At 59.2% G+C, this 110,339-nt stretch carries 114 protein-coding genes, 2 tRNA genes and 1 pseudogene; 43 read left to right on the top strand and 74 right to left on the bottom strand.

Translation table 11 applies throughout. The features are described 5' to 3' along the window. Positions 1–16: 16 nt before the first annotated feature. Positions 17–1,786: an acyl-CoA dehydrogenase C-terminal domain-containing protein gene (locus AB1462_RS16485; RefSeq protein WP_090401785.1), complete on the top strand. Its 1,770-nt coding sequence runs from the start codon at positions 17–19 to the stop codon at positions 1,784–1,786. A 122-nt stretch (positions 1,787–1,908) separates the two neighbouring features. Next, positions 1,909–3,687, top strand: a complete 1,779-nt coding sequence (locus AB1462_RS16480) for an acyl-CoA dehydrogenase C-terminal domain-containing protein (protein WP_315335235.1) — start codon at positions 1,909–1,911, stop codon at positions 3,685–3,687. 240 nt (positions 3,688–3,927) lie between these two features. On the opposite strand, the gene AB1462_RS16475 is transcribed toward AB1462_RS16480, so the two are convergent. After that, complete coding sequence (locus tag AB1462_RS16475; protein ID WP_090401787.1) at positions 3,928–4,827, bottom strand: LysR family transcriptional regulator; 900 nt, start codon at positions 4,825–4,827, stop codon at positions 3,928–3,930. Positions 4,828–5,036: 209 nt separating this feature from the next. On the opposite strand from AB1462_RS16475, the gene AB1462_RS16470 reads away from it, so the two are divergent. Next, on the top strand, positions 5,037–6,305 hold the full coding sequence (locus tag AB1462_RS16470) for an aminotransferase class III-fold pyridoxal phosphate-dependent enzyme (RefSeq protein WP_090401788.1): 1,269 nt from the start codon (positions 5,037–5,039) through the stop codon (positions 6,303–6,305). 181 nt (positions 6,306–6,486) lie between these two features. After that, positions 6,487–6,645: a YqaE/Pmp3 family membrane protein gene (locus AB1462_RS16465; protein WP_010207008.1), complete on the top strand. Its 159-nt coding sequence runs from the start codon at positions 6,487–6,489 to the stop codon at positions 6,643–6,645. A gap of 5 nt (positions 6,646–6,650) precedes the next feature. On the opposite strand, the gene pqqE is transcribed toward AB1462_RS16465, so the two are convergent. The 10 genes from pqqE to AB1462_RS16415 all read right to left on the bottom strand — a co-directional run bounded on the left by pqqE (position 6,651) and on the right by AB1462_RS16415 (position 16,453). After that, entirely contained in the window at positions 6,651–7,802 is a 1,152-nt protein-coding gene (gene pqqE / locus AB1462_RS16460) for a pyrroloquinoline quinone biosynthesis protein PqqE (protein ID WP_167361101.1), read from the bottom strand. Beyond that, positions 7,774–8,049 carry a pyrroloquinoline quinone biosynthesis peptide chaperone PqqD gene (pqqD, locus tag AB1462_RS16455; protein ID WP_090401790.1) on the bottom strand — a complete coding sequence of 92 codons (276 nt, stop codon included), beginning with the start codon at positions 8,047–8,049 and terminating at the stop codon, positions 7,774–7,776. The genes pqqE and pqqD overlap by 29 nt, the downstream gene beginning before the upstream one ends. Continuing rightward, entirely contained in the window at positions 8,046–8,798 is a 753-nt protein-coding gene (pqqC, locus tag AB1462_RS16450; protein WP_367247366.1) for a pyrroloquinoline-quinone synthase PqqC, read from the bottom strand. The genes pqqD and pqqC overlap by 4 nt, the downstream gene beginning before the upstream one ends. A gap of 11 nt (positions 8,799–8,809) precedes the next feature. Continuing rightward, positions 8,810–9,721 (bottom strand): pyrroloquinoline quinone biosynthesis protein PqqB, encoded by a 912-nt coding sequence (gene pqqB, locus AB1462_RS16445; protein WP_259193973.1) that lies wholly within the window; start codon positions 9,719–9,721, stop codon positions 8,810–8,812. A gap of 71 nt (positions 9,722–9,792) precedes the next feature. Then, a complete protein-coding gene (pqqA, locus tag AB1462_RS16440; protein WP_003194766.1) occupies positions 9,793–9,867 on the bottom strand; it encodes a pyrroloquinoline quinone precursor peptide PqqA in 75 nt (24 codons plus the stop codon). 159 nt (positions 9,868–10,026) lie between these two features. After that, positions 10,027–12,396 (bottom strand): pyrroloquinoline quinone biosynthesis protein PqqF, encoded by a 2,370-nt coding sequence (pqqF, locus tag AB1462_RS16435; protein ID WP_367247364.1) that lies wholly within the window; start codon positions 12,394–12,396, stop codon positions 10,027–10,029. A gap of 48 nt (positions 12,397–12,444) precedes the next feature. Then, positions 12,445–13,239 carry a carbon-nitrogen hydrolase family protein gene (locus AB1462_RS16430; protein ID WP_090401794.1) on the bottom strand — a complete coding sequence of 265 codons (795 nt, stop codon included), beginning with the start codon at positions 13,237–13,239 and terminating at the stop codon, positions 12,445–12,447. Between the two features lie 10 nt (positions 13,240–13,249). Then, the gene (locus AB1462_RS16425) at positions 13,250–14,932 is read right to left on the bottom strand and encodes a flavin monoamine oxidase family protein (protein WP_367247395.1); all 1,683 of its coding nucleotides are present in this window, start codon (positions 14,930–14,932) and stop codon (positions 13,250–13,252) included. Between the two features lie 168 nt (positions 14,933–15,100). Continuing rightward, positions 15,101–15,547, bottom strand: a complete 447-nt coding sequence (locus AB1462_RS16420; protein ID WP_090401795.1) for an Lrp/AsnC family transcriptional regulator — start codon at positions 15,545–15,547, stop codon at positions 15,101–15,103. A 36-nt stretch (positions 15,548–15,583) separates the two neighbouring features. Beyond that, a complete protein-coding gene (locus tag AB1462_RS16415) occupies positions 15,584–16,453 on the bottom strand; it encodes a LysR family transcriptional regulator (RefSeq protein ID WP_367247363.1) in 870 nt (289 codons plus the stop codon). Positions 16,454–16,565: 112 nt separating this feature from the next. On the opposite strand from AB1462_RS16415, the gene AB1462_RS16410 reads away from it, so the two are divergent. Continuing rightward, entirely contained in the window at positions 16,566–16,991 is a 426-nt protein-coding gene (locus AB1462_RS16410) for a VOC family protein (protein WP_367247362.1), read from the top strand. Positions 16,992–17,065: 74 nt separating this feature from the next. Here the strand turns inward: AB1462_RS16410 and AB1462_RS16405 are convergent. After that, a tRNA-OTHER gene (locus AB1462_RS16405) sits at positions 17,066–17,157 on the bottom strand. Between the two features lie 343 nt (positions 17,158–17,500). On the opposite strand from AB1462_RS16405, the gene AB1462_RS16400 reads away from it, so the two are divergent. Beyond that, positions 17,501–18,451 (top strand): DUF2971 domain-containing protein, encoded by a 951-nt coding sequence (locus tag AB1462_RS16400; RefSeq protein WP_367247361.1) that lies wholly within the window; start codon positions 17,501–17,503, stop codon positions 18,449–18,451. A 132-nt stretch (positions 18,452–18,583) separates the two neighbouring features. Here the strand turns inward: AB1462_RS16400 and AB1462_RS16395 are convergent, their stop codons facing one another. Next, entirely contained in the window at positions 18,584–19,105 is a 522-nt protein-coding gene (locus AB1462_RS16395) for a hypothetical protein (protein WP_367247360.1), read from the bottom strand. Then, positions 19,063–19,356, bottom strand: coding sequence for a DUF1778 domain-containing protein (locus AB1462_RS16390; protein ID WP_367247359.1), 294 nt, complete (start codon positions 19,354–19,356; stop codon positions 19,063–19,065). The genes AB1462_RS16395 and AB1462_RS16390 overlap by 43 nt, the downstream gene beginning before the upstream one ends. Before the next feature lie 434 nt (positions 19,357–19,790). On the opposite strand from AB1462_RS16390, the gene AB1462_RS16385 reads away from it, so the two are divergent. Both AB1462_RS16385 and AB1462_RS16380 read left to right on the top strand, forming a co-directional pair. Next, on the top strand, positions 19,791–20,444 hold the full coding sequence (locus AB1462_RS16385; RefSeq protein ID WP_367247394.1) for a hypothetical protein: 654 nt from the start codon (positions 19,791–19,793) through the stop codon (positions 20,442–20,444). 159 nt (positions 20,445–20,603) lie between these two features. Beyond that, positions 20,604–20,912, top strand: a complete 309-nt coding sequence (locus AB1462_RS16380) for a hypothetical protein (protein ID WP_367247358.1) — start codon at positions 20,604–20,606, stop codon at positions 20,910–20,912. Here the strand turns inward: AB1462_RS16380 and AB1462_RS16375 are convergent. The 11 genes from AB1462_RS16375 to AB1462_RS16325 are packed head-to-tail and all read right to left on the bottom strand — an operon-like array spanning position 20,900 to position 31,254. Continuing rightward, positions 20,900–21,835, bottom strand: coding sequence for a DNA cytosine methyltransferase (locus AB1462_RS16375; RefSeq protein WP_367247356.1), 936 nt, complete (start codon positions 21,833–21,835; stop codon positions 20,900–20,902). The genes AB1462_RS16380 and AB1462_RS16375 overlap by 13 nt on opposite strands. Positions 21,836–21,839: 4 nt before the next feature. Continuing rightward, a complete protein-coding gene (locus tag AB1462_RS16370; protein ID WP_367247354.1) occupies positions 21,840–22,811 on the bottom strand; it encodes a hypothetical protein in 972 nt (323 codons plus the stop codon). Next, positions 22,796–23,488: a hypothetical protein gene (locus AB1462_RS16365; protein ID WP_367247352.1), complete on the bottom strand. Its 693-nt coding sequence runs from the start codon at positions 23,486–23,488 to the stop codon at positions 22,796–22,798. The genes AB1462_RS16370 and AB1462_RS16365 overlap by 16 nt, the downstream gene beginning before the upstream one ends. Then, positions 23,485–24,018, bottom strand: coding sequence for a DNA-binding protein (locus tag AB1462_RS16360; protein ID WP_367247350.1), 534 nt, complete (start codon positions 24,016–24,018; stop codon positions 23,485–23,487). The genes AB1462_RS16365 and AB1462_RS16360 overlap by 4 nt, the downstream gene beginning before the upstream one ends. Beyond that, positions 24,015–24,917: a hypothetical protein gene (locus AB1462_RS16355; protein ID WP_367247349.1), complete on the bottom strand. Its 903-nt coding sequence runs from the start codon at positions 24,915–24,917 to the stop codon at positions 24,015–24,017. The genes AB1462_RS16360 and AB1462_RS16355 overlap by 4 nt, the downstream gene beginning before the upstream one ends. Then, a complete protein-coding gene (locus AB1462_RS16350; protein ID WP_367247347.1) occupies positions 24,914–25,621 on the bottom strand; it encodes a hypothetical protein in 708 nt (235 codons plus the stop codon). The genes AB1462_RS16355 and AB1462_RS16350 overlap by 4 nt, the downstream gene beginning before the upstream one ends. A gap of 7 nt (positions 25,622–25,628) precedes the next feature. Then, complete coding sequence (locus tag AB1462_RS16345) at positions 25,629–27,287, bottom strand: phage tail protein (protein ID WP_367247345.1); 1,659 nt, start codon at positions 27,285–27,287, stop codon at positions 25,629–25,631. A gap of 8 nt (positions 27,288–27,295) precedes the next feature. Next, positions 27,296–27,820, bottom strand: coding sequence for a phage tail protein (locus AB1462_RS16340; protein ID WP_367247344.1), 525 nt, complete (start codon positions 27,818–27,820; stop codon positions 27,296–27,298). Next, the gene (locus AB1462_RS16335) at positions 27,813–28,985 is read right to left on the bottom strand and encodes a baseplate J/gp47 family protein (RefSeq protein ID WP_367247342.1); all 1,173 of its coding nucleotides are present in this window, start codon (positions 28,983–28,985) and stop codon (positions 27,813–27,815) included. The genes AB1462_RS16340 and AB1462_RS16335 overlap by 8 nt, the downstream gene beginning before the upstream one ends. Then, positions 28,982–29,299, bottom strand: coding sequence for a DUF2590 family protein (locus AB1462_RS16330; protein ID WP_367247340.1), 318 nt, complete (start codon positions 29,297–29,299; stop codon positions 28,982–28,984). Before AB1462_RS16330 ends, AB1462_RS16335 begins: the two co-directional genes overlap by 4 nt. Next, a complete protein-coding gene (locus AB1462_RS16325; protein WP_367247338.1) occupies positions 29,296–31,254 on the bottom strand; it encodes a phage tail tape measure protein in 1,959 nt (652 codons plus the stop codon). Before AB1462_RS16325 ends, AB1462_RS16330 begins: the two co-directional genes overlap by 4 nt. Before the next feature lie 51 nt (positions 31,255–31,305). Here AB1462_RS16325 and AB1462_RS16320 point away from each other — a divergent pair, with 51 nt between their 5' ends. Together AB1462_RS16320 and AB1462_RS16315 are read left to right on the top strand one after the other, a co-directional pair. Beyond that, positions 31,306–31,536 (top strand): DUF4160 domain-containing protein, encoded by a 231-nt coding sequence (locus tag AB1462_RS16320; RefSeq protein WP_367247336.1) that lies wholly within the window; start codon positions 31,306–31,308, stop codon positions 31,534–31,536. Beyond that, positions 31,524–31,988: a DUF2442 domain-containing protein gene (locus AB1462_RS16315; RefSeq protein WP_367247335.1), complete on the top strand. Its 465-nt coding sequence runs from the start codon at positions 31,524–31,526 to the stop codon at positions 31,986–31,988. The genes AB1462_RS16320 and AB1462_RS16315 overlap by 13 nt, the downstream gene beginning before the upstream one ends. A gap of 223 nt (positions 31,989–32,211) precedes the next feature. On the opposite strand, the gene AB1462_RS16310 is transcribed toward AB1462_RS16315, so the two are convergent. The 12 genes from AB1462_RS16310 to AB1462_RS16255 form a co-directional block, all read right to left on the bottom strand. Continuing rightward, positions 32,212–32,499 carry a putative phage tail assembly chaperone gene (locus tag AB1462_RS16310; RefSeq protein ID WP_367247333.1) on the bottom strand — a complete coding sequence of 96 codons (288 nt, stop codon included), beginning with the start codon at positions 32,497–32,499 and terminating at the stop codon, positions 32,212–32,214. Further along, positions 32,496–32,765 (bottom strand): hypothetical protein, encoded by a 270-nt coding sequence (locus AB1462_RS16305; RefSeq protein WP_367247331.1) that lies wholly within the window; start codon positions 32,763–32,765, stop codon positions 32,496–32,498. The genes AB1462_RS16310 and AB1462_RS16305 overlap by 4 nt, the downstream gene beginning before the upstream one ends. Beyond that, on the bottom strand, positions 32,765–33,130 hold the full coding sequence (locus AB1462_RS16300) for a DUF1353 domain-containing protein (protein ID WP_367247329.1): 366 nt from the start codon (positions 33,128–33,130) through the stop codon (positions 32,765–32,767). The genes AB1462_RS16305 and AB1462_RS16300 overlap by 1 nt, the downstream gene beginning before the upstream one ends. Positions 33,131–33,132: 2 nt before the next feature. Then, complete coding sequence (locus AB1462_RS16295) at positions 33,133–33,525, bottom strand: D-Ala-D-Ala carboxypeptidase family metallohydrolase (RefSeq protein ID WP_367247327.1); 393 nt, start codon at positions 33,523–33,525, stop codon at positions 33,133–33,135. Beyond that, the gene (locus tag AB1462_RS16290; protein ID WP_321863267.1) at positions 33,525–33,974 is read right to left on the bottom strand and encodes a phage protein; all 450 of its coding nucleotides are present in this window, start codon (positions 33,972–33,974) and stop codon (positions 33,525–33,527) included. Before AB1462_RS16290 ends, AB1462_RS16295 begins: the two co-directional genes overlap by 1 nt. 3 nt (positions 33,975–33,977) lie before the next feature. Then, positions 33,978–35,093 (bottom strand): DUF2586 domain-containing protein, encoded by a 1,116-nt coding sequence (locus AB1462_RS16285; RefSeq protein ID WP_367247326.1) that lies wholly within the window; start codon positions 35,091–35,093, stop codon positions 33,978–33,980. Positions 35,094–35,105: 12 nt separating this feature from the next. After that, entirely contained in the window at positions 35,106–35,579 is a 474-nt protein-coding gene (locus tag AB1462_RS16280) for a phage virion morphogenesis protein (protein ID WP_367247325.1), read from the bottom strand. Next, positions 35,560–36,015, bottom strand: a complete 456-nt coding sequence (locus tag AB1462_RS16275) for a phage tail protein (RefSeq protein WP_367247323.1) — start codon at positions 36,013–36,015, stop codon at positions 35,560–35,562. The genes AB1462_RS16280 and AB1462_RS16275 overlap by 20 nt, the downstream gene beginning before the upstream one ends. Beyond that, a complete protein-coding gene (locus tag AB1462_RS16270) occupies positions 36,015–36,476 on the bottom strand; it encodes a head completion/stabilization protein (protein ID WP_367247321.1) in 462 nt (153 codons plus the stop codon). Before AB1462_RS16270 ends, AB1462_RS16275 begins: the two co-directional genes overlap by 1 nt. A gap of 99 nt (positions 36,477–36,575) precedes the next feature. Beyond that, positions 36,576–37,259: a phage terminase small subunit gene (gpM, locus tag AB1462_RS16265; RefSeq protein WP_367247320.1), complete on the bottom strand. Its 684-nt coding sequence runs from the start codon at positions 37,257–37,259 to the stop codon at positions 36,576–36,578. Further along, positions 37,256–38,305, bottom strand: coding sequence for a phage major capsid protein, P2 family (locus tag AB1462_RS16260; RefSeq protein WP_367247318.1), 1,050 nt, complete (start codon positions 38,303–38,305; stop codon positions 37,256–37,258). The genes gpM and AB1462_RS16260 overlap by 4 nt, the downstream gene beginning before the upstream one ends. Further along, complete coding sequence (locus AB1462_RS16255) at positions 38,305–39,117, bottom strand: GPO family capsid scaffolding protein (protein WP_367247316.1); 813 nt, start codon at positions 39,115–39,117, stop codon at positions 38,305–38,307. The genes AB1462_RS16260 and AB1462_RS16255 overlap by 1 nt, the downstream gene beginning before the upstream one ends. 161 nt (positions 39,118–39,278) lie before the next feature. Between AB1462_RS16255 and AB1462_RS16250 the strand changes: the two genes are divergently transcribed. Beyond that, entirely contained in the window at positions 39,279–41,267 is a 1,989-nt protein-coding gene (locus AB1462_RS16250; RefSeq protein ID WP_367247315.1) for a terminase family protein, read from the top strand. Then, a complete protein-coding gene (locus AB1462_RS16245; RefSeq protein WP_367247391.1) occupies positions 41,179–42,024 on the top strand; it encodes a phage portal protein in 846 nt (281 codons plus the stop codon). The genes AB1462_RS16250 and AB1462_RS16245 overlap by 89 nt, the downstream gene beginning before the upstream one ends. A gap of 119 nt (positions 42,025–42,143) precedes the next feature. On the opposite strand, the gene AB1462_RS16240 is transcribed toward AB1462_RS16245, so the two are convergent. Both AB1462_RS16240 and AB1462_RS16235 read right to left on the bottom strand, forming a co-directional pair. Beyond that, positions 42,144–42,893, bottom strand: a complete 750-nt coding sequence (locus AB1462_RS16240; protein WP_367247313.1) for a hypothetical protein — start codon at positions 42,891–42,893, stop codon at positions 42,144–42,146. Positions 42,894–43,026: 133 nt separating this feature from the next. Beyond that, positions 43,027–43,317, bottom strand: coding sequence for a DUF3077 domain-containing protein (locus AB1462_RS16235; protein WP_367247311.1), 291 nt, complete (start codon positions 43,315–43,317; stop codon positions 43,027–43,029). Positions 43,318–43,764: 447 nt separating this feature from the next. Between AB1462_RS16235 and AB1462_RS16230 the strand changes: the two genes are divergently transcribed. The 4 genes from AB1462_RS16230 (at position 43,765) to AB1462_RS16215 (ending at position 46,293) form a co-directional block, all read left to right on the top strand. Next, positions 43,765–44,679: an endonuclease/exonuclease/phosphatase family protein gene (locus tag AB1462_RS16230; RefSeq protein ID WP_367247310.1), complete on the top strand. Its 915-nt coding sequence runs from the start codon at positions 43,765–43,767 to the stop codon at positions 44,677–44,679. A gap of 2 nt (positions 44,680–44,681) precedes the next feature. Continuing rightward, positions 44,682–45,146: a hypothetical protein gene (locus AB1462_RS16225; RefSeq protein ID WP_367247308.1), complete on the top strand. Its 465-nt coding sequence runs from the start codon at positions 44,682–44,684 to the stop codon at positions 45,144–45,146. Between the two features lie 137 nt (positions 45,147–45,283). Beyond that, entirely contained in the window at positions 45,284–45,544 is a 261-nt protein-coding gene (locus tag AB1462_RS16220) for an ogr/Delta-like zinc finger family protein (protein ID WP_367247389.1), read from the top strand. Positions 45,545–45,621: 77 nt separating this feature from the next. Beyond that, a complete protein-coding gene (locus AB1462_RS16215; RefSeq protein ID WP_367247307.1) occupies positions 45,622–46,293 on the top strand; it encodes a hypothetical protein in 672 nt (223 codons plus the stop codon). 98 nt (positions 46,294–46,391) lie between these two features. Here AB1462_RS16215 and AB1462_RS16210 read toward each other — a convergent pair whose 3' ends face one another. From AB1462_RS16210 to AB1462_RS16180, 7 genes are all read right to left on the bottom strand, one after another. Beyond that, entirely contained in the window at positions 46,392–46,607 is a 216-nt protein-coding gene (locus tag AB1462_RS16210; RefSeq protein ID WP_150762555.1) for a hypothetical protein, read from the bottom strand. Between the two features lie 353 nt (positions 46,608–46,960). After that, entirely contained in the window at positions 46,961–47,269 is a 309-nt protein-coding gene (locus AB1462_RS16205; protein WP_367247305.1) for a hypothetical protein, read from the bottom strand. Positions 47,270–47,402: 133 nt separating this feature from the next. Further along, entirely contained in the window at positions 47,403–47,654 is a 252-nt protein-coding gene (locus AB1462_RS16200; protein WP_367247303.1) for a hypothetical protein, read from the bottom strand. Then, the gene (locus AB1462_RS16195; protein WP_367247302.1) at positions 47,651–48,283 is read right to left on the bottom strand and encodes a hypothetical protein; all 633 of its coding nucleotides are present in this window, start codon (positions 48,281–48,283) and stop codon (positions 47,651–47,653) included. Before AB1462_RS16195 ends, AB1462_RS16200 begins: the two co-directional genes overlap by 4 nt. A 21-nt stretch (positions 48,284–48,304) precedes the next feature. Then, entirely contained in the window at positions 48,305–48,577 is a 273-nt protein-coding gene (locus AB1462_RS16190) for a hypothetical protein (protein WP_367247300.1), read from the bottom strand. A 450-nt stretch (positions 48,578–49,027) separates the two neighbouring features. Further along, the gene (locus AB1462_RS16185; protein WP_367247298.1) at positions 49,028–51,715 is read right to left on the bottom strand and encodes a toprim domain-containing protein; all 2,688 of its coding nucleotides are present in this window, start codon (positions 51,713–51,715) and stop codon (positions 49,028–49,030) included. Further along, entirely contained in the window at positions 51,715–51,942 is a 228-nt protein-coding gene (locus tag AB1462_RS16180; RefSeq protein ID WP_367247296.1) for a hypothetical protein, read from the bottom strand. Before AB1462_RS16180 ends, AB1462_RS16185 begins: the two co-directional genes overlap by 1 nt. Before the next feature lie 90 nt (positions 51,943–52,032). On the opposite strand from AB1462_RS16180, the gene AB1462_RS16175 reads away from it, so the two are divergent. Genes AB1462_RS16175 through AB1462_RS16165 form a run of 3 tightly spaced genes read left to right on the top strand, consistent with a single transcriptional unit; the run spans position 52,033 to position 54,283 of the window. Beyond that, complete coding sequence (locus AB1462_RS16175; RefSeq protein WP_367247295.1) at positions 52,033–52,272, top strand: helix-turn-helix domain-containing protein; 240 nt, start codon at positions 52,033–52,035, stop codon at positions 52,270–52,272. Positions 52,273–52,287: 15 nt separating this feature from the next. Beyond that, the gene (locus tag AB1462_RS16170; protein ID WP_367247293.1) at positions 52,288–53,334 is read left to right on the top strand and encodes a tyrosine-type recombinase/integrase; all 1,047 of its coding nucleotides are present in this window, start codon (positions 52,288–52,290) and stop codon (positions 53,332–53,334) included. Positions 53,335–53,338: 4 nt separating this feature from the next. Beyond that, entirely contained in the window at positions 53,339–54,283 is a 945-nt protein-coding gene (locus AB1462_RS16165) for an SH3 domain-containing protein (RefSeq protein ID WP_367247292.1), read from the top strand. Between the two features lie 115 nt (positions 54,284–54,398). Here AB1462_RS16165 and AB1462_RS16160 read toward each other — a convergent pair. The 5 genes from AB1462_RS16160 to rpsU form a co-directional block, all read right to left on the bottom strand. Next, positions 54,399–54,475 (bottom strand) — tRNA-Ile (locus AB1462_RS16160). 15 nt (positions 54,476–54,490) lie between these two features. Next, positions 54,491–58,234, bottom strand: a complete 3,744-nt coding sequence (locus tag AB1462_RS16155; RefSeq protein ID WP_315335229.1) for an EAL domain-containing protein — start codon at positions 58,232–58,234, stop codon at positions 54,491–54,493. Between the two features lie 121 nt (positions 58,235–58,355). Then, positions 58,356–60,206, bottom strand: a complete 1,851-nt coding sequence (gene rpoD / locus AB1462_RS16150; protein WP_027605925.1) for an RNA polymerase sigma factor RpoD — start codon at positions 60,204–60,206, stop codon at positions 58,356–58,358. Positions 60,207–60,273: 67 nt separating this feature from the next. After that, positions 60,274–62,244 (bottom strand): DNA primase, encoded by a 1,971-nt coding sequence (gene dnaG, locus AB1462_RS16145; RefSeq protein WP_367247291.1) that lies wholly within the window; start codon positions 62,242–62,244, stop codon positions 60,274–60,276. A gap of 445 nt (positions 62,245–62,689) precedes the next feature. Continuing rightward, positions 62,690–62,905: a 30S ribosomal protein S21 gene (gene rpsU / locus AB1462_RS16140; RefSeq protein WP_002551877.1), complete on the bottom strand. Its 216-nt coding sequence runs from the start codon at positions 62,903–62,905 to the stop codon at positions 62,690–62,692. Positions 62,906–63,108: 203 nt separating this feature from the next. Here rpsU and tsaD point away from each other — a divergent pair, with 203 nt between their 5' ends. Continuing rightward, complete coding sequence (tsaD, locus tag AB1462_RS16135) at positions 63,109–64,134, top strand: tRNA (adenosine(37)-N6)-threonylcarbamoyltransferase complex transferase subunit TsaD (RefSeq protein ID WP_090401800.1); 1,026 nt, start codon at positions 63,109–63,111, stop codon at positions 64,132–64,134. A gap of 33 nt (positions 64,135–64,167) precedes the next feature. Here the strand turns inward: tsaD and plsY are convergent, their stop codons facing one another. Beyond that, positions 64,168–64,737, bottom strand: coding sequence for a glycerol-3-phosphate 1-O-acyltransferase PlsY (gene plsY, locus AB1462_RS16130; protein WP_090401801.1), 570 nt, complete (start codon positions 64,735–64,737; stop codon positions 64,168–64,170). Positions 64,738–64,809: 72 nt separating this feature from the next. On the opposite strand from plsY, the gene folB reads away from it, so the two are divergent. Together folB and folK are read left to right on the top strand one after the other, a co-directional pair. Beyond that, positions 64,810–65,163 carry a dihydroneopterin aldolase gene (gene folB, locus AB1462_RS16125; protein ID WP_015886183.1) on the top strand — a complete coding sequence of 118 codons (354 nt, stop codon included), beginning with the start codon at positions 64,810–64,812 and terminating at the stop codon, positions 65,161–65,163. Then, a complete protein-coding gene (folK, locus tag AB1462_RS16120; protein ID WP_367247289.1) occupies positions 65,154–65,672 on the top strand; it encodes a 2-amino-4-hydroxy-6-hydroxymethyldihydropteridine diphosphokinase in 519 nt (172 codons plus the stop codon). Before folB ends, folK begins: the two co-directional genes overlap by 10 nt. Before the next feature lie 72 nt (positions 65,673–65,744). Here the strand turns inward: folK and AB1462_RS16115 are convergent, their stop codons facing one another. The 11 genes from AB1462_RS16115 to AB1462_RS16065 all read right to left on the bottom strand — a co-directional run bounded on the left by AB1462_RS16115 (position 65,745) and on the right by AB1462_RS16065 (position 79,781). After that, the gene (locus AB1462_RS16115; RefSeq protein WP_367247288.1) at positions 65,745–66,977 is read right to left on the bottom strand and encodes a multifunctional CCA addition/repair protein; all 1,233 of its coding nucleotides are present in this window, start codon (positions 66,975–66,977) and stop codon (positions 65,745–65,747) included. A gap of 63 nt (positions 66,978–67,040) precedes the next feature. Beyond that, a complete protein-coding gene (locus tag AB1462_RS16110; protein WP_090401805.1) occupies positions 67,041–68,606 on the bottom strand; it encodes a SpoVR family protein in 1,566 nt (521 codons plus the stop codon). Next, complete coding sequence (locus AB1462_RS16105) at positions 68,603–69,874, bottom strand: YeaH/YhbH family protein (RefSeq protein ID WP_065925392.1); 1,272 nt, start codon at positions 69,872–69,874, stop codon at positions 68,603–68,605. Before AB1462_RS16105 ends, AB1462_RS16110 begins: the two co-directional genes overlap by 4 nt. Positions 69,875–69,975: 101 nt before the next feature. After that, a complete protein-coding gene (locus AB1462_RS16100) occupies positions 69,976–71,898 on the bottom strand; it encodes a PrkA family serine protein kinase (RefSeq protein ID WP_003194732.1) in 1,923 nt (640 codons plus the stop codon). Between the two features lie 285 nt (positions 71,899–72,183). Then, positions 72,184–72,513 carry a thiosulfate sulfurtransferase GlpE gene (gene glpE, locus AB1462_RS16095; protein WP_065925391.1) on the bottom strand — a complete coding sequence of 110 codons (330 nt, stop codon included), beginning with the start codon at positions 72,511–72,513 and terminating at the stop codon, positions 72,184–72,186. 9 nt (positions 72,514–72,522) lie between these two features. Continuing rightward, the gene (locus AB1462_RS16090; protein WP_259193983.1) at positions 72,523–73,374 is read right to left on the bottom strand and encodes a symmetrical bis(5'-nucleosyl)-tetraphosphatase; all 852 of its coding nucleotides are present in this window, start codon (positions 73,372–73,374) and stop codon (positions 72,523–72,525) included. Then, on the bottom strand, positions 73,374–73,754 hold the full coding sequence (gene apaG / locus AB1462_RS16085) for a Co2+/Mg2+ efflux protein ApaG (protein WP_090401808.1): 381 nt from the start codon (positions 73,752–73,754) through the stop codon (positions 73,374–73,376). The genes AB1462_RS16090 and apaG overlap by 1 nt, the downstream gene beginning before the upstream one ends. A gap of 103 nt (positions 73,755–73,857) precedes the next feature. Further along, entirely contained in the window at positions 73,858–74,670 is an 813-nt protein-coding gene (gene rsmA / locus AB1462_RS16080; RefSeq protein ID WP_090401809.1) for a 16S rRNA (adenine(1518)-N(6)/adenine(1519)-N(6))-dimethyltransferase RsmA, read from the bottom strand. Further along, entirely contained in the window at positions 74,667–75,656 is a 990-nt protein-coding gene (gene pdxA / locus AB1462_RS16075; protein WP_090401810.1) for a 4-hydroxythreonine-4-phosphate dehydrogenase PdxA, read from the bottom strand. The genes rsmA and pdxA overlap by 4 nt, the downstream gene beginning before the upstream one ends. Continuing rightward, entirely contained in the window at positions 75,653–76,993 is a 1,341-nt protein-coding gene (locus AB1462_RS16070; protein WP_090401811.1) for a peptidylprolyl isomerase, read from the bottom strand. The genes pdxA and AB1462_RS16070 overlap by 4 nt, the downstream gene beginning before the upstream one ends. Continuing rightward, positions 76,968–79,781 (bottom strand): LPS-assembly protein LptD, encoded by a 2,814-nt coding sequence (locus AB1462_RS16065; protein WP_367247285.1) that lies wholly within the window; start codon positions 79,779–79,781, stop codon positions 76,968–76,970. The genes AB1462_RS16070 and AB1462_RS16065 overlap by 26 nt, the downstream gene beginning before the upstream one ends. A gap of 130 nt (positions 79,782–79,911) precedes the next feature. Here AB1462_RS16065 and AB1462_RS16060 point away from each other — a divergent pair, with 130 nt between their 5' ends. From AB1462_RS16060 to AB1462_RS16050, 3 genes are read left to right on the top strand one after another with little or no spacing between them, the layout of a single operon-like run. Beyond that, a complete protein-coding gene (locus tag AB1462_RS16060) occupies positions 79,912–80,937 on the top strand; it encodes an aminoglycoside phosphotransferase family protein (protein WP_367247284.1) in 1,026 nt (341 codons plus the stop codon). Continuing rightward, positions 80,934–81,608: an N-acetylmuramate alpha-1-phosphate uridylyltransferase MurU gene (gene murU, locus AB1462_RS16055; RefSeq protein WP_367247282.1), complete on the top strand. Its 675-nt coding sequence runs from the start codon at positions 80,934–80,936 to the stop codon at positions 81,606–81,608. Before AB1462_RS16060 ends, murU begins: the two co-directional genes overlap by 4 nt. 1 nt (position 81,609) lies before the next feature. Then, complete coding sequence (locus AB1462_RS16050) at positions 81,610–82,377, top strand: TerB family tellurite resistance protein (RefSeq protein WP_259193998.1); 768 nt, start codon at positions 81,610–81,612, stop codon at positions 82,375–82,377. Positions 82,378–82,435: 58 nt separating this feature from the next. Here the strand turns inward: AB1462_RS16050 and AB1462_RS16045 are convergent, their stop codons facing one another. Further along, a complete protein-coding gene (locus tag AB1462_RS16045) occupies positions 82,436–83,410 on the bottom strand; it encodes an alpha/beta hydrolase family protein (RefSeq protein WP_367247280.1) in 975 nt (324 codons plus the stop codon). 77 nt (positions 83,411–83,487) lie between these two features. Between AB1462_RS16045 and AB1462_RS16040 the strand changes: the two genes are divergently transcribed. From AB1462_RS16040 to AB1462_RS15975, 14 genes are all read left to right on the top strand, one after another. Further along, positions 83,488–85,482 (top strand): transporter substrate-binding domain-containing protein, encoded by a 1,995-nt coding sequence (locus AB1462_RS16040; protein WP_259194000.1) that lies wholly within the window; start codon positions 83,488–83,490, stop codon positions 85,480–85,482. An 18-nt stretch (positions 85,483–85,500) separates the two neighbouring features. Next, a complete protein-coding gene (locus AB1462_RS16035; RefSeq protein ID WP_027605903.1) occupies positions 85,501–86,130 on the top strand; it encodes a response regulator transcription factor in 630 nt (209 codons plus the stop codon). Positions 86,131–86,355: 225 nt separating this feature from the next. Continuing rightward, entirely contained in the window at positions 86,356–87,468 is a 1,113-nt protein-coding gene (locus AB1462_RS16030) for an ABC transporter ATP-binding protein (protein WP_065871779.1), read from the top strand. Positions 87,469–87,511: 43 nt separating this feature from the next. Beyond that, positions 87,512–88,552 (top strand): ABC transporter substrate-binding protein, encoded by a 1,041-nt coding sequence (locus AB1462_RS16025; RefSeq protein WP_090401819.1) that lies wholly within the window; start codon positions 87,512–87,514, stop codon positions 88,550–88,552. Between the two features lie 139 nt (positions 88,553–88,691). Beyond that, a complete protein-coding gene (locus AB1462_RS16020; RefSeq protein WP_259194003.1) occupies positions 88,692–89,915 on the top strand; it encodes an ABC transporter permease in 1,224 nt (407 codons plus the stop codon). Between the two features lie 12 nt (positions 89,916–89,927). Beyond that, positions 89,928–90,752 carry an ABC transporter permease gene (locus AB1462_RS16015; protein ID WP_034115270.1) on the top strand — a complete coding sequence of 275 codons (825 nt, stop codon included), beginning with the start codon at positions 89,928–89,930 and terminating at the stop codon, positions 90,750–90,752. 116 nt (positions 90,753–90,868) lie between these two features. Continuing rightward, complete coding sequence (locus AB1462_RS16010; RefSeq protein WP_090401821.1) at positions 90,869–92,017, top strand: iron-containing alcohol dehydrogenase; 1,149 nt, start codon at positions 90,869–90,871, stop codon at positions 92,015–92,017. An 84-nt stretch (positions 92,018–92,101) separates the two neighbouring features. Then, positions 92,102–92,776, top strand: a complete 675-nt coding sequence (gene rpe / locus AB1462_RS16005; RefSeq protein ID WP_024077703.1) for a ribulose-phosphate 3-epimerase — start codon at positions 92,102–92,104, stop codon at positions 92,774–92,776. Beyond that, on the top strand, positions 92,773–93,591 hold the full coding sequence (locus AB1462_RS16000) for a phosphoglycolate phosphatase (protein WP_090401823.1): 819 nt from the start codon (positions 92,773–92,775) through the stop codon (positions 93,589–93,591). Before rpe ends, AB1462_RS16000 begins: the two co-directional genes overlap by 4 nt. Before the next feature lie 70 nt (positions 93,592–93,661). After that, complete coding sequence (gene trpE / locus AB1462_RS15995) at positions 93,662–95,143, top strand: anthranilate synthase component I (protein ID WP_090401824.1); 1,482 nt, start codon at positions 93,662–93,664, stop codon at positions 95,141–95,143. 10 nt (positions 95,144–95,153) lie between these two features. Further along, complete coding sequence (locus AB1462_RS15990) at positions 95,154–95,747, top strand: aminodeoxychorismate/anthranilate synthase component II (RefSeq protein WP_024077700.1); 594 nt, start codon at positions 95,154–95,156, stop codon at positions 95,745–95,747. A gap of 9 nt (positions 95,748–95,756) precedes the next feature. Continuing rightward, positions 95,757–96,806, top strand: coding sequence for an anthranilate phosphoribosyltransferase (gene trpD / locus AB1462_RS15985; RefSeq protein ID WP_065938244.1), 1,050 nt, complete (start codon positions 95,757–95,759; stop codon positions 96,804–96,806). Beyond that, positions 96,803–97,639: an indole-3-glycerol phosphate synthase TrpC gene (trpC, locus tag AB1462_RS15980; RefSeq protein WP_259194011.1), complete on the top strand. Its 837-nt coding sequence runs from the start codon at positions 96,803–96,805 to the stop codon at positions 97,637–97,639. Before trpD ends, trpC begins: the two co-directional genes overlap by 4 nt. A gap of 143 nt (positions 97,640–97,782) precedes the next feature. After that, positions 97,783–98,478, top strand: coding sequence for a lipoate--protein ligase family protein (locus AB1462_RS15975; RefSeq protein ID WP_315335220.1), 696 nt, complete (start codon positions 97,783–97,785; stop codon positions 98,476–98,478). On the opposite strand, the gene crp is transcribed toward AB1462_RS15975, so the two are convergent. Continuing rightward, on the bottom strand, positions 98,475–99,119 hold the full coding sequence (gene crp / locus AB1462_RS15970) for a cAMP-activated global transcriptional regulator CRP (RefSeq protein ID WP_027605892.1): 645 nt from the start codon (positions 99,117–99,119) through the stop codon (positions 98,475–98,477). The genes AB1462_RS15975 and crp overlap by 4 nt on opposite strands. Positions 99,120–99,364: 245 nt before the next feature. Here crp and AB1462_RS15965 point away from each other — a divergent pair, with 245 nt between their 5' ends. Continuing rightward, the gene (locus tag AB1462_RS15965) at positions 99,365–99,787 is read left to right on the top strand and encodes an OsmC family protein (RefSeq protein WP_005792019.1); all 423 of its coding nucleotides are present in this window, start codon (positions 99,365–99,367) and stop codon (positions 99,785–99,787) included. A gap of 62 nt (positions 99,788–99,849) precedes the next feature. Here the strand turns inward: AB1462_RS15965 and coq7 are convergent, their stop codons facing one another. From coq7 to hemJ, 6 genes are all read right to left on the bottom strand, one after another. Next, positions 99,850–100,497, bottom strand: coding sequence for a 2-polyprenyl-3-methyl-6-methoxy-1,4-benzoquinone monooxygenase (gene coq7 / locus AB1462_RS15960; RefSeq protein ID WP_090401827.1), 648 nt, complete (start codon positions 100,495–100,497; stop codon positions 99,850–99,852). Positions 100,498–100,613: 116 nt separating this feature from the next. Then, positions 100,614–100,952, bottom strand: coding sequence for a histidine triad nucleotide-binding protein (locus tag AB1462_RS15955; RefSeq protein WP_090401828.1), 339 nt, complete (start codon positions 100,950–100,952; stop codon positions 100,614–100,616). A gap of 46 nt (positions 100,953–100,998) precedes the next feature. Next, the gene (locus tag AB1462_RS15950; RefSeq protein WP_090401829.1) at positions 100,999–101,787 is read right to left on the bottom strand and encodes an SDR family oxidoreductase; all 789 of its coding nucleotides are present in this window, start codon (positions 101,785–101,787) and stop codon (positions 100,999–101,001) included. A gap of 62 nt (positions 101,788–101,849) precedes the next feature. Further along, positions 101,850–102,812 carry a DUF805 domain-containing protein gene (locus AB1462_RS15945; RefSeq protein WP_259194018.1) on the bottom strand — a complete coding sequence of 321 codons (963 nt, stop codon included), beginning with the start codon at positions 102,810–102,812 and terminating at the stop codon, positions 101,850–101,852. 69 nt (positions 102,813–102,881) lie between these two features. Then, positions 102,882–103,844 (bottom strand): nitronate monooxygenase family protein, encoded by a 963-nt coding sequence (locus AB1462_RS15940; protein WP_259194019.1) that lies wholly within the window; start codon positions 103,842–103,844, stop codon positions 102,882–102,884. A 24-nt stretch (positions 103,845–103,868) separates the two neighbouring features. Then, positions 103,869–104,297, bottom strand: a complete 429-nt coding sequence (hemJ, locus tag AB1462_RS15935) for a protoporphyrinogen oxidase HemJ (RefSeq protein WP_090401832.1) — start codon at positions 104,295–104,297, stop codon at positions 103,869–103,871. Between the two features lie 135 nt (positions 104,298–104,432). On the opposite strand from hemJ, the gene argC reads away from it, so the two are divergent. Both argC and erpA read left to right on the top strand, forming a co-directional pair. After that, a complete protein-coding gene (argC, locus tag AB1462_RS15930) occupies positions 104,433–105,467 on the top strand; it encodes an N-acetyl-gamma-glutamyl-phosphate reductase (RefSeq protein ID WP_027605886.1) in 1,035 nt (344 codons plus the stop codon). A 153-nt stretch (positions 105,468–105,620) separates the two neighbouring features. Further along, positions 105,621–105,971, top strand: coding sequence for an iron-sulfur cluster insertion protein ErpA (erpA, locus tag AB1462_RS15925; RefSeq protein WP_003176443.1), 351 nt, complete (start codon positions 105,621–105,623; stop codon positions 105,969–105,971). 92 nt (positions 105,972–106,063) lie between these two features. Here the strand turns inward: erpA and AB1462_RS15920 are convergent, their stop codons facing one another. Both AB1462_RS15920 and AB1462_RS15915 read right to left on the bottom strand, forming a co-directional pair. After that, a complete protein-coding gene (locus AB1462_RS15920; protein ID WP_367247275.1) occupies positions 106,064–107,155 on the bottom strand; it encodes an anhydro-N-acetylmuramic acid kinase in 1,092 nt (363 codons plus the stop codon). A 3-nt stretch (positions 107,156–107,158) separates the two neighbouring features. Then, positions 107,159–108,577: a peptidoglycan DD-metalloendopeptidase family protein gene (locus tag AB1462_RS15915; protein ID WP_315335217.1), complete on the bottom strand. Its 1,419-nt coding sequence runs from the start codon at positions 108,575–108,577 to the stop codon at positions 107,159–107,161. A 209-nt stretch (positions 108,578–108,786) separates the two neighbouring features. Here AB1462_RS15915 and tyrS point away from each other — a divergent pair, with 209 nt between their 5' ends. Continuing rightward, a complete protein-coding gene (gene tyrS / locus AB1462_RS15910; RefSeq protein ID WP_090401836.1) occupies positions 108,787–109,986 on the top strand; it encodes a tyrosine--tRNA ligase in 1,200 nt (399 codons plus the stop codon). 121 nt (positions 109,987–110,107) lie between these two features. Here tyrS and AB1462_RS15905 read toward each other — a convergent pair. Further along, positions 110,108–110,339, bottom strand: a pseudogene (locus AB1462_RS15905) (hypothetical protein); the annotation flags it as partial.

The raw sequence follows: 110,339 nt of genomic DNA, 5'->3' as shown, positions 1-110,339 counted from the left end.
TGCCGGAGACATCGCCATGCCTGAGTACAAAGCTCCCCTGCGCGACATGCGCTTTCTGATCGACAACGTGTTTGATTTCCACGGCCACTACGCTGCTCTGGGCGCCACGGACGCCAGCCCGGACATGGTCAATGCAATCCTCGAAGAAGGCGCGAAATTCTGCGAGAACGTGCTTTCGCCACTCAACCGCAGTGGTGATGAAGAGGGCTGCCATTTCGACAATGGCGTGGTGACCACACCCAAGGGTTTCAAGGAAGCCTTCGCCCAGTACGTCGAAGGTGGTTGGCACGGCGTGGCGGCGGACCCGGCCTACGGTGGCCAGGGCCTGCCGCAATCGTTGGGCCTGGTGCTCAGCGAGATGATCGGCTCCAGCAACACCTCGTGGGGCATGTATCCGGGCCTGACCCACGGGGCGATGTCGGCGATTCACGCCCACGGCACCGAAGAGCAGAAGGCCACGTTCCTGAGCAAACTCACCGCAGGCGAATGGACCGGCACCATGTGCCTGACCGAAGCCCATTGCGGCACTGACCTGGGCCTGATCAAGACCCGCGCCGTGCCCCAGGCGGATGGCAGCTATGCGATCACCGGGAGCAAGATCTTCATCTCGGCCGGTGAGCACGACATGAGCGCCAATATCATCCACCTGGTGCTGGCCAAGCTGCCGGATGCGCCGGCGGGCACCAAGGGTATCTCGTTGTTTATCGTGCCCAAGTTCCATGCGGATTCGGCTGAGCGCAACGCAGTGCACTGCGGCTCTATCGAGCACAAGATGGGCATCAAGGCCTCGGCCACCTGCGTACTCAACTTCGACGGCGCCAAGGGCTTTTTGATTGGCGAAGCGAACAAAGGCCTCAACTGCATGTTCACCATGATGAACCACGCCCGTCTGGGCACCGGCATGCAGGGCCTGTGCAATGGCGAGGCGAGTTTCCAGGGCGCGATCAAATACGCCAACGATCGCCTGCAAATGCGCGCGCTGACCGGCGCCAAAGCGCCGGAGAAAGCCGCTGACCCGATCATCGTGCATCCCGATGTGCGCCGTATGCTGCTGACCATGAAAGCCTTCAACGAAGGCAACCGCGCACTGACCTATTTCACTGCGCAGTTGCTCGACACCGCGCACCTGAGCAGCGACGCCGGCCAGCGCCAGGAGGCCGAAGACCTGTTGGCGTTCCTCACTCCCATCTGCAAAGCCTTTATGACCGACACCGGGCTGGAGGTGACCAACCACGGCATGCAGATATTCGGCGGGCATGGCTACATTCGTGAGTGGGGCATGGAGCAACTGGCACGCGATGCGCGGATTGCGCCGATCTATGAAGGCACCAATGGCATCCAGGCCCTCGACCTGCTGGGCCGCAAGGTGCTGGGCAGCCAGGGCAAGCTGTTGCGCGGCTTTACCAAAATTGTGCATAAGTTTTGCGCGGCAAATGCCGAACATGCACAGCTCAAGGGCTATGTGGCGCAGCTCAATCAACTGAATCAGGAATGGGGCGAGCTGACCACCCGGGTCGGTATGGCCGCGATGAAAAACCCTGATGAGGTGGGCGCAGCGGCTGTGGATTACTTGATGTACAGCGGTTACATCATCCTCGCCTATCTGTGGCTGCGGATGGCTATTGCAGCGCTGGCGCACGATGACACTGAGTTTGCCAAGGCCAAGCTGGCGACCTGCGACTTCTACTTCAAGCGCCTGCTGCCACGTACCGCAACCCATCGCGCCGCCGTGGAAGCGGGCAGCGAATGCCTGATGAGTCTGCCCGCGGAGTCGTTTGCGCTGTGATGACTTAAAAATACCAGTCGGTCACAAGTGGACCCTATGTGTCTGAAAAGTTGTTCGGGTACACTCGGAGCCTGTAAAACCGATCCCATCGAATCACTTTTCACGTTCTTACGAGGTTTGCCATGGCTGATTACAAAGCGCCGCTGCGTGATATGCGCTTCGTCCTCAACGAAGTCTTTGAGGTCGCCACCACTTGGGCCCAATTGCCGGCATTGGCAGACACCGTTGACGCCGAAACCGTAGAGGCCATCCTCGAAGAAGCCGGCAAGGTCACCGCCAAATCCATCGCCCCGCTCAGTCGCGGTGGCGATGAGCAGGGCTGCCGCTGGGATAACACGGCGGTGTTTACTCCAGATGGTTATCCACAGGCCTACAAAACCTACGCTGAAGGTGGCTGGGTCGGCGTAGGCGGTGATCCCGTGTTTGGCGGCATGGGCATGCCCAAGTCGGTATCGGCCCAGGTTGAAGAGATGATCAACTCGTCGAGCCTGGCGTTCGGCCTGTACCCGATGCTGACCTCCGGTGCCTGCGTGTCGATCAACACTCACGCCAGCGAAGAGCTCAAGGCCACCTATCTGCCGAAGATGTACTCCGGTGAGTGGGCCGGCTCCATGTGCCTGACGGAAGCGCACGCTGGTACCGACCTGGGGATTATCCGCACCAAGGCCGAGCCGCAGGCAGACGGTTCCTACACGATCAGCGGGACCAAGATCTTTATCACTGGCGGTGAACACGACCTCACCGAGAACATCATTCACCTGGTGCTGGCCAAGTTGCCGGACGCACCGGCCGGTCCCAAGGGCATTTCGCTGTTCCTGGTGCCGAAGTTCATGGTTAACGCCGACGGCAGCCTGGGCGCGCGCAACCCGGTGAGCTGTGGCTCCATCGAACACAAGATGGGTATCCAGGCGTCCGCCACCTGCGTGATGAACTTCGACGAAGCCGTGGGCTACCTGGTGGGCGAGCCCAACCGTGGGTTGGCGGCGATGTTCACCATGATGAACTACGAGCGTCTTGGCGTCGGTATCCAGGGCCTGGCGTCCGGCGAGCGTTCCTACCAGAACGCGATTGAATATGCCCGCGATCGCCTGCAAAGCCGTTCGCCGACCGGTGCCCAGGCCAAAGACAAAGTGGCCGACCCGATCATCGTCCACCCCGACGTGCGCCGTATGCTGCTGACCATGAAAGCCGCGAACGAAGGCGGTCGCGCGTTCTCCACCTATGTGGCGACGCAGCTGGACATCGCCAAGTTCAGTGAAGATGCCGCTGCCCGCGAGCGTGCCGATAACCTGGTGGCATTGTTGACGCCGGTCGCCAAGGCGTTCCTCACCGACCTGGGCCTGGAAACCACCGTGCTCGGCCAGCAAGTGTTTGGCGGCCACGGTTACATTCGTGAGTGGGGCCAGGAGCAACTGGTGCGTGATGTACGCATCACCCAGATCTATGAAGGCACCAACGGCATTCAGGCACTGGACTTGATGGGGCGCAAGATCGTCGGCAGCGGCGGTGCGTTCTACACCTTGTTCGCCGACGAGATCCGCCAGTTCATCGCCTCGGCGGGTCCCGAACTGGCTGAGTTCACCCAACCGCTGAGCACGGCGGTGGATAACCTGGACGAGTTGACCGCCTGGGTCCTGGATCGCGCCAAGACCAACCCGAACGAGATCGGCGCAGCCTCGGTGGAGTATTTGCATGCATTTGGATACATGGCCTACGCCTACATGTGGGCGCGTATGGCCAAGGCCGCGTTGGGCAAAGAGACTGAGGAAGACTTCTACGCCAGCAAGCTAGGCACCGCGCGCTTCTACTTTGCGCGGCTGTTGCCACGTATTCACTCGCTGAGTGCGTCGGTAAAAGCCGGTAGCGAGTCACTGTTTTTGCTGGATGAGGCACTGTTCTAAGGGCTTGGAGGGCGTGTAAGCATTCTCTTACATGACGTACTGCTAATCGTCCTCTATCGCCAAATTGGATCCACAGATAATCTACTTCACATGGACGTCGCGCAGGAAGCGCAAAGCAACAACACGGACACGTAGGATTCTGCCAGGATGGCGGAGTGAAATGGATGTCAGGGAAACAGTCTGCAAAGCCCCGCTTCGGCGGGGTTTTCTTTTGCCTGCGAAAAATTCAGTCCCTGAGTTTCATGCCAGGGCCGGCGGCGCATTCATCACGTCTTCCAGCAACGTGCGCAACAGGGCCACCGTCGCCTGTTGGCGCTGCACATCGCGACAGACCAGCCCGACTTTCAGCGGCACCCTCGGTTCGCTCAAGGGTTTCCACAGCAGCATTTGACTGTTGTGCTCATCCTGAGAGCGCCCCGGCAGCACCGTTGCCAATTGGGTGTTAGGCAAGCTGTCGAGAATCCCCACCATGGTATTGAGCTCCGCCTGAACCTGAGGCCGTCGCCCAAGGTTTGCGAGCTGGCCTTGCCAGATCTGCCTGACTTGAAACTCCTCCCCCAACAGCAACATCGGCAACTCGGCGGCCTGTTTCAGCGAGACTTTCTTGAATTCGCGCAGCGGATGATCTTCGGGGATAACCACCTTCAGCTCATCCTCATACAGCAACACACCGTGCAGCCCCGGCTGGCGTGGCGGCAGGTAGCTGATGCCGATGTCCAGCGAGCCGTTAAGCAACCGCCGTTCAATCTCAAGCCCGGTCAATTCGTAGATCTGCACCACGAGGTGCGGCTGTGCCTTGCGCACGCGCTCCAACATTTGCGGGACCAGGCTGGTGTGCACGGTTTGCAGTACGCCGATGGCCAGGGTGCGCATGGCCTGGCCCTTGAAGTTACGCAAGGCTTCGACGGCTTGCTGCATGCCATCGATCAGCGGCAAGGCGTGGTTGTACAACGTATGGGCGGCCAGGGTGGGCAGCAGGCGTTTGCTGCTGCGTTCAAACAGGCTCACATCGAGGTTCTGCTCCAACTGGCGGATCTGTTGTGACAGCGCCGGCTGGGAGATCGACAGGCGTTCAGCGGCACGGCCCACATGGCCTTCTTCGTACACCGCGACGAAATAACGCAGTTGCTTAAAATCCATAAGGTTTACTTATCGAAAAAGCTGGAAAATCGAAATGGCCGGTGGCCCCCGAGGCGCCTAGTCTAGCGCCTATTCGCAGGGCTTACAGGGCCGGATCGGGCAATGAACAGCGTTTATGTTGATGGCGTTTACATAGGCAAGGCAACACACGAGCAGACAGCAATTGCAGGAAAAACCCACCAAGGCCCGGTTGCCATCGGGGGCAAGCTGTGAATCTATTCAATATGCGTCGCCCCGTGCCCAGCCTGGATGACCTGGTTCTGGAGGCTTCACCCGATACGCTGTCCAGTGAGGCGCTGATGCCCACGGTAGCGAGACCAGCTCAGGTCTTCGTACGCGGCCAGGGTTCCTGGCTGTGGGACAGCGACGACCGTGCCTACCTGGATTTCAGCCAGGGCAACGCTGCCAACAGCCTCGGCCACAGCCCGCAGGTCTTGATCAAAGCCCTCGCCGACCAGACGCAGGCCCTGATCAATCCGGGCATGGGCCTGCATAACCGCGCTCAACTCAACCTTGTCGACCGCCTGTGCCATCGTACCGGCAGCGACCAGGCCTACCTGCTCAACAGTGGCGCCGAGGCCTGCGAAGCGGCGATCAAGCTGGCGCGCAAGTGGGGCCAACTGCATCGCGGCGGGGCCTACCGCATCATCAGCGCGAGCAATGGTTGCCATGGGCGCAGTTTCGCGGCACTGGCGGCGTCGGCGGGCGCACTGGAAAACCGCTTTGAACCGCAATTGCCCGGCTTCAGCCATGTGCCCTTCAACGACCTGCCGGCCCTGCATGCAGCGGTCGATGCACAGACGGTCGCCATCATGCTGGAGCCGGTTCAGAGCGAGGCCGGTGTGATCCCCGCAACGGAGCATTACCTCAAGGGGGTTGAACGGCTGTGCCGCGAACTGGGGATCCTGCTGATCCTCGACGAAGTACAAACCGGCCTCGGCCGTTGCGGCACCTTGCTTGCCGAACAGCAGTACGGCGTACGGGCCGACATCGTCACCCTCGGCAAAGGCCTGGGCGGCGGCGTGCCGTTGGCAGCCCTGCTGGCGCGCGGCAGCGCCTGTTGCTTCGAAGTGGGTGAGCTGGAAGGCACCCATCATGGCAACGCGCTGATGGCATCGGCCGGGCTGGCGGTGCTCGATACGGTGCTGGAGCACGGCTTCCTGGAACACGTACGTGAATCCGGTCTTTACCTGAGCGAAGGCCTTGCCCGGCTGGCCTACCGCTACGACCTGGGCCCATTGCGCGGCCACGGTCTGATGTGGGGCCTGACGTTGTCGGATGATTCTGCAGATGCAGTGGTAAAAGCCGCCCTGCACGAAGGCCTGATCCTCAACGCCCCGCAACCTGACTGCCTGCGCTTCACTCCGGCGCTTACGGTGAGCAAAAGCAACATCGACGAAATGCTCCTGCGCCTGGCCCGCGCCTTCTCCCGCGTGCGCACTGCACAGTTGCAATGCCGCAAGGGCATCGCCGTTTAACCCACATTCCTGAACCGTCTCGCGGTATACGCGGCGCCTCCAGCCTGATTTTTTCGGCTGGGGGCGTTTTTTTGTCTGATCATTAAAGGATGGCCCGGTGCCAGATCCCAATGAACCCTCACGAACGCCCAAGGTCGATTAGCTACACGGCTCACACGAGCCGATTTTCTGGAGCTGACCCATGGACATCATTCGTATCATCATCGCCATTCTGCTGCCGCCACTGGGTGTGTTCCTGCAAGTGGGTTTCGCTGGCGCGTTCTGGCTGAATATTCTGCTGACCTTGTGCGGTTACTTCCCGGGCATCATTCACGCCGTGTACATCATCGCCAAACGCTGATGGCCTCAGCCTTTTGCGATGAGCCGTGAATTGCGCTCATTGCGAAAGGCCAGTTGCTCGATGGTCTGGGTGGCATGTTCGGCTTCTTCCCGCGCCTTGAGGATGATGCCGTGCTGCTCGGACTTGCTGCACACCGGGTCGGCATTGCTTGCATCCCCGGTGAGCATGAAGGCCTGGCAACGGCAGCCGCCGAAGTCCTTTTCTTTTTCATCGCATGAACGACACGGCTCGGGCATCCAGTCGTAGCCGCGAAAGCGGTTGAAGCCAAACGAGTCGTACCAGATGTGCTGCATGCTGTGGTCGCGCACATTGGGAAACTGCACCGGCATCTGTCGGGCGCCGTGACAGGGCAGGGCGGTGCCGTCTGGCGTCACGGTCAGAAAAATGCTGCCCCACCCGTTCATGCAGGCCTTCGGGCGCTCCTCGTAGTAATCCGGTGTCACGAAAATCAGCTTGCACGGGTGGCCTTCGGCTTCGAGCTTGGCGCGGTACTCGTTGGTGATGCGTTCAGCGCGCACCAGTTGTTCCTGGGTCGGCAACAACCCCACGCGATTGAGTTGCGCCCAGCCATAGAACTGGCACGTGGCGAGCTCGACAAAGTCGGCCTCCAGCGCGATGCACAGTTCGATGATGCGGTCGATCTTGTCGATATTGTGCCGATGGGTGACGAAGTTCAGCACCATTGGGTAGCCGTGCGCCTTCACGGCACGGGCCATTTCCAGCTTTTGCGCGAAGGCTTTTTTCGAACCGGCCAGCAGGTTGTTCACCTGTTCGTCGCTGGCCTGGAAGCTGATCTGGATATGGTCCAGGCCAGCTTTCTTGAAGTCGCTGATCTTCTGTTCGGTCAGGCCGATGCCCGAGGTGATCAGGTTGGTGTAGAACCCCAGCTTGCGCGCCTCGGCGATCAACTCGGCAAGGTCCTGGCGCACCAGCGGCTCACCGCCGGAAAACCCCAATTGCGCGGCGCCCATCTCACGGGCCTCGCGAAACACCTTGATCCACTGCTCGGTGCTCAGCTCCTTGCCCTGCTCGGCAAAGTCCAGCGGGTTGGAGCAATACGGGCACTGCAACGGGCAGCGGTAGGTCAGCTCGGCGAGCAACCACAGCGGCAGGCCGATGGCTGGTTTTTCAGGCAAGGGTGATCCAGTGCTCAGCACGGGCGACCTCCATGAATTGCTCGATGTCGTCACCCAACTCAGGCACGCCGGGGAACTGTGCTTCGAGCGCGGCAATGATCGCCGCCACGTCGCGCTCACCGTCAATCAAGCCACCAATCAGCGCGGCGCTGTCGTTGAGCTTGATCATGCCTTCGGGGTAGAGCAACACATGGCCTTTTTGCGCGGGTTCGTACTGGTAGCGGTAGCCCTGGCGCCAGGTCGGTTTTCTGCTGCGATCGAAGCTCATAAGGTGATCCCTTTGTGCCAGGCCCGCTGCTCGGTCACGCTGTGGTACGGCGGGCGTTTCAGTTCGTAGGCCATGCTCATGGCATCCAGCATGCTCCACAGGATGTCGAGTTTGAACTGGAGAATTTCCAGCATGCGCTCCTGGCCTTCACGGGTGGTGTAGTGCTGCAAGGTGATTGCCAAGCCGTGCTCCACATCGCGCCGGGCCTGGCCCAGGCGGGTGCGGAAGTACTCGTAGCCAGTGGGGTCGATCCATGGGTAATGCTGCGGCCAGCTGTCGAGACGCGACTGGTGGATCTGCGGCGCGAACAGCTCGGTGAGCGAGCTGCTGGCGGCTTCCTGCCAACTGGCGCGGCGCGCAAAGTTGACGTAGGCGTCTACCGCAAAGCGCACGCCGGGCAGCACCAGTTCCTGTGAACGCAACTGGTCCGGGTCGAGGCCGACCGCTTGGCCCAAACGCAGCCAGGCTTCGATACCGCCGTCTTCACCCGGTGCGCCATCGTGGTCGAGCAGGCGCTGGATCCACTCGCGACGGATCTCACGGTCCGGGCAGTTGGCCAGGATCGCGGCGTCTTTCAGCGGAATGTTCACCTGATAGTAGAACCGGTTGGCGACCCAACCCTGGATCTGCTCGCGGGTTGCGCGGCCTTCATACATCGCCACATGGTATGGGTGATGGATATGGTAGAAGGCGCCCTTGGCCCGCAAGGCTGCTTCGAATTCGGTTGTGGTCAACGGTGCGTCAGTCATGTCGTCTGCTCCTACAATTCAATGCTCATGCCGTCGTAAGCGACTTCGACATTGCGCCGCACCAGTTCCGCGCGCTCGGGGGAGTCTTCATCGAGGATCGGGTTGGTGTTATTGATGTGGATAAGCACCTTGCGCTGCTTGGGCAACTGCTCCAGCACTTCGAGCATGCCGCCGGGGCCATTCTGCGCCAGGTGGCCCATCTCGCGGCCGGTACGGGTGCCGACGCCACGGCGCTGCATTTCGTCGTCGTCCCACATCGTGCCATCCACCAGCAGGCAGTCGCTGCCGGCCATGATCTGCAGCAATGGCGCGTCGACCTTGCCCAGGCCCGGGGCGTAGAACAGTTTGCCGCCAGTGCGCAGGTCTTCGACGATCAGGCCGATGTTATCGCCTGGGTGCGGGTCGAAGCGGTGCGGCGAGTAGGGCGGGGCGGCACTGCGCAGTGGCAGTGGGGTGAAGCGCAGGTTGGGGCAGGCCGGGATGGTGAAGCTGGCATCCAGCTCGATGCGGTTCCAGGCCAGGCCGCCGTTCCAGTGGGTGAGCATGGTGAACAGTGGGAAGCCGGTGCTCAGGTCTTCGTGGACCATGTCGGTGCACCACACCTGGTGTGGGCAACCTTCGCGCAGGCTCAATAAACCGGTGGTGTGGTCGATCTGGCTGTCCATCAGGATGATGGCACTGATGCCGGTATCGCGCAGTGCGCGGCCGGGCTGCATCGGCGCAAAACCCTGGAGTTGCGCGCGGATATCCGGCGAGGCATTGCACAGTACCCAGTTCACACCATCGTCGGAAATCGCGATGGATGACTGGGTCCGCGCCTGCGCCCGCAGGCTGCCGTCACGAAAACCTGCGCAATTCACGCAGTTGCAGTTCCACTGCGGGAAGCCGCCGCCAGCGGCGGAACCTAGAATCTGGACAAACATGGCCGCTCCATCAAGCAAAGCTCAAAACAAAAACGCCCCGGGCGAACCGAGGCGTTGTATTACCCAGCGGCTTAGCGGCTGGCGAAGTACATGGTGACTTCGAAGCCGATGCGCAGATCAGTGTAAGCAGGTTTGGACCAGGTCATATTCTTACTCCTACGAAGGGATGGGACGTTTACTACCAAGTAATACATATAGTCCACCTCCAGTCGGAGATGTTCAGATGTGTGCGTGGGAATGTTACGCAATTCTTTTCAAGTTAGCGCTGTCTTGGTGGAAAAAGCCTGTTGCAGGGTTGGCAATGATCAGCTCGCCGGTTGCCAGCTCTCGTCGATGCGTGGGCCGGTGGCGATGCAGCGCCAGCCGCCAGTCGCGTCCTGCAGCTGTTGGGCAGCGCGTTGCAGATCCTCCGGGGTTCGGGTCTGGATCAGTGTTTGAAGCTGGCACAGATAATCCGACGGATGGCCCGCCAAGCGTGCGTGCCACAGCAGTTCGGCGCTTTGGGTGATCGGTAGCGTCGCGGCGCAGAACTGCTGTGCCAAGGCGTGATTGCCCAAGTCATCGCTGCCATCAATCAGCAACGGTAGATGTTTAAGAAAGGTGTGCAGGTGATCGACGATGCCTTCCAATGAAACGCTGGGTGATTGCACACCAAACAGCAGGCCGGTTTGCCCGTTGATCTGTCGGACGCCGCTGAATACGGCGTAGCCCAATTGCAGCTCGACCCTCAGGCGTTGGTAGAACGGCCCTTGGAGCAGGTGCCCAAGCAGTCGCCAGGACGCTTCATCGTCCAGGGATTGGCTGGGTGTCGGGCAAAACAGCAGCGCGGCGGCTTCGGTTGAGTCGGTTTTAACCGTATGCCACACACGTTGACCGCTGAGGTGTTGAAGAGGCCGTTCGAATTGTGCAGGTTGCCCAGGCAGACGGGCTGCGGCGGTCTTTATCAACGCCTCACACGCGGCGGGCATGCCCAGCCCCAGGCCGTGCCAGCGCGCCGTGGCCCAGGATGCAGGCTGCTCGCTGGCGTCGACATTGCCGATGGCGCAGCACGTCGGCAGGGCCTTGAGCAGTTCCCGGATAGCAATCATTGGTGCGGGGGCTGGGGGCGCTTCTTGCGGCATCTGCAGGCGCTGCGCCAACACCTCCAGGACGGCCGGCATGGGCTCGTGCAGCCCGCTCATCTTCATCAGCCAATCATTGCCGGCGGTTTCGAAAGATAATTCGACGCCCGCCTGGCGCGCATTCTCACGCAGTGGCTGCAAGGTGCTTTCCAGCCCAGCAGGCACTGGCGCGTCGAAGCGCCACTGCAAGTACAGCGCGCCCTCATCGCTGTCATCCGCCAAGGCCGGGCTGAAGGTCAGCGCCGATACGTCCCTTCGGCCCCGTGAACGGTCCTGGGCAAACGTGCGCAAGCCTCGGTGAGCGCTGGTTTGGCCGCGAATCAGGCCAGCGCGTTCTTCTTTGACTGGTGGACGCAGGAACGGGTTGTTCGGGGGCAACTGCCAACGGTGTTCGGCGAGCGGCAAGTGCAGCGAATCAAGCAGGGCCTTGAGCGCAGCGACGCTCTGTTCACTGAGGTCTTCGCTGTCGTTCCGAGCCAGTGCCAGGGCGCCCTGGGTCTGTTGTTGGCGAGCGTTCAGCAGGGCGAACTCTTCGCGCAGTGGCGTCCAATCGCTGTGTGCGAAAAAGCTCAGCCAGTCGTGCAACAGCGCCTCGATTTGTGTCGTCGGTTCGTTTTCGGTATCGAGCGTAAAGTCGATGTCCAGTACGGCCTGCCCGGCGAAGTGGTACAGCACTGACGCTTGCAGTGCGCTGGCCACGTGCCGGGTTTTCAGCTCGGCGAGCAGCCCGCCCGGCGCAGGGGCATTGAGCCAGGTGCAGAGGAACTCCAGGGCTTCACGGGGCGCGTCACAGGTGATGACGTGGTGCAGATGGCCGCTGCCGATGTGTTGATAACGCCGAGCCTGGCCTCGCATCAAGGCCGCTGGTGAGGCCTGCGGATGCAGGGGGCCAGTGATCAGTTGCGTGCTGAAGCGCTGCGCCAGGGCTTCCAGTTCTTGCAGCGGTTGCGGGCCGGCAAGGCTCAGTGTCATCTGCCCGCTTTGATAGAAATGCGCGTGGAATTCCCGCAGTGCTTGCTGAAACGCCTCACGCTCCACGGGCAGGCTGTCGCGGTTGCCCGCGTGAAAGCCGCGCAGCGGGTGATCCGCCGCCAAACCTTCGAGCAGCGCCACCTGCTGCTGCGCCTTGGCATCCTGGGACCAGGCGACGTACTCGGCGTGCAGCACTTCGCGCTCGCGCAGTTGATCTTCCAGGGCCAGGTGCGGGTGGGACAGCATGTCCGCCAGGCGCTCCAGCCCGGGCGCAAAGGCTGAAACCGGTAGTTCAAAAAAGAAGTCCGTGGTGCGTTCGCGGGTGCTTGCATTCACCTGGCCGCCGTGGCGCTGCACGTAGGTCATAAGCCCTTCGCCCGCGGGAAAACGCTCGGTCCCCAGAAACAACAAATGCTCAAGAAAATGTGCGAGCCCCGGCCAGGCCAATGGCACGTCGTGGCTACCGGCAGCCACCCGCAGCACCGCTGCGCAACGCTTTAAGCGCGGTGTATGGCGCAGGGAAACCCGCAGGCCATTGGCCAGGGTCAGGTGAACGGGATAAAGGTGGGCCGGGGCGGGCATGGGCACTTCCAGAGCGGGGCAAGTGCCTATGCTAACAAACCCGTTCAATCAGGGCTTGTGCAGCGGGCCGTAAAGCTCGGGACGCCGGTCTTGCAGGTAGTGGTTGGCGGCGCGGGCGTCGAGGATCGATTGCCGGTTCAGTGTCCCGACAATCAAGGCTTCATCCAGGCCCGCCTGGGCGATTCGCTGGCCATCCGGCGCGGCAATGCTGCTTTGCCCACAGTACTGAATCTCGCCTTCGTGCCCGCAGTAATTGGCGTAGGCCACGTAGCACTGGTTTTCGAAGGCCCGCGCCCGCACGGTGACGTCGGCGACGAAGTCGAACGGCACCATATTGGCGGTGGGCACCAGGATCAGCTCGGCACCGGCCAGGGCCAGGCGTCGGGTGTTTTCCGGGAACTCGAGGTCATAGCAGATCAAGAACCCCAGCTTCCATCCGTTGAGCTCCACCAGGGGGAAATCATCGTCGCCGGCACTGAACATCGAGTGATCCAGATCGCCGAACAGATGGGTCTTGCGGTAGTTGCACAGGCGCTGGCCGTGGGCGTCGATCAATTGCACGGCGTTGTAGATCTGCCCGTCTTCGGCCCGCTCCGGATAGCCGTACAGAATCGCCAGGCCGGCGCTTTGCGCCAGTTCGGCAATCGCCTGCGCCGACGCCCCATCCTGGGCCTCGGCCAGTGCCCCAACCGCCTCGGTGCCAATGTTGTAGCCGCTGAGAAACATCTCCGGCAGCACCAGCACATCCGCACCGCAGGCTTCATGCGCCAGCTGGTGCAGACGCTTGAGGTTGCCCGCGACATCCAGCGGCAACGGCGGGCATTGGTACAGGGCGACGCGCATGTTCAACTCCTTAGTCAGCCAGGGCAATCGGCCCGATCTCATCAAACACATCACCCGGCCCCGGGTTCTCGGGGTGAGTGCTGCCGCCAAAGTGGGTCATGATGCCCCATACCGCGTTCAGTGAGGTTTGCACCGCACCCTCCACCCACGCAGGGGTCCAGGATACGTCGTCACCGGCGATAAAAATCCCACGCTGTTCAGCGGGCATGTCCTTCTGCATGAAATGCGCATACATGCGCTGGTTATAGCGATAGTGGCCGGGCAACGCGCCTTTGAAGGCCCCAAGGAAATGCGGGTCGGCTTCCCAGGACACGGTGATCGGGTCGCCGATGATGCGCGCCTTGATGTCGACTTTCGGGTAGATCTTGTTCAAGGCGTTCAGCGCCAGTTTCACCCGCTTATCGATGGGCTGCGGGAGCATTTTCAGTGCGTCGCTCATCCACGAGTACGACAGGCAGATCACCCCTGGTTTATCGTCGCCGTTGTCGAAAAGGTAAGTGCCGCGAGTGAGGCGATCGGTGAGGGTCATGCTCATCAGGTCGCGGCCGGTCTCCGGGTCTTTGTCTTTCCAGAACGGGCGGTCGACCATCACGAAGGTCTTCGACGATTGCATGTAGCGCGTACGGTCCAGGGCCATCCACATCTTTTGCGAGAACAGTGTTTCATCGCACTCGATCTGGGTGGTCAGCAGCCAGCTTTGGCAGGTGGTGAGCACGGCGGCGTATTCGCGGGTATCGCCGTAGTTGTCGGTCACCGCGAAACGGCCATCGGCAGCATGGGCGATGCGTTTAACCCCGGCCCGTGGTGCACCGCGGTGCAGCGAACTCAGGCTGGTACCGGCGGGCCAGTGGGCGCATCGTTCCGGCACGTGGCGCCAGATGCCCATCGGCACCTGGGCAACGCCGCCGACGACCAAATGTTGGTGGTCGTCGCAGTTGGTCATCACCACACGGAAGATCTCCAGCATCGAGTTGGGGAAATCCGAGTCCCAGCCACCGGTGCCAAAACCCACTTGGCCAAACACTTCGCGGTGGTGAAACGATAATTTTGCGAAGGCCTTGGAGGTCGCCACGAAGTCGTAGAAGGTGCGGTCGTCCCACAATGGCACCAGCTTGTTCCACAACGCCTTGAGGCGCGGTACATCACGGTCGCGGATGGCTTGCTGGATGTCGCCGAATTGCGAGCCGGCTTCCAGGGCATCGGCCCAGGCGTCAGCCACTTCCTGGAACAGCGCAGGCAAATCGGACAGCTTTTGTGCGTAGTGCGTCTGGCCTTCCAGATCGATCACCGTACTGCCGGAAGCTGGCGTCAGCGGGTTGGGGAAGGGTTTGGTTTCCAGGCCCAGCTTGTCGACGTAGTGATAGAACGCGGTGGACGACACCGGGAAGCGCATGCCGCCCAGCTCGGCAATGATGCCTTCGGCGCCTTCAAAGGCTTGGGAGCGCAAGCGCCCGCCCATCTTCGAAGCTTCATACACCACGGGTTTGAGGCCCAGCTTCATCAATTCGTAGGCGGCGACCAGCCCGGCGATACCGGCGCCGACGATGGCCACTTCAGCGCCATGGTTGGCGGCGGGGATACTGCCGAGTCCAGCCGGGTGTTCGATCCAGTCATCAAAGGCAAACGGGAAATCCGGGCCAAAGATGGTGATGGGTTTTTTACCGTCTGCAGGGTGGCGATTGGTCTTGCTGATGGTGCTGGACGGAATGCTCATGGCGGGCCCTTGCTGACGACTCGGCGGGAAGTGACCCGCTGAGTATAGGAAAAGATGGCAGCCAGTTTAGGGAGCGTTGCGTTCGTTAATAAGACGCAAAGTGTCGTCGGATTGGATTGTTTTTAGTCATAGTGACGAGGTTGGTGATCAGGTTGGCTGCCCGCGATCCAATTTGTTACTGAGGATGATCGAGGTGGTGGTTTTCTCCACGCCATCGACACTGCCGATCTGGTCCAGCAATTGATCGAGTTGCTCCGGCGAGTCGGTGCGCAGCCAGGCGACGTAATCGAACTCACCGCTCACCGCGCACAGTTGTTGAACCTGGGCCATGGCGCTCAGCCTGCGCAGCACTTCTTTGCCCGAGCGCGGTTGCACGGTGATCCCTACATAGGCCTGCAAGCCGCCATCCGCCACACGTTGGCCCAGGCGCACACCGTAACCGGTGATTACCTGGGTTTTCTCCAGGCGCGCAAGGCGCGACGTCACCGTCGTGCGCGCGATGCCCAACTGCCGGGCAAGCATGGCCACGCTTTCGCGGGCATTGATCTGCAATGCGGCGATCAACTGGCGATCAATTTCATCTAGAACAGGCACGTGAGGCTCCATGACGGGCGGCAATGGGAACGGATGTTACAGGCTTGGATCGGCCAGCAGGCAGCGGGCAAACAGTTGTGGCACCGGCAGATGACGTTGGCTGTAGCGGCTCAGCAGGATGATCTCGCGGTAAAATGTCAGCTTGCCTAGCGGGATTATTCTTACTTGAGGCGAGCGTTCCAGCCACAGGCCTGCCTTTGGAATCAACGACACACCCAGGCCACATTCCACCATCCTGACGATGGCTTCCAGTTCATCCAACTCCAGCGCCACTTGCACATCAAGCTTCTGCTCGCGCAGAAACCGGCTCACGAGCCGGCCGCCAAACGAAGCACGGTCATAGCGCACATGGGGCTGGGTGTTGAGCAGTTGCAAAGGGTCATCGCCTGCCAATGTGTTCGGCACAACCAACACGAACGGCTCCTTGCGCAGCACCTGCACGTACAACTCCTTGGGCAGGTCGAAGGGCGGGCGAATGATAATCGCCGAATCCAGCTCTGCGGCGTCGACCTGGCTCAACAGCTCCAGGGATACGCCAGGCACCACCTTACACTCAACCGTTGGCGCTGCTTGGCGCAAACGCACTAGCGCGTGGGGCAACAAACCGGTTTGAGCGGTGGTGATGGCGCCGACTTTCAACTCGCCCCGGTATTCATTGGCATTCACCGGCACCGCCATGCGGTTGAAGGTCTCCAGAATCTCCTTGGCCAAGGGCAATGCGCGCAAACCGGCGGCATTCAGTGTGGCCTGGCGGCCAGTGCGGTCGAATAACTGCACGCCCAGTGCTTGCTCCAACTGACGTATCTGCGCACTCACCGCTGACTGCGTCAGCCCGATATGCATCCCCGCTGCCGCGAACGTGCCGTGGCGCATTACCGCAATAAAGGTCTTCAATTCACGCAGCATGGGCGTCTCGATTCATCGAATTTTTTTGAGCTCGACGCAAAAACTATCGTCTTTTCATCGTTGGCAGCAAGGCTAAACTCAGGGCGACTAACGCCCATAGAGGTTTGAACTGATGACACTCGCGCCCTTTCACCTGGCAATTCCGGTATTCGATCTCGCCGCTGCACGGCACTTCTACGGCGACGTCTTTGGGTTGGAGGAGGGCCGCTCCAGCGAACACTGGGTTGACTTCAACTTCTTCGGCCATCAACTGGTGATCCACGAACACCCGAAAACCGCCTCCCAGGAAGCCGTCCACACCAACGCTGTCGACGGCCACGACGTACCTGTACCGCACTTTGGCGTGGTGCTGGGCTGGGAAGATTGGCACGCCCTGGCAGAGCGTCTACAGGCGCGGCAGACGACGTTCGTGTTGGAGCCGCATATTCGGTTCAAGGGGCAGGTGGGGGAACAGGCGACATTGTTCCTGTTCGACCCGTGCGGCAATGCGCTGGAGTTCAAGGCGTTCAGGGATATTGGGCAGTTGTTTGCGAAGTAAGGTTGCAGGCAGCCCTGCCTCGCAAAACGTTTGTGCCAGACACACAAAAGCCGCGCAATGCGCGGCTTTGGAGTTGGTGGGCCCACACGGACTTGAACCGTGGACCAAAGGATTATGAGTCCAAATAAAAATTAATAGCGACAGTTAAACCACTGGGGTATTACGGTTTTACGGGATATATGCGGGCAGTTTCTGAAAATATTACCTTCTGGTGTGGACGGTATGTGGACGGAAAAATCGTCCAGTACTTCCCCCTCCTTCATCACGTTTCACGACGCGAAATCCACTATCTGCACGTCATCCTTCAGCAGCGCTGAATCAAGCTGCTAGCTTCGCTCCTTTTCGAATTTCACAAAACGAACATGAGATGTCCGTCGGCGGGAGGGGGAAAAGTGCGTTTCTTGGCTCTGATTAACAGGTACTGGGCTACGCTGGCTCAGGAAGGTCGTTTTGGGGTTCACTGTAGAATGAAGGCGTAAGCTATATTTTCAGTTGTCGAGGGGGCATATATGTCGAGAGAGTGGGTTGAAGATTTAATTAAATTGATAGGTTCGCGATCTTTGCCACTTGAAAATATTTCGGCGGCGCAAGATCTAAAATATAAAAACTTCCCTAAGTCGCTATACAAAATTAGAGAGGTAAATAAGTATTCTTTAAATAATCTTAGAGAATCTACGCTACATCTGACGTTTGCCAGTAGGTTTAATGATCCATACGATTCGGCTGTAGATTTCGATCCCGACTTTGGTCATTCATATGTTGAGTCATTGCTCGAGTACTTCAAAGACTTATCCGTCAGCGATCGGCAGATTATTTTGTCAGCCAAAGATCCCATTCGTGAATTGATCAAACATATTCCGACTCAAACTGATAAAGCTGAGCTTGGCGATGGTGAGTTGAATGCTCTTTGCGAAGTTTTGACGTCGGGTCATGCGAAGTTTGCTGCGGAAACAGTGAATAAGATGAACTACCTTCTCCAAAACTCTTACAAGATTTGCTCATTAACGGAAAGGCTCGATTCTCTACCACTCTGGGCGCACTACGCTAAAAACCATACTGGGTTTGCTATGGAGTATGATTTTCAACGGTTGCCCCCAAAGGACCTTCTAGGATTGTCTCTGTGGCCTGTTAGATATAGTGGAGTGTTTAATGCGTCTGAGCTCTTGCGGGGAGTGATGCCAGGACAAAGTTTTAATAATTTATTCGGTTTGGTTGCTGCGCTTCATAAATCCCCTGATTGGGCTTATGAGGAGGAGTGGCGCTTAGTACTAATAGATGGTCCTAATGATCCAGCGAGAAATCTTATAGCTCCGTTAAAAGCTGTCTATCTTGGTTCGAAAATTAGTGACGAGGATGAGGCACTGGTTGTTAGAGAGGCTCATACAGCCGGGGTGCCAGTGTTTCGTATGCGATTGGTGCCACATAAATTTTCCATGGAGGCAGTGCTTGCCCCCTTATGACATTTAGTCCACAAGCGCACTTTTTTGAGTAGTAGACATAGTTGTCATTAAGACGATGAAACTAATTTTATGAAAATAAAATAACCCGCTATCGCGAGAGCTATAGCGGGTTTGGCATTACCTCATGAGCGACTACCGGAGCGGCAGCATCAGCGTAATGGGAGAAAGTCCCGGGCACGGTATAAATCCTGCGTATTTGGTATAGAAGCTCGACAGGCGTTCATTCAGCGGGTGAACAATCAATGCGCTGGAACCGATGGTATTGGAAGCGCTGATTGCACGCTCAATAGCATCTTGCAGCAGGTCGATCGCAAAACCCTGACCTTGAGCCGCGTGAGTGATTCCCATACGGCCTAGCAGGGTCACTGGATGGATGCTTGGTGAATTGCGTTGATGGCTTTTCGGAACGACATTCTCGCGTGCGATGGAACCACTCGACAGGGTGTAGTAACCCATGACGATTGAGGTGTCCTTACGGCAGACGACGTAAACAACCGCCTGTTTGGCGGCTTGAGCTCTACGCGCCTGCCTTTGCAGATAATCGTTAATTGACGGTTCACCAGAATCGAATTGATCCAGGATGTGTTCGTCGGCCAGCTTTTCTGGAGCGCTTAGCTCCACCGTTTGGGTCTTTCGAGAAGTTGACGTAGGCATTCGTTACCTCGTATTGGGTTGGCTTCCATGGCCTGTTCAAATGCGTCAAATGCAACGTCATCGAGAAGGAACAGCCGTTTATCTAGGATGACTTCTTCCGCTTTTTGGCAAGCGGCCTCCAAGATAAAGCTGGTTCGATCGCGACCGGACATAGCAGCTGCCAAATCGATCAGGTTCCGTTTTCTTTCGTCCGCTCTCATGTTGATCGGGACGGGCTTGGATCTTTCAATGCTTTCAATATTTGCAGTCATGTTTTTACCGCCTATAGGCTGGTTAGGTTTTTAGATCTTTCGCCTCCTTATGACGTGAGTGTGCGACGCTCGCATGTAGTTGTTTTCATTGTGAAGTCCCTTCATTTAGTGAGATCTAGCGTTTGAGGTTCAGGGCTATGAGGTTTGCCCTTCGACGGATCTTACATTGATTGTGTAGCTAATGTCTATACGCGTGTAGCTTTTAGATATACGCGTCAACCTCTTTGACCTTGATTTTCAATCCGCACCCGTGTTCAGGCAAAGGATCGGTGAGGGGCATCATTTTCAGGCCACACAGGTTTGGGAAATTTCTGGCATACCCAAAAGTAGGGTCGCACCGATCATGGTGGCTCCCTCGGCATTGGGCTGTAGCGGGCTAGCAGGACATTTTTGTGGGATTTTTAGGGAGTGAATCTACTGGTCAAAACTCCAGTATTCATCGCATTTTCTTCGACGTTAATCATGCATTCTGCATTTCGTTAGCCGCGCGCTCCGATAGGCGAGAACTGTTCCAGCAAACGGTGACCCCGCTCATCTGTAACCACGTCGAGTTCCTTATCGTGGAGCCCTGCGCGGACCCCGTCCGTGGCAGTTATGAGTCACACCAGGCTGTTGCGATCAAAGCACTGTCTGCTGGTTGGGAGCGCGTTTTGATATTCGAAGACGACGCAAAGCCTTACAAGCTCGGTACTCGACAAGTCGGATGGATCAACCGATTCATACGTCATCGCCCTTTTGAAGTCCTTCACCTGGGCTACACCATGGGCCGTACCTGGTTGACCTGGTTCCCATTCATTGCGCGGGGGAGGGTGGCGGCGCTTCACGCGTACATCCTTTCGCGCGAAGGCTGCAGGATATTAGCTGAGACACCGTACAGCGGCGTGCCCGTAGATGTCATGTTCAAGCGCAAGATCAAGCAGCACTGCGTGTTCCCAATGCTGTTTCGTCAGCAACCCGCTGCCCTGACAGGCAGCAATATAGAAGTGTGCGCGACAAACGACGATGAATGGTGGGAGCGCAATTGGCGAAAGCATAAATTGGCGCCGCTGAAAAATGTTTGGCGAACGTTGTTACGCATCAGGTTTTGAGTAGTCCATGTCTAACGACATCGTCATTTGGGAGACGCCTTTTTCTCAGTAAAGCGGTCATTCAGGATATTTCTGATTGCCTTGGATTAGATCCGCCAGCCATGATTATTAATAACTGACGCTACATCCGGCGCAGAATCCCAAAAAGGAATTTACTGAATGATCCGAGTAATGGTCTCTCTGGACCTTGTGAACGCTGAATCTCAACGTGATGAGTTTTACAAGCTGCTGGCTGCCAAGGGTTGGACCAAGTTGGCTCGCGTAGACACGGTATGGGTATTCAATAAAATGGGACATACCGAGCAAGATGAGCGCGATGCAGTGGCAGATATCGCTCGCGTGCTGACTGAGGCCGCAATTGAGTTCAAGCCCACGCGCATTGACTATGTCGCCCAGATCGGAAACAACATAGCGATTGAGCGAGTGGTTGAAAAAAGGTTCAGCGAGTACGCAACCTATAACGCGTAATTTTCAAATGGCGTCCGTCTATACGGGCGCCATTGCCTTGACACGTAGAGTTCGAAAGGCAGCTTTGCGTTTCGCTCACCCTCCGTCAACCCCCGCCTAACCCACTCCGCCACCTGCGTAACAACGGAATTTCCGATATCAAAAGCCTCCGCAAGGTTGGCCGCATCCAGTCCGAAGCAAAGCCAACCATTTTCAGCCGCTCGCTGCCGCTCAGCAATCTGATTCCATCCGTGCGGGTGAGCGACGAGAGTGGTACAGCCCATAGCGATCTGCGATCCGGCTTTGTTTGCCAATAGAGTATTGGCAGCCCAGGCATCCGCGGGCCGTGGCCAGTGCTGCGATTGAGACGCTGGAGATATTGCGTCCACTGGCGCGGCGTCAGCCAGGAGCTGGATGGGGGGCATGCGTCGATAACCTGCGACCAGGAATACGCGACGACGCTGCTGGGGGACTCCGAAATATTGAGCATTAAGCACTCGCCAAAATCCCACATACCCGCAGTCCGCAAGGGCCCGGATGACTGTTTCAAAGTCGCGGCTATCGTTGACAGCGAGCAGGTTAACGACGTTCTCAAGGACCACCCAGCGAGGTTGTGTTTCCTTGAGGATTCGTATGACTTCCCAAAACAGTCCGCTGCGTTCGCCTTGCAGGCCTCGGGTCGCGCGATTGCTTTCCCTGCATCCGGCGATGCTGATGTCCTGGCAGGGGAATCCGGCAGTGATGACATCGACGGCAGACAGGTTGTGAGCCCCGCATTTGCGCACGTCTTCAAATTGGCGTGCATGGGGAAATCGATCGGCAAGCACAGCCCGGTTGATGGGGTTGAGTTCGACTTGCCAGGCGGTGCGGTATCCGGCGTTTTCAAATCCGACATCAAAGCCTCCGATGCCTGCGAACAGGCTGCCAATGGTGGGTTGTTGCATTCATTCACTCGGTGATGGGTTTAAGTTTTGCGGCTTGCGCCGTGGCAGACGCTGCATGTGTCGTGAATTCAGCCGCGTTATCCGGCGGCGGTGTCGGGCCGTGTTTGTGCGCGGTGATGGCGACGTTCATCTGCTGCACCAGGTCGATCAGGTCACACAGCACCTGCAGCACGTTGACGTCTTCGGAGCCCAGCCATGTTTTGCTCGCCATCAGGCGCTGCCCCATGGCGGCCACGCTTTTACGCATGCCCTGGATCTGCTCGTGCATGTCGCCGCCCACGGCCGAGTTGTGTTTTTGCCCCACGACCATGTTCAAGTCCCGACCGGTGGCCAGGTGCAGGTCATCGACGGCCGCCAGGCTGGCCGATCCGCCGGACAGTAGCTTCAATGCCCCCAGCGCCTCGATGGTCTTGATCCCGCCAACCGACTCCGTGCTGTGGTCATCCACCTCCACGGTGCTGAGTTGGTACCGCTCTGCGTTTTCCAGCGCCAGCACCTGGCGCTCACTGGCCTGATCGGTGATCCGCGCGTCCGTCCGCCGCAACCAATTACCTTCCGCATCGGCACGCTGCTGCACGGCCTCGCTGTGCTGCCATAACTGATCGCCTTTCGGTACTTGGGGCAGGCTCAAGCCGTGGGGCAGTATCTGCAAGATGAAGGGCTTGTTTGGCAGCCCGTAGGCAAAGCTGACCACCACGACGGTGCCCTCCTCGGGAAACGCATAAAAACCCATCTCGGTACCGCCGCCGGGGACCGGCAGGGCAACACCCAGTAATGGCGGCAGATCTGCATCCGCTTCACCGTCCGGGCCCAACACCTCAAGATCAACGGCATAGCGCGGCCGGAAGTCATCACACAGCCCGGCAGCGGCCGGTGGATCGGCCACGGCCAGGACGCGCGCAAAGCGCGGCAGGTGATAGGCGCCGGCCAATTCCGGGAAGCGCCGTTCGACGATACGAGTTACGGCGTCTTCCACTTGAGTACCATGTGCGGGCCGGTCAGCGTCATGGCGGTGACGCGCTGGCCTTGGTTGATCATCGCGCCAGGACGCAGGCCGGGGAGGGCGGCAATCTCGGCGCTTTGGTTGTTCTGGTAACCGTCGAACAGTTCCACGGGCAGTTGCAGTGGAGGGCGCTCGCCCCAGTAGCTGTCGGCCCAACTGCCGACGTACACCTCGCCATCGCCCTGTTGATGCCAGACGAAATCCGGGATTTTGAATACCTGGGCCAGACTGTCCATCGCCTGGACGCCGCCGGCCAGCGAGTAAAAATAGGGTGTCCGGACTCGGGCGTAGGGCGCGTCCGGCACCCGAAAGCGCAGGCCGGTGAGACGGCTGGCCTCGGTCAGTACGTCGCGCAAGTCGACATGACGCAACGCCATGGGCAGCGGGTAGTCGAGAACAGCGGCAACCTCACGGCAGAACAGCACCTGCTCCTGGCTGTTGGCGGTGGTGCACTGGCCTACGAAGCCGACAAATAGCCGATGCAGCGGCCCTTCGTTATAGCCAAGGTCGAGCGTCACCAACCCGCGCAGGGGCGTGGGGGATTTGACCGTGAAGCTGGCCCGGCCAGGTGTGTGCAAAGCCAGACGCACGTCATCGTGCACCAGGTCGAAGGGGTGACCATTGATCCGCACGACTTTGTGCAACTTCATTGGGCAGGTCCCACGTAGTCGTCCACGCGTTTCAAGATCCGCTCAAAGCCGTTCAATTCCGGCTCATCAGCTTCCCCTGAGGGCGTCGTCACGCTGTCGCCGGTACCGCCTTGCTGATGCACGTTGCTGTCCGGGCGACGCGTCTCCACGCGCTCGGGGTTCGACCGCTTTTCCGTCAGGGTGAATTGCACCCGCCAGGCCGCGAGGCTGTCGTCTTCCCGTGCGGTGATGGTGTCGCTGAATATCACCTGGCGCACACCAAAAGCCTCGGCGGTATCGTTGACGATGCGGTAGGTCTTGAGCTGTCCGCCGGCGGCCGTGGTTTCAGCCAGGCGCATGAGGTCCACCAGGTGCTGCTGATCGCGGTAGGGAATCAGTAACGAAACCGTCAGCGCCTTGGGCTTGAACCCCTTGTGGGCACTGTCGGTGTTGCTGGTCTGGCCCGACAGATCTCCGCTTTCGATTCGTAGGTTTGCCGTCACCTTAAGCGACTTGCCATTGACCTTCTGACCATCGAGCAGCAGCGTCACAGGCCCACCAGCTCCTGCACAAAGCGCAGGCCCTCATTCGGCCCGACCAGAAGCAAGCCAGCGCACAGTACCCATTCATGGCCGGGTGCGGACCCAGCCAACAACTGTCGGCGCAGTTCATTGCCGTTCCCAGGGCCGATCAGTCGCGCGACGGTCGTCGTCTCCGGTGTCGGGTTGGCAAACTGATCCTGCAGATCTTTCAATTGCTGATCCCGCACGGCGGCCTGCTTTGCCTTGCGCGCGGCGAGGGCGGATAAATCCGCCAGCGGCGAGCTGTCTGCGGTGTAGCTTTCCAGTGCAGCCAATTGCCCTGACAGCGAGCGCTTAGCTGCCTGGGTGACGGTGCAGCGCTCCAAGGGCAAGGTGCCCCATGTGGGCAGGGCAGGGGCACTCGGCAGCTCCCATTTTTCGGATTCAAGGCGTGACAAATACCGCGCGCGCTTTTCGGTGCGTTGCAGCTCGGGCACTGGCATCAAGGCGCTGAAGCGTGAAAGTGCATCCGCCAACTGGTCGTGGCGCGTGGACAAGAACATCAGCGCCAACGCATGCCCACCGGGGGTATCCAGCAGCTTGTCGGCGAGCATCCGTAATAGATTGGGCCCAGATAGAAAAAGCTGATACCCCTGCCCCTGGCCAATGCCACTTTGGAACGGCGTAATCACCATGCACGCAGGCACCTGCCCCAGCTGCCCGGCCATGGCCGCCCGTCCGGCTTTGATGGCGGCTTTTGCAGCAGGCCCCACAGGCCCCGGTGTGGTGGTGGCCAGTCCATCCAGTTCAGCCAGTCGTTTGGCAGTGTCCAGTAACTCGGTCCCGGCGAGGTCTTTGGCCGGCCCCAGGTCATCAATCCACTGTGTCGCTTGAGCAGGCCATCGCATGGCCACGGGAGTCCAAGTCATTCAGGCGCATCCCATTCGATGGCTCGCATAGCGGCGAGATCCCTTAACGTGAGGGTTTTTAATAACTCGCGTTTGAGGTGGTCGGCCTTCTGCAGGGCCGACTGTTTGTGCTTCAACAAATGCAGGCCCACGGTGTGGAGCTGTTCGGCCGTATGTTCGCGGTAGGTCTTTTGCGCATCGTCCCCGTAGCACGGGTACGGTGCGTCAAACTCGCTTAAGATCAGCCCTGTCAGGTTCATTTGATCTTCCAGTGCACTGTCGTAGCGGAAAGACCCTCCCAAGGCATCCGACGTAAAGCCAGAATCAATCATGCGTGCGCATGTACTGTTGATCATGTCTAACTTTTGCGGGTACAGCCGGGCCAGCACCGTGTCCAGGTCATCCACCCAACGGCCGTTTTTCCATACCTGACCAGGTTGAGGGCGTGACAGCGTGTACCCGTTGGGAATCGGCCCGGCGCCGGTTAACGTCAGCGGCTCGCCCGTATTGGTGTTGTAAACGATCAAACCGTTGAAGTAGTCCAGCAACTGCCAACGCCTGCCATTCCAGCTTTGGATCTTACCTTCGGGCGCATCGGGTGGCGCCACTTCAACACACCCACCAGGGATCAGAAACACCCCAGGTTCCAAGGGCGATTCTTGCGCGTTAGCGGGGCCAACATAGAGGCCCATGTGATCGGTCTGATAGACGGTTTTGGACGACATGCGGACCTCAATACTTGATGCAGACCAGCAAGGCCTGGTTGATGGGGCGAGCCTCATTGCCGCCGGCCGCGTTCACGGTGATGGCGTGGGAGTGAGCGCCGTTGCGTTCGATGCTGATGGTGTGACCATGGCCGCCCGCCGCGCCGAGGCTGACGTTGTGGGTATGTACCCCTGCGTCTTGAGTACGCACGTTTCCTTCGATGCCGCCGAGTGCAGGTCGCGTATATGAACCGTCGCGATGCGCGGTAGCTGCGCCCGTAACGCCATGGCTATGTGAGCCCTGTGCGTCAGTCGAGGCCGTGTGCACGTGTTCCCCTTGAACATTGGTCGAGGCATCGTGCATGTGGTCGCCCACTGCACCTGCCGATGCCACGTGGTCATGGGCCAGGTTCTGGCTGTGTTGGGTGCTGCCCAGATCGCGCCCGGGATCAATTCCGCGTCCGTCGTCCCAGGCGCGGGGGAAGAGCCCGCGACTGTCGCCAATGTTGAAGGTGGTACTGCCATCACCGGCGCCGTAGCGTGTACCGATCTGGGCGAACAGCTTCGCATAGACGGTGCGCGAGACGTTTGCGCCGTTACGTTTGAGCCAACCCGGTGGGGCGGTGGTCAGGTCAAACGCCGCGACCATGCCCACCAGCGAATCGCTGATCTGTTGATTGAGGTTGTTTAGCGCGGCTGTGGTGGCAAGAATTTCGCTGCTATTGGTCTGCGGATCATCACTCTTTGCGTTGGGTAGCTCATCCAGTCCTACGTCGGCTTTGGTTGTTCCGCGAGCCCGTAACTGCTCGTAGTCTCCGGTTCTTGCTGCGAAATACCGCATTAGCGGCCCGCCAATGGGTTCGACTGCTCGTCGGTCAGTGACGGTGATTGAGTCCGGTAGGTCGGCGAGGGGGATCAAATAGTGCTGTATATCCGCGGTGTCTGTGTAGTCGGTAAGATTCTCGCCCCAAGCCACAGACCATTGAACCCCCACACTGTTTTCCTGGCGCACCAGGGCCACGTCTAGATAAGCTCGGGTTGGTAGTTCAGGCGGAGTAGTGGGTAGAGCGTTGGCTCGCTCGATACGCATACCTTCGACGTACACTTGTCCGGGCTTGAGCTGATAGGCATCCCCGACTTTTACCAGCTTCAGGCTATCGCCAAAGAAACACGCCCTTCCAAACATATCCCGATTCGCCAGCCGCTCCCGTTCATCGATGTCCCGCAGCCGCACGGTGAAATCATGCTGCCAGGTACTGGCGTCGATGGTGACATCGGTCAGCGCCTGGGCGCCGTCAAACACCAACAGCATGTTACGCGTGACGTTGTTGCCGATCTGATGCGGCGGGAGGTTCTTGCGTTTCTGTTGCACTGGCACATACCCGACTGCCAGTAAAACCCCTTCGCCACTTTCCAGGCCGATCCAATTCCAGTCGAAGTCGCCGATATCGCTACCCATCATCAAGCTGTAGACAACCTGATTAGGGTTCACGAAACCTTTCTGGGTGTAGGTCTGTGTGTGCACGACTTGCTCGGGTGGCGGTTTCGGCGCTTCCCGGTCCACAGGTCTCGTGGGGTCAAGATCCGGTACCAAGGCCAGCACAAACTGACTGACCAGCAGCACTTCATGAGCAGCTTGCTTCTCGGCGATCAGCTGTTCGCCGGCTCGGGTAATGCTTGCAGCCATGTCGGCTCCTACAGTGTGGCAACCAGCGTCTGCTGGTCGTCGTTGAAATCGGCGATGCCCACCAGCAGAGCGAGTGGGGTGAGGGTCACAAAGTCATAGCGTCGGCAGGTACGGCCGTATTGCTGCACGAGTACTCGAAGCAGCTCGGGGTTGTCCGACAGCTGGGAGTCACTGAGCTGAAGTACCACCACGTCCCAATCCCGTTCGGGCAAACGTTCTTCGATCTCCACATAACCAACGCCCAGCCGATTGAGGATGCGCTTGAGTCCGGCCGTTGAGCCTGCGTCCACTGAGTTGATGAAGGCGTACTTCACACGTAGGCGGTAAAGGCTCTCCGGCTCGCCGCGAAAGCGGGTGATATCGCGCTGCCAGGCCAGCAGGTCGAGGATGGTCAGGTGGCAGTGTTCGGGGTCCATTTGTAGCAGCGGCCATTGCACCCAGCCTTCGACGGTTTCCCACCAAGCCTGGGCCGTGGCCCTGAGCTTGGTCAGTTCGCCGGCATTGAGCCAAAAAGGCAGGTTGAGCTTAAGCATCGAGCAGCACCGCCAAGGCTTCGATCCGGGGGATGTTCAGCTCGGACACAATGTCGGTGTTGGTAAACCGCAAGGACTCGATACGTGGGAACTGCGCGTGCAGCTCTTCGCCCAACCGGCTGAAGGAAAATCGCGCCTGGGGATACGTCAGGGTCGGCTGATAGTCATTTGCCGTGCTTTCACGGAAGGCGGCGCGGATGAATTGCTCAATCTGCATTGCCAAGTGCTTGCGTTGTTCCTGGGTCAGGTTGGCGCGCGGCCACACCGCTACTTCAAGCGTGTGCCGCGTTTCGGGCATGACGTAGACCAGCATGTCGTCGCCGTGGCCGTGATTGCCTTCATCGCGGATATGGGTGTTGATCTTCTGCAGGTACTCGTCGGCCGGCACTCCTGCGTCGAACAGCACATAGGCATTGGCGCTGCCGGGGCCACGTGGGGCGCCGTGTTCGAAGTACACGCCGTCTGGGTTTACACCGGGAAAGGCGGTGATCATGGCGCGGTACACGGCGTCGGTATGGTACTGGTTCACCGCTGAAAACTGGTTGCGCACCCGCAAGCGCAATTGCTCGTTGGGCTCGGCGTCTGCGCCGGGCTGGGTCAACCATTCGTCCGTGTTCACTACCTGCACAATGCCCGGTATCGGCACCGGCAAAATCGCGTAGTACCCCGGCGCCAGGTTGTAGCCGCTGCCGGCTTCGGTTGCCTCTACCGGAATCGTTAACTGGTGGGCCCCGTCGGCAAAGATGCCGGGCCGGGTGGTGATCAGCTCGTAGAGATGGCCGTTGATGGTGGCCGACTGCACCCGAGTACCCGCCGGTACCTCAAGCGCTCCGGCGGCTGTGGCACGGGTGAACAGCAACGTGCCCAGGGCTTTGGTCGAGGGCTTGCGCTCGACGTTCACCGCCCAGGCGAGCATGTCCAACCAGGCATCCACTGCGGTCTGCACAAAAAAGTTGGGTAGCACGGTGTTGATAATGAACTGGATCAGCCACAGCACCGGCTTGGTCACCAGGGCCGAGACGATGCGCCAGAACGGCGAATAGGTGCTGGTGTTGCTGATCTTGCTGCCCTGCTCGGCGGCCTCTTTTTCCCAGGCCTTTTTCAACTCGGCCTCAGTGGTGGGGATGCCGGCGTCCCGCAGCGCTTGTTTGAAATCCGCGCTCACACCATCACCTCCACGTCGCCAAACTTTACCGTGGTCGCGGTCACCAGATAGACGCCCGACGTATGCGACAGGATCTGCACGGTACCGGGTACCAGGCGCACGTCGTCCTCCACCCGTAGCTCCAGCTGTTGCAGACAATCGCGTCGACGCAGCGGGTCGCGCTCGGCTACCAGCGTCACCAACAAACCGCTCTCGCGAATCATGTGGGCGATGTCCTGGGCAATGCTGGCGCGGTCGTCAATCAGCAGCGGCTGGTTGGACGGGTCCAGCACAAGGTCATTGCCGGCAATCAGCAGGTCGACGTATTCACTCATCCGGCCATCCCTATTAACCCTTCCAGCTCATGGGCGGTCATCGGTTTGCTGGTGTGGATCTCGATTTTCTCCACATGAGTGCCTCGGTTTTGGGTGGCGGTGTTCTGAATGCTGGTGAGTAACCCGCCCGGCGGCACGGCGGTGGCACGGGTGGGAGAGAGGGAAGGGATTGCCGCGTTAATCGTTCGCTGGGCGCGTTGTGCTGCGTCGAGGTTGTCTAGATCGGGACCAGTCGGCAACTCGCCAAACTGCGCATGGATGTCCACACCGGGAATCGTGTTCAGCATCGCGATCAGGCCGTTGATGGCGCTGTGAAAAATCGCCACGATGCTGTCCCACGCGGCTTTGGCCATGCCTGACCAGCCGCCCATGGAGTCGAACCACTCCGACAGCACCACCAATTGTTCGTTGACCCACTTGAAGGCGGCGGTGTCCATCAAGGCGCTGGTCCACTCATCCCAGAAGTAGACGGCGGCAATGATGACCGCCACCAGGGCGACGATGCCCAGCACAATCCAGGTCACCGGATTAGCCCACAGCGCTGCATTGGTCAGCCAGATTGCCGCCTGCCAGAGTGCCATGGCGCCCTTGACCAGGCCGAACCACAGCACCAGGGAGGCCAGGCCCGCGACGTACAACGTCACCAGCAGGATCTGCATCAGGTACGCGCCGACGTTTTTCCAGGCCACCAGATTCAGTAATTTCCACAAAGCGATCACGGGGACGATAGCCGTACGCCAAACGCCGAAAGTGAAGGTCAGCAGCGCCACGGTAGCCGTCAGGCCCAGGATGGTAAGGGCTGTCAGGCCGATGATTCGGGTGAGGTTGGGAAACAGTGTGGTCCAACGCACTACTGACGCGCCGCCCTCGGCCAGCCGTTCGATGATTGGATTGAGGGTAGGCAGCAGCTTTTGGCCGAACGCAATGCGCACCGCCAAGATCGCGTGCTCGAAGCGCTCCCATGGATCGGCGATGGTCCTGGCCATCTTCACGGCCTGTTCCATGCCTTTGACCTTGCCCAGTTGGTCGATACTGTTGGCCAGGTCGCCGGTTTTGGGCAGCAGTTGGGTAATCAGCCCCATGGCCTGTTTGCCGCCGAAGGCCTTACTGATCAGGTCGGTTTCGGCGGCGTCCAACTCGCCATATTTGGCGCTGATCTTGGCCAGAATGTCGATCATCGGCAGCAACCGGCCCTGGCTGTCGGTGAATGACAGGCCAAGCTTGGCCTGGGCGCCGTAGGCCCCGGCGAGAAACGCCCGGTACTTGGTCCCGGCCTCGCCGCCGCTCATGGTCGCCTGCAGCGTGCCGAGGATGGCGATCTGTTCAGCTGCCTGGATGCCGGCCGAGGCGGCACTGGCGCCCAAGGCGGTAAACGCATTGCTCATGCCCTGGCCGGTGGTCTTGAACATCTGCACGGCGGTTGCGGTTTGCCCGGTCAGTTGCTCTACCCAGCCGGCTTTTCCCATGGCGTCGGCCTGTTTCTGGAAAATCCCGTACATCGTGCCGACGTAACTTGTTACGGTCGCCGCGTCAGCTTTGGTGGCCTTGGCCAGCACGTTGGAGGCGTTGGTGAACACTGCCAACTGGTTGCCGGTGAGTCCCGCGATAGCGCTCTGAATGTCGTAGGCAGAGCGCACAAAACCGGTGGCGCTCTCGCCGTAGGCGATGCTGAATTGCAGTGATTTGCGGTTGAGCAGCTCCAGCGCATCTGCCGCCACGCCCAAGCTTTCGACTTCGCCCAGCGCTGCATTCTGGCCCAGCGCTGGAGCCATTGCCGCTTTGAGTGCATAGGCAGAGCCGATCATGCCGGCCATGCCGACGCCCATTTGCGTAAGCCCCTTCTGGCCTTGAGTGGCCATGTCGCTGAAACCGGTTTTGACCTTGCCCAGGGGCTGGCTTACGCGGTCTACCAGGCGCAGGATGAAGTCCAATTTGCTGGTGGCGGCGGCGCTCATGAGCACCTTCCGATACTTGATGTATCGCCAAATTGGCGATATGATTTCGGCATGTCTACCAAACACCGATTTCGCGAAAAGTACCGCATAGAGCTGCGGGAAAAGGACCACCTGCCGCCCCACGTGCACTTGACGGGCGGCGGCGTCGATGTCTTGATAAGCCTTGAAACATGTGAGGCGATGCTGGGTCGAGCGCCAGCGGTGGTGCTGAAAGAGGCTTTGGTTTGGGTGCGAGCGCACCAAGATGAATTACTGGAGGAATGGCATAAATGGCATCCATGAAACGCCCCCGCCTGCGGGCTGTGCAGGCGCGTCCCGGCCATGTGCTGGAGCTGACATTTATCGACGGCCAACAGTTTTTGCTGGATATGAGCAACGACGTGGCCACCTATCCGGGGCTCAAACCGTTGCAAGCGGCCAAAGCGTTCAAGGGCGCGACCGTGGGGGACGATGGCTGGACCGTGGAATGGCCGGAACTGGACATTCAAATCGGTGCGGATACGCTGTACCTGGACGCCTTGGCGCAAGCGGCGCCCGACGAAAATACGCGCATCTTCATCGGCTGGCGTGCCCGTACCGGGCTCAACTTGTCGCAAGCCGCAGAAGCGTTGGGCGTGGGCACGCGAAGCATCACCCGCTACAGCAATGGCCGTGAAATCGTGCCGCGCACGCTGGCCCTGGCCTGCCTGGGCTGGGATCGTTTGCAAGAGCAGCCCCAGCTCAAACGCGCTTGAGGCCTTAGCGACGGTACTGATCACGTGTTCCCCGAACCCCGCCTTGTGCGGGGTTTTTGTTAGCCTTTGAGCGCGTGGGCAATCCCGTTCGCCACGGCGATTTCCATGCGCTTCCAATACTCGTTTTCCAACCATATGGCGGTGCCCAGGTTGTCTGCCGTGGGCTCGGCGCCGGGTAGCCAGCGGTCGTTCAGGGCCAGCAGTTGGCCCAGGCTGTCGTCGTTTAAGCGGTCAGCACGGCCGAGGGCTTTTTTACGACCACTTCGACGTCTGGCGCGTACTCATCCAGCAGCGTGCCGGCCAGTTGCATGGTGAACACCGGGTTGCGCAGCAGCGGGCGCAGCGCGTCTAAGTGGGCGGGCAGGACGGTGGTGGTCAGCAGGTTGTTGGACGGTGCTACCTTGTTGTTGGGGGTGACGGCGTTGAAGTACTTGGTCACGTCCTGGGGGGCGAGGGTGAAGGTGAATTCCTGCTCGCCGATTTCAAGGGTGATGTCGCGGCGGTCGCTCATGGCGCGGTCCTTTGGTTTAGGTTGGAAAAGTAGGTGTCCAGGCACTGTTCAAGGCGTTTTTCGAAGCGGTGCTCCAGCTTGTCCAATGCTTTGTCGAAGGCTTCCAGGCGGCCGTTATGGGTGGCCATCTCAATGCGCAGTTCCAGGTTCTCGCGGCGCGCGGCGTTGACTTGGCGGAACAGGTAGATTTGGAAAGCCGCGACCCAGGTGAGTACCAGCTCAGTCAGCAGCAACATGGCGCTGATGTGCAGCGGGGACATTTCCATCACGACTGGCCCCAAGCGCCACGCCCGCCAAAGCGCACGGCCTGCCACATGACCCAGGCCAGTGATTGCCGGGTGCCTTCCTCCAGCAATGCTTCGTAGAAGATCTGGTCGGCCTCCTGTTTGGTAAAGCGGTGGGTCAGGTGCGTGTAGATGTAATCGTGAATGGCCGCCGGTCGACGGGTAGTCGGACACTGAGCGTCCAACATGCCGCGCACGACGGGCGGAAAGCTGGCAAGGTCGGACAGCGCGCCGATTGGCACAATGATCTGGCGACCGTCGCGGGTGCTGTAGGCCAATGGCAGAATGACTTCCCAGCGGCGGTGGCCCGGCCGGTGGCGCAACTCCAAGTGACTTTCAAACGGCATGTTCAGTAGCTCCAGATCGCGGGGCTGGGCAGTCGCCCGCCGACAGATGCCAAGCCCAGGTGCAGAAAGCGCGCATCACCTTTCTGGTGAATCCCGACACGGTTGAAACCCAGCGGCAATGCCAGGCGCAGCAACGTCAGGGCTTCGGCCCCACGGCAACGCACGTCTACGGCGCGCCCGTCGAAGTGGTCGCCCGGTGCGACTTTGCCGGCCTCGCTCGGGTGGCGCGCGCAGCGGTACGCGCTGGTCAGTTGCATGGGCTGGCCGTAGGCCTCACGTAGCCGCTGCAGGCGCGCCATAAAAGCAGGCTCCATCTCGTGCCCGGTGCTGTCACAGTGGCCGCATGTGCAGCGCAATTCCGAGTAGGCGAAGTTCGCCCAGGGGCTGTCGCTCATCAGCGCAGGCCCTCGATCTCGCTGGCGTCCAGGTAGGGCACGCCGTTGATGCGGATGAAGTCCGGGCTGGTCACGTCGAACGGCACCTTATGCATCGACTTCTGCCCGCCCTTGGGATCAATGTCCAACAGGCTGGAGATTTTCAGGCGACAACCAAAGGCTTCCACGCGCAGTTCATCGGTGGCGGTCTTGGCAAAGAACAGCGCGTCGAAGGGCTCCAACTTGCGGAACGAGCCCGCGCGGTTTGCCGCCTGAATCAACAGCCCCAGGTTGGCGCTGTCCAGTTCGAATTCGCCGCTGGCGGCCACGTCGCCATCCACGTACCCATCGGGCACGCCCTTGGTTTGCGCCACGGCGCTGTTGTCGGTGATGTCGAGGGTGGCCTTTTCGATGTGCACCTGCAGGTCGCCCAGGCTCACGTCAAAGTTCATGCCGCTGATTCGGGCCATGGGTTATTCCTCGTCATCCAGGGACAGGTCCAGCGCGATATTCGCCGTCAGGTCCTTGGGGCAGTTGTAGGGGCGGATGCGCAGGTAGGCTTCGAGGGTGGTGCGGTTCTTCCACACCAAGGCGATGTCGCCGTCCTTGGGCGGCTGAATATCGCCGGGGAACTGCTGGCCGGCAACGTTCACGGAACGTGACATCTCGCGCAGCGGACGCATCAGGCGCAAGCGGGTGTAGGCCATGCTGTTGGGCGTGTTGTTGACCCTGCGGTCGGCGACCATCTGGATCAACAGGATCCGCACGCGGCGCGCGGCCTTGTCGACGATGCGCAGGTTTTCCACTTCGGCAAAGTCGCTGCCGGGGGCGTCGAGCAGGTTGGCGTCGGCCCAGAACATGCCGGGGTAGTCGGGGTAGTTCTGCGGTACCGAGAAGCGCATTTTGTCGAGTTCGGTCAACGTCGCGAACTGTAGGGGGGTTCCTGTTTTATCCACGGGCGTGGGCCCCAAGCCGATCAGAGCGCCGGTCGCCACGCGCATGGGGCTGTCGGCAACGCTTACCGCCGCGTTGGCCAGTCGGCCGGCGAGCACGCCCAGGTCGTTACCATGCAATTGGGGCACGATGAGGACACGGGGCGCGGCGATGTCGCGAGTGATCTCGCGTTGTTCCAGACGGTAGGCGAACCATTCCAAGGCTGGTGTGATTCCCGTGCTTGCGGCCATCACAAAGATGCGCCGGCCGTAGCGGTTGTTTAGGTTCACGGCGGCGCTGTTCATTAAGATCAGTTCACTGCTTTGCGTCACCGGTTTGGTGATGACCACAGCCTCTACTGAGACATCCGCAGCCTGGGTCATGTCCAACGCAGGTTTCCAATCGCCGTCGGCGGCCAACGGCACAGCGGCGCAGGCCCAGCGGTCGCCACCATTGTTGCGAGCGGCAGTGATCTGGGTTTTCAGGTCGCTGGCAGCCACGCCCAGCTCGGTGTCCAGGTCGCTTTGGGTGTTGAGCGCCAAAAGCTTGCCGACGTTCTTGGTCGCCGGCCCGATAAACAAAAAGTGGCGTTCAATCGCGGTCACCGGGCCCTGGCCCAGGTTGAGATTGTTAACGCTGACTTGACCTTGAGCCATGGAACGGCCTCGTTACTTGGGCGATTGAAGGGTTTGCTGCAACACGGTGCTGACGATTTCGCGGATGTCGTGCGGGTCGGCGCCGAGGGCGTCGCGGGCGGGAAGATCGATCTTCCAACTGCGCCGTTTGGTGCCGCCGGCAGCCGTCACGGTGGTGGGCAACCCCAGTTGGTGTTCACGCGCGATGCGCGCATTGCGGCGCTGGCGCCAACCGAGGGTGGCGGCGTCGGCTGATAGCTTGGTCACCTGCATGCGCGAGCTTAGGCGGCGCAGCATCTTGCGTCGGTGCTTGCGTTTACGCGGCGCGAAGGGCGAGCCGTCGAGATTGCGCTGGGCGCCGATTCGCCGGGTGTTACGTGTGCGCAGGCGCTTGCTGGCGTTGTTCAGCAACCGCCGACGTTTCGCCGCTGGCAGGGCCAGCAATTGCAGCTGCTGTTCGGCTTCGATCAGCCCGCGAATGTCGACACTAAGCGTTGGTGTGGTCATGGCTGACGACTCCTTGCTCGGCGATCCACAGGTCATAGGGCACAAATGCCCAGCGCTTGCCGAAGGCGTCTATCTCGCCGTCGGTCGCTTCGGCCAGGTGCAACGGTTCGATAAAGTCCAGATGCAGCTCGACATCGGCGGCATCTGGCGTGAGCTGATCGATTTCAATCACTGGCGCGGGCAGTTGGTCGTCCTCGCGGCCTGGGTCGTTCGCTTCCAGCCAGGAACCGAGCAGAGCCATCAACCGCGCGGCATTGTCGGCAAAGCGCGCAATGACGATCACCGCGCGGTAGCGCATATCGCCCATGTGCAGACCTTGCTCGGTGGGCTTCCAGTTCAGGGTGAGCGTGACCTGTTCGGCCCAGCTGTCGAACTGCTCGGGTGGGACCATGAAGCGTTCCACCAGGTCGCGGGTGAGGGCGCGCAGTTTGTCCATCAGATCAGCTCCGCTGTGACGCGGCTGCGGCCTTGGATCAAGCGTACGGCTTGTTGGCTGAATGACAGGAAGCGCTCGGCGGTTTCGGGGGCTTCTTTCGCCAGGTTTTCGGCCGACTCGCGTCGAATAAAGGTCGCGAACTGGCTTAACAGGTAGGCTTTGGCGCGGCAGTAAACGGCGCGTTTGTAGCTGGCGGCCATGAACGTGCGTTCCGGCAGAATCATCGGATCGGCTTTCAACACATTGGTGATACCTGCGGCCTGCCACTGCGCCTTGCGCCGTGCCAGGTCGTGGTTCACTTCGCCTATGGCCAGGGCGATGCCGTCCACCAGCAGCTCCACCAGGTACTCCGCCGGCAGCCGGTAACCACGCTGAAATTCGGCCACGTCCAAGTCGGGCCAGAAGCCGTCATTGGTGATCGGCTGGGCGATCAGGGTGGTGGGTCTACCGGAAAAGCTCATGGTGGGCGGCTCGCTTCAATTAGACGCGGGGGTGGCTGCTTGTGGTCATTGACGCAAGGTCATGGCCTCGGCAGGCCCCCGCTGGGGGGGTAAGTCGGTTCAGGTGGTCTGCTGTCGGCGCAGGGCTTTGGTGGCATCTTCATGGCGGGTTTTCACGCCGATGCCGGGGTACAGCGCGGTGGCGCGTTCGAAGTGCACGAGGGCTTGGGCCCATTGCTTTTGGTCCATGGCCAGGATCCCCAGCAACTTGTGGTAGCGCGCGGGGATGCGCTCGAACAGCGGCCATTCACCATCCACACGCGCCAGTAACTGCGACAGGTACGGCTCGGGGCTACGCTTGGCGTCGTACTCGGCTTCGGCCCAGTCGATCATCGCGTCGGCCACAAACGTGGGAACGTCACGCTTGAAGCGTTCAGGCATGGTTTGGCCTTGCTGCAGGGCAAAGTCAGCCAACTCCAGGCCCGCCTCGAATTGCTCGGTGTCGAACAGCCACACCAGCACCTGCATCAGCACCGGGTTGGGGTGGTTCAAGCCGGATTCGCGGTAGCGCTGCACATAGTCCAGGTACTTGGGCAGCAGCTCTTCACGCTTGAGACGCTGGCGCTCGCCCATGTTGTTGAGGTCGGACAGGCGTGCGCAGTCTTCGGCCAGGGCGGTGGTCATGAGTGCCAAATGCTTTTGGGCATTGGCGGGGCCGGCCAGGGCAGTGGTCGGCGTGTACACCTCGGCGACGGCGGGGCCTTGTTCCAGAACGCGTTGTTTGTGCTTGAGGGCCAGGCTCATTCTTCGGGCTCCTCGGGCGGCTGAGGTTCGACGAACTCGACGTTACCCGCCTCGATGCCGGCGAACTTGCCCAACTGCTCGACCACATAGCCTTCATTGCGGCTGTTGTAGTCCTCGGCGCGGGAGCGCTTGGGGTTCTCCAGCATGTAACGGCGCCAGGAGCTGTCCTGAAAGTAGATCGACAGGTTGTCGAACGAGGTCACCACCACGCCTTTGGCCGGAAAGAATGGGCAGGTGTAGGAGGGCAGGCCGCCGTAGGTGTCGATCACCTGGGCCATCTCCACCTTGGTTTTTTCGCTGGGGGTGTGGCCTTGCTTGGCGTACAGCTTGCCTTTGTCGTGCGCCAACAGGTCGCGACCGACGATGGCCACCAGGTCGCCGCCGTCGCGGAATTCTTCGTCGATCATCAACGACACGTCGTGCACCAGGCTGTCCAGGTTCACGTAGTCGCCGCCCAGGCCCAGGCGGATTTTGCCCTTGGTCGCGCCTTCCAGCAGGATCTGCTGAGCCGCCTGTTCACGCACGATTTGCAGCCAGCCTTTGTTCACGTCTTGCAGCAGCGGGAAGGCTTCGCGGTCGGTGTCTGGCGCCACCTTGATGCCGTGCCAGCCGATCATGATGCGGTCGAGGGCGATCTGGCGGCGCACTGCGGCGGTGTAGCGCTGTGCAAAGTCTTTGAACTTGGCCCAGGCGTCGATGGTGGAGAACTTGAGCGTCACGTCGCTGTGGGTGTCGTGGAGCTCGTAGCCTTTGTCGTCCAGGCCCAGCACGTTGCGCGGCTCGCGGTCTTTTTGGTCGGTGTCGGTGCGCCCGGTCACGGTGCCGTTCACACCTATCATGACCTTCTCACCCTTGATTTCGCTGACGGGGATCACGTTGATGAGTTGCAAAAACGCCGAGCTGAGGGTGATCTGGTCGTTGAGGGTTTGCGCCAGGCTGGGCTCAACGTTGAACTCTTCGCGGGCCGATTCCACGCCATAGGTTTGCGCTATTCGGGTCAGCAGCGCGTGGTAGTGCTGGCGTGCGGCGGGGCTGAGCTGGCTCATCAGTAAATGGGCTCCAGTTCTTCAGTGACAGGGCCGGTGCTGGGGGGAATGACTTGGCCGGCGCTGTGGTTGAGCGCGGTATTAAAGGTCTCGTGGAGTTTTTCCAGCGAGGCTTTCAGGCTGTTGAATTGCTCGACGGTGACGCTGGCCGGTTCGGTTTTCTGCGGTTCAACCGGAGTCGGCGCGATCTGCTCCAAACGGGTGGCCACGCTGTCGAGTTTGTCCACGGCAGCGGAGAGGGCTTCGGCGGTTTTCGGGTCCATGGGGGGCATCTCGTGCTTGGGGGTGTGTTTGCCGCTCAACTGATGAAACAAGCGGGTGACAAAGTTGAGGGCTGATTCATCGCCCAGGTCGGGTGGCAGCAGTTCGTCCAAGGGTTCAACGCAGGCGAAGTAGTTGCCGATGTCGGCGCGCCGGGAAAAGTGCAGCGGCTGGGTGCCCAGGCTGGCCGGGTCGTCGGTGATCGCCAGGCCGCGCAGGTAGGGTTTACCGGTGTCGGCGAACTCGGGCTGGATCTCGATGCTGGTGAACAGTTTTTGCGCTTCTTTGTTGAGCTGCAGCAGCCGGTCGTTGGGCGCCAGTTTGGCGAACAGGGCGACTTTGCCGTCCTCGATGTCTTCGGCTTTTACCTCCGCCACGCTGCCGAAATTGCCCATGTAGCGGATGTGTTCGAACCAGATCACGGCGGTGTAGATCGCCGGATCGTAGGTGTTGGCCATGTCGCGCAGGTCCTGCGGATCAATCGTGCGGCCGTCGGCGGTTTTGCCGCTGGTGGCGACACGTTTCCAGTCAGAAACAAGGGTGCGGGGCATGGGCTGATCGCTCGGTCTGGGTTGCAATGACCGTCACGATAGGTAGCCCGAAGCGCACGAACAAACGGTTTGCCTGCGCGTCATTCCTAGATTGAAAGGGTAGGAATACTGAGGATTTCCTAAGCGGGTTTGCGGGGTTTTGGCTGCATAGACTGCGGTTCATGCCCTATTCGATTGAAGTCAAAGACACTGCCAAACGCCTCTACCTGCGCCGCTGCACACCGCGCGAAATTCAGGCCGAACTCAAGTTGGCCAACGTGCGAATCGTTTACTACTGGATCGCCAAGGGCGGCTGGGACGAACTGCTGACGGATGAGGAACCGCTGACGGCGGTGAGTCGGCGCATCACGTTGATCCTGGAACGACCGGGCACCCTGGCTAAGGCTGACTTGGATGAGCTGGACCGGCTGACGACGCTGCGGGAGCGGCTGCTGAAACAGTGCGCCAAGCCTGCAGCACCCGTGGAGTCAAACAGGGAGAAAGCCGATCGGCCCAAGCGCAAACCCAAGACCGTGAAAAACGACATCTCTGGGCTGAGCGAACTGGACTTCCTGGAGAAATTCACCAGCAAGCTGTTCGGCTATCAGAAAGAGTTGTTCGCGGCCAAACAGAACCCGCTGACTCGCAGGATTCGCAACGTCCTCAAGTGCCGCCAGTCCGGCCTGACCTACTACTTTGCCGGCGAAGCGTTCATGGACGCGGTACTGACCGGCGACAACCAGATGTTCCTGTCGGCCAGCCGCGCGCAGTCGGAGATTTTCCGTAACTACATCATCGGTTTTGCCCGCGAATGGTTTGGCCTGGAGCTGACCGGCAACCCGATCATCTTGAGTAACGGTGCCGAGCTGCGCTTTTTGAGCACCAACAGCAGCACCGCCCAGGGCTACCACGGCCATGTGTATGTGGACGAGTACTTCTGGATACGTGACTTCGCCAAGCTCAATACCTTGGCCGGGGCGATGGCCACCCACAAGAAGTGGCGCAAAACCTACTTCTCGACGCCCAGCGCGACCAGCCACCAGGCCTACCCGTTCTGGACCGGCGACGACTTCCGCCGCGGTAGGCACAAGAATGCGAGCAAACCGTTCCCCGGTGAACCCGAATTACGCCAGGGCGTGCTGTGCCCGGACGGCCAGTGGCGCAAGATCATCAACATCCACGATGCCATTGCGGGCGGCTGCGACCTGTTCGACCTCGAGCAGTTGCGGCTGGAAAACTCGGATGAGGTGTTCGAACAGATCTACCTGTGCCAATTCATCGACAGCACCCAGAGCGCGTTCAACCTCGCCGACCTGGAGCGCTGTTACTCGGACCAGTCGCTATGGACCGACTTCGACCCCGACCCGAAAGCCGAACGCCCCTTCGGCAACGCCCCGGTATGGATCGGCTACGACCCGAGCCGCACCCGAGACGACGCAACCTGCGTGGTGGTGGCGCCGCCGCTGGAGCAGGGCGGCAAGTTCAGGATCCTGGAAAAGCATTCTTGGCGCGGCCACTCGTTCACCTACCAGGCCAGCCAGGTCAACAAACTGTGCGACCGTTTCAACGTGCAGCACATCGGCATCGACATTACCGGTGTCGGCTACGGCGTATTTGACCTTGTGCGCGACTTCTTCCCGCGTGCAACACCGATTCACTACAGCCTGGAAACCAAAAACACGCTGGTACTCAAAGCCCAGGACACCATCCAGGGCCGCCGTATTGAATGGGACGCCAGCTGGAACGACATCGCTGCGGCTTTCCTGACCATCAAACGCGGTGCTACCACCAGCGGCCAAATCACCTACAGCGCGTCGCGCACCGATGCCACCGGCCACGCCGACATCGCTTGGGCGGTGATGCACGCGCTGGCCCACGAACCCCTCAACGTCAACAAGAAGCGGCGCAGCCGCTGGTCCACCCTCGAAGGTAGCCATGAACGATCCCAAGCCACCGGCCACTCCCACGCACCGCAAGGTCCACACGTTCAGCTTCGGCGCGCCCGAGTCGGTGCTGACCGGCAACCTGGGCGAATACATGGGCGTGTTCGCCAGCGACGACGGGCAAATCTACACCCCGCCCGTGTCCCGCACCGGCCTGGCCAAGCTGCTACGCGCCAATGCCCACCACGGCACCATCCCGCGCTTCAAACGCAACCTGCTGCTGCGTGACTTCATCCCCTCGGCCGGGTGCAGCGCGCAAACCATGGGCCGCGCAGCGCTGGATTTTATGGTGTTCGGCGAGGGCTACTTTCAGCGCAAAACCAACGTGCTGGGCCAGGTGCTGGAGCTGGAACACCTGCCGGCGCTGAACATGCGCAGAAAGGTCGGTGGCGGATTTGTGCTGCTGTTGCCAGGGGGCAAGCAACTGCACTTTGCAGAGGACCAGGTGGAGCATGTGATGGACTACGACGTGGAACAGAACATCTACGGCGTGCCCGACTACTTGGGCGGCATGCACGCGCTGCTGCTCAACGAGTCGGCCACGCTGTTTCGGCGCCGGTATTACAATAACGGTGCGCATGCGGGGTTTATCTTCTACACCAATGACCCGAACTTATCGGAGGCGGATGAAGAGCGGATGCAGGCACAGATCGGCGCGAGCAAGGGGGTGGGGAATTTTCGGTCGCTGTTCGTGAACATTCCGGGGGGAGGGGATAAGGCGATTCAGATCATTCCGGTGGGGGATATTGCGACCAAGGATGAGTTTGAGCGGATTAAGAACATCACCCGCAATGACGTGATCGCGGCCTGGAGGATGAACCCGGCGCTGGCGGGGTGCATGCCGGAGAATGCGGCGGGGTTTGGGGATGTGGAGAAGATTGATCGGGTGTATATGAATAATGAGATACGGCCGATTAGGCAGTTGTTTTTGCAGGTGAATGGGCGGTTGCGTAGGGATCGGCGGGTGAGGTGGGTTGAATGTTGATGGCCTGAAGATTCTAGCCCCCGATATGGTTTACCGGGCGCGAGATGTTTATTACGGTTGCGAAATCGATAAGCGTAGCCTTGATCAGTTTGGGTAATGGTTAAGGCAAAGAGAAACTATCAAAAACACATCAGTGCACTGTAAGAAAGCCTAGTGGTGAAGAAATTCACTTCACACCATTTCCACAATGCAAATGATGTGCTGATTCCGCCTAGGACCAAGGGTGCAATGTGGTCAGTAAACCATGGTGTGATGAACGCTCCTCGCGCAATGGCAAAGGCTTTCACAGGCCAAGTAAGGAAGGCTTCAGGTTCGTGATTAAGTGCCCAGCTTCCGGTAATTGAGGTCGGCTGGCCGTTTTCCTGGATTGCATATGCTACAGAGAATTTCATTTTTACCCGCGCTTTGCGGGAAATTTGGTGCAGGCTTGGAGCCTCGTCGCCGTTTCGCTGTTGATCTTCATTAAGATCACGCTGAACCGTAGTTTCTACCCCATAAGAGATGATATGCATCGACCTTGATGGAATGTTGTTTTTGGCAAACCGTTCTTCCGCATCCTTGCGGAGATATCGACGCTTCAATTTCAACTTTATCGCGATCCAAACTAATGCTGTGTCATAAAAGTCATTCATCGGTTTATCGAAGTACAGACCAAGGTGTGGCACCCGTTGGTAGCACCGAACCCAAAAGTAGATGTTCACTACTGCCAGCACCAGCCAAGCGCTGTTGGTGCGTTGGTGGAGCTGTACCTCATTACCCATCAGCTTGAACTGCGTCAGGTCTGCGCCGAAATACCACAACGCTAAGACCAAAGCGGAATACGTCAGCAGAAAGCCACGTGCTTTTTTAAAATCGCCTTCATCATCCATTGCCGATACCACATCCTCATTGAGTGGCAGGATGCTAGCAGCTCTCGTGACCGGATGGCATCTGGCGATTCACGTCGGAGAGTCTACCTGACGAACTTTAGGCGCCCGATGCGATGCACCGGGCGTGAACTGCTTACTGCAGGTGCGGGCCACCAGGATCGATGGAAAAGAGCAGATCATCAATGATGGCCTTGCCCATTTCCCCCAGGTAATGCGAGGCGAATGCAAATCTCTCCGCGCGGGGGTCCATGGCGGCTTCAAGCGAGAGCATGGTTGCGTAGTAGTGCAGGTGTGACGCGTGTTCCAGGGCCTCCCGGATAGGGACACCAGCATTAACCCGGAACAGCTTCAGATGGCTTTTGTCCTCTCCACAGTCTGCGAAGGTCACGGCACCGATGGTTCTGTCTGACGGTGGGTTACTCATCGTGTGCCTCCGAGTTTCCAGAGGTTCTGAGTGGGGGCTACGGGGTGAATCGAGGTGTTTTCGTACGGCATAAGCTTGCTCCTTGGTACTACCCAAAAGAGCTGCCACTGACGTTTCCAGGCGTAAAGGTGGCAGCTGTACGCAGGCTGGAAAACCGAGAGAAGCGACTCGGCAGACACGAGTGTCTCCCACGCACAGCCGCCAAAAAGCACAAAAAGCAGACACAAAAAAGCGTCCACTGATTGTTTGGCGACGCTGTAGCGTCACTTCTAACTGCCAGGTTTCCAGGCCTGATCGCTGATGAGCAGCGACAGAGAGAGGTTATCCTGACGGTCTCTATGCTGCAACTCTCAGAGTAGGTAGGATGTTTCCGATAAAGCGAGAAAACCGGTAGGACCAACTTGGTCCATCTAGCTGGAAAATGCATCACTTGGACGCAGGAATCAAATGGAGCAAGCGAATAACAGCGCAGCCACGGCGCCTAGAATCACTGTGGCGTGGTGGAATAGTAGCCTGGCGCCCCGGGGGATAAGCCGTGAAAGTTCTCCACTTCGTGAGGCTGCTGCTGTGGTGGTTGTACACTTGGTGGTAGAGAAAAAAGTAGACTTTATAGCTTTAGGCGAGATGTCGGAGAGTGATTTGGCATACATGCGCGAAAGCCTATCGATGCCTGGTTGGGTTTGGGAGTCAGGAATTTGCTCAGTTGGTAAAGCGGTCTACGATATTTGTTACGCTTATAATTCAGCCGTGTTTGTATTTGCTGGTTTAGAAGAGATTACTGATACATCAGCCGGTCGAACACTAAGAGTTGCGCAACAGGTTAACCTGGTCGAACTCTATAGCGGCACTGCAATCGTCGTACTAGCTTCTCATTGGCCTAGTAGGAGGAATCTATCAGAACATCATCCTTGTCGTGATTTATTAGGTGTTCGACTAAGGGATGCAGCGAGAGCGGTAAAGTTATCGGATAACAGCAAGCCGCATTTGATACTTCTGGGTGATTATAATGATGAGCCATTTAGCGCCTCGCTTAGCGAGCAGCTTATGGCCAGTCGGGATAAAAATCACGTTAGGAAAGTAGGGCATTTATTTTACAACCCTTTTTGGTCTTACTTAGGTGAAAGGGCAGACAATGAAAGCGCACCGCTCGGAAGCTATTATTGGAAGCAGGGCGCCATTACTCGGTGGCTGACTCTGGATCAAATCATATTTTCATCTAATTTTATATCAGGTGAAAACTGGTTGCTTTGCGAAAAAGGTAGTCGCTTGGTCGATATTCCGGAATTAACGAATTTAGTTAAAGGCTCAGGGAGTGAGTTTGATCATGTGCCTGTCTATGCAACTATTGAAAAGGTGGAGTAGTCATGGAATTTGATTTTGGGAAAGCGTTGAATCAGGGTATAGGTGCTGCAAATGTTACAGCAGTATTGAATGCTGAAATTGAGCAGATAATCACTGAGGTTAGTCGGCAAGTTTATCAGGCGACGGATCAACAAATTACAATAAAAATTGAGAGTCGCTCCAATGGTATGGCGGCGGTTGCACAAATGTTTTCTGTTAAGGGAAGCTCAATTCTTAAGCAAGTACATTTTGTTGTGGCTAGCAATATGACCTTGCAGCGCTCGGAAGATCTTGCTGTATGGGAACGTTCCCCTACGGCTTATCCATGTAAGTTGATCTATAGTGATCAGACTGCATATTGTAATGACAAAGCATCTTTGGAAAAGCAATTTGTTCATTTGTTATCTCATCCTGAGACAGGTAAAAAAATGCTCAAGCTGTTGGCACCGCCAATGCAGATATCCGGGGAGACTGATGGCGCTGAATAGGCAGAAATGTGATTAATCTGTCTTGTGCTGTTTGGTCTGCGTAGAGGTGATTGCTGGTGGGGTATTTTTGCAATGCGGACTAATTTATACTTCTAAAAATGGCTATGCCTGCTGGTATTTATTTCTTGGGAGGTATTATGCGGGTTACTTGCAAGATTTGTGGCGAAAAAGGTCGAATCGCTTCCCGCGACGAACTGTCTCTAGAGTTTGCCCGTCTTTACTGCCAATGCAGTTCCCCCCACTGCGGACACACTTGGGTAGCTAACCTCACCTTCTCTCATACCTTGAGTCCCTCTGCCCAGACAGCCGATCGTTTATTGTTCGATCGGCTCCGCAGTCTTCCAAAGCGGCAGCAGCGAGAGCTATTTGATCGACTGGGCATGGTCTATTCCGAATAAATACATCGAACTCTCTTCGTACAGAGCGAATCATCGCTTCCCTCCGCTAACCGATTTATTCAAGAGCAACTACAGCTATGAAAGGTGACAAAATTGTAAAAGCGGCCAAAGAATTACCGCTTGAAGCTACGGCCGAAGCCTTCATAGATGCGCTGGTTAGCAATGACTCTTTTAGAGATATTCCTGTTGTAGGGGGGGTGCTTGGTGTTTTTAAGGCGTATAAAACATATAAAAATGAGAGCTTTAAAGCTAGGTTAAAAGAATTTCTCGATGAGGCTGGTGGACTCAGTAAAGATGAAATAGAATACTTTCTGGTCGAAGGTGCAAGTAGTGAAAATCCGGTCTTGGTTGAACATCTGATAGAGTTGGTAGAACGCGCGGATTCAGAGCAAAAAGCCAAAATTATAGGTGTGTTATTTCGCAGGCTTGTAAAGGGGAAGATCAGTAGGAGTGAATTTTTTGATCAGGTGCGGTTTACTAATCAAATATATTTAATGGATATCTTCTTTTTTATGCATGGGTATCACAATCAAGCAGTCTTGCAAGATGGTTTGGGGGATTTGCTTGCCAATCATAGAATTTGTAAGCGTACAGTGGAGTTGGCTTATAGAGACCAAAATTTGTTGAAGATGGAAAAGGAACAGTACATCAACGTTAAATTTGAGATCACAGGAGTCGGAAGAGGTTTTCTTTTGTCGCTCCATGAAGCATATAGGGACAAAATAAAAGAGCACTTATTAACTGATTGACTGGCGTGATGTTAATTTTTTCATGTCCAAGCGGTCGACCGTTTGCTGTTCGACCGCCTGCGCAGTTTGTCCAAGGTCCAGCAACGGGACCTGTTCGATCAACTGGGCGTGGTGTCCTCCACGTAATCGCGCAACGTCGATTCAACCTTTTCGAATCGATCCAGCTGAGCGTGGCCATATTCAATCAAGGCCAATTTGGCACGATTCGTCAGTTGCAGCTCGGCGGTGAGCAGCTCGATCACCAGCGCGAAGCTGTTGCCACATTCTTCGAATTCTTCCCGTATTTTCAAAGCGCAGAGTGTTGTGTTCTTCACAGCGATTTTTCCTTTTTCGTTGTTTTCGCTCCGTAGTTTATGGAAGGTTTTTTCCCCTGCCAGTGGCCCGCCGACGCGCAAATGTAAGTAGGTAATATCCCCTGCAAGCCAACGAAAACACCCGCCGGACTCTGCGCATTCGCCTCTGTCAGCTGTGATTCAAATTGTGTTTTGCTGAAAAATTTCGTTTTAGGTTCAAGCAGTCAGATGGCTCTAAATCAATGGCTGTGGCGGAGGAATGCGGGCCCAAATGCGCAAAAGAAAGCGTTATCGAAGATCGCCGATTGTTTTATCTGTTTACAAAAACAAGGGCGCTCAGCGCCCTTGTGTTTTTCGGTGCTACAGGTTTTGCATCACATCGGGTGTAGGTGGTAGCTCAAAGCATCCAGTGTGACCACGCCATAGAAGCGTTCACCGCTTGGTCCTTCGAACGCGGTCACTACTTGCTTGCCGGGTAACGGGATACGCACCACACCGTAGCCGCTGTCGAACTCCAGCAACCGGGTGGCGCCCACCAGGTGAGCATCAGAGCGTAGGCCCAATTGCTGGCGTGCCTGCTTGAGTTGGTGTTCTGGCACCATCACCCGTTCACCGTCGATCCATAAGCAAAAGTTGCCGCTGCGATGACGGGTTGGGAAGTAGACAATTCGTTGCTTATCCATGGTGATGTCCTCGGGCCTGGATGGCCGTGGTAGCCTTGTGCCCGCTGCTGCGGAGGTGCTGTGCTTGCATGGTGTTGCTCCTTGTGTGGTGGCAGGTGTCGGGGAGGTACGAACTCCTCGGCACCGTCTCTTTTCAGGCTTGCTGCAAGGCGATGGCCGTGTACACGGACCGCCATTGACAGCGCACTTCAAACAGTCCCAGGTCGTGGCCTTCTACGTTGTGCAGGTGCACGACGGTGACGAATGTCGGGCGGCTGTCGGGGTGGGCGCGCCAATGGTCAGTAGCGGCCAGTTCGGCCATTTCTTCGGCGGTGCCTTTTTCGACGTACCACGCGGGCAGGTATAAGCGGCCGATCAGACCGTTGGCGGTGTAGTGCAGGATCATGGTTTGCCGGCTTCTGTTTCGGTGTAGTAATCCATGCGCAGTACGCTGATGCAGTCTTCGAAAAGCTTGATATCCAGCCCGCGCAGGTCGGTGAGGTTGAACCGGTAGCGGCCGTTGTGAACCAGGCTCATCAGAAAGATCGCGACGATTTGGCTCTGGCCGGTGCAGCCTTCCGCCACTTGCAGCAGACGGTCGAACGCTTCTACTCCATGGGATTTATCGGCGCCGCAATGCTTTGCGCGCAACGCTGCGCTGCGCTGGGGGGCTGGCTGACGGCCGAACTCCAGGGGCTGGGTGCGCCACAGGTCCATCAATTCGCGCCAGACGTGTTCGCCTTCGTCGATACGCTGATGTACTTCGACCTCGGGCGTGTAGTCCATCTCCAGCACTTGCAGGCAGTCTTCAAACTCCCGCACGCCCAGCCCTTGCAGTTGCTTCAGGTCGAACCGGAACGTCGCCCCGTCATACAAGCCCAGCAGAAAGCGGCCAACGGTTTTGGCTGTTTCGGTGCGGCTGAGGGCAATCGGGATCAGCCGGTTTAATGCTTGGGTACCGGTGTGGATGATGGCGGGACGGCGGCGCTGGTAGGTCCAGATCTGGGTCAGGGCATTGATCAAAGAATCACTCATGGTGTTGCTCCTTGCTTGGGGTTAGGCCTGGCGAGCCAGGTAGACGGTGAATTGCTCGGGCAGCTCGATGTTCTGCACGGCCTTGATCTGGTCGCGGGTGCAGTCGTCGGCCAGGAAGTAGCGCGCGTCGGCCTTGGCTTGTTGTTGAATGCGGTCCACCAGGTAGCTGGTGGTGCAGGCGTTGCCGGTGATGATCACGGCGTCGATGCCTTGGGCTTGCAGCTCGGCTTGGCGGGCGCGCAGGCGGCGGGTTTTGCCGGAGGCTTGGGGGCCGGTGAAGACGTGTAGCGGCATGGTGTTGCTCCTTTTTCAGTGGGCAGGGCATGGCTCGCACGGGGATTTCCGCGCGTGGGTTGGGTGGGGGTGGAATGTCTGAACTGTCGGCGGATTTACAGGGCTGGAGGCCTTGTATTGGTTGGGCGCGGGTGGCCGAAAAAGTAGTTCGGTGCAAATGGAATGCGCTGAACTATGGGGGCGGGTGTGATTGGCTGTAGGCCTTGTGGTTAAAGGCGTGAAGCGGGTTTGGATGGTTTGGCCGTGAATGGAATGTGGGTGGAATGAAAAGTAGTGCAGTGCCTTCCAGCGGCATTCCATTGATGATTTTTTATAAGTAATTGAATTCATTTATAAATACCTCAATAGTTCAAAAGTTACAGACGCAGACAGATCCGCTCGCGGGGGCACTGCTAAAACGCAGGCAACACTTCCCCATGGGTGACAAACACCCGTTATTCAGGGGGGGAGCTAAGGGGTCTTGAAGATCCAGCAGTTGATGGTGCGACGTTCGATCCGGGAGTAGGCCTTGCGGGTTTCTACGAACGTGTACGTGGTGCTTTGCGGCAAGGCACGCTGCAGTTGGGCGCGGGTGAGGACTTCCTGGCCGGCTTTGCGGCAGGCTTCTTGGAAGTGCTCGATGTTGATGGCCACCACGCCGCGTTCGTTGCTGTGGTTGAGGGTTTGGTGTTTTTCTTCGCGGGTGCCGTCGCTGTCGGTGATGGTGACCACACGTTCGTTGAGGTAGTGGTAGATCTGCCAGAAGGCGGCGGCGTCGGGGTGTTCGGAACGGCAGCGCTGCTGGCGGGCGATGGCGCGTTGTTCCAAGTGTTTGGCCAGGGTGTCGGTGTGTGCGTCGGTCCAGGCAGGGAACAGAGCCTGGGTGGCGTAGGCGGCGGCCAGAACCTGAGCATGGCACTGCACGATGCGCGCCTCGGTGATGGCGGGTGCACGCTGCAGGCGCTGTTCGCAGCGCGGGAACGCGTCGAAGTAGCGGGCCAGCCACTGGTGTTCGCAGGCCAGGCACTTGCGCAGGTAGCCGCCCAGGTCCTGGGCGCTCATGCTTTTGAGTCGATCGGCGCGGGGCTTGAGGGCCAGGGTGTGGTGGTCTTTGGTGGCGTGAAACTCCACGATGCGCGACAGCGTGGCCTCTGAGCCGTCGACGCTGTTGTTTTGCGAGATGCCCAGGGCGCCGCGCCAGTAGGTGATGCGGGTTTCGTTGCCGCCGGTTTTGACGCCGGTCACGCGCAGGGTGGCGTGGTAGTCGTAGAGCCGTTTGAACTCGTCGAAGTGGAACTGCACCACCACTTTGCGGCCTTGGCTGTCGGTATGTTCTTTGTCCGATTCGATCAGGATCACCGGCAGATTGCTGACTTCGGCAAAGATGCGGGACAGGCCAATCATGCTCGCCCCCGCGCCGCTGGGCTGGATGCCTTCGAAGTTCTCGCGGCCGGTGAGCCGCCATAAAAAACGCAGCAGTGTGGATTTGCCGGCGCCCGGTTGGCCGGTGAATTCCATAAAGGGAAAGGACGCTTGTTGGGCGCCGATCTGCTGCACGAAGTAGGCGGCGGTCCACCACGACAGGATAGCCAGGCCGTTGAGCCCGTTCACGGCCAGGAAGTCGTCGAACCATTCGGGGTCGAAGTCCTGGGCTCGGTCGATTTTGAAGTTGGCCAGGGTGGTCTTGATGCCGTTGCCGGCGATGTCGATGAAGCCGTGGCTGTTCACTGGCAACTCCTTGCCTTGGTGGAAGCCGAAAGTGGGGTAGCAGTAGAGTCCGGTCGCGTCGTCGTAGCCCACGAAGGGTAGGCTGCGCACGGTACGCACGGGGCGGTGTTCGTCGTTGAGCCACTTGTTGCGCAGCACGGCCAGCACCGGCTCGCCGCCTTCGAAGTTGCCGCCAGGGGTGTGTTCCAGGAGCGCACGGGCGAAGCTGCGGGGTTCGGCGATAGCGTTGGGGGCCAGGGGGGCTTTGCAGCTGCGTGAGGTGTCCGGGAATTGGAAGTCGAAGAAGTAGCGCTGTTCGCTGGTGATGATGTCTTTTTCCAGGTATTCCAGGTTGGGGATGCAGTTGGAGACCTGTTTGATTTTGACGTGCTTGCTGAATAGCTCGCGGTTGCCTTCGACTTTTTCTTCGCCCAAGTCGGTGGTGAGGTCGGCTTGGGCGACTTTGGCGGAGTAGAGGCGGTTGCGGAATTCCATCAGGTAGAACGCTACCGGCCTGCGCAGGTAAAGCAGGTAGGCGAGTTTATGGGTGGATTCGGCGGTGAACAGGCGGCCTTGGTATTGGGCCTCGGCCATGAAGGCGGCGTCGAGCTGGCCGTCGCGGTAAACGTCGTCCCAGTCGCGTTCGCCAGCGAGGGCTACCCAGGCGATTTCTTGTTGGTCGCGCAGTTGGCGTAGGTATTTGACCGTCATCGTGTGCCCGGCCGGGTCGTCATCCAGGGCGATGACCCAGGTGATGGACTTGCCCTTGTGGGCCTCGATCAGGTCCCACGGGAAGTTGTTGGCCGATATCGAGGCGATCACTTTGTAGCCCGACAGGTGCAGGGCGATGGCGTGGAAGATGCCTTCGACGATGTACACACGGTCGCTCTTGTTGATTGCCATGCCCGGCGGCACCCAGCCGTTGCCCAGGTAGGTCATGCCCTTTTTTATTCCCGCCTTTACGCCCTCGTTGGCCGTTACGGCTGTGGCGTCGATAAGGCGCTCCCAGTGGCCGTTGCAGAGGGGAAAGCGCACGGTGTCTGCCCACTGGCCGTCCTTGAGCTTGCGCCGGCCTTGTTGGTACCAGCCTTTCAGTTGGCTGATGTCGAACCCGCGGTTGCGCTGCAGGTAGGCGTCGGCGGTGGCGTTGGGGTTCTCGCCTGTTTTGGGGAAACGCTCGCTTAGGTTTTCGAACAGGTGGCGGTAGCGTTCGCGGGTTTTTTCCTCGTATTGGCAGTTGTTGAGGCGGTTGCATTTGAGTTGGTAGGGCTGGGCGATGGCGATGTAGACGGTGCGTTCGCCGCATTTGGGGTTGGGGCAGACGCCTTTTTGCAGGTACTTCTTGTCGATGGTTTCAAAGTCGAGGTCGCGGTCATCTTTGAGGGCTTGGACGACTTCTTTGAGGTAGATGTCGTCGTAGGCCTTTTGGTTGAGTTGTTTGCGAAGGGCCATTAGCGGGATCCGTTTTTCTTGTAGCCGGTCACGCGATCGGACTGTTCTGCTGCTTCCCGCGCCAGATGGACCATGTTGATAAACACGCTGCCTTTTTTACCCTCGGTCTTTTCTTTGATGAGGATCATCCCGCTTTCAATCTTGTGGCGTACCGAGCGCTCGCTCAGCCCCGCTCGGCGGGCGAATTCGAGCGGGGTTACATATGGCGTGTCGATGACGATCTGCATTTTGTATAAGCTCCACGGAACATTTTCTGAAAAGGTGTACAATCGCGACCTAAATCTAAGGTTGCGTACGTACACCTGTCAAGAGGGGCTATGGAGCTTTTTGAGAAGTTGAAGGTGATCCGCCAGGCCGAAGGCCTGACACAGCGGGAGTTGTGCGATGCGACGGGGATTAACCTGTCGACGTGGAAGAGTTACGAATTGCAACGGCGCAAGGAAGTCAGCTCGTTGGAGCTGTTGAAGATCACGGGGCACCCGCAATTTAAGAAGTACACGTTGTGGTTGATGTGTGATGAGGCGGCGCCGGGGTGTGGACAAATCAGCCCGGTTTAAGCAGGGAGCGTGAATGTGCCGATCAAAAAATTAGACGACGGCCGCTATGAAGTTGATTGCCGGCCGGATGGTCGGTATGGGGTCCGGGTGCGGCGGATATTCCGCACGAAGAATGAGGCGCAGGTTTTTCGCAATAAGGTCATGGGGGAGGGGGCCAAGGGCGAGTTTGTAAAGGCTCCTAAGCATGATGGGCGCAAGCTCCAGGACCTGGTGGAGCGTTGGTATAAGGTCCACGGGCAGAGCTTGAAGACCGGTGAGCAGCGGCTCGCTTTGTTGACGAATATGGCCACTCGTATGGGGAACCCACGGGCTGTCGATTTCACTGCGTCGATCTTTGCTCAGTACCGCTCAGAACGTGCCGAGGGTAAGTATTCACGAACTACGCCTGGCAAAGGTTTCGCTAAGGAAGGTGAGCAACCGAAGGGCGTTGGCGCGAATATGCTCAATCATGAGTTGGCGTACTTGAGTGCCGTGTTCAACGAGTTGAAGCGACTGGGGGAATGGGATGCCGAGAACCCTTTGGCCAATATCCGTAAGCTCAAGTTTGATGAGACGGAGATGGTCTATCTGCTGAGGGAGCAGATTGAGGCGTTGTTGGCTGAGCTGGATAGTCGGGAGTCTGGCGCAGTGCTGATTGCTAAGGTGTGCTTGGCGACTGGGGCCAGGTGGGGCGAGGCTGAGAGCTTGCAGGCGCGGCAAGTGCGCGACGGCATGGTGCATTACTTCAAAACGAAGTCGAGCAAGAATCGCAGTGTGCCGATATCCAAGGAGCTGGCGGCGCAGGTGGTTGAGGCTTTGCCGTTCAAATCAGGGTACAACACGTTTCGGCGGGCTGTTGAGACTATTGGGCTGGAGTTGCCCGAGGGGCAGTTGACGCATGTCTTGCGGCATACGTTTGCCAGTCATTATATGAAGAATGGTGGGGATATTCTGACGTTGCAGCGGGTGTTGGGGCATGCGACGTTGGCGATGACGATGAAGTATGCGCACTTTAGTCCGGGGCATATGGCGGAGGTGGTGAAGTTGAATCCGCTATCAAATAATAGAAAAGAGAGGCCGTAACTGTATGGACAACGATAAAAGGAAGTCACTTGCCGAGACGGTAGCCAGCATACAAAATTCGATTCGGCATCCTGCGTTGGAAAACATTCGTACAAGTGGGATTGGCGAAACGGTGAGGAGAATGCAAGAGGCTAGCGCGGCATCAGTGGCGCTTAATCACCTTGGTAATAATAGCTTTTTTAAAGCATATAAAGATTCGTTCGGAGCGGTTGCCGCTTTGACCTCGTCAGCTCAGTTGGATCGAGCAAAAAAGACCTTTGATTCGATCGGTCTGATAGGTGAGCTATCTAGGAAGGATAACATTGCGTTGCTCGAACGCTACCGGGGCTTCTCATTTGGTGCTGATTGGGTAGAGCAGCATAAAAACTCAGCGTTATTTGGTTTTTTGACTTCGTTTTCATCTCAGAAGCACGACTCTATTAGTCTTGAGTATTTTGATGTCGATGCACAAGTCGTAGATATTGAAAGTTCGGAGTTTGTTAAGCCTCCAAAGGTTGAACCTAAATTAGAGGCTGAGATTGTTGAAGTTCTCCAAGCGGGGCGTAGCTTCTCCGAGCTTTCTAATGAAGCGCTAGCTTATCTAGAGGTGGTCTGGGCTTGGCTTTGGGGATTTCTGAATAAGGCGGCAATCATAATTACGTTGGTTACAGGCTTCATAGCTTTGGCCGCTTTAAATACTGCAGCTACACCCAAGGACGTTCGCGATACAGTTAGTTCGATTCCCGCAGAAACGCGCGTGCTTTTAGAGGGGAATAGCGCTGTCATTGGAGATCATGTGATCGTCAGGGCCGGGCCTGATAAGCGCTCGGAGGAGCTTGCGCGTCTTAAAATTGGCACGCTGGTTGAAAATCTTGGTGGAGATACAGATAGTTGGACTCGCGTACAGGTTGAGGTCGGAGAGAAAGAAATTACAGGCTGGATTGCGCGCCGTTACCTACTGGAGTTTTAACTGGATTAGGTGGGTGTGGACGTTTTGTGGACGGAAAGCGATTTTTTCATGAGGTTCAACACCTGTTTTCCACGTGCCAGACACACAAAAGCCGCGCAATGCGCGGCTTTCGAATTGGTGGGCCCACACGGACTTGAACCGTGGACCAAAGGATTATGAGTCCTCTGCTCTGACCAACTGAGCTATAGGCCCTCAGTAGGTCGCGGATTATAACGATGGTTTCTCCACTGTGCTATCCGAAAAATCCTCAACGTTCATACGAAGGAAGGTAGCAGCAAAAAGCTCGGGCGGTAGAGGCAGGCTGACGATGTAGCCCTGCATCTGTTCGCAGCCCTCAGCGGCCAGGAACGCTTGCTGTGCGGAGTTCTCCACGCCTTCTGCGATGATGGTGAATTGCATGCTGTGGCCCAGGGCGATGATGGCGCGCACGATGGCGGCGTCGTGGGGGTCGTCGGGTAGGCCGCGGACGAAGGATTGGTCGATCTTCAGGAAATCCAGCGGCAGGCGCTTGAGATAACTGAGGGACGAATAGCCGGTGCCGAAGTCGTCGATCGCCAACTGCACGCCCAGGTGTTTGAGTTCGTGCAGGACTGCCAACGCTTCTTCGGCTTGGCTCATGATGAAGTTTTCAGTGATCTCCAGTTGCAGGCAGCCCGGTTCAAGACTGTAGTCACGCAATAGCTGTTCGATGCGATCCAGTAAACCAGGGTGGCGCAGTTGTGCGCCGGCAAGGTTGACCGATAGCGGGCCGAAGTCATCGAAAGTGGTTTGCCAGGTGTGCATTTGCAAGCAGGCCTGCTCCAGGACCCAGTCGCCAATCTGCAGGATCATGCCGTTCTCTTCGGCCAGGGCGATAAAGTGTTCGGGCGGGACATCGCCAAAGGTGGGGTGGTGCCAGCGGATCAGGGCTTCGGCGCCGATCAATTCTTGTGTCAACAGGCTCAGTTTTGGCTGGTAATACAGGCTTAGCTCATCACGTTCGATGGCACGCCGCAGTTCGTGCTCCAGTGCCACGCGCTCGTTGGCCTGGGCTGTCAGATCGCGGGTGTAACTTTCGACCCGGTTACGGCCCTTGGCCTTGGAACGGTACATCGCGGCGTCGGCGTTCTTGACCAGGGTGGCAACGTCGGTACCGTCCTGGGGGTACAGGCTGGTGCCGATGCTGGCGCTGATGAAGAACTCGTGTTCGCCGGCCTGGAACGGCGGGGTGAAGCAGGCCAGCAGTTTATTGGCCAGTTGCTCGGCGTCGCTGGCGTGTTGCAGGCCGGGTAGCAGAATGATGAATTCATCGCCGCCCAGGCGTGCGACGGTGTCGATGTCACGCAGTTGCTCTTTGAGGCGTACGGCGATGTCTTTGAGCAGCAGGTCGCCGACCGGGTGGCCGAGGCTGTCGTTGATGTGTTTGAAGCGGTCCAGGTCGAGAAACAGCACCGCGCCTTGTTTACCGGTTTCCTGATGGCCGTTGAGGGCCGCCTGCAACCGACTTTCAAACAGCGTGCGGTTCGGCAGGCCGGTCAGCGGGTCGTGGTGCGCCTGATAGTCGAGCCGCGCCTGGGCCAGCTTGAGGCTGGAGATGTCGGCAAACACCGCGACAAAATGCGTGATCAACTGATCGCCGTTGCGCACGGCGCTGATGGTCAGCCAGCTGGGGTACAACTCGCCGTTCTTGCGGCGGTTGGAGATCTCGCCCTGCCAATGACCTTGGGCCGTCAGTTGGTGCCACATTGCGGCGTAGAAGGCGCTGTCATGCAGGCCGGAGGCGAGCAGGCGCGGTGTCTGGCCAAGGGCTTCGGCTTCACTGTAGCCGGTGATCTCACTGAAGGCGCGGTTCACGGCACTGATGTTCTGGCGGGTGTCGGTGATCAATACGCCCTCGGCGGTACTCTCGAATACCGTGGCGGCCTGTTGCAGTTTTTCCTGCATCAGCTGGCGCTCGGTGATGTCCCGGGCGATGGTGAGCATGCAGTCGTCGTCGCCGATGGGCAGTGGCCGGCTGGATAATTCACACAGACGGATTTGGCCATCCTTACGGCGTATATGGCAGATGAAGTCACGCACAAAACCATCTCGTTGCATCAACTCCAGCATGTGTTTGCGTTCGTTGAGGTCGACCCAGATGCCCAGCTCCAGGGTTGATTGGTCGATGGATGTCGCACTGGTGAAGCCGGTGATGCGACTGAAACCATCATTCACTTCAATCAGCAGGCCATCACTCTGGCGGCTCAGGAGCAAGCCGTCGGGAGAGGCGTGGAAGGCCTTGGCGAATTTTTCTTCGGAGGTTTGCAGTTGTTGCCGGGTTTCCTTGAGCTGGGTGATGTCGCGTACCACCACCACAATGGCTTCAATGGTGTCGAGTTGAAACGGTTCGGCGGAAATCAGCCCGGTAAAGGCCTGGCCATTGCTGCGCAGAAAGGGCATTTCCAGGTTGCGAATGCTGGTGGTCTGCACCCGTTGCAACAGGTCCGGGCCGACGCCTGGGATGCCCCATATATTCAGGGCGGTAGCGGTTTTTCCGATCACGTCTTCGGCCTTCAAGCCCACTTGATCCTCAAACGCTTTGTTGACTTCCAGCAGGCAGCCATCGGACAGCCGTGCGATCACCAGGATGTCCGGGCATTGCTGGAACACGGAGGCAAACTTTTGCTCGGAAAGCTGCAGCGCCTCTTCAGTGCGTTTGGCTTCGCTGATGTCGATCATCAAGCCCCGCAGCACCGGCTCATGGCCGTGCTCGATCAGGCTGACAATGTCACGCACCCACAGGCAGCGGCCGTCGGCGGTGATCACGCGATAATCGACGCTGTGATCGCGGTTGGCGCGGGTTTCGCGGTAGCAGTACGTTTCGGCACGCAGCAGGTCGGCGGGGTGGATGATGTTGCGCCAGAAGCCTGGAATCAGCCAGTGAGCGCGAGGATAGCCGAGTAGATCCTCGGCATGAGGCGAAACATAGCTGTAGGTGAAATCGGTAACGCTGGCTTCCCAGGCGATGGCAGACAGGCTCTCCACCAGGCCGCGATAGTGGTATTCGCTGCTGCGCAGTTCCTGCTCGAGGGCGACGCGGCGGGAAATTTCCGAGCTGAGCCGGCGATTTATCCGAATAACGATGGCCAATATGGTGCTCAATAACAGGACAGTGGGCAGGCCGTACTTCAGCAAGTCCGTCCAGAACGTACGGTGGTCGGTGAGGCTGCCCACCCAGTGTTGCTGGATGGCTTCGGTTTCGTCCGGGCTGAGGTCAGCAAGAACCTTGTCCAGGATGCCCACCAGCATTTTGTTGTCGCGTGGTACACCCATTGCCAATTGATAGCGATAAGGCGTTTCGCCACTTACGTACAGGCCATCGAGCTTGAGCTGACGCAGGCTCCAGACGCTCGAAGCGAGGTCGCCTACCACGGCGTCGACTTCGTCGGTGGCCAGCGCCTGCAGCGTCGAACTGACATTCGGCATGGCCACCAGGTTGAGGTCTGGATGGTGGGTACGTAGCAGTTCATGGGGGGCATAATTTTCCACCACGGCAATCTTCAACCCATACAGGTCATTGAGGTTGCGTGGCTTGGCGCCGCCTTCATGGGCGAGGATGACAATAGGGAAGTCCAGGTAAGGGCGTGTGAATGCCATGAAGCCCTGGCGCTCGGGGGTCGACATGATGCCCGGCAGCAGGTCGAGTTGGTTGTGGCGTGCCTGCTCCAGTACCGCGCTCCAATTGACCGGCTCGATCAGTTTGATCCTGACGCCCAGGCGCTCCTGGATCAGGCGCACGTAGTCCGCCGCCAAGCCTTGGTAGCGGCCTTCTTCATCACGGTATTCGAAGGGTGGCCACGAGGCGTCCACCCCCAGGCGCAACTCCTGATGGTCCGCCAGCCAGGCACGCTCGTCATCGCTAAGAGTCAACGCGCCAGCCGTTGCGGTCCAGGTCAGCAGCGACAGCAGTATCACGGTCGGCAATCTGGGCATAACGGTCTCGTTATGGCACGGGGAATGTTTCGAGTGTAGACGGGCATTGCGGGGGAGGGGCGTAGCGGGGAATTTTATCGATAGAAAGCAAAACCCCCGGCCTGGGCCGGGGGTTCTGGTGTCACTCGTCGAGGAAGGAGCGCAGATGCTCGCTTCGCGTCGGGTGGCGCAACTTGCGCAACGCCTTGGCTTCGATCTGACGGATCCGCTCGCGGGTCACGTCAAACTGCTTACCGACTTCCTCAAGGGTGTGGTCGGTATTCATGTCGATGCCGAAACGCATGCGCAGTACCTTGGCTTCACGGGCAGTGAGGCCGGACAGTACGTCGCGGGTCGCTTCTTTAAGGCTCTCAACAGTGGCGACATCGATTGGCGACTGCATGGTCGAGTCTTCGATGAAGTCACCCAGGTGGGAGTCTTCGTCATCACCGATCGGGGTTTCCATGGAGATCGGCTCTTTAGCGATCTTCAATACCTTGCGGATTTTATCCTCAGGCATTTCCATGCGTTCGCCCAGCTCTTCCGGGGTCGGTTCGCGACCCATTTCCTGCAACATCTGCCGGGAAATACGGTTGAGCTTGTTGATCGTCTCGATCATGTGCACCGGAATACGGATGGTGCGGGCCTGGTCGGCGATCGAGCGAGTGATCGCCTGACGGATCCACCAGGTGGCATAAGTCGAGAATTTGTAGCCGCGACGGTATTCGAACTTGTCCACAGCCTTCATCAAGCCGATGTTGCCTTCCTGGATCAGATCGAGGAACTGCAGGCCACGGTTGGTGTACTTCTTGGCGATGGAGATCACCAGACGCAAGTTCGCTTCAACCATCTCTTTCTTCGCGCGGCGGGCCTTGGCCTCACCGATCGACATGCGACGGTTGATGTCCTTGATCTCGGCAATCGTCAGACCGGTTTCGGTCTCAAGTGCGGTCAGCTTCTGCTGGCAACGGATGATGTCCGGCTGCAGGCGACCAATGGCTTCAGCGTACTTCGCCTTGCCTTTGGCCAGGGCGTCGCTCCAGCTTTCGTCAACTTCGTGGCCAGGGAACTGGCGCAGGAAGTCGGTACGCGGCATGCGCGCATCACGGACACAGAGCTGCATGATCGCACGCTCTTGTGCACGCAGACGCTCAAGGGCGCTACGAACGCGTTCAACCAGGCCTTCGAATTGCTTCGGTACCAGCTTGATCGGCATGAACAGCTCAGCCAGCGCCAGCAGCTCGGCAATTGCCAGCTTGTTGGAGCGACCGTGCTTTTTCAGGGCCTTGCGGGTGATTTCCATTTGATCGGAAACCGCACCGAAACGCTGGGCAGCAATGATCGGGTCTGGGCCGCTTTCGACTTCGTCTTCATCGTCGGTGCTGGCTTCAGCATCGTCGTCTTCGGTGTCATCGTCCGCTTTCGCGGCTTTGGCATCGACAGGCGGCGGTACTTCGGCAGCAGGCGGCGCGATGCCGTCGTCCGGGTCGATATAACCGCTCAGGACGTCGGACAGGCGGCCACCTTCGGTGGTGACGCGAGTGTACTCGGAGAGAATGTGGTCAACCGTGCCAGGGAAGTGCGCGATTGCGCCCATCACTTCACGGATGCCCTCTTCGATACGCTTGGCGATTTCGATTTCGCCTTCCCGTGTCAGCAACTCGACAGTACCCATTTCACGCATATACATGCGCACAGGGTCAGTCGTGCGACCGATGTCGGTCTCCACCGCGGCCAACGCGGCAGCGGCTTCTTCAGCGGCTGCCTCGTCGGTATCGGCGTCGGCCAACATAAGGGCGTCCGCATCCGGAGCACTCTCGTGTACGGGGATCCCCATGTCATTAATCATGCGGATGATGTCTTCCACCTGCTCAGGATCTGAAATATCCTCAGGCAGGTGATCGTTGACCTCTGCGTAAGTCAGATACTTCTGCTCACGACCAAGGGTGATCAACTCTTTGATACGAGACTGCTGTTGCGCTTTTCCGGACATAACACCCTATCCACTGAAGGTCTTGGCGGGCAAAAAACAAGCCGAGGATTATACCCGAGCTATGACCTCACACGCCAGCTGAGGTCGGGTTTGATGCGGAAACATTCTGTTTTAAGAGGTCGCGCATCTGTTTTGCTATCTGAATTTGCTCTTCAGCCGATAATCCCGGCTGTCTTGCTCTCTTGATGAGTTCATCGAGGGTCTGCGTGTGCTGACCCGCAGATAACCTAGTAATGGTGTCTAAAAACTGTTGTTCAAGGTTATCGCCGTCAATTAGCCACTCCTTTTCCGCGAGTGCTTTCAATAAGCGACCTTGTTCTGTGCCATGCCAACGAGCCATCAGCTGAATTGAGTTTAGCTTAGGATTTTTCTGCACCGCCTCGATCAGCGCGATCAGCACTTGAGCGTAAGTGTTGCTCGCGTTGGCAAAGTGGTCAGCGCTTTCAACCTTGCTCGCCAGTTGTGGGTGGTGGATAAGCGTGCGCAGGGCAATCAACGTGGGAGCTTCGACGGCGACCGGCGTGCGAGGGGCGTAGGCCTCATCGCGATCACCGCGCTTGCCGTTTTTGCTCCAGGGTTTTTTGTCCCATTTCTTGCCGCCGGCACCGGGTTTCTTCGGCGTCCATTCCTGTTGGGGCGCGTACGCCTCCTGGGGTTGATGGAAGTCGGCGTAGTCCGGCATGGCGTCATAATCCATGCCTGGGTCGTAGGTCGGCGGCGCGTCCTGCGGCGCGCTGTGCACCAGCTGGCTGACGGCTTCGCCACTCAGCCCGGTAATTTCCAGCAGGCGTTGGCGCATCAGGGTGCGCAGGTTTGCGCCTGGAACCTTGTCGATCAATGGCGCCGCGAGGGTGGCCATATGGGCCTTGCCTTCGAGGGAGCGCGGATCGGCCTCTTCGGTCAGTTGCTGGAAGAAATAATCCGCCAACGGCTGCGCATGTTGATTGATGCGCGCGCGGAATGCGTCGGTGCCTTCGGAGCGCACCAGGGTATCAGGGTCTTCACCTTCAGGCAGGAACAGAAAGCGCGCGCGGCGCCCATCCTGCAGGCTCGACAGCGTGGCTTCGAGTGCGCGCCAAGCAGCGTTGCGGCCGGCCTGGTCGCCGTCGAAACAGAACAGCACACTCGGCACTACGCGAAACAGGCGCTTCAAGTGTTCTTCGCTGGTGGCGGTGCCAAGGGTGGCCACCGCGTTGCGCAACCCCTGCTGGGCCAGGGCGATCACGTCCATATAGCCTTCGACCACGATGATTTCATCGAGGTTTCGATTGTTCTTGCGCGCCTCGAACAGGCCGTAGAGTTCCTGGCCCTTGTGGAATACCGGGGTTTCCGGGGAGTTCAGGTACTTGGGCTTGTCATCCCCCAGCACCCGGCCGCCGAAGGCGATGATGCGACCACGGCTGTCGCGGATCGGGAACATCACGCGGTCGCGGAAGCGGTCGTAGCGCTTGCCGGTCTCGGCGTTCTCAACCAGAAGGCCGGCGTCGATCATGGCCTTTTGCTGCAGGGTGTCGCTGCTCAGGTGTTTGTACAGATTGTCCCAGCCGGGTGGGGCGAAGCCGAGGCCGAAGTCGCGAGCGATTTCGCCGGTCAGGCCGCGACCCTTCAGGTAGTCAACGGCGGCCTTGCGCTGCGGATGGCTTTTAAGTGCCTGACGGTAAAAGTCGGCAGCGGCGGTCAGCAGCGGGTACAGCGGCGAGTCGGTGGGTTGCCGTGGTTTATGCGGACGGCCACTTTCTTCGCGGGGGACTTCCATGCCGGCGGCTTTCGCCAGGTCCTCGATAGCCTGGGGGAAGTCCAGGTTGTCGTGGTCCATCAGGAAGCCGAGGGCGTTGCCGCCTGCGCCGCAGCCGAAGCAGTAGTAGAACTGCTTGTCCGGGCTGACGCTGAATGACGGGGTCTTTTCCTTGTGGAACGGGCAGCAGGCTGTGTAGTTTTTGCCGGCTTTCTTCAATTGCAGGCGCGAGCTGACAACATCGACGATGTCGGTGCGGTTCAGAAGGTCGTCAATAAAGCTCTGGGGAATCAGCCCGGCCATGGCGTTCTCGTCATCACTGCGTGTAAATGAGTGCCCGTGAAATGCTCAAGCGCACGTATCGAATGGCTCGACCATCAATCGTCTGCTTGGGCTGTCAGGAAGTGTATCTGCCGAACATTCACTGACGTTAGTTTCAATCAGTTTTTCGGCGTAGAAATGTTGCCCTGGAGTCCGGCGTTGGCCAGTGGTGGCCTCGGATGCTCGTCGGTGGGCACAGCCGATACAGTTGATCGCCTGCTTATAAAATGAGTGTGCTCGTCAGTAGCCTTGTTAGGCTCGTCAGAAGAGACGTGCACCGCTGGCAAAAGAGCCAGTCCTGACGTTTGAAGCAGGTGTATCAGTCGCGTGTGCGGCGTCAACGATGAAGCATCAAGCGATATCCGCAAATGCCAACAGCCCGGCTGAGGGCCGGGCTTGGCAGAAGCTTGCTACGAACGTCTGTGTATTAGTACAGACGAACGGCGCGGCGCTGTTCGCGCTGAACTTTCTTGGCGTGACGCTTAACAGCGGCTGCTGCTTTACGCTTACGCTCAGAAGTTGGCTTCTCATAAAATTCGCGGCTACGAACTTCAGCCAGAACACCGGCTTTTTCGCAGGAGCGCTTGAAACGACGCAGAGCTACGTCGAAGGGTTCGTTCTCTTTTACTTTGACGGCTGGCATCCAGAGCTACCTTCTTTCATTACCGGGAATCAACGTTCTCGTCGCAAAAAATTCGCGGCTGAGGTCGTCGGTTTTTAAGGGTTGCGGATGTTAACCCCTCATTGGCAGGAATGCAAAGCCTCTGATCGAAAACCGCTAGTCGGGAGGGGGAGTGGCGACTATTATGCGCGCCTTCGAATTCAGCCTCTACAAGGCGCAAACCCATGCTAGTACTGGGACTTGAAACCTCCTGCGACGAAACCGGTGTCGCACTTTACGACAGTGAACGCGGGCTTTTGGCCGATGCACTGTTCAGTCAGATCGACTTGCATCGAGCCTATGGCGGCGTTGTGCCGGAGCTGGCCAGTCGTGATCACGTCAAACGGATGCTGCCGTTGATTCGCCAAGTGTTGGACGAGGCCGGTTGCGTGCCGACCGAGATCGATGCGATTGCCTATACGGCAGGACCCGGATTGGTCGGAGCCCTTCTGGTTGGCGCCTCTTGCGCTCAGGCGCTGGCTTTTGCCTGGGATATTCCGGCCCTCGGCGTGCACCATATGGAAGGCCATTTACTGGCGCCGATGCTGGAAGAAAACCCGCCGCAGTTCCCGTTCGTCGCTTTGTTGGTTTCGGGCGGGCATACGCAGCTGGTTCAGGTCGACGGAATCGGTCAATACACGCTTTTGGGTGAGTCCTTGGACGACGCCGCCGGCGAAGCTTTCGACAAGACCGCGAAGATGATGGGCCTCAATTACCCGGGTGGTCCTGAAATCGCCCGCCTCGCCGAAAAAGGCGTGGTCGGCCGCTACACCTTCCCGCGCCCGATGTGCGATCGCCCTGGCCTGATGTTCAGCTTCAGCGGCTTGAAAACCTCCGCATTGAATACCTGGCAGCACAGCGTCAGCGCCGGGGACGACAGTGAGCAAGCCCGTTGCGACATCGCGCTGGCGTTCCAGCAGGCCGTGGTGGAGACTTTGACCATAAAGTGCAAGCGCGCCCTGAAACAGGCGGGCATGAAGCGCCTGGTGATCGCAGGCGGTGTCAGCGCCAACAAGGCATTGCGCAGCTCATTGGAGAAGATGCTCGGTGATATGAAGGGGGATGTGTTCTATGCCCGTCCTGAGTTCTGCACCGACAACGGCGCGATGATCGCCTATGCCGGTTGTCAGCGCCTGCAGGCGGGGCAGCACGAAAGCCTGGCGATCAGCGTGCAGGCGCGCTGGCCGATGGAGCAACTGCCGCCCTTGTAAATGCGCAACCTGAATCGGGCTCATTGACGGTATTTAAAAATGCCGTTCGCGCCCGGCAAACAGGTCGCGTAAATTGCCCCGGTGTCGCCAGACGATCAGCAGTGTCAGCACGCTCATCGGCAGCAGCGCCGCCGGCTCTTGCCAGGCCAGCAATGGCAGGGTGAGCGGCGTGGCGATCAGCGCAGCCAGCGAGCTGGTGCGGGTCAGGTAGAACGTCAGCAGCCAGGCGAGCACGGCCAGCAACGCTGCCGGCGGGTAGATTCCCAGCAGCATGCCGGCTGCCGTGGCGACACCTTTGCCACCGCGAAAGCGGAAGTACAGGGGGAACAAATGGCCGAGGACGGCGCACACGCCCACCCAGGCCTGCTGCTGCAGGGTCAGGCCGGCGAGGTTGGCGATCAGTACGGGCAACAGGCCCTTGCATAGGTCGCCCAGCAGCGTCAGTACGGCGAGCTTCTTGCCGGCCAGGCGCAACATATTGGTGGCGCCGGCATTGCCGGAGCCACTCATTCGCGGGTCGGGATTTCCCGTCAGGCGGCTGAGCAAAATGGCGAAGGACAGCGAGCCGAGCAGGTAGGCGATAATCGCCAGTGACCAAAACATGCTAACTATTCCGGGCGAGGACGCCCTGATTCTAACGGGGCATCGCGCCCTTGTCGTGCTGCGGAGAAGAGCTTGGACAGAGTGTTTATCGAAGGCCTGGAAGTCGACACCGTGATTGGGGCCTACGACTGGGAGCGCGGGATCCGCCAATGCCTGCGCCTGGACCTGAGCTTCGCGTGGGATAACCGCCCGGCTGCGGCCGGTGACGACCTGACCCTGGCGCTGGATTACGCCAGCGTGTCCGCGCGTATCCAGGCCTTTGCCGAGCAGTCCCAGTACCAACTGGTGGAGACCTTTGCCGAACGCCTGGCCGAAGTGCTGATGAGCGAGTTCCAGATTCCCTGGTTGCACCTCAAGCTGACCAAGCCCGGCGCAGTACCGGCTGCCAAGGGTGTGGGCGTGGAGATTGAGCGCGGATGTCGCTAACTCAGGTTTACCTTGGCCTCGGTAGCAATATCGAGCGCGAGTCCCATCTGTGCGCCGGGCTCGACGCGTTGGCGAGTTTTCTGACGGATATGCGCTGCTCGGCGGTGTTCGAAAGCCAGCCGGTGGGCATAAAAAGCGGGCCGTTCTTCAATCTGGTGGTGTCGGCCTATACCGACTTGCCATTGATGGAGTTGGATCGCCGGCTGAAATTCATCGAAGCCGAAAACGGTCGCTATGCGCCGGACCGCAAAGGCTTGCCGCTGGATATCGACGTGCTGCTGTACGGCGAGTTGGTGGGTAACTTCGATGGTTTGATCTTGCCGCGGGTAGAGATCCTGAAAAATGCCTTTGTGTTGTGGCCGCTGTCGATGATGGCGCCGGATCGCTTGCACCCTGAAGCGGGCAAGACAATGGCTGCGCTGTGGCGTGATGCTCGGATTGATCAGGTGCTGGCGCCTGTCAGGTTTGAATGGCAGGGCCGGCAACTCACCCCGAACTCGCTCCTGTAGGAGTGAGCTTGCTCGCGAAAAAACTGAGAGCGCTGCGTTATCGTCGACGTTCCTCGCGAGCAAGCTCGGCTCCTACAAGGGCTTGTGTTGTTCCTTGTAGGCTTTGAGTGCCTTGAGCCGTTCATGCTTGAGCGCTTCGCCCAGCGCCGGTCCCTTGAATCCTTTCTCAAGCAGTGGCGCAACGGCAACCTCGCGCGCTGCTTTTGCTGCGCCACGCAAGTAATCCGCCTGTGGGTAACTTCTTTGCTCCAGCCCCTTGCGGCCCCGGGCATCCATTTCGCAGGCGACCACAAACTCCTCAAAGCGCTGTGGCCGACGATACACATCAAAACTTTGCAGCAACTCCAGCAGCGTCGAGGCTTTCAGCTCCAGCGCACGATGGCCGTGGGTGTGATACTGACCCACCAACAGCGCCAATTCCTGGCAATCCCTTGGCACTTTGAAGCGTTCATTGACGGCCTTGATCAGCTCCAGGCCTCGGTGCTCATGACCGATGTGCTGCGGTAACTTATCCACAGGCGTCAGACCTTTGCCAAGGTCATGCAGCAGGCAGGCCCAGCGCACCGTCAGTGGCTCTTTGTGCAAGGCGGCTTGTTCCAACACGCTCAATGTGTGCACGCCAGTATCTATTTCGGGGTGATGGGCCGCGGGTTGGGGCACGCCGAAGAGTGCGTCCACTTCCGGCATTAAGGTTTTCAGCGCATTGCAGTCTCGAAGTACTTGGATAAACACCTGGGGCTGATCTTCCATCAGCGCCCGGGAGATCTCTTTCCAGCTACGCTCCGGCGTCAGGGCCTCCAATTCGCCGGACTCGCTGAGTTGACTCATCAGCTCCAGCGTCTCCGGCGCCACCGTGAAACCCAGGTGCGCATAGCGTGCGGCAAAGCGCGCAACACGCAACACTCGTAGGGGATCTTCGGCGAACGCGGGCGAAACATGGCGAAGTATGCGGGATTCCAGGTCGCGCTGGCCGTGATAAGGGTCGGTCAGGTTGCCGTCATCGTCTTGCGCCATGGCGTTGATGGTCAGGTCGCGCCGGATCAGGTCTTCTTCCAGCGTAACCTCGGGGCTGGCGTGAAACACAAAACCACCGTAACCCCGGCCACTCTTGCGCTCGGTGCGGGCCAGGGCGTACTCATCGCCGTTTTTCGGGTCCAGAAACACCGGGAAGTCCGAACCCACTGGCTTGAAGCCCTTGGCGAGCATCTCTTCGGTACTCGCGCCGACGACCACGCGGTCGATATCGGTGACCTTGATGCCCAGCAAGCGGTCACGCACAGCGCCGCCGACTTTGTAGATTTTCATGAAAAAGCCTCCATTAGCGGCACAGGATACCGCCTGTGCCTGGCCAATGGAGGCTTTGCTGTTTCAGAGGTGAACGACGGCCAGGTCCAGGCGGCCGTAGTCATTGTCGTTGTGATCGTTGCGCGGTGGCACATGGTGGGTCTTCATCACTTGGTCGCCTTGCAGGGTTTCCAGGTGGATGTCGAAGCCCCAAAGCCGATGCAGGTGCTTGAGTACTTCCTCGGTGGATTCGCCGAGGGGTTTACGGTCGTGCTGCTGGTGGCGCAGGGTCAGCGAGCGGTCGCCGCGCACATCAATGCTGTAGATCTGTACGTTCGGCTCGCGGTTGCCCAGGTTGTATTGCGCCGCCAGGGTTTCACGGATGGTGCGGTAGCCGGGTTCATCGTGGATGGCCGGCACCACCAAATCGTCCTTGAGGTCATCATCCAGGATGCTGAACAGCTTGAGGTCGCGGATCACCTTGGGTGAGAGGTACTGCAGGATAAAGCTCTCATCCTTGAAGCTGCTCATGGCGAACTTGATGGTCGATAGCCAGTCACTGCCGGCGATTTCCGGGAACCAGTGGCGGTCCTCATCGGTGGGGTGTTCGCACATGCGCCGAATATCGCGGTACATGGCAAAACCCAGCGCATAAGGGTTGATCCCGCTGTAATACGGGCTGTCGAAGCCGGGTTGGAACACCACGCTGGTGTGGGACGTCAGGAACTCCATCATGAAGCCGTCGGTGACCAGGCCTTCGTCGTACAGGTCGTTCATCAGTGTGTAGTGCCAGAACGTTGCCCAGCCTTCGTTCATCACCTGGGTCTGGCGCTGTGGATAAAAGTACTGGGCGATCTTGCGTACGATACGCACGATTTCCCGTTGCCACGGCTCCAGCAGCGGTGCGTGCTTTTCCAGAAAATACAGGATGTTTTCCTGGGGTTCAGCGGGGAAGCGCGCGTTGTCCTTGTCGCTGTTCTTGCCGGCGCGTTTGGGAATGGTGCGCCACAGGTCGTTGATCTGCTTCTGCAGGTGCTCTTCGCGCTCCTTCTGGCGCAGGCGCTCTTCCTCGGCAGAAATAGGGTACGGGCGCTTGTAGCGGTCGACGCCATAGTTCATCAGGGCATGGCAGGAGTCGAGCAAGTCTTCCACGGCGTCGATACCGTGGCGCTCCTCGCACTGCATGATGTACTGCTTGGCGAACACCAGGTAGTCGATGATCGAACTGGCATCGGTCCAGGTGCGGAACAGGTAGTTGCCCTTGAAGAAGCTGTTGTGCCCATAACAGGCATGAGCCACCACCAGCGCCTGCATGCAGATGGTGTTTTCTTCCATGAGGTAGGCGATGCACGGGTCGGAGTTGATCACGATCTCGTAGGCCAGGCCCATCTGGCCGCGAGTGTAGGACTTTTCGGTACTGAGGAAGTGTTTGCCGTACGACCAGTGGTGGTAACCCAGGGGCATGCCGACGGAGGCATAGGCATCCATCATCTGTTCGGCCGTGATCACTTCGATCTGGTTGGGGTAGGTGTCCAGGGCATAACCCGCCGCGATGCGGCTGATTTCCCGGTCATAAGCCTGGATCAGTTCAAAGGTCCACTCGGAACCGGTGGAAATGGGTTGGCGCTTAGTCTCTTTTTTGGCGGTCATGTCACTAACCTGCGCTGGAAGAGTTCACGGAAGACCGGATAGATATCGCCGGCCGAGACCAGTTGCTGTTGGGCGAACGTGTCGGCAAAGGCTTCGCCGATGCGCTCGTATTCGAACCACAGGGCCTGGTGCTCACGGGGGGTGATTTCGACGTAAGTGTAGTACTGCACAAACGGCATGATGTGGTTGATCAGAATGTCGCGGCAGATCGGCGAATCGTCGTTCCAGTTGTCGCCGTCGGAGGCCTGGGCCGCGTAGATATTCCACTCGTTGGCCGGGTAACGCTCGGCCATGATCTCCTGCATCAGCTTCAAGGCGCTGGACACGATGGTGCCGCCGGTTTCCCTCGAGTAGAAGAACTCCTCCTCATCCACTTCCCGTGCGCTGGTGTGGTGGCGGATGAAGACCACGTCGATCTTGTCGTAGTTCCGCTTCAGAAACAGGTACAGCAGGATAAAGAAACGCTTGGCGATGTCCTTGGTCGCCTGGGTCATCGAGCCGGACACGTCCATCAGGCAAAACATCACGGCTTTGGAGCTGGGGTTGGGCTGCTTGACCAGCAGGTTGTACTTGAGGTCAAAGGTATCGAGGAACGGCACACGGTGGATGCGCGCGCTGAGTTTCTCTATTTCTGCCTCGATTTCCTGGATATCGCCGAAGTTATCCGGTTCTTCGCGCTTTAAGCGCGCCAACTCTTCCTTTGCCGTCCTCAATTTGGCGCGGCTGCTGCCCGAGAGGGCAATGCGCCGCGCATGGGCCGAGCGCAACGTGCGGATGATGTTGATTCGAGAGGGGTTGCCTTCGTTGCTGATCCCCGCCCGTACGGTCTTGAAGGTATCGGTGCCGGTCAGGTTACGCTTGACCAGGTTGGGCAGTTCCAGGTCTTCGAACATGAACTCGAGGAATTCTTCCTGGGTGATCTGGAATACGAACTCGTCCATGCCTTCGCCGGAGTTGCCAGCCTTGCCTGGGCCTTTGCCGCCGCCACCGCCCTGCGGGCGCTGGATATGCTCGCCGGTAGTGAACTCTTTGTTGCCTGGGTGCACGACGGTCTGCTTGCCGCCCCGACCATGGTGCAGCACCGGTTCGTCGATGTCGCGTCCGGGAATGCTGATTTGTTCGCCATGCTCCATGTCTGTGATGGAGCGGCGGCTGACGGCCTCTTCAACGGCCTTTTTGATGTGGTCACGGTAACGCCGCAGGAAACGCTGGCGGTTTACCGTGCTCTTGTTCTTGCCATTGAGGCGTCGGTCGATCACATAGCTCATGGGGCCCCTCCGGGGAGCTTCAAGTCGTAAGCTGCAAGCGACAAGTAAAAGCCGATCGGCTTTTACTTGCACTTGTAGCTAGAAGCTTGCAGCTGCTTCTCTCACTGCGATTTTCGGACCCGTAGGTACCATTCCGAAAGAAGCCGTACCTGTTTGTCGGTGTAGCCGCGCTCGACCATTCGTGTGACGAAGTCGTTGTGTTTTTGCTGGTCCTCCTTGCTGGCCTTGGCATTGAAGCTGATGACCGGCAGCAGATCCTCGGTGTTGGAGAACATTTTCTTCTCGATAACCACCCGCAGCTTCTCGTAGCTGAGCCAGGTAGGGTTCTTGCCGTTGTTGTTGGCGCGGGCGCGCAGCACGAAGTTGACGATCTCGTTGCGGAAATCCTTCGGATTGCTGATGCCAGCAGGTTTTTCGATTTTTTCCAGTTCCTCGTTGAGGGCTACGCGGTTGAGAATTTCGCCGGTTTCCGGATCGCGGTATTCCTGGTCCTGGATCCAGAAGTCCGCGTACAGCACGTAGCGGTCGAAGATGTTCTGGCCGTACTCGCTGTAGGACTCCAGGTAAGCGGTCTGGATTTCCTTGCCGATAAACTCGATGTAGCGCGGCGCGAGGTACTCCTTGAGGAAGCGCAGGTAGCGTTCGCGGGTTTCCGCCTGGAATTGTTCCTGCTCGATCTGTTGCTCCAGCACATACAGCAGGTGCACCGGGTTGGCGGCGATCTCATGAGGGTCGAAGTTGAAGACCTTGGACAGGATCTTGAACGCAAAGCGTGTCGACAGGCCGTTCATGCCTTCATCCACGCCTGCTGTGTCGCGATATTCCTGGATCGACTTGGCCTTGGGGTCGGTGTCCTTGAGATTTTCGCCATCGTATACGCGCATCTTCGAATAGATATTCGAGTTTTCCGGCTCCTTGAGGCGCGACAGCACGGTGAACTGGGCGAGCATCTTTAGGGTGTCGGGTGCGCAGTGGGCCTTGGCCAGGGAGCTGTTGAACAGCAACTTGTCGTAGATCTTGATTTCATCGCTGACCCGCAGGCAGTAAGGCACCTTGACGATGTAGATCCTGTCGATGAAGGCTTCGTTGTTCTTGTTGTTGCGGAAGGTGTGCCATTCCGATTCGTTGGAGTGGGCCAGCAGGATCCCGGTGAACGGAATCGCGCCCAGGCCTTCGGTACTGTTGTAGTTGCCTTCCTGGGTTGCAGTGAGCAGTGGGTGCAGCACCTTGATCGGTGCCTTGAACATCTCCACGAACTCCATCAGGCCCTGGTTGGCCCGGCACAATGCGCCGGAGTAGCTGTAGGCGTCGGCGTCGTTCTGCGGGAATTCTTCCAGTTTGCGGATATCGACCTTGCCCACCAGCGCCGAAATGTCCTGGTTGTTCTCATCGCCCGGTTCGGTCTTGGCCACGCCGATCTGGTTGAGGATCGACGGGTAGAGTTTCACTACGCGGAACTGGCTGATGTCGCCGCCAAATTCGGCCAGGCGCTTGGTGGCCCAGGGCGACATGATGGTGTTGAGGTAGCGTCGTGGAATACCGAAGTCTTCTTCGAGGATCGCGCCATCTTCCGTGGCGTTGAACAGGCCCAGCGGCGACTCGAAGACTGGTGAGCCCTTGATGGCGTAGAAGGGCACCTTCTCGATCAGTTGCTTGAGTTTTTCTGCCAGGGACGATTTACCGCCGCCCACCGGGCCGAGCAGGTAGAGGATCTGTTTCTTCTCTTCCAGGCCTTGGGCGGCGTGGCGGAAGTAGGAGACGATCTGGTCGATGCATTCTTCCATCCCATGGAAGTCTTCAAAGGCCGGATAGCGGCGGATCACCTTGTTGGAAAATATTCGCGACAGGCGCGAATTATTGGCGGTTTCCACCAGCTCCGGCTCGCCAATCGCCAATAGCAGGCGTTCGGCGGCCGACGCGTAGGTGCTACGGTCCTGTTTGCACAGCTCAAGATACTCTTGCAGCGTGAGTTCTTCCTGCTGTGTGGATGCGAAGCGTTGTTGGAAGTGGCTAAAAATACTCATGACGTCGTCACCTCGCTCGATACGTGGAGCCGACGCCGGATCTATCAGTCGATGCTGGCAGTCATTGACGAACGCCAATGGCTGTTTTCCCCCCAGAACACCCTGAAACGCTACCGATGACCCGCACGCCGGTGTACCGGCTCTCCCCTGATTCGGATGGCCTGCGCTTAAGGATAGTTCGGAATCTGAGAGGGCAAGGCGCGATGCGCAATTAGTTTGGCTGCGCCGTTCGTCAGAAACGGCGCGAGCCCAAGCGTCACGCGGGGTAGCGGGGTGTGAAAAAAATTATTGCGAATCGCCGGAGGCAATTTCCGCAGGATACGTCGTACGCCACAGCTCAAAGCCGCCGTCCAGGCTGTAGACGTCGGAGAAGCCCTGGCTGACCAGATAGGCGGCTGCGCTCTGGCTGGAATTGCCGTGGTAGCAGGCCACGATCAGCGGTGCATCAAGGTCGGCGGCACGGATGAAATCAGCGATGTTGACGTTGTCCAGATGCTGGGCGCCAGCGATATGGGCGGCGGCGTAAGTAGGCTGGTCGCGGATATCGACCACCACTGCACCTTGCTCGCGCAGGGCCTGGGCTTGTTCGGGAGGGATACGTTTGAATTCGCTCATGGCGGGCTCCTATGGCTTGGCTGCAGCCGGCAGGGTAACGGGAAGAGTGGGTTGGCATTGGCAGCTGTGGCGCTCGCCAGTGTCGATGTTCATCAGTGTCATGGCGCCGCCCCACACGCAGCCGGTGTCGAGGGCAAACACGCCAGGTTCGTCGCACTTGCCTTCGAGGGCTGCCCAGTGACCAAAGATGATCCTGGTGTCGCGGGTCTTGCGTTCCTTGTGGGCAAACCACGGTTTGTAGCCGGGCAGCGCAGTGTCGGCGCCTTCCTTACTCTTGAGGTCCAGCTTGCCCTCGGCGGTGCAGAAGCGCATGCGCGTGAAATAGTTGGTAATCACCCGCAGGCGGGCGACGCCAGTGAGGTCGTTGTCCCATTTCACGGGATCGTTGCCATACATGCCGTCGAGGTAGGCGGTGTACAGGCTGTCATCGGCCAGGGCGTTTTCGACTTCGGCGGCGCACTTGAGGGCTTTTTTCAGCGTCCACTGCGGCGGGATACCGGCATGGACCAAGGCAATATCGCGGCTTTCGTCGTAATGCATGATCTTTTGCCGACGCAGCCAGTCAAGCAGTTGTGCGCGATCTGGCGCTTCGAGGATTTCCCGCAGGGTGTCGCCCTTTTTCAGGCGCTCGATGTTATTGCCGGCCGCCAGCAGGTGCAGGTCATGGTTGCCCAGTACGCACACCAGGGAATCACGCACGCTATACAGGTAACGCAGCGTCTCCAGGGACTCGGGGCCGCGATTGACCAGGTCGCCTACCAGCCACAGGCGATCATTCGCCGGGTCGAAGGCTACCCGTTCAAGCAGGCACTTGAGGGGCTCCAGACAGCCTTGCAGGTCGCCGACCGCGTACGTTGCCATCAGTGCAGGGACCCCGGTACGGCGAGGCGGAAAGGCTTGATGATGGCGTCGAACAGTTTGCCGTCAGTGGCTTTCATCTGATACGAGCCTTGCATGGTGCCGACCTTGGAGGTCATTACCGTACCGCTGCTGTAAGTGTGGCTGGCGCCAATGTCGATCAACGGTTGTTGGCCGACAACGCCTGCGCCGCGAACTTCCTCGACCTGACCGTCACCATCGGTGATCACCCAGTGGCGTGACAGCAGCTTGGCCGGCACCTGCCCGTTGTTTTTCACCGTGATGGTGTAGGCAAAGGCGAAGCGGTTGTGTTCAGGTTGCGATTGGTCCGCCAGGAAGCGGGTGACGACGCTGACGTCGATCTGGTAGCGAGGATCGGACATGCAAGAGGCCTTAAAAGCAAAAGCGGAGGACAGCAGATGCGGATCAGTCTAGGCCAAGAGGCGGGCACTAGGCCAGACATGTGTCTGGCCATGCCTGGGTGCTTCAGTCGGCGGCCGGCGCAGGCTGGATGGCAAGCTGGTCGGCCAGGCGCACGAACGCGGCCAGGTCCAGTTGTTCGGGGCGCAGGCTGCCGTCGACGCCGGCGGCTTCGATCTCGGCGTTGCTCAGCAGCGCCTTGAGCGTGTTGCGCAGGGTCTTGCGGCGTTGGTTGAACGCTTCACGCACCACACGCTCCAGCAGTTTGTGATCCTTGGCCGGGTGTGGCAACACGGCGTGAGGCACCAGGCGCACGATAGCCGAGTCGACCTTCGGCGGTGGGTTGAACGCACCCGGGCCGACATTGAACAGGTGTTCGACGCGGCAGTGGTACTGAACCATGATTGACAGGCGGCCCCAATCACCACCACCAGGGCCGGCGGCCAGGCGTTCGACCACTTCCTTTTGCAGCATGAAGTGCATGTCGCGGATGATCCCGGCGTTGTTCAGCAGGTGGAAAATCAGCGGTGTGGAGATGTTGTACGGCAGGTTACCCACCACGCGCAGGCTGTTGGGCGCGGCGTTGAGCGTATTGAAGTCGAACTTCAGTGCATCGCCCTGGTGCAGATTGAAGTTGGGCTTGTCGGCGAACTGCTGGTTGAGGATCGGAATCAGGTCCTTGTCCAGTTCAACCACGTCCAGTTGGCCACCACTGGCGAGCAAGCCTTGGGTCAGCGCGCCCTGGCCCGGGCCGATTTCCAGCAGACGGTCTTCTGGCTTGGCATGGATGGAGCGCAGGATACGGTCGATCACGCCAGCGTCGTGCAGGAAGTTTTGCCCGAAGCGCTTACGCGCCCGGTGTTGGTAATGCTCGGTCATATACGGGTCTCGGCCATCTGATAGGCGGTTTCCAGGGCCACGTGCAGGCTGCCGGTATCGATCTTGCCGCTGCCCGCCAGGTCCAGGGCGGTGCCATGGTCGACGGAGGTGCGGATGATCGGCAGGCCCAGTGTCACGTTGACTGCGGCGCCGAAGCCTTTGTATTTAAGCACCGGCAGCCCCTGGTCATGGTACATCGCCAGCACTGCGTCGCAGTGCTCCAGATATTTTGGGGTAAACAGAGTGTCTGCTGGCAGTGGGCCGCGCAGGTCCATGCCTTCTTGGCGCAGGCGCTCCAGGGTTGGTTCAATGATGTCTATTTCTTCATGGCCCAAGTGTCCGCCTTCGCCGGCATGGGGGTTGAGCCCGCAGACCAGGATGCGCGGTTGGGCGATGCCGAATTTTTTTTGCAGGTCGGCATGCAGGATGCGTGTAACGCGTTCCACACGCTCGGCGGTGATGGCGTCGGCAATGTCGCGCAATGGCAGGTGCGTCGTCACCAGGGCGACCCGCAGGCCACGTGTGGCCAGCATCATTACGACTTGAGCGGTATTAGTCAGCTCAGCCAGGAATTCGGTGTGGCCCGAAAACGCGATGCCCGATTCGTTAATCACGCCCTTGTGGACCGGCGCGGTGATCATGCCGGCGAAGTCGCCGTCGATGCAGCCTTGTCCGGCGCGGGTCAGGGTTTCCAGGACGAACGCCGCGTTGGCCTTGTCGAGTTGCCCGGCAACGACCTTGGCTTGCAGCGGGGTGTTCCACACATACAAGCTGCCAGCAGGCGCCGGCACGTCGGGCCAGTTGCCCGGTACCACGTCGAGCAGATTGACGACCACACCCAGCTGCGCGGCCCGCTCAAGGAGCAGGTCGCGGCTGGTAATGGCAATCAGGGGGTGCGGCTGGGGTTGCGAGGCGAGCAGCAGGCACAGGTCTGGACCAATGCCGGCCGGCTCGCCGGGTGTTACCGCGAAACGCTGTGGTTTCACTGTGTTGCCTGGTCGGTGCCTGTTTGCTCGGCGCCTGGCAGCTTGTTTTCCACGTAGGCTTCGTCACGGATCTGACGTAGCCAGGTTTGCAGCTCTTCGTCGTATTTGCGGTTACGCAGTACGTTCAGCGCTTGCTGCTCGCGGGCTTGGCTGGTGTTGTCGGTGGCGCGACGGCCAAGGACTTCCAGCACATGCCAGCCATATTGGGTCTTGAACGGCTTGGACAGTACGCCTTGCGGAGTATCGGCCATCACCTGCTGGAACTCGGGCACCAGGGCTTTCGGGTCGATCCAGTTCAGGTCGCCGCCGTTGAGGGCAGAGCCAGGGTCTTCCGAGAAGCTTTTGGCCAGGGTGGCAAAGTCTTCGCCGCTTTCGATGCGGTCATAGATCTTCTGGGCCAGTTCCTTGGTTTGTGCCTCGGTGCGAATTTCGCTGGGTTTGACCAGGATATGACGAACATGTACTTCGTCTTTCAACGAGGTCTCGCCACCGCGACGCTCCAGCAACTTCAGGATGATGAAGCCACCTGGGGTGCGGGCCGGCTGGGTGATGCCACCCACTTCCATGGCACTCAGTTCACGGTCGAACGGAGGTGGCAGTTGAGCAGCTTTACGCCAGCCCATATCGCCACCTTCAAGGGCGTTGTCGCTGCCGGACTGGGCAATGGCCATCTGAGCAAAGTCGGCGCCGGCTTTCAGGCGATCATAGATAGCCTGGGTTTTCGCCGCTGCCGCATTCAGTTGCTCGGAGTTGGCACTGTCCGGGGTCGGGATCAGGATATTGGCCAGGTGCAGTTCTTCGGACAGCTGCATCTTGCCCAGGTCCGAAGCCAGGAAGTTCTTCACTTCCTGCTCGGACACCTGGACCCGCTCGGCAACGCGACGTTGACGTACACGGCTGATGATCATTTCGCGGCGGATCTGGTCACGGGCGTCTTCATACGAAAGACCGTCGTGGGCCAGGGCTGCGCGGAATTGATCAATGCTCATGTTGTTGCGTTGAGCGATGGTGCCGACCGCCTGGTTCAGTTCTTCGTCCGAAATACGGATGCCGGAACGATCGCCGATCTGCAGTTGCAGGTTTTCGACGATCAGGCGTTCCAGCACCTGTTGGTCCAGCACGCTGGTAGGTGGCACGCCACCGCCACGCTTGGCGATGGTTTGCTGCACTTCCTTGACGCGCTGGTCCAGTTGGCTCTGCATGATCACGTCGTTATCGACGATGGCCACTACTTTATCCAGTTGCTGAACCGCAGCGTGAGCCGATACGGTGCCCAGGAACAGCGCGCCCAGCACTAGCGGGCGCAGACAATCAGAAAGCTTGGTCTTCACGTTCACGATAACCTTCAATGCCTTTGTCGAGGAAGCTCTCTACCTTGGCGCCGGTCAGGCCGCCGAGTCCTTTGAGGACGATCTGCAGGAAGAGCCCGTGGTCACCCTTTTCGTTAAGCGGGGCGATCTGGCTGTATTCGTCGTTGGAAACCCAGTAACGGTTGATGACGCGCAGTTTCCAGCAGCAGTTGTCGTACTCGAAACCACCGAAGGCTTCCAGGGTACGGTTGCGTGCGTAGTCATACTGCCAGCGGGTGATCAGGTTCCACTGGGGAATGATCGGCCACATCATCGAGAAATCGTGTTGTTGGATTTTGTAGTAATCCTTCACATAGTTATCCGCGCCTGGCGTGCCGTAGTCGCCACCGAACTGCCATCTGCCGGTCAGCTGGTTGTAGACGACCTGGTCGTTACGATAGCGATAACCGACGTTGATGATCTTGTTCGGGTTGTCTTCCGGCTGGTAGTGAAGCATCGCGCTACCGGAACGAGGGCTGTGCTCCTCGGTGTCCCAGTTGTAGTCGGCCGTGGCGCGCCAGTCGCGGTTGAAGCGGAACTCGTAGTCCAGGGCGACGGGCGATACATCGGACTGTGCATCGGCACGGTCAGCGGCGAGGATGCCCGGCAGTTGTACTTCACGATCCTTGAAGTACAGCGCCTGGCCCACGGATACGCGTTGACGTTCGAAGCCGTTGTCTTCGATCCAGCGGCTGGTCAAGCCCAGGGACAGCTTGTTTTCGTCGCCGATACGGTCGGAGCCGCTGAAGCGGTTGTCGCGGAACAGGGACGCGTAGCTGAACGAGTATTCGCTGGTGTCGAAGACTGGGATGTCGGCCTGGTCCTTGTTCGGCACGTACAGGTAGAACGCACGCGGCTCAAGGGTCTGGCGATAATCCTTGCCGAACCAGTTGGTATTGCGATCGAAGTACAGGCCGCTGTCGACGCTGGCCACCGGAACCGCACGGTCCTGGGAGCTTTTGAAGGTGCCGCCCGCGTACTGGGTACCGTTCTGCGCCGCAGCAGCTTGTGCGGCGATGATGTCATTTTTGCCAGTGCTGTCCAGGTCAAGGTCGTACTTGGTGTACACGTACTTGAGCTTCGGCGTAATGAAACCGTAGGTCCAGTTCATCGGATAATCGACGGCCGGCGCGACATTCAGGCGAGTACCGTTTGCACGGGTCAGGCCGGTCACGTAGGTGTCCAGGCGACGCTCGGAACCACCGTTTTCATTGATGAAGTTGCCGTTTTCCAGACTGCGCTCAAACCGAACTGCTTCGGTCTCGTAGCTGAAGTTCAGTCCGCCCGGATGGTATGGCAGTTGGCCGTTGAAGGTGATCTGTGGCAGACGGTCATAAGGTGTGACCTGGGAGATAGTCGCCAACTGATAAGCCTGGACATTCAATCGCGCCTGGAACGAGTCGCCACGATAAGTCACAGCACCCTGCTGGTTGACATAGTCCCGACTCTCAACACCTTCCTGGTACGACTTGAGATCCTGGAAGTAGTAAGGGTCACTGATCTTGGTGTAGTCGACCTGGGTCATTACACGCGAATCCAGCCCGCCCTTGTGCTGCCAATTGAGCATGTAGCGGGTTTTTTCGTAATCGGTCTGCAGCTTGCGTTCGTCGTTGTCGTCGTTCAGGTACGCGCCGCCGAACTGGCCTTCGCTGGACTTGGTGAGGTAGCGGAATTCGCCTTCCATCATCATGCCGCGCTTGGTCATGTATTGCGGGTACAACGTGGCATCGTAGTTTGGCGCCAGGTTGAAGTAGTACGGCGTGACCAGGGTGAAGCCGGTCTCGCTGGCGGTGCTGAAGCTTGGCGGCAGGAAGCCGGACTGACGACGGTCGTCGATCGGGAAGTAGATGTAAGGGGTGTACAGGATCGGAATGTTCTTGATCCGCAACGTCGCGTTGGTGGCCGTACCGAAGCCGGTGGCCGGGTTCAACGTGATGTTGTTGCCCCTGAGCTGCCAGGCGTTGCTGTCCGGCTCGCAGGTGGTGTACGTACCGTCCTTGAGACGGATGATCGCGTTTTCGGCGCGCTTGGCGTACAGCGCGTTACCGCGGATACGCGACTTGTGCAGTACGTATTCGGCGTTGTCGATCTGCGCCGCGCCGGTGTCCAGTTGAACCTGGGCGTGGTCGCCGACGATCAATGCACCGTTGTCGCGCAGTCGCACGTTACCGTTCAGCTCGCCACGGTTCTCGGCCTGGTACAGGCTGGCTTCTTCCGACTCCAGCTGCATGCTGCCCTGGCGCATGACAACGTCACCGGCCAGGGTTGCGACCTGTTGTTCCTGCTCGTAACGAGAGGCCTTGGCACCGATGAAGGTCGGCGCATCGCTCTTGTTCGTCTTGTCGTTCATGCCAGGACGAGTTGGCTCGATGTACGCACCGCCGCAGTAAGGACCGGTTTCCGCCAGCTGGGCTGCGGTCAACTTTTCGCGAGGCACCCAGTCCAAGTGGCTGTAGTCGGCGCTGCGCGAACGCAGGCCACGGCCCTTGGACTCGGTGACCAGTGCGGTCTTCGGCTCGGCTTCGGCACTGCCGCCAGCGTCGGCCTGCGCCGTGCTGTTGGCCGAGCTGACGGCTGCGCCGTCATGCACCGGGCGCGGTGGCAATGGGGCGGCGGCCGTTTTCGGCGCGCAATCCCAGGCACCCGAAGCAGAGACTGAGCAGTCATACTGTTCCGCGGCGACCACGAATGAGGTGGCGAAGGGTTGCATGGCCAGCAGACTGCCGGTTACCAGCAACGGAAATTTTCTACGAAACGCGGGGGATTTCAATGCCATCTTATTAGTCCGGGCTTCCTGCGTGCCATCTGCCCGCGGTGTGGGCCGCACGCCTCTCGATGGTCTGAAAAAGATGCGTGATAATAAAGCATGACCCGCTTGACGGCTAGCGCCGTCGGAGACCCTTGTAATGCCCGAGCAAGATCTACGTTTACAACAGCTGGAAGTCTGGCTGGATGAGCAGTTGCCGATCCTTTTCAACGCTCAAGGCTGGGGTGCCGTACCCCCGGCCACATTGACCGCGGCCAGCAGCGACGCGAGTTTCAGGCGCTATTTTCGTTGGGACGGCGGCGGTCGGACTTTCGTGGTAATGGACGCTCCACCCCCCCAGGAAAACTGCAAACCTTTCGTCGATATCGCGCATTTGTTGTCGACGTCGGGAATAAATGTTCCGAAAATTTATGCGCAAGACTTGCCGCGAGGCTTTCTTTTGCTCAATGACCTGGGCAGAAAAACCTATCTGGACGTGATTAACGACGAAAATGCCGATCAGTTGTTTGCCGATGCCATCGACGCCTTGCTGGCTTATCAGCAGTTGCCGATGGACTCACCACTGCCCAGCTATGACGTCGCCTTGTTGCGCCGCGAACTCGAATTGTTTCCCGAGTGGTACGTGCGCCGGCACCTGGGTATCGAGTTGGATACTCAGCAACAGGCCCTGTGGCAGCGTGTCAGTGATCATTTGATCGACAGCGCCCTGGCACAACCGAAGGTGCTGGTGCACCGCGACTATATGCCACGCAACCTGATGATCAGCGAGCCGAACCCCGGTGTGCTGGATTTCCAGGACGCGGTCTACGGCCCCGTCACCTACGACATTACCTGCCTGTTCAAGGACGCCTTTCTCAGCTGGCCCCAGGCCCGCGTGCGGGAATGGCAGCGCGGCTACTGGGAGCGTGCGCGCCAGGCCGGCATTCCGGTACAGCCGGATTTCGAGGACTTCCTGCGCGCCAGCGACCTGATGGGTGTGCAGCGCCACCTTAAAGTCATCGGTATCTTTGCGCGCATCTGCCATCGTGACGGTAAGCCACGCTACCTGGCTGATGTGCCACGTTTCTTTGCTTATATAGAGGCGGTGCTCGCGGATCGTCAGGAGTTGAGCGAATTGGGCGAATTACTGACCAGCCTGCGCCAACCCGCTGAGGCCAGCGTATGAAGGCCATGATCCTGGCCGCCGGCAAAGGCGAGCGGATGCGTCCGCTCACGTTGCATACACCCAAGCCGTTGGTGCAGGCCGGCGGCAAGCGGCTGATCGAGTACCACCTGGAGGCGCTGGCCAAGGCCGGTTTCTCCGATGTCGTGATCAACCACGCCTGGCTCGGCCAGCAGATCGAGAGCTACCTGGGGGATGGCGCGCAGTTCGGCTTGCGCATCCGCTACTCCCCCGAGGGCGAACCGTTGGAAACCGGCGGCGGGATTTTCCAGGCGTTACCGTTGCTGGGGGATGAGCCATTCGTGGTGGTCAACGGCGATATCTGGACCGACTACGACTTTACCCAGCTCAAGCAACCGCTTAAGGGCCTGGCTCATCTGGTGATGGTCGACAACCCGGTACATCACCCCTCGGGCGGTGATTTCTACCTCGACCAGGGTCTGCTTCATGATGCGGCGCCCGGTGCCGATAACCTGACCTTCAGTGGCATTTCAGTGCTCGACCCCCAGTTGTTCGCGGGTTGCGGTGCCGGTGCCTTCAAGCTGGCGCCGCTGCTGCGTGCGGCGATGGCGAAAGGTTTGGTAACGGGGGAACACATGGCGGGACGCTGGATTGATGTCGGCACGCTGGAGCGCCTGGCGCAAGTCGAAACCCTGCTGACAGCGGGGCAGTAGCATGTTGTGGCCAGGGACGCTGATCGGCGCCGGGGCTGGCTTTGCCATTGCCAGTATTCCGGGGGCCTTGTTGGGTGCGCTGTTGGGGCAGGCGTTGGATCGCCGCATGCAACTGCACAGTTGGGCACAGTTGCGCGAGCGCTTGGGCGGGCGTCCGGCGTTACGCAATGACGAGTTATTGTTTGTGTTGCTTGGGCGCCTGGCTAAAAGCAACGGGCGTGTGTTGGACGGGCATATCCAGCAGGCGCGGCAAGAAATGCGCTCGCTGGACATGACCGAATCGGCCCAGCGCCGCGCGATTGCGGCGTTCAACCGCGGCAAATCCGGTTCTGACCGGGTGCGCCGCTACCTGCGTGTGCTCAAGGCCCAACCCCATGCGGCGGAAGGGGTGTTGCGGGCGTGCTGGCGGATGGTCTGGGCGGACGGCAAGGCGGACGCTGCCGAGCGCGATTTGATCGACCTGTGGGGGAAGTGGTTGGGCTGGACACCGCAACAGCTCCAGGCGTTGGCGGCCGACTACACACCTGAGCGCAAGCCGTTGGTCAATCGTGGCACGACCTATCAGGAGGCGTTGCGCTTGCTTGGCGTCACCGCTACCACCGAGCCGACGGCCATCAAGCGTGCCTATCGCCGCTTGCTGAGCCGTCACCACCCGGACAAGGTGGCCGGCAGTGGTGCCAGCCCTGCGCAAGTGCGTGAGGCGACCGAGCGCACCCGTGAATTGCACAACGCCTATTCGTTGATCCGCGAGCGCCGGGATTTTCGTTGACGATCTTGAAGTGACAACCCCGTCCCACAGTGGATCTGCCGCGATTCTGGATAGGCGATCAGTCTGAAGTCGCCTGCGGGCTCAACCAGCCGCGAATCCTGCGATACAACTGTTCCTGCTCGGCGGCGCTGTTGCCGGGCAGGGTCTTCAATGACACCTGCTTATAACCCTCATTCTTCAAACGCTTCGCGGCCTGGGCGCGGGCCAGGGCGTTTTTGCGTGCTTGAGCGTTGTCTTGATAGAAGACATCGGCGGTCGGCAATTTCAGGCCGGGGGCCAGTTGCTGCACGTCCGGATGACGCCCGGTGGGCGTCTGAGCCGCGACCATCACGAGCTTCTGCACCTGGGAGGGTTGTTTTTCACTCAGGTAGCGCGCAGCCCACCAAGCGCCGGTTCCATGGCCCACCAGCACCACGCTGCGTGCGCTCTGGGTCTGGGCAAAGGCCACGGCGGCATCAATGCGCGCAAAGATGCGCGAGGCGTCGGTCTTGTCCTGTTCGTCGGCACCCGGGACCACCGCCGGGTCGGTGCCTTCCGCCTCGGCGCTGGCGGCTTGCTCGATCGGCTTGTCGGCGGTGCTCGCATCTTTACTGCTGGTATCGACGGTGGCGTTGGGCGCTTCCATCACGCGGGGCGGCAGAGTGTCCACGCTCACGTCCGGCAGCGACAGGCTGAGGCTGCTCCAATTGGCGTCCGGCAATTTGCGCCGTAAAGGGCCGATTGCTTGAGGCCAGTCAGCACTTTCTCCGCTGCCCGGTACGATAATCACCACGCCTTCGGGTTCGGCAGTGTTGGCCGGTTTCCACAGGGCGAGGAACGAGTCACTCCCGGCCTGCAACTGTTGCTGTTCCTGCTGCGGAAGAATGCGTTCCAGGGCGTTGGCCTCTTCCTGGCTACGCTCGGGCAGGGGCTGGCGTTCGACGGGTTTTTCGGCCGAGGGCTCAGGCGTGTCTGCGGCCTGTACAGAAAAGGCACTGGTAAACAGCAGTGACAGGCACAATGCTGGCAGTGCCGGACGGTTTCGATAGGGCATCGTTGATTTCCGGCCAGAAGTGATTCCAGCAGCCTAATGGGTTGGTCAGTATTTGTCAGTGATGTGAGACGTGGATCATGGGTTTTCGCTGTCTGCTGGTTATCGGCTGTTTGTGCGTTGCCTTGATGGCAAACGCTTCCCCCGCGCCCGCCGCACCGCAGGCGCAGCTTAATGCGCAGCAGCGCGAATGGCTGGCCCAGCACTCGGAACTGCGAGTAGGCGTGGTGTTGCAGGCGCCTTACGCGCAATACGACCGACGTCTGCAGCGCTTGTCCGGGGCGAATGTGGAGTTGATGCAGTGGTTGGCCAAGGCGCTGAACATCGAGCTGACCTGGCGCAACTTCCCTGATCAGGAGCAACTGGAAGCGGCCGTACGCGACGACGAGGTAGACATTGCCCCTGGCTTGCAGCAAACCCCGGCCGGGTTGCGCCTGTGGCTGTTCACCGACCCCTATATGCGTGTGCCGCAACATATTGTCGGCATCCGCGAGGGCGGTGGTGCCGTGGAACTGGAAAAACTCGACGATCAATCCCGCGTCGCCGTGCGCATGCCCAGCGCTGTGGCCGATTACCTGCGCAGTACCTACCCCGGCCTCAACCTACAAGGCGTGCCCGTGGAGCGCCAGGCCTTGCAATTGTTGGTCAGCCAGCAGGCGCGTTACGCCGTGGTGGATGAAGCGCAATTGAGCCGCTTGTCCGCAGAGCCTGAGTTCAGTGGGCTGGCGGTGGTGGGGGATATCGGCCTGCCGCAATTGTTGCGGGTGGCTACTCGCCGGGATTGGCCTGAACTGGCCGGCATCATGGAAAGTGCCCTGAGCGCTATCCCGGCCCGCGACCTGGATCAACTGCACAGTCGCTGGCTGCAACCTAAATACCCACGGTTGTCCGAATCCAAAGGCCTGTGGCAAAACCTCAGCCTGCTGCTCGGCCTGTTGCTGCTCGCCAGCCTGGCCGTGGTGTTCTGGCAGCGCCGCCAGCAACGCGGGCTGGAGCATGACCTGCTGGCCGCCCGCGAAGAAAGCGCGGCCCGCGCCGCCGGTGCCGAAGCGTTGCGCCTGACGCAGTTTTCCATCGACCAAAGCACCGTCGGCATCCTGTGGGTCAACTGGGACAGCCATGTGCGCTACGCCAATCGTGCGGCCGAAAGCATGCTCGGTTACGCCCCCGGTGCACTGATCGAACGGCCGCTGGTCGCCCTCGACCCGACCCTGGATATGGACCGCTGGCTCAACCTGTGGAAGCGTGCACGGGCCAGCGAAGAGGGGCCGCAGAACTTCGCCACCGATTGTTTGCGCGCCGATGGCAGCATCCTGCCGGCCAATGTGTCCTTGAGCTTTCTGCGCTTTGCCGAGGCTGAGTACCTGGTGGTCTACCTGAACGATGTCACCGAACTGCGCCGCACCCTGGCCGCCTTGATGCAAAGTGAAGCGCAACTGCGCGAGTTGTCCGCCCACCTGGAAACCGTGCGCGAAGAAGAAAAGGCCCGCATCGCCCGGGAAGTGCACGACGAACTCGGGCAAATGCTCACGGTGCTCAAGCTGGAAACCTCCATGTGCGAGCTGTCCTATGCGCAACTGGATCCTGGCCTGCACGAGCGCTTGAACAGCATGAAGCGCCTGATCGCCCAGTTGTTCCAGTTGGTGCGGGACGTGGCGACGGCGCTGCGCCCGCCGATCCTCGACGCCGGTATTGCCTCGGCGATTGAATGGCAGGCACGGCGTTTCGAAGCGCGCACGCAAATCCCCTGCCTGGTGCAGGTACCGGATAACCTGCCGACCTTGAGCGATGCCAAGGCCATCGGCCTGTTCCGTATCCTGCAAGAGGCGCTGACCAATGTGATGCGCCATGCCCAGGCGCATACTGTCGAGCTGACCCTGGCGGTGGAAGGCACCGACCTGCGGCTGACCATCAGTGACGATGGCGTCGGGTTCGTCCAGGCCTTGGGGCGCCCGGTGTCGTTTGGTCTGGTGGGAATGCGCGAGCGGGTGCTGATCATGGGCGGGCAGTTGAGCCTGGACAGTCAATTGGGCGAGGGCACCACCCTGAGTGTCACGGTGCCGTTGGATGCATAACGATAAGAGGAAGCCCTTGTGATCCGTGTACTGGTAGCCGAAGACCACACCATTGTTCGTGAAGGCATCAAGCAATTGATCGGCCTGGCCAAAGACCTGCTGGTGGTGGGCGAGGCAAGTAATGGCGAACAGTTGTTGGAGACCTTGCGCCATGTGCCTTGCGAGGTGGTGTTGCTGGACATCTCGATGCCAGGCGTCAATGGCCTGGAAGCGATTGCGCGCATTCGTGCGCTGAGCAATCCGCCGGCAATCCTGGTGCTGTCGATGCACGATGAGGCGCAAATGGCCGCCCGCGCCCTGAAGGTGGGTGCGGCGGGTTACGCCACCAAGGACAGCGACCCGGCGCTGCTGTTGATGGCGATTCGCAAGGTCGCGGCCGGTGGGCGTTACATCGACCCGGACCTGGCGGACCGCATGGTCTTCGAGGTCGGCCTGACTGACTCGAGGCCCTTGCATTCGCTGCTGTCCGAGCGTGAGTTCTCAGTGTTCGAGCGCCTGGCCCAGGGCGCCAACGTCAATGACATCGCCCAGCAACTGGCGTTGAGCAGCAAGACCATCAGCACCCATAAGGCGCGGTTGATGCAGAAGCTCAATATCACCTCCCTGGCCGAGCTGGTGAAGTACGCCATGGAGCACAAGCTCCTCTAACCACATACCCAATAACGACAACCCCAAAACACCGCCGAACCCATTCTTGCCGCTTGCAGCTCGCCTCTTGCCGCTGCCCTGTCCCATCCCCGCCATTCGTGTAGGGCGATCCCTACCCCAAACCTTCCATCCGGCTGATGCAATTCTCTCCTGGCCCCCGATTTCCGGGGTCTCGCGCCTGGACTACGCTTGTGCCACAGCAGTCCAAAACACAAAGGTGCGGGTATGAGCGAGGTGGATTCAAATGATGTGCTGGTCAGCTTTCGTGGCGTGCAGAAGAGCTACGACGGCGAGAACCTGATCGTCAAAGACCTCAACCTGGAAATTCGCAAGGGCGAGTTCCTCACCTTGCTCGGGCCTTCCGGTTCGGGCAAGACCACCAGCCTGATGATGCTGGCCGGTTTCGAAACGCCGACTGCCGGGGAAATCCAGCTGGCCGGGCGCTCGATCAACAACGTGCCGCCGCACAAGCGCGACATCGGCATGGTGTTCCAGAACTACGCGCTGTTCCCGCACATGACCGTCGCCGAGAACCTTGCGTTCCCGCTGTCGGTGCGGGGCTTGAGCAAGACCGATATCAGCGAGCGGGTCAAGCGCGTGCTGAGCATGGTCCAGCTCGATGCCTTCGCCCAGCGCTATCCGGCGCAATTGTCCGGCGGCCAGCAACAGCGCGTGGCCTTGGCCCGGGCGTTGGTGTTCGAACCGCAACTGGTACTGATGGACGAACCCCTCGGCGCCCTCGACAAGCAATTGCGCGAACACATGCAGATGGAGATCAAGCACCTGCACCAACGCCTCGGCGTGACCGTGGTGTACGTGACCCACGACCAGGGTGAAGCCTTGACCATGTCCGACCGCGTGGCGGTGTTCCATCAGGGGGAGATCCAGCAGATCGCCGCACCGCGCACCTTGTACGAAGAGCCGAAAAACACCTTCGTCGCCAACTTCATCGGTGAAAACAACCGCCTCAATGGCCGCCTGCACAGCCACACCGGCGAGCGCTGCGTGGTCGAGCTGGCGCGCGGCGAGAAGGTCGAGGCGCTGGCGGTGAACGTCGGCCAGATCGGCGGCCCGGTGACCCTGTCGGTACGCCCTGAGCGTGTCAGCCTCAATGGCTCCAGCGAAAGCTGCGTTAACCGATTCTCCGGGCGGGTGGCGGAATTTATCTACCTGGGCGACCACGTGCGTGTGCGCCTGGAAGTCTGCGGCAAGGCCGATTTTTTTGTGAAACAACCGATCGCCGAGCTGGATCCGGCACTGGCGGTCGGCGACGTGGTACCGATTGGCTGGCAAGTCGAGCACGTTCGCGCACTCGACCCACTTCTAGAGGCGAATTGATCGCCCCATGGCTTCACCAACCCTGCACGTGGAGAGAACAACAATGTTGAGATCCCTGAAATATTCCGTCCTGGCCCTGAGCTTGATGGGCGCGACACAGGCCATGGCCGGCCAGGACCTGACCGTCGTGTCCTTTGGCGGCGCGAACAAGGCTGCACAGGTCAAGGCCTTCTATGCGCCGTGGGAAAGCGCGGGCAACGGCAAGATTGTCGCCGGTGAGTACAACGGTGAGATGGCCAAGGTGAAAGCCATGGTCGACACCAAGAGCGTGTCCTGGGACCTGGTGGAAGTGGAATCGCCGGAATTATCCCGTGGCTGTGACGAAGACATGTTCGAGCCGCTGGACCCGAAACTGTTCGGTAACAGCGCCGACTACGTGAAGGGCGCGATCCAACCGTGCGGCGTGGGCTTCTTCGTATGGTCGACCGTTCTGGCCTATAACGCGGACAAACTGGCTTCCGCGCCAACCAGCTGGGCAGATTTCTGGGACACCAAGAAATTCCCGGGCAAGCGCGGCCTGCGCAAGGGCGCCAAGTACACCCTGGAATTCGCCTTGATGGCCGACGGCGTGGCGCCGAAGGACGTCTACAAAGTGCTGGCTGGCAAAGATGGTCAGGACCGTGCGTTCAAGAAGCTCGACGAACTCAAGCCGTCGATCCAATGGTGGGAAGCCGGCGCACAACCGCCGCAATACCTCGCCTCGGGTGACGTAGTGATGAGCTCGGCTTACAACGGCCGCATCGCCGCCGTGCAAAAAGAAAGCAACCTGAAAGTGGTGTGGAACGGCGGCATCTACGACTTCGATGCCTGGGCCATCCCTAAAGGCCTGGCCAAGGACCGCGCCGAAGCGGCGAAGAAATTCATCGCCTTCTCGGTACAGCCGCAGCAGCAGAAGACCTACTCGGAAAACATCGCCTACGGCCCGGCCAACATCCAGGCCGTACCGTTGCTGGCCAAGGACATCCTCAAGGATATGCCGACTACGCCAGAGAACATCGCCAACCAGGTGCAGATCGATGTGAGCTTCTGGGCGGATAACGGCGAGCAGCTGGAGCAGCGCTTCAACTCCTGGGCTGCCAAGTAACACCGCATAACCCTGTGGGAGGGGGCTTGCTCCCGATGGCGGTGTTTCAGTTGATAAATGATTTGACTGACACTCCGCTATCGGGGGCAAGCCCCCTCCCACAGGGGGTCTGTATTTAATTCAATATCCGGAGTTAGCCATGGCCGTTCCCTCAACCCTCAAGCAGCGCCTGGCGCGTGCCGAGCGGCTCAACCGCTGGAAGGCCCAAGCCTTGATTGCGCCGCTGGTGCTGTTTTTGCTGCTGGTGTTCCTGGTGCCGATTGTTGCGCTGCTGTTTAAAAGCGTGGGCAACCCGGAAGTGGTGGGCGGTTTGCCGCGCACCGTGGTGGCGGTGATGGCCTGGGATGGTCGTGGTCTGCCGGGTGAACCGGTGTATCAGGCTCTGAGTGAGGACCTGGGCGAGGCGCGTAAAAACCAGACCCTGGGCGATCTGTCCAAACGCTTGAACATGGAACTGGCCGGCTATCGCAGCCTGCTGACCAAAACCGCGCGGGCGCTGCCGTTTACCGAAGCGCCTGCCTCTTATAAAGCAGCGCTGGAAAACCTCGACGAACGCTGGGGCGACCCGGCGTACTGGCAGGCGATCCGGCGCAACACCAGCAGCCTGACGCCGTTCTACTTGCTGGCGGCCGTGGATCACCGCATCGACGACCTTGGCGAAGTGGCCCCGGCCACCCCGGACCAGGCCATCTACCTGGACATCTTCGCCCGCACCTTCTGGATGGGCCTGGTGATCACCGCCATCTGCCTGTTGCTGGCTTACCCGCTGGCGTACTTGCTGGCCAACCTGCCGGCGCGCAAAAGTAACCTGTTGATGATTCTGGTATTGCTGCCGTTCTGGACCTCGATCCTGGTACGGGTGGCGGCGTGGATCGTGCTGTTGCAGTCCGGCGGGCTGATCAACAGTGCGCTGATGAGCATGGGCCTGATCGACAAACCCCTGGAGCTGGTGTTCAACCGCACCGGGGTTTACATCTCAATGGTGCATATCCTGCTGCCATTCATGATTTTGCCGATCTACAGCGTGATGAAAGGTATCTCGCCCACCTACATGCGTGCGGCGATTTCCCTGGGCTGTCACCCGTTTGCCAGCTTCTGGCGCGTGTACTTCCCCCAGACGTATGCCGGTGTCGGCGCCGGATGCCTGTTGGTGTTCATCCTGGCGATTGGTTACTACATCACCCCGGCATTGCTGGGCAGCCCGAACGACCAGATGGTCAGCTACTTCGTGGCCTTCTACACCAACACCAGCATCAACTGGGGCATGGCGACGGCGTTGGGCGGCTTGCTGCTGCTGGCGACCGTGGTGCTGTACCTGATCTACAACCGGCTGGTGGGCGCCAGTCGCCTGCGCCTGAGCTGAGGAGACCTTGCAATGCTGAGCCCTTATATGTCACCGGTGGAACGGGTGTGGTTCTACAGCTTGCGGATCCTCTGCGGCTTGATCCTGTTGTTCCTGATATTGCCTGTGCTGGTCATCATCCCGCTGTCGTTCAACAGTGGCAGTTTCCTGGTGTATCCGCTGCAAGGTTTCTCGCTGCACTGGTACCAGGACTTCTTCGCCTCGGCGGAATGGATGCGTGCGCTGAAGAACAGCATCATCGTCGCCCCGGCAGCCACGGTGCTGGCCATGGTGTTCGGCACCCTGGCGGCGATCGGACTGACCCGTGGGGATTTCCCCGGCAAGGCGCTGGTGATGGCCCTGGTGATTTCGCCGATGGTGGTGCCGGTGGTGATTATCGGTGTGGCCAGCTACCTGTTCTTTGCGCCGCTGGGCCTGGGCAACAGTTTCTTCTCCTTGATCGTGGTGCATGCCGTGCTTGGGGTGCCATTTGTGATCATCACCGTGTCGGCGACCTTGCAGGGTTTCAACCATAACCTGGTACGGGCGGCGGCCAGCCTGGGCGCCTCGCCATTGACGGCGTTTCGCCGAGTGACCCTGCCGCTGATCGCACCGGGGGTGATCTCCGGTGCGCTGTTTGCCTTCGCCACATCGTTCGATGAGGTGGTGGTGACGCTGTTCCTCGCCGGCCCCGAGCAAGCGACCCTGCCGCGCCAGATGTTCAGCGGCATCCGCGAAAACCTCAGCCCGACGATTGCGGCGGCGGCGACTTTGCTGATTGCCTTCTCGGTGTTGCTGTTGCTCACCCTGGAATGGCTGCGCGGGCGTAGCGAGAAACTGCGCACTGCCCAGGTCTAAAGCCCAACACAGCCCCCTCCCACAGGGGGCTTTGACCATTCAGCGCCTGAATGAAAGACAACCCGATCCAGTCAGCTACTCTTGTGCCAGCCCATCACCGATAAGAGGCCGCGCACATGAGTACTTCCTCATTCAAGATCGCCCACAAACTGCTGACCGGCGCTGGCGCCATTGAGCAACTCGCTGCCGAGCTGACGCGCCTGGATGTGGATAACCCGTTGATTGTCACCGACGCGGCGCTGGTCAAGTCCGGCACCGTGGCGCTGGCGCTCGAACACCTGGGGGAACGCCCCTACGAGATTTTCGACCGCGTGCTGCCCGACCCGGAAATCTCCATCGTCGAAGACTGCATGCAGGCATACCGCGACGGTGGGCACGACGGCCTGATCGGCCTGGGCGGCGGCAGTGCCATCGATATCGCCAAAAGCGTTGCCGCCTACGCCGGTTACCACGGCGCATTGGCCGACTTGTTCGGCGTCGACCAGGTACCGCGCAAGGGCCCACCGCTGATCGCCATCCCGACTACGGCCGGCACCGGCTCGGAAGTGACCAATGTGGCGATCCTCTCTGACAAGGTCGCGCAGTTGAAGAAAGGCATCGTCAGCGACTACCTGCTGCCGGACGTTGCGCTGATCAGCCCGCAAATGACCCTGACTTGCCCGCGCAGTGTCACAGCCGCCAGTGGCGTGGATGCGCTGGTGCATGCCATTGAGTCCTACCTTTCCCTGAATGCCTCGCCGATCACGGATGCCCTGGCCATCGGTGCGATCAAGCTGATCGCCAAAGCACTGCCCAAGGCCTATGCCAACCCGGCCAACCTGCAGGCCCGCGACGATATGGCTACCGCCAGCCTGATGGCCGGCATGGCCTTCGGCAATGCGGGGGTGGGCGCAGTGCATGCATTGGCCTACCCGCTCGGCGGGCGGTTCAATATCGCCCATGGCGTCAGCAATGCGCTGTTGCTGCCCTACGTGATGCACTGGAACAAACTGGCCTGTGTCGAACGCATGCAGGACATTGCCCAGGCCATGGGCGTGAATGTCATCGGGCTGAGTGCCAACGATGCCGCCGATCAGGCCGTCGAGGCGATGACGCGACTGTGCGCCGCCGTGGAGATTCCTTCCGGCCTGCGCAGTTTCGGGGTTCCCGAGGACGCCATCCCGGCCATGGCCACGGAGGCGGCGGGCATCGAGCGCTTGATGCGCAACAACCCGCGCAAGCTCAGCGCGGCCGATATCGAGAAAATCTATCGGGCGGCGTACTAGCTGTTGAGTTAGGTCACGGTGCGCAGGGCAAAGCATGAGGTATACAATGCGCGCCATCGTGATTTAGCTCAAAAAAGGTGCGTCATGCAGCCCTTCGTTATTGCTCCATCGATTCTCTCCGCCGATTTCGCCCGCCTGGGTGAGGAAGTGGACAAGGTGTTGGCCGCCGGTGCCGACTTCGTGCACTTCGATGTCATGGACAACCACTACGTGCCCAACCTGACCATTGGCCCGATGGTCTGCGCGGCGCTGCGCAAGTACGGCATCACCGCGCCGATCGATGCGCACCTGATGGTCAGCCCGGTGGACCGCATCATCGGTGACTTCGTTGACGCCGGCGCGACCTACATCACCTTCCACCCGGAAGCCTCGCTGCACGTCGACCGCACCTTGCAACTGATCCGCGAGGGCGGTTGCAAGGCCGGCCTGGTGTTCAACCCGGCCACCCCGTTGGACGTGCTCAAGTACGTGATGGACAAGGTCGACATGGTGCTGCTGATGAGCGTCAACCCAGGCTTCGGCGGGCAGAAGTTCATCCCCGGTACCCTTGACAAGCTGCGCGAAGCCCGTGCGCTGATCGATGCGTCGGGCCGCGACATCCGCCTGGAAATCGACGGGGGGGTCAACGTCAACAATATCCGTGAAATCGCTGCCGCCGGCGCCGACACCTTCGTGGCGGGCTCGGCGATCTTCAACGCCCCGGACTATCAGGAAGTCATCGCCAAGATGCGCGCCGAACTGGCGCTGGCGCGTCCATGAGCGGCTTTGAGCAGCTGTTCCCCGGCAAACTGCCACGGCTGGTGATGTTCGATCTGGACGGTACCTTGATCGACTCGGTGCCAGACCTGGCGGCGGCGGTGGACCAGATGCTGCTCAAGCTGGGGCGCAAGCCGGCGGGGCTTGCGTCAGTACGCGAATGGGTCGGCAATGGTGCGCCGATGCTGGTGCGCCGGGCCCTGGCCAATCATATCGATGCCGAAGGTGTCGATGAGGTTGAGGCCGAGCACGCCCTGGAGCTGTTCAACGCAGCCTATGAGCGCAGCCACGAACTGACCGTGGTCTACCCCGGCGTACGCGACACCCTCAAATGGCTGAGCAAGCAGGGCGTGGAAATGGCCCTGATCACCAACAAGCCGGAGCGCTTCGTCGCGCCGCTGTTGGACCAGATGAAAATCGGCCGTTATTTTCGCTGGATCATCGGTGGCGATACCCTGCCACAGAAGAAGCCCGACCCGGCGGCGCTGTTTTTCGTGATGAAAATGGCCAATATTCCGGCGTCCCAGTCGCTGTTTGTCGGCGATTCGCGCAGTGACGTGCTGGCGGCGAAAGCGGCTGGCGTGCAGTGCGTGGCCCTGAGTTACGGCTACAACCATGGCCGTCCGATCGCCGAAGAGTCGCCATCGCTGGTGATTGATGACCTGCGACTGCTAATCCCCGGTTGCTTGGGAGCTGGCGCTGAGATAACGTTGCCCGACATCGATCCGTCCCCTTCTGGAAATTCCATCGTGGTGGTCACTCGCAAACTCTGGATGAAAGTCATCAAGGCCCTGGCCCGCTGGCGTTGGCGCGCCTGACTGATCCTGGCCGCACCATGCGGCACGTTTGCATACCTGACTGTTAGACCCTCACGCCACGAGGCACCTCATGATCCGCGAAGAATTCCTGCGTTTGGCCGCTGCCGGCTATAACCGTATCCCCCTGGCCTGCGAAACCCTGGCCGACTTCGACACGCCGTTGTCGATCTACCTGAAACTGGCCGACGAGCCCAACTCCTATCTGTTGGAGTCGGTGCAGGGCGGCGAGAAGTGGGGCCGTTACTCGATCATCGGCCTGCCATGCCGCACGGTCATGCGTGTGCATGACCATCATGTGAGCATCACCCATGATGGCGTCGAGGTCGAAAGCCATGACGTCGAAGACCCGCTGGCCTTCGTCGAAGCCTTCAAGGCGCGCTATAACGTGCCGACCATCCCTGGCCTGCCGCGCTTCAACGGCGGCCTAGTGGGGTACTTCGGCTACGACTGCGTGCGCTATGTGGAAAAACGCCTGGGCAAATGCCCGAACCCGGACCCGCTGGGCGTGCCGGACATTCTGCTGATGGTCTCCGATGCGGTGGTGGTGTTCGACAACCTCGCCGGCAAGATGCACGCGATCGTGCTCGCCGACCCGTCCCAGGCCGACGCCTTCGAGCAAGGCCAAGCCAGCCTCGAAGCGCTGTTGGAAAAACTGCGCCAGCCGATCACCCCGCGTCGCGGCCTGGACCTCAGCCGTCCACCGGCGGCCGACCCGGTGTTCCGCTCCAGCTTTACCCAGGATGACTACGAGCGCGCGGTCGATACCATCAAGGAATACATCCTCGCCGGTGACTGCATGCAGGTGGTGCCGTCGCAACGCATGTCCATCGACTTCAAGGCTGCGCCCATTGACCTGTACCGGGCGCTGCGTTGCTTCAACCCGACGCCGTATATGTACTTCTTCAACTTTGGTGACTTCCACGTAGTGGGCAGCTCGCCGGAAGTGCTGGTGCGTGTCGAGGACAACCTGATCACCGTGCGCCCGATTGCCGGTACACGCCCGCGTGGCGCGACCGAAGAAGCGGATTTGGCGCTCGAAGAAGACCTGCTCAGCGACGACAAGGAAATTGCCGAACACCTGATGCTGATCGACCTGGGCCGCAATGACACTGGGCGTGTCTCGGAAATCGGTTCGGTGAAGTTGACCGAGAAGATGGTCATTGAGCGCTATTCCAACGTGATGCACATCGTGTCCAACGTCACCGGCGAGCTGAAGTCCGGGCTGACCGCGATGGACGCATTGCGGGCGATTCTGCCGGCGGGCACCTTGTCGGGCGCGCCGAAGATCCGTGCGATGGAAATCATCGACGAACTGGAACCGGTCAAGCGGGGTGTCTATGGTGGCGCCGTGGGGTATTTCGCCTGGAACGGCAACATGGACACCGCCATTGCGATTCGTACGGCGGTGATCAAGGACGGGGAGCTGCACGTGCAGGCCGGTGGCGGGATTGTCGCCGACTCGGTGCCGGCCCTCGAATGGGAAGAAACCCTGAACAAGCGCCGCGCGATGTTCCGCGCCGTGGCGCTGGCTGAACAGACCCCCAATTCTTGAGGTTTCCCCCATGTTGCTGATGATTGATAACTACGACTCCTTTACCTACAACGTTGTGCAGTACCTGGGGGAGCTGGGTGCCGAGGTCAAGGTGGTTCGCAATGACGAACTGACCGTGGCCGAAATCGCCGCCCTGAACCCGGAGCGTATCGTCGTTTCGCCGGGCCCCTGTACGCCGACCGAGGCGGGTATCTCCCTCGAAGCCATCAAGTACTTCGCCGGCAAGCTGCCGATCCTGGGCGTATGCCTGGGCCACCAGTCCATCGGCCAGGCCTTTGGTGGTGATGTAGTGCGTGCGCGCCAGGTGATGCACGGCAAGACCAGCCCGGTGTTCCATAAAGACCTGGGCGTATTCCAGGCACTCAACAACCCGGTGACCGTGACCCGCTACCACTCGCTGGTGGTCAAGCGCGAAACCTTGCCGGAATGCCTGGAACTGACCGCCTGGACCCAACTGGAAGACGGCTCCGTCGACGAGATCATGGGCCTGCGTCACAAGACACTGAACATCGAAGGGGTGCAATTTCACCCTGAATCGATCCTGACCGAGCAGGGCTACGAGCTGTTCGCCAACTTTCTCAAGCAGAGCGGCGGCACGCGCTAAGGACTTTCCATGGATATCAAGACTGCCCTGAGCCGTATCGTCGGCCATCTGGACCTGAGCACCGCTGAAATGAGCGATGTGATGCGCGAAATCATGACCGGTCAATGCACCGACGCGCAGATCGGCGCGTTCATGATGGCGATGCGCATGAAGAGCGAAAGCATCGACGAGATCGTCGGCGCCGTCTCGGTGATGCGTGAGCTGGCGGACAAGGTCGAGCTCAAGACCCTCGACGGCGTGGTCGACGTGGTCGGCACCGGCGGTGACGGTGCGAACATCTTCAACGTCTCGACGGCCTCTTCCTTTGTGGTCGCGGCGGCGGGTTGCACCGTGGCCAAGCACGGTAACCGCGCGGTGTCCGGCAAGAGCGGCAGTGCCGACCTGTTGGAAGCGGCCGGCATCTACCTGAACCTGACACCGGTACAAGTGGCGCGCTGCATCGACAACGTCGGCATCGGCTTTATGTTTGCCCAGTCCCATCATGGTGCGATGAAGCACGCCGCCGGCCCGCGCAAAGACCTTGGCCTGCGTACCCTGTTCAACATGCTCGGCCCGCTTACGAATCCGGCCGGTGTGAAGCACCAGGTGGTGGGCGTGTTCAGCCAGGCGCTGTGCCGGCCCTTGGCTGAAGTGCTGCAACGCATGGGCAGCAAGCATGTGCTGGTGGTGCATTCCAAAGACGGCCTGGACGAGTTCAGCCTGGCCGCGCCAACGTTTGTGGCGGAGCTGAAGAATGACCAGATCACCGAATACTGGGTCGAGCCGGAAGACCTGGGCATGAAGAGCCAGAGCCTGCACGGCTTGGCGGTGGAAAGCCCGGCGGCGTCCCTGGAGCTGATTCGCGATGCCCTGGGGCGTCGTAAGACCGAGAACGGTCAAAAGGCTGCGGAAATGATTGTTCTGAATGCTGGCGCGGCACTTTACGCAGCCGATCATGCCTATAGTCTTAAGGAAGGTGTCGAATTGGCCCACGATGCGCTGCACACCGGTCTGGCTCGCGAAAAGCTCGAAGAGCTGGGAGCATTCACCGCCGTATTCAAGATGGAGAATGAAGGATGAGTGTGCCGACCGTTCTGGAAAAAATCCTCGCCCGCAAGGCTGAAGAAGTCGCCGAGCGCCGTGCCCGTGTGAGCCTGGCCGAGTTGGAAGCCCAAGCGAAAGCCGCTGACGCACCGCGTGGATTTGCCAAGGCGTTGATCGCCCAGGCCAAGCTCAAGCAGCCGGCCGTGATCGCCGAGATCAAGAAAGCGTCGCCGAGCAAAGGCGTGATTCGCGAAAACTTTGTACCGGCCGAAATCGCCGTCAGCTACGAGAAGGGCGGGGCGACTTGCCTGTCGGTACTCACTGACATCGATTTTTTCCAGGGTTCCGACCTGTTCCTGCAGCAGGCCCGTGCCGCGTGCAAGTTGCCGGTGATCCGCAAGGATTTCATGGTTGATCCGTACCAGATCATTGAAGCCCGCGCCTTAGGCGCCGACTGTGTGTTGTTGATCGTCTCCGCATTGGATGATGTGAAGATGGCCGAGCTGGCGGCCGTGGCCAAAAGCGTCGGGCTGGATGTGCTGGTGGAAGTGCACGACGGCGATGAGCTGGAGCGCGCACTGAAAACCCTCGACACACCGCTGGTGGGGGTCAACAACCGTAACCTGCACACCTTTGAAGTCAGCCTGGAAAACACCCTCGATCTGCTGCCGCGTATTCCGCGCGACCGCCTGGTGATTACCGAAAGTGGCATCGTCAACCGTGCCGATGTGGAACTGATGGAAATCAGTGACGTTTATTCGTTCCTGGTGGGTGAGACCTTCATGCGCGCCGAGAACCCTGGGGCGGAACTGCAGCGTCTGTTCTTCCCGGAGCGTGGCGTGGCGGTCAGCGGTTCTACTCTCGATTGATTTGAAATGCGATCAAAATGTGGGAGGGGGCTTGCCCCCGATGGCTGCGGTTCAGTTGGAGCATTCTTGACTGACACACCGCTATCGGGGCAAGCCCCCCTCCCACGTTTGGGTTTGTGTTTATTCAGATAGGTAGGTGCCCTTTGATCCAGCCAGTGTCGATGCGTGTTGAAGCAGGCCTTGCCGCCGAGCAAGCCTTGTTGGCGGCCGTTTGCGCGGGTGAGCAGGGGTTCGGTTTGTTGTTCTGGCAGCCCAGTGATCAGGCATTGGTGATGCCGCGCCGCTTGAGCCGATTGCCTGCTTTTGATGTCGCCAGCCGCGTGTCTGCGGATGCCGGTTGGCCGGTGCTCTTGCGCGAAACTGGCGGCGAACCGGTGCCGCAGTCCAGCGCTACGGTCAATATCGCCTTGGTCTACGCACCGCCGCGCAGTGAAGGCGATCACAATCGTATCGAAACTGGCTACTTGCGTTTGTGCCAACCAATCTGCGACTTGCTGATCGAGTTGGGCGGCGATGCCTCCGTCGGGGAAATCGAAGGTGCATTCTGCGATGGTCGTTACAACGTCAACCTCAACGGGCGCAAAATGGTCGGCACTGCCCAGCGCTGGCGGCAAAGCGGGGGCCGCCCGGTGGGGTTGGTGCACGGTGCGTTGTTGCTGGATAACGATCGCGAAGAACTGATCGCGGCGGTCAATCGCTTCAACGAAGCCTGCGGCCTGGAGCAGCGGGTTCGCGCCGACAGCCATATTGCCCTGCACGAAGCCTTCGCCGCGCCGGATGCAATCAGCCGGCTGGACACCTTGTACCGTCAGATGCTGGCCAGTTTCCTGCCGGGTTAACGGGTACCGAACACGACCATTGTCTTGCCTTTGACGTGCACCAGGTTGCGCTCTTCCAGATCCTTGAGCACGCGGCCGACCATCTCCCGTGAACAGCCGACAATGCGCCCGATTTCCTGACGGGTGATCTTGATCTGCATGCCGTCGGGGTGAGTCATTGCATCGGGCTGTTTGCACAGCTCCAGCAGGCAGCGGGCGACTCGACCAGTGACGTCGAAGAACGCCAGGTCGCCGACTTTGCGTGTGGTATCCCGCAGGCGCTGGGCGATTTGCCCGCTGAGGGCGTAGAGGATGTCGGGGTCCTGCTGGGCGAGTTCACGAAATTTTGCGTAACTGATCTCGGCCACTTCGCACTCAACCTTCGTCCGCACCCAGGCGCTGCGCTCCTGCTCCTTCCCTGCTTGTTCAAACAGTCCCAGCTCGCCGAAAAAATCCCCTGTGTTCAGGTAGGCGATGATCATTTCGCGGCCGTCTTCATCCTCGATCAGGATGGTGACCGAGCCTTTGATAATGAAAAACAGTGTTTCGGAGCGCTCACCGGCGCAGATGATGTTGTGCTTGGCCGGGTGGCGCCGGCGCTGGCAGTGCATCAGCAACTTGTCGAGATTCTTGATCTTGGGTATGGGCGTAAGAGCAACCATGGTTGTATCCCGAAAGGCAGCGCGAGGTGGTTGGAGTTGTTGTACTCAGCGGTATCGGCATTGATACACGTTGTATAAAGGGTGGCAATACGCCACTCATTTGGCGCCAGCTTAACAGACACATTCTGACTCGATTAGCGAATTTACTGAGTCAGCCCGATTATTGATCGCTTTGATGGGAAACGCGGTGGCGCCCAGGCCCTGTGCTAAGCTGGCGACCCTTTTTTAGCAGTGGAGTCTGGGCGATGAAGGCACGCATCCAATGGGCGGGCGAAGCCATGTTCCTCGGTGAGTCGGGCAGTGGCCATGTTGTGGTCATGGATGGCCCGCCGGAAGCCGGTGGCCGTAACCTGGGCGTACGCCCGATGGAAATGCTCCTGCTTGGTGTGGGCGGTTGCAGCAATTTCGACGTGGTCAGCATCCTGAAGAAATCCCGCCAGGCCGTGGAAAGCTGCGAAGCCTTCCTGGAAGCCGAGCGCGCCACTGAAGATCCCAAGGTGTTCACCAAGATCCACATGCACTTTGTGGTGAAGGGCCGGGCGTTGAAAGAAGCCCAGGTTAAGCGCGCCATCGAGCTGTCGGCCGAGAAGTACTGCTCGGCGTCGATCATGCTCGGCGCGGCGGGTGTGGCCATCACCCATGATTACGAGATCATCGAGTTGGGTTGACCGCCAATCGGCAAAAGAAAAGGGCGCTTGGATAGCGCCCTTTTTTGCAGCCGCAGGTTTAGTCAGATGCGGTAGGTGCTTTTGGTCATGACCTTGGCCAGCAGGCTCATGCCGAATCGCACCGGCGCCGGGAAGCGGAAACCGCCGGCATCCAATGCACTTTCGGCGTGGTGCTCTTCATCGATACGCATCTGCTCAAGAATCGCCCGGGACTTTTCGTCTTCGGTCGGCAGTTGTTCCAGGTGTTCATCCAGGTGCTTGCACACTTGTTGTTCAGTCGCGGCGACAAAACCGAGGCTGACCTTATCGCTGATCAGGCCGGCAGCCGCGCCGATGCCGAATGACAAACCGTAAAACAGCGGGTTGAGCACACTGGGATGGCTGCCCAACTGGCGAATACGTTGCTCGCACCAAGCCAGGTGATCGATTTCTTCCTCGGCCGCATGCTCCATGGCTGCGCGCACCTGCGGAAGCTTCGCGGTCAGGGCCTGGCCCTGATACAGCGCTTGGGCACAGACTTCACCGGTATGGTTGATGCGCATAAGGCCTGCGACATGGCGGGTCTCGGTCTCGCTCATCTGCGCGTCAGGCTGCACGATGGCGGGCGACGGGCGGTACGGTTGGCCGCTGAAGGGCAGCAGTGTGCGCATGGCCATGTCGGCTTGCAGCAACAGACGGTCAATTGGCGAGTAGTGACGTTGGGTAGTCATGCTGACCTCCGGGAAGAATCTCGGCGGCCAGTTTACCGCAAGAGAGGATGAAGCGTTTGCGCTGAGTCAATGGCATGGGGTCGCAGCCTGGGACCACGACCCGCTTGAACAGGTTATCAGCCCGGCGGCCAATTCATCTGGCGCTGACCCAGTACGTGCATATGGATGTGATAGACGGTTTGCCCGCCTTTCTCATTGCAGTTCATGACAACTCGGAAACCTTCCTCGCAGCCCAGTTCAAGGGCCAGGCGCTGGGCGGTGAACAGGATATGCCCCGCCAGTGCTTTATCTTCTTCCTTGAGATCATTAAGGGTGCGGATCGGCTTCTTTGGGATCACCAGAAAATGCACGGGTGCCTGAGGGGCGATATCGTGGAAGGCCAGGACCTGGTCATCCTCATAGATAATCTTCGCGGGTATTTCTCTGTTGATGATCTTGGTGAACAGAGTATCCACAGCTGTTTCTCCATTATGAAAGTGCAAGGTGAGTGTACCCAGGCGATCAGCGCGGGCAATAGGCCTTGTTGATCGCACCGGCGATCTTGCGAGTCAGCCAGCGCGGGCTGAAACGCGGGCTGAAGGCCAACCAGCGATTACGTCGCCCAGGAATGATGATGGCTTTGTTCTTTTCCAGCGCACGCACGGTGTAGAGGGCCACTTCTTCCGGGCTCATCAATTGCTTGCTGCGCTCGAGCTTGGGGGTGTCCATTTGCGCTGTACCGAAGAAGGCGGTGCGCGTAGGGCCGGGGCAAAGCACCGAGACCTTGATGCCACAGGTCTTCAGTTCTTCGCGCAGGCCTTCGGAGAAATGCAGCACATAGGCTTTGCTGGCGTAATAGCTGCTCATCCAAGGCCCGGGTTGGAACGCGGCGACCGAGGCGACGTTGAGAATCTGCCCGCCACCTTGCAGCGCCATGGTATTGCCCAGGGCGTGACACATGCGGGTGAGGGCGAGGATGTTGACTTCGATGAGGTCTTGTTCGGTCATCCAGTCTTGGGCCAGGAACGGCCCGCTGGTGCCAATCCCGGCGCAGTTCACCAGCAAGTCGATCTGCCGCTCGCCTTCTTCCAGCTCCAGCAGGAACCCGGACAAGCGCAATGGCTCGCCCAGGTCGCACGCCCGAAACAGTACTTCGACGCCGAAGCGTTGGGTCAATTCGATTGCAATGCTTTCCAACTGATCACGCTGGCGGGCCACTAGAATCAAGCTGCGGCCGCGACGGGCCAGGGCTTCGGCCAAAGCCAGGCCGATGCCGCTGGAGGCACCGGTGATCAGAGCGTAACGGGTCATGCCTTTCTCCATCGCAACGCCCCGCGCCTGGGATGGAGGCATCACAGGCGCGGGGCGTTTCTTTACTGTTCTGGAGAGTCTACAGGTTCGGCCGCGTCGTCAGCACTTTGCACGTCTTCTTCATCGACGATCACGCTTTGGTCGGCGTCTTCATCGGAGGTGATGGAGCTGCTTTCGTAGCTGCTGTCCACGTTGGCTTCGAGTTGGTCCAGGTAGCCGTTCATGCCCAGCGACACCACGAGGATGAGCATCAGCGGAATGAATGCCAGCCACAGTGAGGCCAGGACCTTCACTGCGGTGGAGTTGCGCGGTGGTGGTGCGCCGTACTGGTTGGCGCCGGTGTTACCTGGCACTACCAACAGCAGCAGCGGGAAAATACTGTTCACCAGCGGTACCAGGTTCAGCAGGTACAACCAGCCAGACCAGCCCAGATCGTGCAGGCGCTGCACGCCGATCTGCACGCTCACGACCACCACCGCGACGAACAGCGCGAAGCCCAGCAGCGAGCCGATGATAATGGCTATCGTCGGCGACGCGGTTGCGATCGCGAAGCCCACGGTACTGAGGATGCCTGCTGCGACGAGCATGGCCACGGTCAGTACCAGCGTCCATGCCAGGTACCGCAGACGACCAATACGGCCATTGATGGTGAAGACCTTGAGGGTGGCGTATTCCGGCAAGCTTTCACCAACGGCAGCACGCGGCGGTGCGTACGGGGACGCGGCAGGGCGCGAGAAGTCCGCAGCGCCGGAATCGGTCTCATGGGTTTCGGCAATGCTGAAGGCTACGGGCTGTTCGGCCTCGATACGCGCGTCCACCCCGGCGTTTTTCAGCGCGGTGAGGTAGGTTTCGGCGTCGGGCCGGGACAGGTCGCGCTTCAGTGCAACCGGGCGGCCGGTGAAGAGTTTCTCGATTTCCTCGACTGTGCTCTTGAAGAGTTCAGCCAGGTTCAGCTTGGCCGTGGTGCTTTCGACACCCGGGAGCAAGGCTCCATCAAACACAATCTTGAAACGGTTGTCGCTCATGCGGGCATCCTTGTCACGGAATCAGTGGGGTAGTGCAGGCCTGCTCAAATGGCAGGCCTTGCGGTTGGGTCAGCGTGGCCAGCGTAACTGTGCCGCCTGCTCGCGCGCCTTGCGGTATTCGGCATCCAGGCGGGCAACGAGTTCATCGACGCTGGGTAAATCATTAATCTCCCCGACACCTTGGCCGGCGGACCATACGGTCTTCCAGGCCTTGGCTTCGTCGCTCAGCGGCTTGAGCTTGGAGCCGAAGTTTACTTCGCCTTTGCCTTGCAGGGCAGCGAGGTCGAAACCGGCATTTTCCAGGCTCTGGCGCATAAAGCTTGCGGGTACGCCGGAGACAGCGGGAGTGTGCACGATGTCGGCGGCGCGCGATGTGAGCAGCATCTCTTTATACGCATCCGGCGCGTGGCTTTCAGTGGTACCGATAAAACGTGTGCCGAAATAGGCCAGGTCTGCCCCCAGCAACTGGGCGGCGAGTATCTCATGGCCGTGATTGAGGCAGCCGGCCAGCAGCAGGGTTTTATCGAAGAATTGACGAATCTCTGCGATCAGCGAAAACGGGCTCCAGGTACCGGCATGGCCGCCGGCGCCTGCGGCCACGGCGATCAGGCCATCCACGCCGGCTTCGGCGGCTTTTTCGGCGTGGCGCCGGGTAGTGACATCGTGGAACACCAGGCCGCCATAGCTGTGCACCGCATCTACCAATTCTTTCACCGCGCCCAGGCTGGTGATCACGATCGGGACCTTGTGCTCGACGCAGATCGCCAGGTCCGCCTGCAGGCGAGGGTTGCTATTGTGCACGATCAGGTTGACGGCGTAGGGCGCGGGATTGTCCAACTGCGCCAGGCCCGCTTCGATTTCCTCCAGCCAGGCCTTGAAGCCACTGCTCTCGCGCTGGTTGAGCGCCGGGAAACTCCCGACCACTCCATTGCGGCAGCAGGCCAGAACCAGTTGCGGATTGGAAATCAGGAACATCGGCGCAGCCACCACGGGCAGGCGCAGACGTTGTTCAAGCAGAGCGGGCAGCGACATTGGAAGTACCCCGAGTAAGTGAAGTTAGAACGGTTTGACCACGACCAAAATTACGATAGCCAGCAATATCAGAACCGGGACTTCATTGAACCAGCGATAAAAGACATGGCTGCGGGTGTTTTCGCCACGGGCGAAACGTTTTACCTGGGCGCCGCACATGTGGTGGTAACCAATCAGCAACACTACCAGGGTCAGCTTGGCGTGGATCCAGGCGCCCGATTGAAAGATGCCGGGGTTAAGGACTATCAGCCAGATACCGAACACCAGGCTGGCCAGCATCGCCGGGCCCATGATGCCGCGGTACAGCTTGCGCTCCATGACGCTGAAGCGTTCCTTGCTGACAGTGTCCTCGCTTTGAGCGTGGTAGACGAACAGGCGTGGCAGGTAGAACAGCCCGGCAAACCAGCAGACGATGCTGACGATATGGAAGGCTTTGACCCATAGATAAAGCATTTTTAGTTATTCCCAGGTTCACGGTAGCGAAGATAGTAGTGGCTCATGCGCCCGTACGTCACGTTGACGGTTGTCGCAGGACGATGCGGCCCCTATTATCGACGGCTTTCCAGTGGGTTCGTTGAGGGCAGGTTTATGGTCAAGGTCGGTATCGTCGGCGGCACGGGTTACACCGGTGTCGAATTGCTGCGTCTGTTGGCTCAGCATCCGCAAGCTGAGGTGGTGGTCATTACCTCTCGATCCGAGGCCGGCCTGGCCGTGGCCGATATGTACCCGAACCTGCGAGGCCACTACGATGGCCTGGCGTTCAGCGTTCCGGACATCAACACCCTTGGCGCCTGCGATGTGGTGTTCTTTGCCACCCCTCACGGCGTTGCCCATGCGTTGGCTGGCGAACTGCTGGCCGCTGGCACCAAGGTCATCGACCTGTCGGCTGACTTCCGCCTGCAAGACGCCGACGAATGGGCCAAGTGGTACGGCCAGCCTCACGGTGCACCGGAACTGTTGGAAGAGGCGGTGTACGGGCTGCCGGAAGTCAATCGTGAGCAGATCAAGCAGGCGCGCTTGATCGCGGTGCCGGGTTGCTATCCGACGGCCACGCAACTGGGCTTTCTGCCGTTGCTCGAGGCCGGGCTGGCGGATGCTTCGCGCCTGATCGCAGACTGTAAGTCGGGTGTCAGCGGCGCCGGTCGTGGAGCCGCTGTAGGTTCCCTGTACTCCGAGACGTCGGAAAGCATGAAGGCCTACGCAGTAAAAGGGCATCGCCATCTGCCGGAAATTCGCCAAGGTCTGCGTCGCGCCGCCGGCAAGGACGTAGGCCTGACCTTCGTGCCACACCTGACGCCGATGATTCGTGGCATTCATTCCACATTGTACGCCACTGTGGTTGATCGCTCGGTGGACCTGCAGGCGTTGTTTGAAAAGCGCTATGCCAACGAACCGTTCGTCGATGTAATGCCTGCCGGCAGCCATCCGGAAACCCGCAGCGTGCGGGGCGCTAACGTGTGCCGTATTGCAGTGCACCGCCCGCAGGATGGTGACCTGGTGGTGGTGTTGTCGGTGATCGATAACCTCGTCAAGGGCGCGTCGGGCCAAGCGGTGCAGAACATGAACATCCTGTTTGGCCTGGATGAAAAGCTGGGTCTGTCCCACGCCGGTATGTTGCCTTAAAGCCAGCCGCAAGCCTCAAGTTGTCAGCGGCAAGCTTGGAGCTGACGGCTTGAAGCTTGCCGTTGCTCCCTTAATAGTTGACCGCTTTTCTAGGAGAAGCGGATAATGTCCGCCATTACGCATATGGCGGCGCTACGCCGGGAGATTATCAGCATGAGCGTTGAATCCTTCACCCCCACGGCTTTGCAATTCACCCACGGTGCTGCGCACAAGGTGAAGAGCCTGGTCGATGAAGAGGGTAATGATCGCTTGAAGCTGCGCGTATTCGTTACGGGCGGCGGTTGTTCAGGGTTTCAGTACGGTTTTACCTTCGATGAAGATGTGGCCGACGATGACACTATTGTTGAGCGCGAGGGCGTAAGCCTGGTCGTGGATCCGATGAGCTTCCAATACTTGGCAGGCGCCGAGGTGGATTACCAGGAAGGTCTGGAGGGTTCGCGTTTCGTGATCAAGAACCCTAATGCTACCACCACCTGTGGTTGCGGCTCTTCGTTCTCGATCTGATCGACAGCCTGATCCACAACAAATAAAAAACGCCGCTTGGCTTTGATCGGCCAAGCGGCGTTTTGCTGTCTGCGATTCTGGCGAGGTGGTCGTCAGGCGGGGTAGATCGCGCCAAGTACCCGTAGCCCACGTGCGCCGGTGACACTGGGCCGGTTGGCGGCAATGCCTTCCAGGCAGCAATGAGCCAGCCAGGCGAAGGCCATGGCTTCGACCCAGTCGGGGTCTACGCCGTGCGTGGCGGTGCTGCTGACTTGAGTGGACGGCAACAACGCCGCCAGGCGGTTCATCATTGTGGTGTTATGGGCACCCCCGCCACAGACCAGTAGCGTTGCTGTCTGGGGTTGTGCGGTTTGCAGGGCCTCGACGATGGTCAGGGCGGTCAGCTCCAGCAGGCTGGCCTGTACGTTCTGGGGGGCAAAGGCCGGCAAGCGACCAAGGTGTTGGTGCAGCCACTCGAGGTTGAACACTTCACGGCCGGTGCTTTTCGGGCCTTTGGTCAGGAAGAATGGATCGCTGAGTAGGGCCGCGAGTAGTTGAGGCTCGACCTTGCCACTACCCGCCCACTGCCCATCACGGTCAAAGTGTTCGCCACGCTGTTGTTGAATCCAGGCGTCCAGCAGGACATTGCCTGGGCCGCAGTCGAAGCCAGCTACGGGCTTGCCGGTTTCGATCAGGCTGAGATTGCTGAAGCCCCCGATATTCAACACTGCACGGTTGCCGGTGCTTTCGCCAAACAACGCTTCATGAAACGCGGGCACCAGAGGCGCGCCCTGCCCGCCGGCGGCGACATCGCGGCTGCGGAAGTCGCTGACTACGGTGATGCCCGTCAGCTCCGCAAGCAGCGCCGGGTTGCCGATCTGCACGGTAAAACCACGGGCGGGTTCGTGGCGGATGGTCTGGCCATGGCTGCCGATTGCACGTATATCTCGAGGCTTGAGGTTGTGCTGGTCGAGCACCGTGTGAATGCCGTGGGCGGCGAGTGTGACCCAATGCTGCTGGGCTATCGCTGAGCGGGCAATCTCATCCGGGCCGCTGGCGCACAGGCTTAACAGCTCTGCGCGCAGGGTGTCCGGCATCGGTGTGTAGTGGGTGGCGATCAGATTGATCGCCGAACCTTGTTCGATCAGGGCGATATCCAGGCCATCGAGGCTGGTCCCGGACATTACACCTATATAGAGCGGCATACCCTAACGCTTCGCCGAAGCAAGCAGGGTGGAGCGCTCCTGATCCATGCGCGCCATCAGAGGCTGGCTCTGTTGCATAAAGCGCGCGCGTTCGGCCTTGGCGATCGGGTCGGCCATCGGCAGTTTCTGGCCCAATGGGTCAACGTGCACACCATTGACCTGGAACTCATAGTGCAAGTGCGGGCCGGTGGACAGGCCAGTTGTGCCGATATAACCGATCACTTGGCCCTGCTTGACATTGCCGCCAGTTTTCACACCCTTGGCGAAACCTTGCATATGGCCGTACAGGGTGCGGTAGGTGTTGCCGTGCTGGATGATCACCGTGTTGCCGTAGCCACCACGACGCCCTGCGAGCAGGACCTTGCCATCACCGGCCGCCTTGATAGGCGTACCGCGAGGTGCGGCATAGTCGACGCCTTTGTGGGCGCGGATTTTGTTCAGAATTGGATGCTTGCGACCCATGGAGAAACGCGAGCTAATACGAGCGAAATCCACCGGGGTGCGGATGAAGGCCTTGCGCATGCTGTTGCCATCGGCGGTGTAGTAGCTGCTGTTGCCTTGCTTATTGGTGTAGCGCACGGCGGTATAGGTCTTGCCGCGGTTGGTGAAGCGTGCGGAGAGAATGTTGCCGGTGCCGATCACTTTGCCGTTGGCGACTTTCTGCTCATAGATTACGTCGAATTCATCGCCCTGACGGATGTCCTGGGCGAAATCGATGTCGTAACCAAACACGCTGGCCATGTCCATGGTCATGCTATGGGACAAGCCGGCGCGAGCGGCAGATTGCGACAGCGAGCTGTTGATCACGCCGTGAACGTAGGCGGAACGCATGACTGGCTTGGTGGTGATGCGGTTGAACGCAAAGCCTTTGGCACCCTTGGTCAGGGAGATGCTTTCAAGATCGCTGACGTTAGTGTGGAGGTTGTTCAACTGACCGTCTGGTGTCAGTTCGAACTCAAGTTTCTGGCCGTGTTTGAGCTGGGTGAATTGCTTGGCTTGTTTATCGCTGGCCAGCACGTCGTTAACGGTGGCCGCGGGAAGGCCTACTTTCTCGAACAGGGTAGAGAGCGTATCGCCTTTCGCCACGATTACTTCGCGGTGTTGAGGGTTCCTGGCGGCGTCTGCTACGGGCGTTTGCTGTTCTTGAGCGGCTTGCTGGGTATCTTCCGGCGTGTTTTCGATCTGGGCAAAAGGCGATTCAGTTGGAGTATTTGTGGCTTGTTGGGCATCGGAAGCGTCTTGATCTTGTGTCAGTTGCTCAACCGGACTCTCCAAGTCAAGGCTCAGGGATGTTCGTTTGGCTTCTACGTCACTGGAAGGGAATACCAGGAGTGCCAAGCTGAGAAGGGCGGCGATACCACTTGCAGCGAGCAGGTGGGTCTTCGGGTAAAGCGGCGGCGCTTTAGACGGTTCAGTGGTCATAGGTAATTTTGACTTTGAAGATGAAATGGAAAAGATGAATGACATGATGAAGATGAAATAACTGTATAAAATATAACCAAATCATCTGGGGCGCAAGCTCGCGAACGCTGAGCTTGCTGAACGGTGTCCGTGCGCAGGGCAAAACTTGTAATTAGTCCCTGATCTTGTATGGTTGGTTCCCTTTTGAATCTGAGCCTTGCGGGTCTGTTATGAAGTCGGTTGAAGAGCAGCTAGCGCTGATAAAACGTGGTGCGGAAGAACTGTTGGTCGAGGCCGAGCTGATCGAAAAGCTCAAGCGTGGCCAACCCCTGCGTATTAAGGCTGGTTTCGATCCGACGGCCCCGGACCTGCACCTGGGTCATACCGTGCTTATTAATAAGCTGCGTCAGTTCCAGGAGCTGGGGCATCAGGTGATCTTCCTTATAGGCGATTTCACCGGGATGATCGGCGATCCGAGTGGTAAGAGTGCGACACGCCCGCCACTGACCCGTGAGCAGGTTCTCGATAATGCCGAGACCTATAAGACCCAGGTATTCAAGATTCTTGATCCGGCCAAGACCGAGGTGGCGTTTAACTCTACCTGGATGGATCAGATGGGGCCGGCGGACTTCATTCGCCTTACGTCCCAGTACACCGTAGCGCGCATGCTTGAGCGCGATGACTTCGACAAACGCTATTCAACCAATCAACCGATCGCGATTCACGAGTTCCTGTATCCGCTGGTTCAGGGGTATGACTCGGTAGCGCTGCGCGCCGATGTCGAGTTGGGTGGCACCGATCAGAAGTTCAATCTGCTGATGGGGCGTGAGTTGCAGCGTGCTTATGGGCAGGAAGCTCAGTGCATCCTGACCATGCCGTTGTTGGAAGGATTGGATGGCGTCAAGAAGATGTCCAAGTCCCTGGGCAACTATGTCGGTATTCAGGAAGCTCCGGGTGTGATGTACGGCAAGCTGGTCTCTATCCCGGATGCCCTGATGTGGCGCTACTTCGAGCTGTTGAGCTTTCGCTCGATGGATGAGATCAATGCGCTGCGTGCGGATGTGGAGGCGGGTGCCAATCCGCGTGACGTGAAGATCAAGCTGGCGGAAGAGATCGTTGCGCGTTTCCATGGTGAGGAGGCTGCGGCCAGTGCTCACCGTGCGGCGGGTAACCGCATGAAGGATGGCGAGCTGCCGGATGATCTGCCCGAGATTGAATTGACTGCTTCTGAGGCCATGCCGATTGCTGCTGTCCTTAATAAAGCGGGCCTGGTTAAGAACTCGGCGGTTGCGCGAGACCTTCTGGGGTCTGGCGGTGTGCGTATAGATGGTGAAGTGGTGGATCGCACCTTTATATACGAGCTGGGCGCTACCCACGTTTGTCAGGCGGGGAAGAAGGCATTTGCGCGTATTACGCTCAAATCCGAATAAACCCGAAATTAACTGTTGACGGCGAATTGTATCTGTCTATAATTCGCCCCACTTCCGGCGCAGTCAAACGTAAAACTCCTTGGTAAACAAAGAGTTATGCAGGATTAGACAGCAACTTGCTTCAGTTCATCGAAGTCCAGAAGAAGTTGATGGGGTCGTGTTGTTTGACGCTATTAACGGTTCGATCTTCTCGGTCGAAAGTGGAGAAAAAGAGGTGTTGACAGCGGCGTGTAACGCTGTAGAATTCGCCTCCCGCTAACGAGAGATCGGAAGCGCAAGTGGTTGAAGTTGTTGAAGAAATCTTCGAAAGCTTCTGAAAATAATCACTTGACAGCAAATGAGGCTGCTGTAGA

This window comes from Pseudomonas sp. SB113, from assembly GCF_040754745.1.
GTDB classification, from domain to species: Bacteria; Pseudomonadota; Gammaproteobacteria; order Pseudomonadales; family Pseudomonadaceae; genus Aquipseudomonas; species Aquipseudomonas grimontii.
The sequence above is the reverse complement of the archived record's forward strand: the minus strand, read 5'-3'. Positions and strand labels throughout refer to the sequence as shown.

What these genes read in the sequence shown, in the direction of transcription:
- AB1462_RS16355 (WP_367247349.1), bottom strand. Translation starts at nt 24,917, where the DNA reads ATGACTTGGACTCCCGTGGCCATGCGATGGCCTGCTCAAGCGACACAG.
- AB1462_RS16010 (WP_090401821.1), top strand. Translation starts at nt 90,869, where the DNA reads ATGAGTACTTCCTCATTCAAGATCGCCCACAAACTGCTGACCGGCGCT.
- AB1462_RS16390 (WP_367247359.1), bottom strand. Translation starts at nt 19,356, where the DNA reads ATGACTGCAAATATTGAAAGCATTGAAAGATCCAAGCCCGTCCCGATC.
- AB1462_RS16165 (WP_367247292.1), top strand. Translation starts at nt 53,339, where the DNA reads ATGGACAACGATAAAAGGAAGTCACTTGCCGAGACGGTAGCCAGCATA.
- AB1462_RS16240 (WP_367247313.1), bottom strand. Translation starts at nt 42,893, where the DNA reads ATGGATGATGAAGGCGATTTTAAAAAAGCACGTGGCTTTCTGCTGACG.
- AB1462_RS16285 (WP_367247326.1), bottom strand. Translation starts at nt 35,093, where the DNA reads ATGGCTCAAGGTCAAGTCAGCGTTAACAATCTCAACCTGGGCCAGGGC.
- AB1462_RS16110 (WP_090401805.1), bottom strand. Translation starts at nt 68,606, where the DNA reads ATGACCGCCAAAAAAGAGACTAAGCGCCAACCCATTTCCACCGGTTCC.
- AB1462_RS16025 (WP_090401819.1), top strand. Translation starts at nt 87,512, where the DNA reads ATGTTGAGATCCCTGAAATATTCCGTCCTGGCCCTGAGCTTGATGGGC.
- coq7 (WP_090401827.1), bottom strand. Translation starts at nt 100,497, where the DNA reads ATGACTACCCAACGTCACTACTCGCCAATTGACCGTCTGTTGCTGCAA.
- trpD (WP_065938244.1), top strand. Translation starts at nt 95,757, where the DNA reads ATGGATATCAAGACTGCCCTGAGCCGTATCGTCGGCCATCTGGACCTG.
- AB1462_RS16315 (WP_367247335.1), top strand. Translation starts at nt 31,524, where the DNA reads ATGGCATCCATGAAACGCCCCCGCCTGCGGGCTGTGCAGGCGCGTCCC.
- AB1462_RS16000 (WP_090401823.1), top strand. Translation starts at nt 92,773, where the DNA reads ATGAGCGGCTTTGAGCAGCTGTTCCCCGGCAAACTGCCACGGCTGGTG.
- AB1462_RS16060 (WP_367247284.1), top strand. Translation starts at nt 79,912, where the DNA reads ATGCCCGAGCAAGATCTACGTTTACAACAGCTGGAAGTCTGGCTGGAT.
- AB1462_RS16250 (WP_367247315.1), top strand. Translation starts at nt 39,279, where the DNA reads ATGCCCTATTCGATTGAAGTCAAAGACACTGCCAAACGCCTCTACCTG.
- AB1462_RS16400 (WP_367247361.1), top strand. Translation starts at nt 17,501, where the DNA reads ATGTCGAGAGAGTGGGTTGAAGATTTAATTAAATTGATAGGTTCGCGA.
- AB1462_RS16275 (WP_367247323.1), bottom strand. Translation starts at nt 36,015, where the DNA reads ATGGACAAACTGCGCGCCCTCACCCGCGACCTGGTGGAACGCTTCATG.
- rpe (WP_024077703.1), top strand. Translation starts at nt 92,102, where the DNA reads ATGCAGCCCTTCGTTATTGCTCCATCGATTCTCTCCGCCGATTTCGCC.
- tyrS (WP_090401836.1), top strand. Translation starts at nt 108,787, where the DNA reads ATGAAGTCGGTTGAAGAGCAGCTAGCGCTGATAAAACGTGGTGCGGAA.
- rpsU (WP_002551877.1), bottom strand. Translation starts at nt 62,905, where the DNA reads ATGCCAGCCGTCAAAGTAAAAGAGAACGAACCCTTCGACGTAGCTCTG.
- AB1462_RS16395 (WP_367247360.1), bottom strand. Translation starts at nt 19,105, where the DNA reads ATGCCTACGTCAACTTCTCGAAAGACCCAAACGGTGGAGCTAAGCGCT.
- AB1462_RS16190 (WP_367247300.1), bottom strand. Translation starts at nt 48,577, where the DNA reads ATGCCGCTACACGTCTTCACCGGCCCCCAAGCCTCCGGCAAAACCCGC.
- AB1462_RS16330 (WP_367247340.1), bottom strand. Translation starts at nt 29,299, where the DNA reads ATGAGTGAATACGTCGACCTGCTGATTGCCGGCAATGACCTTGTGCTG.
- AB1462_RS16430 (WP_090401794.1), bottom strand. Translation starts at nt 13,239, where the DNA reads ATGCGCGTCGCCCTGTACCAATGCCCGCCGTTGCCGCTGGATGTCGCG.
- AB1462_RS16180 (WP_367247296.1), bottom strand. Translation starts at nt 51,942, where the DNA reads ATGCAGATCGTCATCGACACGCCATATGTAACCCCGCTCGAATTCGCC.
- AB1462_RS16155 (WP_315335229.1), bottom strand. Translation starts at nt 58,234, where the DNA reads ATGCCCAGATTGCCGACCGTGATACTGCTGTCGCTGCTGACCTGGACC.
- argC (WP_027605886.1), top strand. Translation starts at nt 104,433, where the DNA reads ATGGTCAAGGTCGGTATCGTCGGCGGCACGGGTTACACCGGTGTCGAA.
- AB1462_RS16410 (WP_367247362.1), top strand. Translation starts at nt 16,566, where the DNA reads ATGACACTCGCGCCCTTTCACCTGGCAATTCCGGTATTCGATCTCGCC.
- AB1462_RS15920 (WP_367247275.1), bottom strand. Translation starts at nt 107,155, where the DNA reads ATGCCGCTCTATATAGGTGTAATGTCCGGGACCAGCCTCGATGGCCTG.
- folK (WP_367247289.1), top strand. Translation starts at nt 65,154, where the DNA reads ATGTCGCTAACTCAGGTTTACCTTGGCCTCGGTAGCAATATCGAGCGC.
- AB1462_RS16195 (WP_367247302.1), bottom strand. Translation starts at nt 48,283, where the DNA reads ATGAGTGATTCTTTGATCAATGCCCTGACCCAGATCTGGACCTACCAG.
- pqqD (WP_090401790.1), bottom strand. Translation starts at nt 8,049, where the DNA reads ATGAGCTTCGATCGCAGCAGAAAACCGACCTGGCGCCAGGGCTACCGC.
- AB1462_RS16220 (WP_367247389.1), top strand. Translation starts at nt 45,284, where the DNA reads ATGCGGGTTACTTGCAAGATTTGTGGCGAAAAAGGTCGAATCGCTTCC.
- rpoD (WP_027605925.1), bottom strand. Translation starts at nt 60,206, where the DNA reads ATGTCCGGAAAAGCGCAACAGCAGTCTCGTATCAAAGAGTTGATCACC.
- AB1462_RS15990 (WP_024077700.1), top strand. Translation starts at nt 95,154, where the DNA reads ATGTTGCTGATGATTGATAACTACGACTCCTTTACCTACAACGTTGTG.
- AB1462_RS16465 (WP_010207008.1), top strand. Translation starts at nt 6,487, where the DNA reads ATGGACATCATTCGTATCATCATCGCCATTCTGCTGCCGCCACTGGGT.
- AB1462_RS16015 (WP_034115270.1), top strand. Translation starts at nt 89,928, where the DNA reads ATGCTGAGCCCTTATATGTCACCGGTGGAACGGGTGTGGTTCTACAGC.
- pqqC (WP_367247366.1), bottom strand. Translation starts at nt 8,798, where the DNA reads ATGACTGACGCACCGTTGACCACAACCGAATTCGAAGCAGCCTTGCGG.
- AB1462_RS16415 (WP_367247363.1), bottom strand. Translation starts at nt 16,453, where the DNA reads ATGCTGCGTGAATTGAAGACCTTTATTGCGGTAATGCGCCACGGCACG.
- AB1462_RS16325 (WP_367247338.1), bottom strand. Translation starts at nt 31,254, where the DNA reads ATGAGCGCCGCCGCCACCAGCAAATTGGACTTCATCCTGCGCCTGGTA.
- AB1462_RS16230 (WP_367247310.1), top strand. Translation starts at nt 43,765, where the DNA reads ATGGAGCAAGCGAATAACAGCGCAGCCACGGCGCCTAGAATCACTGTG.
- gpM (WP_367247320.1), bottom strand. Translation starts at nt 37,259, where the DNA reads ATGAGCCTGGCCCTCAAGCACAAACAACGCGTTCTGGAACAAGGCCCC.
- AB1462_RS16105 (WP_065925392.1), bottom strand. Translation starts at nt 69,874, where the DNA reads ATGAGCTATGTGATCGACCGACGCCTCAATGGCAAGAACAAGAGCACG.
- AB1462_RS16350 (WP_367247347.1), bottom strand. Translation starts at nt 25,621, where the DNA reads ATGTCGTCCAAAACCGTCTATCAGACCGATCACATGGGCCTCTATGTT.
- AB1462_RS16205 (WP_367247305.1), bottom strand. Translation starts at nt 47,269, where the DNA reads ATGGATAAGCAACGAATTGTCTACTTCCCAACCCGTCATCGCAGCGGC.
- AB1462_RS16020 (WP_259194003.1), top strand. Translation starts at nt 88,692, where the DNA reads ATGGCCGTTCCCTCAACCCTCAAGCAGCGCCTGGCGCGTGCCGAGCGG.
- AB1462_RS16380 (WP_367247358.1), top strand. Translation starts at nt 20,604, where the DNA reads ATGATCCGAGTAATGGTCTCTCTGGACCTTGTGAACGCTGAATCTCAA.
- AB1462_RS16090 (WP_259193983.1), bottom strand. Translation starts at nt 73,374, where the DNA reads ATGGCAACGTACGCGGTCGGCGACCTGCAAGGCTGTCTGGAGCCCCTC.
- crp (WP_027605892.1), bottom strand. Translation starts at nt 99,119, where the DNA reads ATGGTTGCTCTTACGCCCATACCCAAGATCAAGAATCTCGACAAGTTG.
- plsY (WP_090401801.1), bottom strand. Translation starts at nt 64,737, where the DNA reads ATGTTTTGGTCACTGGCGATTATCGCCTACCTGCTCGGCTCGCTGTCC.
- AB1462_RS16290 (WP_321863267.1), bottom strand. Translation starts at nt 33,974, where the DNA reads ATGGCCCGAATCAGCGGCATGAACTTTGACGTGAGCCTGGGCGACCTG.
- trpC (WP_259194011.1), top strand. Translation starts at nt 96,803, where the DNA reads ATGAGTGTGCCGACCGTTCTGGAAAAAATCCTCGCCCGCAAGGCTGAA.
- AB1462_RS16480 (WP_315335235.1), top strand. Translation starts at nt 1,909, where the DNA reads ATGGCTGATTACAAAGCGCCGCTGCGTGATATGCGCTTCGTCCTCAAC.
- AB1462_RS16040 (WP_259194000.1), top strand. Translation starts at nt 83,488, where the DNA reads ATGGGTTTTCGCTGTCTGCTGGTTATCGGCTGTTTGTGCGTTGCCTTG.
- AB1462_RS16030 (WP_065871779.1), top strand. Translation starts at nt 86,356, where the DNA reads ATGAGCGAGGTGGATTCAAATGATGTGCTGGTCAGCTTTCGTGGCGTG.
- AB1462_RS16345 (WP_367247345.1), bottom strand. Translation starts at nt 27,287, where the DNA reads ATGGCTGCAAGCATTACCCGAGCCGGCGAACAGCTGATCGCCGAGAAG.
- AB1462_RS16235 (WP_367247311.1), bottom strand. Translation starts at nt 43,317, where the DNA reads ATGAGTAACCCACCGTCAGACAGAACCATCGGTGCCGTGACCTTCGCA.
- pqqF (WP_367247364.1), bottom strand. Translation starts at nt 12,396, where the DNA reads ATGCCCGCCCCGGCCCACCTTTATCCCGTTCACCTGACCCTGGCCAAT.
- AB1462_RS16340 (WP_367247344.1), bottom strand. Translation starts at nt 27,820, where the DNA reads ATGCTTAAGCTCAACCTGCCTTTTTGGCTCAATGCCGGCGAACTGACC.
- AB1462_RS15945 (WP_259194018.1), bottom strand. Translation starts at nt 102,812, where the DNA reads ATGAGCGACAACCGTTTCAAGATTGTGTTTGATGGAGCCTTGCTCCCG.
- AB1462_RS16295 (WP_367247327.1), bottom strand. Translation starts at nt 33,525, where the DNA reads ATGAGCGACAGCCCCTGGGCGAACTTCGCCTACTCGGAATTGCGCTGC.
- rsmA (WP_090401809.1), bottom strand. Translation starts at nt 74,670, where the DNA reads ATGACCGAGCATTACCAACACCGGGCGCGTAAGCGCTTCGGGCAAAAC.
- AB1462_RS16050 (WP_259193998.1), top strand. Translation starts at nt 81,610, where the DNA reads ATGTTGTGGCCAGGGACGCTGATCGGCGCCGGGGCTGGCTTTGCCATT.
- AB1462_RS16225 (WP_367247308.1), top strand. Translation starts at nt 44,682, where the DNA reads ATGGAATTTGATTTTGGGAAAGCGTTGAATCAGGGTATAGGTGCTGCA.
- pqqB (WP_259193973.1), bottom strand. Translation starts at nt 9,721, where the DNA reads ATGTTTGTCCAGATTCTAGGTTCCGCCGCTGGCGGCGGCTTCCCGCAG.
- AB1462_RS16215 (WP_367247307.1), top strand. Translation starts at nt 45,622, where the DNA reads ATGAAAGGTGACAAAATTGTAAAAGCGGCCAAAGAATTACCGCTTGAA.
- AB1462_RS16305 (WP_367247331.1), bottom strand. Translation starts at nt 32,765, where the DNA reads ATGGAAATGTCCCCGCTGCACATCAGCGCCATGTTGCTGCTGACTGAG.
- AB1462_RS16115 (WP_367247288.1), bottom strand. Translation starts at nt 66,977, where the DNA reads ATGAAAATCTACAAAGTCGGCGGCGCTGTGCGTGACCGCTTGCTGGGC.
- AB1462_RS15915 (WP_315335217.1), bottom strand. Translation starts at nt 108,577, where the DNA reads ATGACCACTGAACCGTCTAAAGCGCCGCCGCTTTACCCGAAGACCCAC.
- AB1462_RS16300 (WP_367247329.1), bottom strand. Translation starts at nt 33,130, where the DNA reads ATGCCGTTTGAAAGTCACTTGGAGTTGCGCCACCGGCCGGGCCACCGC.
- AB1462_RS16270 (WP_367247321.1), bottom strand. Translation starts at nt 36,476, where the DNA reads ATGAGCTTTTCCGGTAGACCCACCACCCTGATCGCCCAGCCGATCACC.
- AB1462_RS16175 (WP_367247295.1), top strand. Translation starts at nt 52,033, where the DNA reads ATGGAGCTTTTTGAGAAGTTGAAGGTGATCCGCCAGGCCGAAGGCCTG.
- AB1462_RS16375 (WP_367247356.1), bottom strand. Translation starts at nt 21,835, where the DNA reads ATGCAACAACCCACCATTGGCAGCCTGTTCGCAGGCATCGGAGGCTTT.
- AB1462_RS16255 (WP_367247316.1), bottom strand. Translation starts at nt 39,117, where the DNA reads ATGCCCCGCACCCTTGTTTCTGACTGGAAACGTGTCGCCACCAGCGGC.
- hemJ (WP_090401832.1), bottom strand. Translation starts at nt 104,297, where the DNA reads ATGCTTTATCTATGGGTCAAAGCCTTCCATATCGTCAGCATCGTCTGC.
- AB1462_RS16100 (WP_003194732.1), bottom strand. Translation starts at nt 71,898, where the DNA reads ATGAGTATTTTTAGCCACTTCCAACAACGCTTCGCATCCACACAGCAG.
- apaG (WP_090401808.1), bottom strand. Translation starts at nt 73,754, where the DNA reads ATGTCCGATCCTCGCTACCAGATCGACGTCAGCGTCGTCACCCGCTTC.
- dnaG (WP_367247291.1), bottom strand. Translation starts at nt 62,244, where the DNA reads ATGGCCGGGCTGATTCCCCAGAGCTTTATTGACGACCTTCTGAACCGC.
- AB1462_RS15940 (WP_259194019.1), bottom strand. Translation starts at nt 103,844, where the DNA reads ATGTCGCTGCCCGCTCTGCTTGAACAACGTCTGCGCCTGCCCGTGGTG.
- AB1462_RS16260 (WP_367247318.1), bottom strand. Translation starts at nt 38,305, where the DNA reads ATGAGCCAGCTCAGCCCCGCCGCACGCCAGCACTACCACGCGCTGCTG.
- AB1462_RS16475 (WP_090401787.1), bottom strand. Translation starts at nt 4,827, where the DNA reads ATGGATTTTAAGCAACTGCGTTATTTCGTCGCGGTGTACGAAGAAGGC.
- AB1462_RS16365 (WP_367247352.1), bottom strand. Translation starts at nt 23,488, where the DNA reads ATGAAGTTGCACAAAGTCGTGCGGATCAATGGTCACCCCTTCGACCTG.
- AB1462_RS16320 (WP_367247336.1), top strand. Translation starts at nt 31,306, where the DNA reads ATGTCTACCAAACACCGATTTCGCGAAAAGTACCGCATAGAGCTGCGG.
- AB1462_RS16045 (WP_367247280.1), bottom strand. Translation starts at nt 83,410, where the DNA reads ATGCCCTATCGAAACCGTCCGGCACTGCCAGCATTGTGCCTGTCACTG.
- trpE (WP_090401824.1), top strand. Translation starts at nt 93,662, where the DNA reads ATGATCCGCGAAGAATTCCTGCGTTTGGCCGCTGCCGGCTATAACCGT.
- AB1462_RS15965 (WP_005792019.1), top strand. Translation starts at nt 99,365, where the DNA reads ATGAAGGCACGCATCCAATGGGCGGGCGAAGCCATGTTCCTCGGTGAG.
- AB1462_RS16485 (WP_090401785.1), top strand. Translation starts at nt 17, where the DNA reads ATGCCTGAGTACAAAGCTCCCCTGCGCGACATGCGCTTTCTGATCGAC.
- glpE (WP_065925391.1), bottom strand. Translation starts at nt 72,513, where the DNA reads ATGAGCGAATTCAAACGTATCCCTCCCGAACAAGCCCAGGCCCTGCGC.
- erpA (WP_003176443.1), top strand. Translation starts at nt 105,621, where the DNA reads ATGAGCGTTGAATCCTTCACCCCCACGGCTTTGCAATTCACCCACGGT.
- AB1462_RS16280 (WP_367247325.1), bottom strand. Translation starts at nt 35,579, where the DNA reads ATGACCACACCAACGCTTAGTGTCGACATTCGCGGGCTGATCGAAGCC.
- AB1462_RS16065 (WP_367247285.1), bottom strand. Translation starts at nt 79,781, where the DNA reads ATGGCATTGAAATCCCCCGCGTTTCGTAGAAAATTTCCGTTGCTGGTA.
- AB1462_RS15950 (WP_090401829.1), bottom strand. Translation starts at nt 101,787, where the DNA reads ATGACCCGTTACGCTCTGATCACCGGTGCCTCCAGCGGCATCGGCCTG.
- AB1462_RS16185 (WP_367247298.1), bottom strand. Translation starts at nt 51,715, where the DNA reads ATGGCCCTTCGCAAACAACTCAACCAAAAGGCCTACGACGACATCTAC.
- murU (WP_367247282.1), top strand. Translation starts at nt 80,934, where the DNA reads ATGAAGGCCATGATCCTGGCCGCCGGCAAAGGCGAGCGGATGCGTCCG.
- AB1462_RS16310 (WP_367247333.1), bottom strand. Translation starts at nt 32,499, where the DNA reads ATGAGCGACCGCCGCGACATCACCCTTGAAATCGGCGAGCAGGAATTC.
- tsaD (WP_090401800.1), top strand. Translation starts at nt 63,109, where the DNA reads ATGCTAGTACTGGGACTTGAAACCTCCTGCGACGAAACCGGTGTCGCA.
- AB1462_RS16200 (WP_367247303.1), bottom strand. Translation starts at nt 47,654, where the DNA reads ATGATCCTGCACTACACCGCCAACGGTCTGATCGGCCGCTTATACCTG.